The sequence below is a fragment of the Polymorphospora sp. NPDC051019 genome (assembly GCF_040683055.1).
Lineage (GTDB): Bacteria > Actinomycetota > Actinomycetes > Mycobacteriales > Micromonosporaceae > Polymorphospora > Polymorphospora lycopeni.
Window position 1 is genome coordinate 152,216 of the sequence record NZ_JBFBCH010000010.1, and the last position, 115,343, is coordinate 267,558.

Sequence of the window (115,343 nt, forward strand, 5' to 3'; positions counted from 1 at the left end):
ACCGGACGGCGGCGCGACACGATGGAGCGCGACGTGCGGCCGCCGGACCCGAGCGGCAACGGACGATCGGCCGCCAAGAATTCGGCGCGCGGACCGCAGTGCGGTCCGCGCGCCGAGTCTACGACTGTTCGCGGCTCAGGAGGCGCCCGTGTTCATGGCGAGCTTGAGCCAGAGGCCGAGCCCGACGATGCAGGCGAACCACACGATGCCGACGAGAACCGTGTAGCGGTCGAGGTTCTTCTCCGCGACCGACGACCCGGCCAGGCTGGAACTGACACCGCCGCCGAACATGCTCGACAGACCGCCACCCTTACCGCGGTGCAGCAGGATCAGCAGGGTGAGCAGGGCGCTCGTGATGACCAGCAACACGATCAACGTGTATGCGAACGCGATCGGCATAGTTAGGTCAGTCCTCTCGATTACGGGGCCGCGCCAAGGATAGCGGTAGGACCGCGATCATGTGCACCGGGTACGGATCGACCCCTCGCCACCGTCCTGGTGACGAGGGGTCGACGACCGGCTACCGGGAGACGTGCTCCGGGAAGCGAACGATCTTGGCGAACTCGTCGGCGTCGAGACTCGCCCCGCCGATCAGCGCGCCGTCGACGTCCGGCTTCGCCATGATGCCGGCGATGTTCGACGACTTCACCGAACCGCCGTAGAGCACCCGGGTCCGCTCGCCGGTCTCCTTGCCGAACCGCTCGGCGACCCGCTCGCGGACCGCCCCGCAGACCTCCTGGGCGTCTTCCGGGGTCGCCGTCTTGCCGGTGCCGATCGCCCAGACCGGCTCGTACGCGATGACGACCTTCTCGACCTGCTCGGCGCTGAGCCCCTTCAGGGCCGCGTCGAGCTGATCGCTGCAGTGCGCGACGTGGCCGGCCGCCTCGCGGACCTCCAGACCCTCGCCGACGCAGAGGATCGGCGCGAGGCCGTGGGCCAGCGCCGCGGCGACCTTGGCGTTGACGGCCGCGTCGTCCTCGTGGTGGTAGGCCCGCCGCTCGGAGTGCCCGACGACGACGTACTGGCAGCCGAGGCGGGCGAGCATCGGGCCGGAGATGTCACCGGTGTAGGCCCCGGACGCGTACGGCGACAGGTCCTGGGCGCCGTACCCGATCAGGAGCTTGTCGCCGTCGATCAGCGTCTGCACACTGCGCAGGTCGGTGAACGGCGGCAGCACCACCGTCTCGACCTCGGTCAGCTGCTTCTCGTTGAGACTGAACGCCAACTTCTGGACCAGCGCGATCGCTTCCAGGTGGTTGAGGTTCATCTTCCAGTTGCCGGCCATCAACGGCCGGCGGACAGTGTCAGCCACCGAGCTACCCTTCCAGCGCCGCGATGCCCGGGAGGATCTTGCCCTCCAGGTATTCCAGCGAGGCACCCCCGCCGGTCGAGATGTGTCCGAACGCGGACTCGTCGAGTCCGAGGGTGCGTACGGCCGCCGCCGAGTCGCCGCCGCCGACGACCGTGAACCCGTCGACCTCGGTGATCGCCTCGGCGACGCCCCGGGTGCCGGCCGCGAACGGCTCCAGCTCGAACACGCCCATCGGCCCGTTCCAGAAGACCGTGCGGGCGCCGCCGATCGCCTCGGCGAAGAGGCTGACACTGCGCGGGCCGATGTCCAGCCCCATCCGGTTGGCCGGGATGGTGGCGGCGTCGACGACGGTCCGCTCCGCGTCGGCCGAGAACGCCGTGGCCGCGACCACGTCGACCGGCAGCACGATCCGGTTGCCGGCACGCTCCAGCAGGTCCCGGCAGATCTCGACGCGGTCCTCCTCCAGCAGCGACTGGCCCACCTCGTAGCCCTGCGCCTTGAGGAACGTGAAGCACATGCCGCCGCCGACCAGCAGCCGGTCGACCTTCGGCAGCAGCGACTCGATCACCGCCAGCTTGTCGGAGACCTTCGAGCCGCCGAGCACGACCACGTACGGCCGCTCCGGGTCGCCGGTCAGCTTGGCCAGCACCTCGACCTCGCGCAGCACCAGCCGGCCGGCGAAGTGCGGCAGCCGCTCCGGTACGTCGTAAACGCTGGCGTGCCTGCGGTGCACGGCACCGAAGGCGTCGTCGACGTACGCGTCCGCGAACGCGGCGAGCTGGTCGGCGAACGCGCCCCGCTCGGCGTCGTCCTTGCTGGTCTCCCCCGGGTTGAACCGCAGGTTCTCCAGCAGCGCCACCTGCCCGCCGGTCAGCGCGCCGACCGCGGCCCGCGCCGACTCGCCGACGGTGTCCTCGGCGAAGACCACCTGGGAGCCGAGCAGGTCACCGAGCCGGGTCGCCACCGGCGCCAGGCTGTATTTCGGGTCCGGCGCGCCCTTGGGCCGCCCCAGGTGCGAGACCACGACCACGGCCGCACCGGCGTCGCGCAGCGCGGTGACCGTCGGCAGCACCGCCCGGATCCGGCCGTCGTCGGAGATGACGCCCGGATGCTCCTTCTCGAACGGGACGTTCAGGTCGGCGCGTACGAGTACGCGCCGACCCGACACACCCTCGGCGAGAAGATCATCGAGGGTACGGATGCTCACAGGGACGAACCCACCAGCTTGACCAGGTCGACCAGGCGGTTCGAGTAGCCCCACTCGTTGTCGTACCAGCCGACGACCTTGACCTGGTCGCCGATCCGCTTGGTGAGGCCGGCGTCGAAGATGCAGGAGGCCGGGTCGGTGACGATGTCGCTGGAGACGATCTCGTCCTCGGTGTAGACCAGGATGCCCTTGAGCGGGCCCTCGGCGGCGGCCTTGAGCGCGGCGTTGACGTCCTCGACCGACGCCTCACGCGACAGCGTGACGGTCAGGTCGGTGGCCGAGCCGGTCGGGATCGGCACCCGCAGCGCGTAGCCGTCCAGCTTGCCCTTCAGCTCCGGCAGCACCAGGCTGACGGCCTTGGCCGCACCGGTCGAGGTCGGCACGATGTTCAGCGCCGCCGCGCGGGCCCGGCGCAGGTCCTTGTGCGGGCCGTCCTGGAGGTTCTGGTCCTGGGTGTACGCGTGGATGGTGGTCATCAGGCCACGCTCGATGCCGAACGTGTCGTTGAGCACCTTGGCCATCGGCGCGAGGCAGTTGGTGGTGCACGACGCGTTGGAGATGATCGAGTGCTGCGCGGGGTCGTAGGTGTCCTGGTTGACACCCATGACGACCGTCACGTCCTCGTTCTTGGCGGGGGCCGAGATGATGACCTTCTTCGCGCCGCCGTCGATGTGCGCCCGGGCCTTGTTGGCGTCGGTGAAGAAGCCGGTCGACTCGACGACCACGTCGACACCGAGGTCGCCCCAGGGCAGCTTGCCCGGGTCCTTCTCCTCGAAGACCTTGACGGTGTGGCCACCGACGGTGATCTCGTCCGCGGTCGCCTTCACCTCCTGCGGGAAGCGGCCGAGGATGCTGTCGTACTTGAGCAGGTGGGCGAGCGTCGCGTTGTCGGTCAGGTCGTTGGCGGCGACGATCTCGATGTCGGCGCCCGACGCGGACACCGCCCGGAAGAAGTTGCGGCCGATGCGGCCGAAGCCGTTGATGCCAACCCGGATGGTCACAGGTTCCATCTCCTCGCATTCTGGTCCGCCGGGAAAGCCCGTGACCGGCGGAAATTCTGTGCGCCGACCGTCCGCGGTCGGCCGCCGAAGGTCACCCCGGCCGCCCCGCCACGCCTCTGGAAGAAGCTCTGACCGCCCGAGGCGGTGCGTGCGGCGGGTTGGGCCGGGTGCCGGCCCCGTCGCCGTACGCTGCGACCCTATCCGAGCGCTGTCCGTCGTGGTGCGTCGGGGCGGAAACCGCCCCGGTCGGTGCTCAGACGACCATCATGTCCGGTGTGACGGCCGCCTCGGTGTCGGGGATGCCCAGGTCACGCGCCCGCTTGTCGGCCAGGGCGAGCAGCCGGCGGATGCGCCCTGCGATGGCGTCCTTGGTCAGCGGCGGGTCGGCGAGCGCGCCCAGCTCCTCCAGCGACGCCTGCCGGTGCTCCAGCCGCAGCTGGCCGGCCGACGTCAGGTGGTTGGGGGCGTCGTCGGCGAGGATCTCCAGGGCCCGGGTCACCCGGGCCGCCGCCGCGACCGCCGCCCGCGCCGAACGGCGCAGGTTGGCGTCGTCGAAGTTGGCCAGCCGGTTCGCGGTCGCCCGCACCTCCCGGCGTACCCGGCGCTCCTCCCAGGCGAGCACGCTGGAGTGCGCGCCGATCCGGGTGAGCAGCGCGGCGATCGCGTCACCGTCCTTGACCACGACCCGGTCGACACCGCGCACCTCGCGGTATTTCGCGGTGACCCCGATCCGGCGGGCGGCGCCGACCAGGGCCAGCGCCGACTCCGGCCCCGGGCAGGTGATCTCCAGGGCGCAGGACCGGCCGGGCTCGGTCAGCGAGCCGTGCGCCATGAACGCCCCCCGCCAGGCCGCCACCGCGCAGCACACGCTGGCCGACACCACGTGCGGCGGCAGGCCGCGCACCGGACGCCCGCGCACGTCGAGCAGCCCGGTCTGGCGGGCCAGCGCCTCGCCGTCCTTGACCACCCGCACGATGTAGTGGCTGCTCTTGCGCAGTCCACCGGACGCCAGCACGTGGATCTCGCTCGGGTAGCCGTAGACCTCGGCCACCTCGCGGCGCAGCCGCCGGGCGACGGCGCCGGTGTCCAGCTCGGCCTCCACGACGACCCGGCCGGAGACGATGTGCAGGCCCCCCGCGAAGCGCAGCAGGGCGGCCATCTCCGCCCGGCGGCAGCAGGGTTTGGGTACGTCGACCCGGCTCAGCTCGTCCTTGACCGAAGCGGTCATCGCCATTTTCTCACGTCACCTCGTGGCCGGTTCCGGCTTGCTGCCGGTGTTTTCGTACGTGCTTAACGAGCGGAACCCAGTACGGGAACCAGTGCGGCCGCCAATGCGGCCGGATCGTGTCGGGGGCCGCCGTCGGAGACCGCCACCGGGGCGAGTAACAGCCGCGCACCCAGCGATTCTGCCGCACGATTGACCGGTTCGGGGTCACCTACGGCTTTCCCGTCCGCGATAACCGTGTCAACTGCCAACTCCGGAAGGTACCGGTGCAGGGCCGCCAGGTGCCCGGCGACCGAAAGGCCGTCGGTCTCCAGTTCGGCGGCCAGGTTGAGGGTCACCAGCCGCCGGGCCGGGCTGGCCACGATCGCGGCGGCGAGTTCGGGCACCAGCAGATGCGGGATCACACTGGTGTACCAGCTTCCCGGGCCGAAGATCAACCAGTCCGCGTCGGCCACCGCCGCCAGCGCCTGCGGGCAGGCCGCCGGCGCGCCGGGGGTCAGGCGTACGGTCTCCACCCGGCCGGTGGTGACGGCGACCTCGTGCTGGCCGTGGACCGTGACCAGCTCGTCGGGGCGGGCCGGGTCGAGCCCCCGTACGTCGGCCTCGATCTCCACCCGGTCGCAGGACATCGGCAGCACCCGGCCGGCCGCGTCCAGCATCCGGGCCGCGTGGTCGAGCGCGGCCACCGGGTCGCCGAGCAGCTCCATCAGCCCGCACAGCACCAGGTTCCCGACCGCGTGCCCGACCAGCGGGTCGTCGGGCTGACCCGCCGGAACCGGGGTGAACCGGTGCTGGAAAAGGTCGGCACTGCGGCGCGTCCGCGGGGTGTCGGCGGCCAGCGCGACGAGCGCCTGCCGCAGGTCGCCGGGAGGCAGCGAGCCACGGTCGGTACGCAGCCGCCCGCTCGACCCGCCGTCGTCGCCGACCGTCACCACGGCGGTGATGTCGAGATCGAGCCGGCACTGCCGCAGCGCCCGTAACGAGGCGGCCAGCCCGTGCCCGCCGCCGAAGGCGACGACCCGGACCGGACCCGGTCCGCCGGACGCCCCCGGTCCCGGCCCCCTCACTCGCGCCCCAGGTCACGGTGTTGCGGGTTGGCCGAAAGCCAGGCCAGCCGCAGCCGGGCGGCCAGCTCCTCGGCGATGGCGACGCTGCGGTGCTTCCCGCCGGTGCACCCGACGGCGACCGTCAGGTAGCGCTTGCCCTCCCGCTCGAACCCCGCGGCGGTGGAGCTGATCAGCCCGGCGTACGCCTCGATGAACGAGATCGCGCCATCCTGGCCGAGCACGTAGTCGCTGACGTCGGCGTCCCGGCCGGTGTGCTCGCGCAACTCCGGCACCCAGTAGGGGTTCGGCAGGAAACGCGCGTCGAGCACGAAATCGGCGTCGGGCGGCAGGCCGTACTTGAACCCGAAGGACAGCACGGTCACCCGCAGCCGGCGGGCGTCCTCGCCGCCGAACAGCTCCTCGACCCGGCGGCGGAGCTGGTTGACGTTGAGATGGCTGGTGTCGATGATCACGTCGGCCTGGTCGCGGGCCTCCTCGAGCAGCTTGCGCTCGGCGGTGATGCCGTCGACCAGCCGTCCTTCGCCCTGCAACGGATGCGACCGCCGGACGCTCTCGAAGCGGCGGATCAGCACCTCGTCGTCGGCGTCGACGAAGACCACCCGGGGCTGGAAGCCCCGCTCCCGCAGCGCCTCGATGGCACCGGCGAGATCGGTGGAGAAGGCCCGGCTGCGTACGTCCAGCACCATCGCGGTCTGCCGGGCGGCCCCACCGGCGGCGTACGCCAGCTCGGCCATCTCGAGCATCAGTGCCTGGGGAAGGTTGTCGACGACGTAGAAGCCGACGTTCTCCAGGGCGCGGGCCACGGTGCTGCGGCCGCCGCCGGAGACACCGGTGACCACCACCAGCCTGGTGTCCGACCGGGTGGCCCCGGGTCCGCTGTCGCTGCGTTCGCTCACGTCGCCTCCTCGCTGCGCTCGGCGGCGCCGTGCCAGAACCTGAACCTGATGGTTCGCTCGCTGGGCTCGCTCACACCGCCCCCTCGCTGCGCTCGGCGGCGCCGTGCCAAGACCTGAACCTGATGGTTCCGCTCGCTCACACCGACCCCTCGCTGCGCTCGGCGGCGCCGTGCCGGGCACGGAGCCCAATGGTTCGCTCGCTCACGATCTCCCCGTCGCGTACGGGCGGCCCGTCGGGCCGCTCGACCAGAATCCGATCCTAGGCGTCGTCACGCCGCACGGCCGGTCCGGACCCGGCGCCGCGCGTGCCGTCCGGGCCGGCGCCGGCGTCGTCACCCGGCCCGCCGGCGGCCGTCGCGGCCGGGCCGGCGACGGCGTCCGGGCCGGCATCCGCCCGGGCGTCCGGTACGGGCGGCGGGGCCGGCTCGTCGCCGAGGGCCGCGAGAATCGCCTCGGCGGTGCGCGGGCCGACCCCCGGCACCTCGGTGATCTCCTCGACCGTCGCGGACGACAGGCGCTTCAGCGAACCGAAGTGGCGCAGCAACGCCTTGCGGCGTACCTCGCCGAGGCCGGGCACCCCGTCCAGGCCCGAGGCGGTCATCCGCTTGGAGCGGCGCTGGCGGTGGTAGGCGATAGCGAACCGGTGCGCCTCGTCGCGGATCCGCTGGAGCAGGTAGAGCGCCTCGGAGGTGCGCGGCAGGATCACCGGGAAGTCGTCGTCGGGCAGCCACACCTCCTCCAGCCGCTTGGCCAGCCCGCACAGGGCGACGTCGTCGATGCCCAGCTCGGCCAGGACCCGGGCGACGACGGCGACCTGCGGCTGCCCGCCGTCGACGACCACGAGCTGCGGCGGGTAGGCGAACCGTCGCGGCCGGCCGGTGGTCGGGTCGAGCAGGCTGCCGGCCGGCCCCCCGTCCGGGCCGCCATCCGGCGCGCTCTCCGCCGGCACCCCGGCGCCCACCGCGGCGTCGGCGCCCACCGCGGCGTCGGCCGCGACCGGGCCGCCGGACAGGCCGGGCCGGTCCGGGGCGGCGGCACCGGCCGGGGTCGCGCTGCCGGCCGGTATCTCCTCACTGGTCGCGTCGAGGTAGCGGCTGAACCGCCGGCGCAGCACCTCGGCCATCGCGGACAGGTCGTCGGTCGCGCCACGGACGGCGAACCGGCGGTATTCACTCTTGCGGGGCAGCCCGTCCTCGAAGACGACCATGCTGGCGACCACGTCGGTGCCCTGGATCTGCGAGACGTCGAAGCACTCGATCCGCAGCGGCGCGGTCTCCATGCCCAGCGCCTCGGCGAGTTCGTCGAGGGCCTTGCCACGGGTGGTCAGGTCGCCGGCCCGCTTCAGCTTGTGCCGGACCAGCGCCTCGGCGGCGTTACGGCCCACCGTCTCCAGCAGGGCTTTCTTGTCACCGCGCTGCGGCACCCGCAGGCTGACCCGGCTGCCCCGGTGGTCGGACAGCCATTCGGTGAGCGCCTCGGCGTCGCCGGGCAGGGCCGGCACCAGCAACTCCCGGGGCACGTCGGCCTCACCGTGCTGGCCGCCGTAGACCTGGGTGCAGAAGTAGTGCACCAGGTCACCGGTGGTCAGGTCCTCGACCTTCTCCACCACCCAGCCGCGCTGGCCGCGGACGCGGCCGCCGCGCACGTGGAAGACCTGGACGGCCGCCTCCAGCGGGTCCTCGGCGAACGCCACCACGTCGGCGTCGGTGCCGTCACCGAACACCACGGTCTGCTTCTCCATCGCCCGGCGCAGCGCGGCGAGGTCGTCCCGCAGCCGGGCCGCCTGCTCGAACTCCAGCCGCTCGCTGGCCTGCGACATCTCGCGTTCGAGCCGGCGGACCATGGTGTCGGTGCGCCCGGCCATGAAGTCGCAGAACCGGTCGACGATCTCGCGATGCTCGTCGGCACCGACCTGGCCGACGCACGGCGCGGAGCACTTGCCGATGTAGCCGAGCAGGCACGGCCGGCCGGCCTGGCCGGCCGCCTTGAAGACCCCGGAGGAACAGGTGCGGGCCGGGAAGACCCGCAGCAGCAGGTCGAGCGTCTCGCGGATCGCCCAGGCGTGCGAGTACGGCCCGAAGTAGCGCACGCCCTTGCGCTTCTCGCCGCGCATCACCTGCAGCCGGGGAAACTCCTCGCCGACGGTGACGGCGAGGTAGGGGTAGGACTTGTCGTCGCGGTACTTGACGTTGAACCGCGGGTCGAACTCCTTGATCCAGGTGTATTCGAGCTGGAGCGCCTCGACCTCGCCGCTGACGATGACCCAGTCGACCGACGAGGCCGTCGTCACCATCTGCTGAGTGCGCTGGTGCAGGTGCCAGGGGTCGGTGAAGTAGGAGTTGAGGCGGCTGCGCAGGTTCTTCGCCTTGCCGACGTAGATGACCCGGCCGCCGGGATCGTAGAAGCGGTAGACCCCCGGCGCCTCGGGAATCGTCCCCGGGGCGGGGCGGTAGGTCGAGGGGTCAGCCACGGCGGCAAGCCTAGCCCGTACCCCCGACAGGACCCGGTCGACGGACCGGACCCGGCGGGCGGGACGACCCGGAGGCGCCGCGCGGGGCGCCGGTCGGCGCCCCGCCGCGACGCCGGTCGTCAGCCCAGGACGATGTTGTCGCCCTGGACGGTGACCGTCTTGCTCTGCAGCGGCGCGGTGGCCGGGCCGCCCTGCGGCGCGCCGTCCTCGATCGAGAACCGGCTGTTGTGGCAGGTGCAGTTGATCATGCCGCCCTCGATCCGGCTGACCGGGCACTGCTGGTGGGTGCAGATCGAACTGAACGCCTTGAAGTCACCCGCCGTCGGCTGGGTCACCACGACCTGCTGGGCGGCGAAGATGACCCCGCCGCCGACCGGTACGTCGGCGGTCGAACCCAGGGTGACGCCGCCGCCGGTGTCGCCGCCGCCGGTCGGTGCGGTGCCGGGCGTGGACGTGCCGCCGTCCGGGGACCCGTCGTCACCGCCGCAGGCGGCCAGTACGACGGTCGCGCCGACCGCGCCGGCACCCGCGAACAGCGAACGGCGGGTGGTGCTGCCCGGCCCGGTCACGACCTGGTCCTCACTCATGCGAAGCCCTTCCTGTCTGCTGGTGGGCCATGGATCTTCCACGACCCACCAGAAGGCACGGAATCGAACCGGCGCTGGTTCAGCCGCGGGTCCGGGTGGCCGCCTTGCGGGGGGCGCGGGTCTTGGGCGCGGTGCCGCCGGACCCCGCCTCGCCGTCGGTCCCACCGGCCTCCGCGCCGGCCGTACCCGCGGACTTCGCGGACTTCGCGGTCTTCGCGGCGGTCGCCCTGGCGGTCTTCGTGGCCGGGCCGGTGGCTTTCGTGGCCGGGCCGGTGGCCTTCGCGCCGGTGGACCGGCCGTTGGCCTTCGCCGCCCGGGCGACCGCCGACGCGCCGCCGTCGGGCTCGCCGGTCAGGCCGAGCACCGGGCGCAGGAACTGGCCGGTGTGGCTGTCGGCCACCTCGGCCAACTCCTCCGGGGTGCCGGCGGCCAGCATCGTGCCGCCGCGGTGGCCGCCCTCGGGTCCCATGTCGATCAACCAGTCGGCGGACTTGATCACGTCGAGGTTGTGCTCGATGACGATGACCGTGTTGCCCTTGTCGACCAGCCCGTCGAGGACCTTGAGCAGCTTGCGGATGTCCTCGAAGTGCAGGCCCGTGGTCGGCTCGTCGAGCACGTAGACGGTCCGGCCGCTGGAACGCTTCTGCAACTCGGAGGCGAGCTTGACGCGCTGCGCCTCACCGCCGGACAGGGTCGGCGCGGGCTGGCCGAGGCGGACGTAGCCCAGGCCGACGTCGACCAGGGTCTTGAGGTGCCGGTGGATGGCCGGGATGGCGGCGAAGAACTCGGCCGCCTCCTCGATCGGCATCTCCAGCACCTCGGAGATGGTCCGGCCCTTGTAGTGGACCTCCAGCGTCTCCCGGTTGTAGCGGGCGCCCTTGCAGACCTCGCACGGAACGTAGACGTCGGGCAGGAAGTTCATCTCGATCTTGATGGTGCCGTCGCCCGAGCACGCCTCGCAGCGCCCGCCCTTGACGTTGAACGAGAACCGGCCGGGGCCGTATCCGCGTACCTTCGCCTCGGTGGTCTCGGCGAACAGCTTGCGTACGTGGTCGAAGACACCGGTGTAGGTGGCCGGGTTCGAGCGCGGCGTACGCCCGATCGGCGACTGGTCGACGCCGACGACCTTGTCGACGTGTTCGAGGCCGCTGACCCGGGTGTGCCGGCCGGGCACCAGCCGGGCCCGGTTGAGCTGGTTGGCGAGCACCGTGTAGAGGATGTCGTTGACCAGCGTCGACTTGCCCGACCCGCTGAGCCCGGTGACGGCGATGAACTGCCCGAGCGGGAAGCTGACGGTCAGGTTCTTCAGGTTGTGCTCACGGGCACCGTGCACGACCAGCTCGCGGCCGGCGGTCTGCGGGCGGCGGGTGGCCGGCGTCACGATCGCCTTCCGCCCGGACAGGTAGGCGCCGGTCAGCGACTCCTCGTTGGCGAACAGGTCGTCCACCGAGCCGCTGTGCACGATCCGGCCACCGTGCTCGCCGGCGCCCGGGCCGATGTCCACGATCCAGTCGGCGGCCCGGATGGTGTCCTCGTCGTGCTCGACGACGATCAGCGTGTTGCCCAGCCCGCGCAGGCGTACGAGGGTCTCGATCAGGCGCTGGTTGTCCCGCTGGTGCAGCCCGATCGACGGCTCGTCGAGCACGTAGAGCACGCCGACCAGGCCGGAGCCGATCTGGGTGGCGAGCCGGATCCGCTGCGCCTCGCCGCCGGAGAGCGTGCCGGCGCCCCGGTCGAGCGACAGGTAGTCGAGCCCGACGTCGACCAGGAACCGCAGCCGGGCGTTGATCTCCTTGAGCACCCGCTCGGCGATCATCTTCTGCCGGTCGGTGAGGACCAGGTCGCCGAGCAGGTCGGCGCACTCGCCGACCGACAGGTTGGTGACCTCGGCGATGTTCTTGCCGGCCAGGGTCACCGCGAGGACCTCCGGCTTGAGCCGGGTGCCGCCGCAGGTGCCGCACGGCACGTCGCGCATGAAGCCCTCGTAGCGGTCGCGGGACCAGTCCGACTCGGTGTCGGAGTGCCGCCGCTCGATCCACTGCACCACGCCCTCGAAGCCGGTGTAGTAGGAACGTTCCCGGCCGTACTTGTTGCGGTAGCGGACGTGGACCTGGTCCTCGGAGCCGTACATGATCGTCTTCTGGGCCCGGGACGGCAGCTTGCGCCACGGGGTGTCGAGGTCGAAGTGCTCGGCGTCACCGAGGGCCTCGAGCAGGCGCAGGAAGTATTCGAGGGTGTGCCCGCCGCTCCACGGCGCGATGGCCCCCTCGCGCAGGGTGCGCTCCGGGTCGGGTACGACCAGGTCGGCGTCGACCTCCTTCTTGGTGCCGAGGCCGGTGCACTCGGGGCAGGCGCCGTACGGCGCGTTGAAGGAGAAGACCCGGGGTTCGAGGTCCTCGATCGCCAGTGGGTGGTCGTTGGGGCAGGCCAGGTGCTCGGAGAAGCGCCGTTCGCGGTTGGGGTCGTCGTCGGCCAGGTCGACGAAGTCGAGCAGCACGATGCCGCCGGCCAGCGCGAGCGCCGACTCGACCGAGTCGGTCAGCCGCTGCTTGGCGCCGGCCTTGACGGTGAGCCGGTCGACCACCACCTCGATGGTGTGCTTCTCCTGCTTCTTGAGCTTGGGTGGCTCGCTGAGCGGGTGCACGACGCCGTCGACCCGGGCCCGGGCATAGCCCTTGGCCTGCAGTTCGGCGAAGAGGTCGACGTATTCGCCCTTGCGTCCGCGCACGACCGGGGCGAGCACCATGAACCGGGTGCCCTCCGTCATGGCGAGGACCCGGTCGACGATCTGTTGCGGGCTCTGCTTGGAGATCCGCTCGCCGCAGACCGGGCAGTGCGGCTCGCCGACCCGGGCGAAGAGCAGTCGCAGGTAGTCGTAGACCTCGGTGATGGTGCCCACGGTCGAGCGGGGGTTGCGCGAGGTCGACTTCTGGTCGATGGAGACCGCGGGGCTGAGCCCCTCGATGAAGTCGACGTCCGGCTTGTCCATCTGGCCGAGGAACTGCCGGGCGTACGACGACAGCGACTCGACGTAGCGGCGCTGCCCCTCGGCGAAGATCGTGTCGAACGCGAGACTGGACTTGCCCGAGCCGGACAGCCCGGTGAACACGATCATCGCGTCCCGCGGCAGGTCGAGGTTGACGTCGCGCAGGTTGTGCTCGCGCGCGCCGCGGATGATCAGTCGGTCGGCCACTGTCCGCCCACTCCCAGTTGCAATATAAGGGGATCTGTCCGGGGCACCGGCACAGTAACGATGCCGTCACTCATCGACTTGATCTCGTCGACACCTGATTCCATCGACGGCTGATCTCATCGACGCTGATGCCCGCCGGTCGTAGATGCCAACGACACAGAAACGTCGCGGCTACTGTATCCGCGGGGTATGACAGTTTTCCCCTCCCCCGAATTCCCGCGACCCGCCCCACACCCCCGACACCAGGTCACCGGGGGCGGCGGCGCCACGGACGGCCGGTGCCGGCGACCGCGACCGACGCGCCGGCCGGGGCCGCCGGCCAGAGGCCGACGGCTAGGGGCGGGCACCCCCGGCCCGCTGGTCCCGGTCGATCCGCTTCCACCTGGCCCGGTGCTCCGCCGCCACCCGGGCGTCGCGGCGGCGGGTCTCGAACGCCACCTCGCGCTGGAGCTTGCGCCAGCTCTCCCAGCGCCGGCCGGTCAGGTCACCGGACTCCAGCGCGGCCCGCACCGCGCACCCCGGTTCGCCGTTGTGCGCGCAGTCCCCGAACCGGCACCCGGCGGCCAGCTCGGCGATGTCGGCGAATGCCTGATCGAGTCCCCCGGCGGCATCGAGCAGGCCCACCGCGCGTACCCCGGGGGTGTCCAGCACCGCGCCGCCGCCCGGGATCGGGATCAACGCCCGGTACGTGGTGGTGTGCCGGCCCTTGCCGTCGACGCCGCGGACCCCCTGGGCGGCCATCACGACCGCCCCGGCGAGGGCGTTGACGAGGGTCGACTTGCCGGCGCCGGACGGGCCCAGCAGGGCCAGGGTCCGGCCGGCGGCGATCGACGGCCGCAGCGTGTCGAGGCCGTCGCCGCGCTGCGCGCTGACCGGCACGATCTCCACGCCGGGCGCGATCTCGGCGATCTGCCGGGCCACGGCCGCCGGATCGGCGGCCAGGTCGCACTTGGTGAGGACGACCACCGGCCGGGCCCCGGACTCCCAGGCGAGCGCCAGCAGTCGTTCGATCCGGCCGACGTCCGGCTCCGGGTCCATCGGCTCGACGACCGCCACGGTGTCGACGTTGGCGGCCAGCACCTGACCGGTCGAGTCCTTGTCGGCGGTGCGCCGTACGACGGCGGTGCGCCGGGGCAGCACCGCCTCGGCGGTGACCCGCTGGTCGGGCCAGTGCCGGACCACCACCCAGTCGCCGGCACAGGGCAGGTTCGCCGGGTCGCGGCCGGCGGCGACCAGGACCCCGCCGGCGAGACTGGCGCGTACGGTGCCGTCGGCGCACAGCACGGTGCAGGCGCCGCGGTCGACGCGGATGACCCGGCCGGGGCGATGACTGGGATCGGGCGCGCGGAACGCGGCGGCCCGTTCGGCGTCCCAACCGAGGGACGTGATGTCGAACGTCATGGGAACCTTCTCGTGCGTGATGGTGCCGGCGGCCCGGTGTGGGCCGTCAGATACCCGGTGAGACGGGGCTGGTCGCGTTCGCCCGCATGGATGGCGGCATGGACTGGCACCCCCTCTCGGTTCCTGCGTGACGCGTCGGCATCGACGGTAGAGCCTCCCCCGACCCGCCGAAAGGCATTTCCGTCCGGCCCCGTGGCGGTACGGCGGTTAGGGTCGGACCGTGACGGCTGACCCGCTCGTACTCATGGCCGAGGTGCGACGCGCGACCGACCGGCTGCTGTCGACGGTGGCGGACCTTTCCGACGCGGCGGTCGCCGCGCCGTCGGCGCTGCCGGGCTGGAGCCGCGGACACGTGCTGACCCACCTGGCGCGCAACGCCGACGGGATGACCAACCTGCTGGAGTGGGCGCGGACCGGGGTGGTGACCCCGCAGTACCCGAGCTGGGAGCGCCGGGTCGCCGACATCGAGGCGGGTGCCGGGCGCCCGCTGGCGGTCCAGCTCGCCGACCTGCGTGACTCGGCCGCCCGGCACGCCGCCACGGCCGACCGGCTGACCAGCGAGATGTGGCTCACCACGCTGGAGATCCCGGACCGCCCGCAGACCGCGGCGTACGGGGTGTGGCGGCGGCTGCGCGAGGTCGAGGTGCACCACGTCGACCTGGCCGCCGGCTACCACCCGGCGGACTGGCCGGACGCGTTCAGCCTCCACCTGCTGCGCGAGATCGTCGACGGGTACGCCGGGCGCGACGACGCGCCGAACGTGGTGCTGTGCCCGGTGGAGACGGGGCAGGAACTGTCCGTCGGAGCGGCCGGGGCGGCGCCGACGGTTTCCGGGCCGGCGCACGCGCTGGCCGGGTGGCTCACCGGGCGGTCCACCGGCGAGTCGCTCCAGGTCACCCCGGACGGACCGCTGCCGAATCCGCCGAGCTGGATGTGAAGGAAACCCCGATGCCTTATACCGGAGATGTCGCACCGGGCGGCCCACCCGACGTACGCGAGCTGGACGACCTGGCCATCACCAAGCTCTCGGTCGGGCCGATGGAGAACAACGCCTACCTGCTGCGCTGCCGGGCGACCGGCGACCAGGTGCTGATCGACGCCGCCAACGAGGCGCCGCGGCTGCTGGAACTGGTCGGTGGAGGCGGGCTGTCCGCGGTGGTCACCACCCACCAGCACATGGACCACTGGGTGGCGCTGGAGGAGGTGGTGGCGACCACCGGCGCCCGGTCGCTGGTGCACGCGCTCGACGCCGAGGGGCTGCCGATCCCGTCCGAGCCGCTGGCCGAGGGCGACACCGTACGCGTCGGCGACTGCGCCCTGGAGGTGATCCACATCGTGGGGCACACGCCGGGGTCGATCGCCCTGCTCTACCGCGACCCGGCTGGGGTGCCCCACCTGTTCACCGGGGACAGTTTGTTCCCGGGCGGGGTCGGCAACACCGACAAGGACCCGCAGCGGTTCGCTTCCCTGATCGACGATGTCGAGCACAAGCTCTTCGACCGGCTGCCCGACGAGACCTGGTTCTATCCCGGTCACGGCAAGGACAGCACGCTCGGTGCCGAACGGCCGGGGGTGCCGGAGTGGCGGGCCCGCGGCTGGTGACGCCGGGCCGGTTCGGTCGGCGGTTCGGCCGTGACAATCCGTTTCTCAGGATTCTTTGATCTCACGGTGGTAACCTCCCCGTTCCGTGAGGTCAGGTCGCCCATCGAGGGTGCGTCACGTGTTGCGTCGGTCTGCGACGCTCGGTGAGGCAGCCGGGAGACCCGGCCTCACAGTGGTATTACACGCTGGTACGGGCTACGGCCCGGCCACAAGTTCATTCGCGGGATCGTCCCGCCGTGCAGCGAGTTGGAGGAGTTCGTGGGAGTCAGCCTCAGCAAGGGTGGCAACGTCAGCCTCACCAAGCAGGCCCCGGGTCTGACGGCCGTCACGGTCGGTCTGGGCTGGGACGTACGCACCACCACCGGCACCGATTTCGACCTCGACGCCAGCGCCATCATTTGCAACGCCTCGGGCAAGGCGGTTTCGGACCAGCACTTCATCTTCTTCAACAACCTGACCTCGCCCGACGGGTCGGTGCAGCACCTCGGTGACAACCTCACCGGTGAGGGCGACGGCGACGACGAGCAGATCAACGTCAACCTCGCCGGCGTGCCCGGCGACGTCGACAAGATCACGTTCACCGTGTCGATCTACGACGCCGAGGGCCGCAGCCAGTCGTTCGGCCAGGTCGCCAACGCCTTCATCCGGGTGGTCAACCAGGCCGGCGGCGAGGAGCTGGCCCGTTACGACCTCTCCGAGGACGCCTCCACCGAGACGGCCATGGTGTTCGGCGAGCTCTACCGTCGTGACGCCGAGTGGAAGTTCCGGGCCGTCGGCCAGGGCTATGCTTCCGGCCTGCGGGGCATCGCGCAGGACTTCGGCGTCAACGTCTGACAACCGGCGGCGCAGCCAGCCGCCTGCACCTTCACTCCGCGGGTCGTCCTTCCAACCGGACGGGCGGCCCGCGGCCGTGTGAACGACACCACTTCGAGACCTCCCGCCGGACGATCTTCAACCGGTCCATCGAACGATCTCCACCAGCACATCGACATCCTCTGACAACTGTCCATTCGGAGCGCCACGTGTTCTTACGTACCTTCTTCTGGTCCCTGGCGATCACTGTGGCGACTCTGATCGCCGCAGCCTGGTTCGGTGGCCCTACCGCGTTGGTCCTGGTCGCGGTGCTGATCGTGCTGGAGGTCTCCCTCTCGTTCGACAACGCCGTCATCAACGCCAGCGTGCTGCAACGCATGTCGCGGTTCTGGCAGAAGATCTTCCTCACCGTCGGTATCGCCATCGCCGTCTTCGGTATGCGGCTGGTCTTCCCGGTGCTGCTGGTGACGTTCACCGCCGGCCTCGGCCCGATCGAGGCCTTCCAGCTGGCCATCGACTCGCCCGACGACTACCAGCACGCGCTGGAGGAGGCGCACCCCGCCATCGCGGCGTTCGGCGGCATCTTCCTGCTGATGATCTTCCTCGACTTCATGTTCGAGGACCGCGAGATCAAGTGGATCAAGCCGATCGAGGCGGTGCTGGCCAAGCTCGGCCGGCTCGACCACCTGTCGGTCGTCGTCGGTCTCGCCGTGCTGCTGGCCGCCGGCGAACTGCTGGCCGGCGACAACGCGGCGACCGTGCTCACCTCCGGCCTCTACGGTCTGGTGACCTACCTGCTGGTCAAGGGTCTCGGCGAACTGTTCGAGTCGGCCGGTGAGAACCTGGTCGAGAACGTCACCCACGAGTCCGAGGACGCGGACGGGTCGAAGGACGCGAAGAACCCGACGACCGCGCCCGGCGTACCGGCGACCAACGCGGTGGCCGAGGCCGTCGCGGCCGACGCCAAGACCAAGACCGAGACCAAGGGCGGACAGCCGGTCACCGTCGCCGTCGGCAAGGCCGCGTTCTTCCTGTTCCTCTACCTCGAGGTCCTCGACGCGTCGTTCAGCTTCGACGGCGTCGTCGGCGCGTTCGCGATCACCTCGAACATCTTCATCATCGTCGCCGGCCTCGGCGTCGGTGCCTTCTTCGTCCGTTCGATCACCGTTTACCTGGTCAACAAGGGGACGTTGGCCGAGTACGTCTATCTGGAACACGGTGCGCACTGGGCGATCGGCGCGCTGGCCACGATCCTGATCCTGACCATCAACATCCACATCAACGAGATCTTCACCGGCCTCATCGGCCTCGCCTTCATCCTCGCCTCGTTCGCCAGCTCGGTGATTCGCAACCGCCGCGCCGGCGCCGGCTCCGACCGGTCGGGTTCCGAACTCGCGAAGGTCTGACGGACACACCAACGCAGGGAGCAGCACCATGGCAGTGCAATTGACCAAAGGGCAGCGGGTCTCACTCGAGAAGCCCGGTGGCACCCTGACCCGGATCCGGATGGGCCTGGGCTGGGACGCCGCACCCGCCAAGGGATTCTTCGGCAAGCTGCGCGGCGGCGGCGGGGGCATCGACCTCGACGCGTCGTGCCTGCTGCTCGACGGCTCGGGTCGGCTGCTCGACCAGGTGTGGTGGCGGCAACTGCGCAGCAAGGACAACTCGATCGTCCACACCGGTGACAACACCACCGGCGAGGGCGACGGCGACGACGAGTCGATCATCGTCGAACTGGGTCAGGTGCCCGCCGCGGTGCAGACCCTGGTCTTCACCGTCAACTCGTTCACCGGCGAGGACTTCTCCCGGGTCGCCAACGCCTACTGCCGGGTGGTCGACGAGACCAACGGCAGCGAGCTGGCCCGCTTCACCCTGACCGGATCCGGCACCCACACGGCGCTGGTGATGGCCCGGGTCAACCGCCAGGGCGCCGGCTGGGCGCTCACCGCCATCGGCGCCCCCGGCAGCGGCCGCACGTTCCAGGAACTCATGCCCCTGGTGGCCGCCAACCTGGGCTGATCGCCCGGGTCGATCCGCACCACCCGCCGGCACCACCCGCCGGCGGGCCACCCATCACCACGTGGCGCGCCGCGCCCCCGTCCCGGGAAGAGAAGAAAGGACAGCAATGCGCTACTTCTCCCACCTGGTCGGGGGTGCGGCGGACACACTGTTCCACCGCCCCCCGACCGACTTCGCCCGCGACTCCCCGCCCGAGCGGCTGGCCCTCGCCCTCGGCGCCACCCTCTACTCCCCCGCCGTACGCCCCCAGCTCGCCTCCGACATCGCCCGGTGCCACGCCGAGGGCGTGATGAGCATGGTGTGCTGCCTCGAGGACGCCATCCGCGACGACGAGGTCGACGCGGCCGAGATCAACCTTCCCCGGCAGCTACGGCAGGTGGCGCAGCAACGCCCCGACGGCCCGCTGCTCTTCGTCCGGGTCCGCCACCCCGACCAGATCTACCGGCTCGCCGAACGGCTCGGCGACGACCTCGGGGTGCTCAGCGGCTTCGTCCTGCCCAAGTTCCGCGCCGACGACTCCGGGCAGGCCGGGCTGCGCGCCGTACGCGACGTCGCCAGGGCCACCGGCCGCCCGCTGTACGCCATGCCGGTGCTGGAGACCCCCGAGATCGCACACGCCGAGACGCGGCAGGGCACCCTGCTCGCGATCCGGCACCTGCTCGACCTCAACCGCGACCTGATCCTCGCCGTACGAGTCGGCGCAACCGACCTGAGCAGCGTCTACGGCCTGCGCCGGCCGGCCGAACTGACCGCCTGGGACATCGGCGTCGTCGCCTCGGTGCTGACCGACATCATCAACGTCATGGCCCGCCGCGACGGCACCGGCTATCTCGTGACCGGCCCGGTGTGGGAGTACTTCTCCGGCGGCGAACGGGTCCTGAAGCCGCAACTGCGGGTCACCCCGTTCGAGGACCACGACGACAGCGGCCGGCTGCTGCGCCGCCACCTCGTCCGGCAGGCGCTCGACGGCCTGATCCGGGAGCTGCTGCTCGACCGCTCGAACGGGCTCAACGGCAAGACCGTCATCCACCCGAGCCACGCGGCGGCCGTACACGCCCTCAGTGTTGTCAGCCACGAGGAATACAGTGACGCGGTGGCAATCTGCGACGACTCGGCCGGCGGCCTCGGCGGTGGCGTGCTGCGCAGCCTCTACGGCAACAAGATGAACGAGGTCAAGCCGCACCGCCCGTGGGCCGAGCAGACCCTGCTGCGGGCCAGCGTGTTCGGCGTGGCCGCCGAAGGGGTGGGCTTCGTCGACTTCCTCGACGCCACCGTCAGCCCGCCGGAGCTCGCCGCTTGAGCCGCACCGATGCGACCTGGTCCGGGACCTGGGTCACCGAACGTCTCGGCATCCGCCTCGTCGACACCGCCGGTCCCGGTACGCCGGCAGACACCCCGCGCCTGGCCGACCTCGCCGGCCTGGCCGTACGGCGCAACCCCCGCCGCGCCCACCTGATCGTCTCCGAGGTGCTGGGCAAGCACATCCCGGTCGACCCGCGGACCGTCTACACCGCGGGCTGGTTGCTCGGCCGGCGGGTCGCCGAACTGCTCGGCGCGAAGCTGACCGACGTCGACGCCGTACCCGGACCGGACCGTGCCCCGGCCCCCGGCGCCGGGATCCCGCCGGCCGGCGTCGCGCACCTGCCCGAGCCGCCCCTCGTCGTCGGATACGCCGAGACCGCCACCGCCCTCGGCCACGTCGTCGCCGACGTCTTCGCCGGCGCCGACTACCTGCACTCCACCCGCCGGCCGGTGCCCGGCGTGCCGCTGCTCGGCCGCTTCGACGAGACCCACAGCCACGCCACCGAGCACCTGCTGCTGCCGGCCGACCCGGGCTGGCTCGACCGGCCCGGCCCGCTCCTGCTCGTCGACGACGAGCTGTCCACCGGGCGGACCGCGGCGGCGACGATCCGCGCCCTGCACGCCCTACGGCCCCGCGAGCACTACGTCATCGCCACCCTGCTCGACCTGCGCGGCGGCCCCGACCAGCGGATGCTCGCCGAACTCGGCACCGAACTCGGGGCCCGGGTCGACGTGGTGTCGCTGGCCGCCGGTGGCGTCGTCCTCCCCGACGACGTGCTCGAACGCGGCCGCGCACTGGTCGACGCCGTCGACACCGGACGGCCCCCGGCCGGCCCGCACCGTTCGGGCGGCCGGTCGCCGGCACCGCGCCGGGCGCCGTCGGACGTCGTACGGGTCGACGCCGGCTGGCCAGCCGATCTGCCCGACGGCGGCCGGCACGGGTTCGCCGCCCGGCACCGGCCGGCCCTGGCCGGGGCGGTGTCCCGGCTCGCCGAACAGGTCGCCGCCGGGTTCCCCGACGACGCCCGGATCCTCGTGCTCGGCACCGAGGAGTTCATGTACGCCCCGCTCGCCCTGGCCTGCCGGCTGGCGCGGACCCGACGCGGCCCGGTCCGGTTCTCCTCCACCACCCGCTCGCCGGTGCTCGCCGTCGACGAGCCCGGATACGCGATCCGCACCACGCTGACGTTCCCTCCGCACGACCACGAGACCGACGGCGTCCGGTACGTCTACAACGTCGCGCCGCCAGATGCCGCCGAACCGTTCGACCGGATCGTGCTGGTCGTCGACCGGACCGCCGACACCCCGCGGCTGTGGCAGGACGACGGGCTGGTGGCGGCACTGCGCGCGGTCAGCGGCGGCGTCACCGTCGCGGTCGTACCCGATCTGGTCCCGGTGGTCGCCACGGCGCCGGCCGGACAGGAGGTAGCCCGATGACCCTGCCCACGCCGCTGCACGGCCCGGCGTTCTCCTCGTACGACGCGGCCGAGGTGACCTGGCTGCTGACCGACCTGTCGGACGTGGAGTTGGAGGCCCCGGTCGAGCAGCGGGAGGCGCGGATCCAGTCCGGCGCCGCCCACTACGCCGAGTCGCTGCCGACCGAATACCAGCCGTCCGGGGAATACCTGGAGCTGTTCCACGCCGCGCTGGCCGAATCCGCCGACCGCGTCGCGCACGCGGTCGGGGTGGTCACCGAACTGGTGCTGGCGCAGCGGGAGGCGCCGGTGCTGGTGTCGCTGGCCCGGGCCGGTACCCCGGTCGGCATCCTGATGCGCCGCTGGGCCCGGTACGCCCACGGCGTCACACTGCCGCACTACACCGTGTCGATCGTGCGGGACCGCGGCATCGACCGGGTGGCGATGCGCTACCTGGCCCGGCACCACGACCCGGCCCAGGTGATGTTCGTCGACGGCTGGACCGGCAAGGGGGCGATCTCCCGGGAGCTGCGGGCGGCCCTCGACCTGCTGGCCGAACAGGACGGCCTGGTCTTCGACCCGACGCTGGCCGTGCTCGCCGACCCCGGCAACTGCGTGACCGTGTTCGGCACCCGCGACGACTTCCTGATCCCGTCGGCGTGCCTGAACTCGACGGTGTCCGGGCTGGTGTCGCGCACCGTGCTCAACGACCGGCTGATCGGGCCGGGCCAGTTCCACGGCGCGAAGTTCTACCGGCACCTCGCCGACGCCGACGTCTCCAACCTGCTGCTCGACCGGATCACCGCGCGGTTCCCGGCGGTCGCCGACCGGGTCGCCGCCGACTGGCCGGCCCTGGCCGCGTCGGACCGCACCCCGGACTGGAGCGGCTGGCACACCGCGCTCCGGCTGACCCGCGAGTACGGCCTCGACAACGTCAACCTGCTCAAGCCCGGGGTCGGCGAGACGACCCGGGTGTTGCTGCGTCGGGTGCCGTGGCGGGTGCTGATCCGCCCCGACGCCGTCGCCGACCTCGGGCACGTACTGCTGCTCGCCGAGCAGCGCGGCGTGCCGGTGGAGAAGGTGGCCGACCTGCCGTACTCGGCGGTTGGTCTGATCCGGCCGCGCGGCGCGGCCGGGACGGACGTGGCGTCGTGAGCACGGTCATCGCCACCGACCTCGACGGCACCGTGCTGTTCTCCGAACGCGCGATGGCGGCCGGCGCCACCCGCCCCGACCCGGCCGACCTGGTGCCGGTCGACATCGACGGCGACCGCACCTACGCCTACATGACGACGGCCACCACAACCCGCTGGGCCGAGCTGGCGGCGGCCGGCGTGGTGGTGCCGGCCACCACCCGTTCGGTCCCGCAGTACCTGCGGCTGCGGCTGCCCGGCCGGGCACCGTCGCTGGCGATCGTCTGCAACGGGGCCCGGCTGCTCGTCGACGGCGAATCCGACCCGGTCTGGGAGCGGCAGGTCCGCCGCAACATGGCCGCCGCCGCGGCCACGTTCGACGCGGTCTGGCAGCAGGGCGTCGACTGGCACGGCCGGCGCGGGTTCGCCGCCGTACGCGCGGTCGAGGACTTCTTCCTCTACCTGACCGTGGAGACCCGCGAGGCGTGGCTGCCGGACTTCGCCGCCGAGGCCGGCGAGTGGGCCGGCGCCTGCGGCTGGCGGGTGTCGTTGCAGGGCCGCAAGCTCTACCTGCTGCCGTCCAGCCTGGACAAGGCCGCCGCCGTCGCCCACGTCGCCGAACGGCTGGCCGCCGACCGGGTCGTCGCCGGCGGCGACTCGCTGCTCGACGCCGATATGCTGCGGGCCGCCGACGCGGCCATCCGGCCCGCGCACGGCGAACTGCACCTGACCGGATTCACCGCGCCGCACTGCCGCACCACCGCGTCCGCCGGCGCCGCCGCCGGCGACGAGATCGTGCGGTGGTACGGCGAACAGACCATCGACCGGCCGACGTCCACCGCGTCCCGCTGACACCACGAGGAGACGAAGATGTCCACCGCCCTGGTCAAGGGGCAGAACACCGCCCTGACCGCGCCCCAGGTACGGGTCGTGGTCGAGGTCGCCTGCCCGACCGACCTGTCCGCGCTGCTGGTCGCGGCGAACGGCAAGGTACGTTCCGACGCCGATTTCGTCTTCTACAACCAGCCGAACGGGCCGGGGGTCTCCTGCCGGCAGCCTTCACCCGGCCAGCCGTGGGAGGTCTCGGTCGACACCGGCGCGGTGCCGGCCGACGTGGACAAGGTCCGGATCGTCGTCAGCGTCGACGGGCAGGGCCAGCGGTTCGGCCAGGTGGCGCCGCCGACCGCCCGGGTCTACGACGCGGCCGGCGCCGAACTGGTCAACTACGCCGTCACCGGCCTCGCCACGGAGAGCATCGTCATCGCGCTGGAGCTCTACCGGCGGGCCGGGGCATGGAAGGTCCGGGCGGTCGGGCAGGGCTACGCCGGTGGCCTCGCCGACCTGATCCAGGACCACGGCGTCGTGGTCGACGGGGCGCCCGCGCCCGCCGCGGCGGCACCCGCGCCGGCCCCGCAGGCCGCGCCGCCGCCCCCGCCGCCGGTGACCCAGGCCCCGCCGCCGCCACCGCCGGTCACCCAGGCCCCCCCGCCGCCACCGCCGAGCGCGCCGCCCGCGCCGCAGTACACGCCGCCGCCGGCCGCACCCGCGCCGCAGTACGCCCCGGCGCCGCAGGCCGCGCCGCCGCCCCCGCCGCCGGCACCCCCGGCGCCGCAGCCGCCCGCCCCGCAGCCACCGGCACCCGCGGCCCCGCAGCCGCCGGCCGCCGCCCCGATCTCGATGGAGAAGACGCTGGGCCGCCCGGGTGCCCCGGTCAGCCTGTCCAAGGGCGAGCGGGTGTCGCTGCGCAAGGAGAACGGCGTCCAGCTCACCCTGGTGCGGATGGGCCTCGGCTGGGACCCGATCAAGCGGCGCGGCCTGTTCGGCAGCCGGGAGATCGACGTCGACCTCGACGCGTCGGCGATCCTGTTCGCCGACCAGCAGCCGGTCGACATCGCCTTCTACAACCAGCTGCGCAGCAAGGACGGGTCGATCGCGCACACCGGCGACAACCGCACCGGCGACGGTGACGGCGACGACGAGTCGATCATCGTGGACCTGGCCCGGGTGCCCGCCCACGTCACGACGGTGCTGTTCGTGGTCACGTCGTACCAGGGGCACACCTTCGAGCAGGTCGAGGCGGCGTTCTGTCGGCTCGTCGACGAGACGACCCGCCAGGAGCTGGCCCGCTATACGCTCTCGGGCGGTGTCGGCACCACCGGCATGGTGATGGCCAAGGTCTACCGCGAGGGTGGCGTCTGGAAGATGATGGCCATCGGCGAGCCGGTCCAGGGCCGCCAGCCCCTGGAGCTGATCCCCATGCTGGGACGTTTCCTGTGACCGTGGCGGGCACCCGCTAGATCGCCACCGAGGAGAGAGTGATGGCACAGGTCCTCGTCAAGGGACAGAACGCTCCCCTGACCGTGGCCCGGCTCCGCGTGACCGTGGAGACTCCGGGGCCGGCCGACCTGTCGGCGTTGCTGCTCACCGACAGTGGCCGGGTACGCACCGACGCCGACTTCGTGTTCTACAACCAGCCGGACGGGCCGGGGGTGTCGTGCCGGCCCGCCGCCGGCCGGCCGGCGTGCGTCGAGGTCGACCTGGCCGCCGTACCGGCCGAGGTGGGCAAGGTGCTGGTGGCCGTCAGTGTCGACGGCTCGGCGCCGGCGTTCGGTGCCGGCCCGGCACCGGTCGCCGGGATCGCCGGCGCCGACGGGGCGGTGATGGCGACGTTCGTCGTCACCGGCCTCGACACCGAACGGGCGGTCATCGCCTGGGAGATCTACCGCCGGGCCGGCGGCTGGAAGATCCGGGCCGTCGGCCAGGGCTACGCCGGCGGGCTGGCCGAGCTGGTGGCGGTGTGCGGCGTGGAGGTGGACGAGGAGCCGGCGCCGGCGGTGCCCGTATCCGCGACCACCGCCAGCCCGGTCGCGGCCGGCACCGGTGCGCCGGCGGGGCAACCACCCGCGCCGCCCGCCCAGCCACCGGCGCCACCCGCCCAGCCACCGACGCCATCCGCGCGCCCGGCGGCGGTGCCCGCCCAGCCGGCGCGGCCGTGGCCGACCGACCGGGCCAAGCCGCCGCAGCCGGCGCCGCAAGCGGCCGGCGGGCTGCCCCCGGAACGGCTCTACCAGCAGGTGTGGAGCATCTTCGAGGACGCCGCCCGCAGCACCTCGGCGCTGCGGTCGGCGACCGAATACGCCGAGCAGCGCCGCGACGACGAGGTCGGCCGGCTGCTCGACGACCCGCGTGCCCGCAACTCGCCGGAGACCGCGGCCGCCCGGGCGGCGGCCGACCGCCGGCACGACGAACTGGTGGCCCGGGCGACCGCCGACCACCGGCGGGACGCGGCGCAGCTCGGCACCGAGCTGCGCCAGCTCGACGGTGTCCTCCCGGCGACGATGGCCCGCTGGGACAGTCCGGTCTGGCGGGGCTGGCAGCCGCCGACGGAGCTGGCGGTGGCGCTGCGGGTCGGTGAACTGCACCTGCCCGAGGACCCCGACCTGCGGATTCCGCTGTTGTTCCGGCTCCCGCTGGCGAGGCCACTGTGGATCGACGCGGCCGGCACCGACCGGTCGACGGCGACCGCGCTGGCCCGTTCGGTCATCGCCCGGCTGCTCGCCGCCCACCCGGCCGGCAAGCTCAGCGTCTCGGTCGCCGACCTGGCGGGTGGCGGTGCCGCCGTACGTGGCCTGCGTGGCGACGCGCTGGCCGGACCACCGGCGACCACTCCGGGCGAACTGGCCGAACTGCTCGACAACCTGGTCTCCCGGGTCGACCTGATCCAGATGGCGATGCGTTCGGGCGAGACGGCGCTGCCGCCGGGGCTGGTCGACGGCGGCCGCCGGCTGCTGGTGCTGCACGACTTCCCGTACGGCTTCGACGAGCGGTCGATCGCGCAGATCCAGTACCTGATCAACGACGGCCCGGATGTCGGGGTGAACCTGCTGCTGGTCGCCGACCCCGCCGACTCGTCGACGCTCGGGCCGCTGGTGTCCGCGCTGTGGCGGTCGATGTCGCGGCTACCGGCCGTGCCCGACGACCACGTCGGCGACCCGTGGGTCGGGCTGTCGTGGACTTTCACCCCGGACCCGGTCGGATCGGGTACGGCGCTCGACGCCGTACTCGACCGCCTGGCCGGTGGACGGTGAACCGCCGCCCGGGGCCGGGACGACCGGCCGGGGACGACGGTTCCCGCCCCTGGTCGACGCCGGTCGATCCGGCGACACCGCCGGGCAGCGTGGCCGGACCGGCCGGTTCGCCGCGACTTGCCGAACGGCGCTAACTTCATCAGGAACACCACGTCGTAGCTGAGGGGATCACGTGTCTCAGGCATTCACGCGGGGTCAGAAGAGCCCATTGTCGGCACTGACCGCGGGAACCGACCTATACGTCGGTATCCAACTGGTCTCACCGGGCCTGACCTGGGACATTTCGTGTTTCGGGCTGGACGCCGCCGACAAGCTCTCCGACGACTCCTACTTCATCTTCTTCAACCAGCCGAAGTCGCCCGAGGGTGCGATCCAGAAGCTGGGCGAGCAGTCGGGTGACACCGACTCGTTCCGGGTGACCCTCGACCAGGTCCCCGACAAGATCCACAAGCTGTCGTTCTGCGCGGCGATCGAGGGCTCCGGCAGCGCCAGCCAGATCCAGTCCGGCTACCTGCGGCTCGTCGCCGGCGGCCAGGAGGTGCTGCGCTACAGCTTCACCGGCGCCGACTTCGGCACCGAGCGGGCCATCATCATCACCGACCTCTACCGCAAGGGCGTCTGGCGGGTCGGCGCGGTCGGCCAGGGCTTCGCCGGCGGGCTCGCCGACCTGATCCGCTCGTACGGCGGCGAGGTCGACGACGAGCCGGCCGCGCCCCCGGCGGCCCCGCCGTCGTTCGCGCCGCCGCAGCAGCAGCCGTCGCCCGGCTTCGCCCCGCCGCCCCAGCAGGCAGCGCCGTCGTTCGCGCCGCCGCCGGTGCCGCCGCAGCAGCACGCCGCCCCGGCGCACACCGGCTTCACCCCGCCGCCGCCTCCGCCGCCCCCGCCCGGCTACGGCCAGCAGCCCGGGCAGAGCTTCCCGCCGCCGCAGCAGCCGGGCCACCCGCCCCAGCAGCCCGGCTTCCCGCCCCAGCAGCCCGGTTTTCCCCAGCAGCAGCAGCCGGGCTACCCGCCGCAGCAGGGCTTCCCGCCGCAGCAGGGGCACCCGCAGCAGCAGCCCGGCTACCCGCAGGCGCCCGGCCAGTTCGGCTCCGGACTGCCGTCGCAGGCCCAGCCGGTGCAGCCCGGCGTCATGGTCAGCCTGCAGAAATACCGGGAGACGCCGACCACCGGCCGGTGGACCCAGCAGAACAAGAAGCTGGTCAAGGTGACGCTGGGCCCGGAGGCGTACGCCCGGCGCGGCTCGATGGTCGCCTACCAGGGCGACATCGAGTTCGCCTACAAGGGCTCCGGCGGGCTCAAGGCGTTCTTCGAGAACGCCGCGACCGGGCAGGGCCTGAAGCTGATGACCTGCAAGGGCCAGGGCGAGGTGTTCCTCGCCGAGGACGCCGCCGACCTGCACATCGTCGAGTTGCAGGGCCACTCGCTGTGCGTCAACGCCAACAACGTGCTGGCCTTCGACGCCAGCCTCCAGACCCAGGTGCAGCGCATCGAGAGCCCCGGCATCCCCGGCGGCGGGATGTTCCACCTGGTGGTGTCCGGCCAGGGCACGGTCGTGGTGATGACCAAGGGCACGCCGCTGACCCTGCAGTGCCAGGGCCCGACCTTCGCCGACATGAACGCGGTCGTCGCCTGGACGGCGGGGATGCGGGTGTCGGTGTCCACCCAGGTACGGATCTCCCGCGAGATCTACCCGGGTGCCAGCGGCGAGTCGGTCGCGCTGCAGTTCATGGGCCTCCAGGGCCACTTTGTCGTAGTCCAGCCGTACGAGGTCTGAGGGGTTCGCCGTGCAGAGTCCGTTGCTCCAGCACTATGGGCAGACGCAGATCCGGGACCGGATGAGCACCCACGGCTACAAGATGGCCAAGGTGATGATGGCTCCCGGGCAGGACCTGATGGCCCGCGCCGGCTCGATGGTGGCGTACGAGGGTCTGATCGACTTCAACCCCAACCCGCCGCAGATGGGCCAGATGGCGCGCTCCTGGGCGACCGGTGAGGGCGTACCGCTGATGGTCGCGACCGGCCAGGGCGAGCTCTACCTGGCCGACTACGGCAAGGACGTGGTCGTCCTGCAACTGGCCGGCGAGGCGCTCAGCGTCAACGGCAAGAACATCCTCGCCTTCGACGCCTCCCTCCAGTGGGGCATCGAGCGGGTGAAGGGCGTCAGCATGCTGTCCGGCATGGGCATGTTCAACGTCGTGCTGCGCGGCCACGGCTGGGTGGCACTGACCAGCAAGGGCACCCCGGTGGTCCTCGACACCCGGGAGGCGCCGACCTTCGTCGACACCGACGCGCTGGTGGCCTTCACCGAGGGGCTCAGCGTCCAGCCGCGGCGCACCGCCCGGCTGGGCGGTCTCTTCGGGCGCGGCTCCGGCGAGGCGTTCCAGTTGGGGTTCTCCGGGCAGGGCTTCGTCATGGTCCAGCCGAGCGAGGACGAGCGCCCCAACTTCTCGGCCCGGGGCTGACGGTCAGCGGTAGCGGGATACGGCGAAGGAGAAGACGACATGTACCAGAGCAGCCTGCTGACCAACACCGAAGTCGGCGGCACCGACAAGTTCGTGCTCCAGAACACCAAGATGCTCAAGGCCAACCTCGGCCAGCAGAGCGGGATGACGGAGTTCTTCGCCCGCAAGGGCGCGATGATCGCCTACCAGGGCGGCGTCAACTTCGACGGGCACCACGAGCACTGGGGCGCCCACATCTCGCGCTACATGACCGGCGAGGGCCTCAACCTGATGAAGGTGTCCGGCTCCGGGAGCGTCTTCCTGGCCAACCAGGCGCAGGACATCCACATCCTCGACCTGACCGGTGACGGGCTGACCGTCGACGGCGAGAACGTGCTCGCGTTCGAGAAGCAGTTGCGGTGGGACGTGGTCCGCATCGAGTCGCAGGTGAACATCGCCAGCGCCGGGGCGTACAACATCGAACTGACCGGGCACGGCAAGGTCGCCGTCACCACCACCGGCGAACCGCTGGTGATGCGGGTGACGCCCAGCAACTACTACTTCGCCGACGCCGACGCGGTGATCGCCTGGTCGTCGAGCCTCCAGGTCAGCATGCAGGCGGCGGTCACCTCGTCGTCGGTGTGGCGCCCTCGGGGCAACACCGGCGAGAGCTGGCAGATGCAGTTCAGCGGCGAGGGCATGGTGGTCGTGCAGCCGGCGGAGCTGATGCCGCCGTACAACGCGCTCGCCGGCACCGACATGGCCGGCCGCTTCGGCATGGGCCAGGGTGGCATGGCCGGCAACAACTTCTTCGGCGGCCGCTGAGATCGGGGGCGGGGGGCGCTTCGCGCCCCCCCGCCCCCGATCCCCCGCGATCTTGCAGTTGTCTCCCCCGTTCGCCGGATTTGTCGGGCGACAAGTGCAAGATCGCGGCTAGAGGCCCGGTGACGCGAGGGTCGGGTCAGAGGACGTCGACCATGTCCTTGGCCTCGCGCAGGGACAGGCCCGTCTCGGCGCGGACCAACTTGACCGCCTCGATCAGCCGGCCCTGACGCTTCAGGTCGGTGGCCCGGTCGACAACGGACCGGTCGGCGACCTCCGGCAACCGGGGCGGCTGGCCCGGCCAGCGCGCCGGCACCCGGCCCGCCCCGATCTGCTCGACCACCTGCTTCGCCTCGGCCAGGCCCATCGGGCGCCGCATCCGCAGGACCTTGATCGCGTGGATCTTCCGGTTCCGGCCGAGCAACTCCAGGATCTCGGCGACCAGCGCCCGGTCCGTGGCGTCGAGACGGTCGAGACCTTCGATCCCCTCGGGTCCGGCGACGACACCGGTGCCCTTGCCGCCGGCCGGTCCGGCGCCGTACCGCGCCCGCCCGGCCAGGGCGCCGCCGACCAGGTCGGCACCGCGACGGCGGGAGCGGGCGGCGACGAACACGATCACACAGATCACCAGTACGACCACGATCGCGCCAAGGGCCCCGAACCATTCCATGGCCCCACGCTACCGGCGGGTTGCCAGCCCACCGCCGGCCCGCCGGCGCTCAACGGACGAGCTTGGTCGCCTCGGCCAGCGGCGCGCCGAGCCGCTCGCAGAGCAGCCGTACGGCGTCGGCCTCACGGCCCCGCTTCTTGAGGGCGAACGCCCGGTCGACGATGAACGGGTCGAACTCCCAGTCGGCCCCGACGACCGGCGTCCGGACCGGCCAGGTGGCCGGGTGCCGGCCCGCCCCGATCTCGTCGACCAGCCGCTTGGCGTCGGCGCCCGCCATGCCGGTGTGCCCGCGCAGCACATAGGTCGCCTGGCGCCGCTTGCCCCGATCGAGCAGTTCGGCGATCTCGGCGATCACCTCGGCCTCGGCCGGCATCTCCCGCACCGGCGGATCGTCCGACCGGGCCGGATCGGCCGGCCGCCGGTCCCGCAGCGCGCCGCCGACCAGGTCCTTGCGCCGGCCGGCCGCCCGGGCCCGACCGATGGCGGCGGCCACGCCGAGGACACCCACCGCCCCGACGACACCCACCACACCGACGGCCACCGCCCAGTCCACCATGGATCCACCGTACGGCGTACGCCATACCGATCCGGTCGGGACATCGGGTGATCAGGTCGGCCGATCGGCCAGGTCCGCGAGGGCGGCCGGCAACTCTCCGCTGTGGACGACGCCGAGCCGGCGGGTGGCCCGGGTCAGCGCCACGTAGAGGTCGCTGTCGCCACGGGGCGACTCGGCGGCGATCTCGGCCGGCTCGACGACGACGACCGAGTCGAACTCCAGCCCCTTGGCCTGCCGTACGGTCAGCACGACAACCCGGTTGACCAGGTCGGACCGGTCACCGACCGCCGCGTCCGGGACCGCCGAGGCGACCGCCCGCCCCAGCTCGGCCAGCCGCGCGGCGGGCACGATCACGCCGAGACGGCCGTCGGCGACGTCGTCCGCCTCCCGGGTCACCACGTCGGCGAGCCGGGCGGGCAGTTCACCCGGGGCGGTACGGCTGGCCCACGGCGGTACGCCGGTCTCGCGTACGGACCGGGGTGGGGTCAGCGTGGGGTCGATGTCGGCGAGCAGCCGCGCGGCGACCGACATGATCTCGGCCGGGGTGCGGTAGTTGACCTCGAGTTCGGCGAGCCGCCAGCGGTCCGCCACGTACGGCTCGAAGACCTGTGCCCACGACGAGGTGCCGCCGAGGTCCCCGGTCTGGGCGACGTCGCCGACGACGGTCATCGACCGGTTCGGTGTGCGGCGCATCAGCAGCCGCCAGGCCATCGGGGACAGTTCCTGGGCCTCGTCGACGACGATGTGCCCGAACGCCCACCGGCGGTCGGCGGCGGCACGCTGGGCGGCGGTCAGCTGGTCGCCGTACTCGTGCCGGTCGGCGAGCAGGTCGGCGTCGAGCAGGTCGGTGGCGGCGAGCAGCTCGGGTTCGGCCTCGTCCTCGACGTCGATCGAACGGGAGCCCATCGCGATCTCCAGGGCGCCCTCGGCGTACTCGATCTGGCGTTGCCGTTCGCGTTCGGCGAGCACGGCCTCGACGGTGGCGTCCTCGCCGAGGAGTTCGGCGGCCTCGTCGAGCAGTGGCACATCAGCCGGTGACCAGCCGCCGCGCGGTTCGCGGCGCAGCAGCTCCCGCTCGACGGTGGTGAGTTGCGGGGCGGCCGCGGCGAGGCGGGCGTCGGAGGCGAACAGGCCGGCGACGAGTTGCTGCGGGCTGAGGATCGGCCACAGCCAGTCGAGTGTGGCGAGCACTTCGGGTTCGCGGCGCAGTTCGCGCCGGATCTCGGCGACGTCGGCCTCGTCGAGCAGGTTGTCGCCGCCGAGCGGGTCGGCGCCGATCTTCGCGGCGAGCTGGGCGGCGAGGGCGTGGATGATCTCGGTGTCGAACAGCGGCCGGGCGAGGTTGTGCAGCTTGCCGGAGCGGCGGGCGCGGGTCCGGGCGTCGGCGATGGTCGCCGGGTCGAGCCGCAGGGTGTCCTGCTCGACGTTGATCTCGATGGGCTCGTCGGGCAGCCGCTGCCGGTCGGCGACGGCCGCGGCGAGGACGTCGACCATCACCGGCCGCCCCTTGATCTCGGCCACCTCGGCGGGCTCGTCGCGGCGGGCGGTCACCCCGGGGAACAGGTCGCCGGGGGTGCGCAGCAGCACGCCGGTCTCCGCCAGCGACGGCAGCACCTGGGAGATGTAGTTGAGGAAGGTCGGGTTGGGCCCGACGACGAGTACGGCACGGGTGGAGAGTTCCCGGCGGTGGGTGTAGAGCAGGTAGGCGACCCGGTGCAGGGCGACGGCGGTCTTGCCGGTGCCGGGGCCGCCCTGGACGACGAGCAGGCCGGCGACGTCGGAACGGATGATCCGGTCCTGTTCGGCCTGGATCGTCTCGACGATGTCGCGCATCCGTCCGGTGCGGCCGGCGCCGAGCGCGGCGAACAGGGTCGCCTCGCCGGCCAGTCCGGTGCTGCCGGTGGGGTCGGCGGCGGTGAGGTCGAGCACCTCGTCGTCGAGGTGGACCACGGTGCGGTCGTTGGTGCGGATGTGCCGGCGGCGGGTCACGCCGTGCGGGGCGGCGGCGGTGGCGAGATAGAACGGCCGGGCGGCGTCCGACCGCCAGTCGAGCAGCAGCGGCCGGTGGCCGTGGCTCTCGTCGAATATCCCGATCCGACCGACGTGCGCGGTGCGGTCGTCGTCGAAATCGAGTCGGCCGAAACAGAGCCCGTTTTCCACCGCGTCGAACTGCGCCACCTGCTCGCGGTACATCGCGGTGGCGCTGTCGCGCTGGGACCGGGCCTGGGGCGTACCGCCGGTTTCACGCAAGGCCCTGGCCAGCCGTTTCGTGGCATGATCGCGCATCGCGTCGAGCCGTCGGTAGAGCATCGACACGTGCGCCTGCTCGCGGTCGACCTCGTCGGTGCGCTGGTCGGCGGCGGCCCTGGACGAGATTGACAAATTGTCTCCCTGTTCGATAAAATCCCCAGAGAATCGCATTTCACATGCGATTCTTTTGTTTTCCCGAACATAGGAGAATAGCGGGTGGGCGGCCCTCACCGCACCCCACCCGCCGTCTTCCGCGCCCGGTGCCGGTTCCCGGCCCCGGCGGCGCCGCTCACCGGTCGTAGCGGTAAAGGTCGTACTGCTTCATCAGCCTGATCAGGTTCGTCGCGTACGTCGGCGAGGTGGCGTACCCGGCCTTGTGGATCTCGGCGGCGAACCGGTCCGGGTTGTCGCTGTACGCGAACGCGGGCCGGTACCGGCTGTTGTCCCTGAGGAAGCGGCCGTGGTCGGCGAACGAACCGGCCGCGTCGCGGTAGGCGCGGAAGCTGGCGGTGGTGCCGTAGCAGCGGGTGCCCTCGCACTCGGTGGTCGCGTACGACCGGCAGCCGACCGCGATCGGGCCAGGGGCGCCGAAGCACTTGATCCCGAAGTAGTTGTGGTCGCGGCGGGTCAGGCCGCTGCCGCCCCAGCCGGATTCCTGGATCGCCTGGGCGATGGTGACCGAGGCCGGCACCTTGTACTGGCGGAAGCCGGCCCGGGCCGGCTCGGCGATCCGCTGGATGAAGCGGTTGCGGTCGGCGGTCGGCACGGTCGGCGGCGCCTGGCCGCACCACGGCAGGTTCGACGCGGCGGGGTTCCAGGCGACGTACGCGTCGGCGACGAACCGGCCACCGGCCAGCCGGTTCCAGGCGGAGCTGCGCCGTACCGCCCCGGTGACCGTCTGGCCCCAGGTCTGGCATTCCACGGTGAGCCGGCTGCCGTCGGCGACGGTGCCGACGCGGGCGTGACCGGTGCCGGCGCCGGCGCGCACGTTGAGCGGCCCGCCGCCGGTGCGCGCCGTGGCCACGGCCGCCCGGTTGCCGCCGCACCAGGCCACGGCGGGCCGCGACGGGGTCCAGCGGATGTAGGCGTCGGCGACGTACCGGCCGCTGGACAGCAGGTTCCAGTGCGCCGACCGGCCCTGGGTGCCGGTGACGAGTTCGCCGTACACCTGGCAGGTGACGGTGATCCGGGTGCCGTCGCGCAGCGTGCCGACGCGTCGGTCGGCGGTCGAGGCGCCGGCACGGACGTTGAGCGAGCCGTCGGCGCGTACGGTCGCGGCCGGTTCGGCGGCCCGGGCGACGGCCGGCACGGGGGCGGCGAGAATGGCCGACAGGCCGGCGATGAGCACCGTGGTCGTGGTCGCGACGCGCACGTCGTCCCCTTTCGTACGGGCGACGGCGCGGCTACCGACACCTGACACGGCAGGCTATTTGTCGGTTTTGTTACAGGTGTGGAAATGGTGAACCAGACACCTGAAAGTGGTAGATCAGCCCTGTTCTACGACGGGGAGCAGGATCGCCGACGGATGGGTCGGATCGTGGTGGATCTCGCGGTCGCCGGCCCGCAGCGTGACCGCCGTACCCAGCGGCTCGCCGGTGCCGGGGTTGCGGGCGTAGCGCGGATGCGCACCCCCACTGACCTGCACCCGCAGCCGGTGGCCGGCGGCGAACCGGTGCGCGACCGGCCACATCGCCACCGGCACGGCCACCACCCCGTCGACCGACGTCGGGAAGCCGTCCGGCACCACCCGGACCAGGCCGTCGCACACGTTCCGGGAGCGCCCGCGCCGGTCCACGTCACACAGTCGGACGAAGACGTCGAAGTAGGGCAGTTCGCTGCGTACCCGGATCTCCGCCGCGACCGGGCCGACCACCTCGACCGGCGCGCGCAGCGGCGCACCGGTGTAGGTCAGCACGTCCGGGCGGGCCTCCAGGTCACGGTTGTCGACCGTCCCGGCCCGCTGGGCGACGAGCAACGGGCCGCCCAGCGACGGCGTCGGATCGGTCGGGTCGTAGCGGAACCGGTCCGGGCTCGACGGCGGCGGCGGCGCCGGGTCCAGGCCGCCGCCGGGTTGCAGGTGCCAGGCCACCGGCACCGCCGGCGGCGGCCACCGTGGCAGGTCACGCCAGCCCGCGCCGCCGCCGACGTGGACGCGTACCGGTGCCGTGCGCAGACCGACGGCGTCACCGGCCAGGTGCGCCCGCAGCCAGGCCGCCCCCTCGCGTACGGACGCCGCGAGCAGCCCCGGGCTGCCGTGCGTCCACGGCCCGACCGTCAGGTAGGGCCGCCGGCCCGCCGCCCGCAGCCGCGCGTAGTCGGCCAGTTGGGCCGGCAGGAAGATGTCGTGCCAGCCGGTGATCATGCCGACCGGGGCGGTGACCTCGGTGATCCGGGCGTCGAAGACCCGGGCGCGCCAGTACGCCGCCCGCGGCCGGTGGTGCCGCAGCCAGTCCTGGAAGAACGGCACCGCCGCGCCGGTGGCGATCCGGTCGGCCTCGGCCAGCGGCAGGTGGGCCAGCCCGGCGACCAGCCCCGGCTGGCCGCGCTTCAGCTCGACCTGCCGGGCCAGCCACGGCACCCGCTGCGCCTGGATCAGCTCCACCCAGGTCAGCACGCTGTCGAGCGAGAAGGCCCCGCCGGCGTACGTCGATTCGCGGCTGGTCGACGCGGCGACGACGGCGACCATCGCGCGCAGGTCGGGGCCGGCGTCCGGGGCCAGCGCCCACTGCACGAAGCCCTGGTAGCTGGCGCCGAACATGCCGAACCCGCCCGAGTACCAGCGCTGCCGGCGCAGCCAGTCGACGGTGTCCAGGCCGTCGGCGCGCTCGTCGGCGAACGGCTCGAACACCCCGCCGGAGCCGAACGTGCCCCGGCACGACTGGATCACCACGTGGAAGCCCTGCCCGGCCAGCAGCCGGCCGAGCACCCGCATCGGCAGGCCCCGCCCGTACGGGGTCCGGATCAGCACGGTGGGCGCGGCCGGCAGGTCGGGGGCGTAGTGGTCGGTGAGGAGCTTGACCCCGTCACGGGCCCGGACCCGCAGGCCGGCCCGGCGGACCACCCGGCGGGTGCGCGCCGGGGGCAGTCGCAGGAGGCGGGCGGCGAGCCCGGCCGCCAGCGCGGCGAACATCAGTCCGGCGGCCGGCCGACCGGGGCGGCCCGGTCCGGCGCGTCGCCCCCGGGTGCCGGGCCGGTGGGCCGACCGGCCCGTACGTCGTCGCGGTGCTGGCGCATCATCGCCGCCATGTCCCGCATGAACCGGTGCACGACCGTCAGCTCGTCGTCGGTGTAGCCGGCCATCACGCCCTCGGTGCGCCAGCCGAGCGGGCGGAAGAAGTCCATGGCGACGCGGGCGCCCCGGTCGGCGTAGCGGAGGAAGACCTTGCGCCGGTCGACGGTGTCCCGGTCGCGGCGGATGTGGCCGGCGCGTTCCAGCCGGTCGATGAGGGCGGTGACCGAGCCGGACGACAGGTTGAGGTGCTCGCCCAGCCGGCCCGGGGTGATCGGGTTGTCCTCCCGCTCCGCGTCCATGATCGCGATCAGGGCCTGGAGGTCGGTGGCGCCGAGCCCGTGCAGGTTGGCGAAGGCGTGCCCGACGTGCTCGGAGTCGATGGTGAGCCGGCGCAGGTCGACGGCGATGTCGGCGGTGAGCGCTTCGCGCCGCGTGTCACGCGGCCGGTACATGCCGTGCGTCACCGAGGTTGTCCGCCTTTCCGTGCCTTGCCTCGCCTGATTTGCACTCTACCGGAGGCGTCGATAATCTCGATCGTCGAGATACTTGGTTGTCGACAAGTATGTTTATCGGGAGATGTGGATGACACCGCGACAGGTCACCTCCGGCCGGACGGACACCGAAACCGACGCCGGCCCGGCCGACCCCGCCGGCGACCACCGGCCGACCAGGATCGGCGGCCGGATCGGCGCGATCGTCAGCGGCCGGTGGAGCGCCTGGGTCGTGCTCCTCGTCGCGGCCGTGTTCTCCGCCGCCGTCGTCCTCGGCGGCGGCCAGGCCTACGAGAGCACCGACCCGACGGCCGCGCTGCCCGACACGGCCGAGTCCGTCCGGGTCGCCGAACTCCAGCGGCAACTGCCCAGCGGCCAACTCAACCCGGCCCTGGTGGTCTACTCCCGCGGCGGGCAGCCACTGACCGCCGCCGACGAGGCCGCCATCGCCGCCGACGCCGCCGCGTTCGCCGCCGAGGCCACCGGCGGCCAGGTCTCCCCACCGGTCTACTCCCCCGACCGGGCGGCCGCCCTGCTCGCCGTACCACTGCCCGCCGACCTCGACACCGACACCACGATCGCCACCGTCGAACGGCTGCGCGCCACCGCCGCCGACGGCCTGCCCGCCGGGGCGACCGCGCAGGTCAGCGGCGGCGCCGGATTCACCGCCGACATCGCCTCCTCGTTCGACGGCGCCAACTTCCGGCTGCTGCTGGTCACCGTCGTCGTCGTCGCCCTGCTGCTGATCGTCACCTACCGCAGCCCCTGGCTGTGGCTCGTACCGCTGGCCGTCGTCGGCACCGCCGACGTGGTCACCAACGGCCTGATCGCCATGCTCAGCCGGGCGATCGAACTGCCGATCGACCCGTCGACCACCGGTATCGTCGACGTCCTCGTCTTCGGCGCCGGCACCAACTACGCCCTACTGCTGATCGCCCGCTACCGAGAGGAACTGCGCCGCGTCGACGACCGGCGCGAGGCGATGCGCCGCTCGCTGTCGTCGGCCGGACCGGCCATCGCCGCCAGCGCCACCACCGTCTGCCTGAGCCTGCTCACCCTGCTCACCGCCGTACTCGGCAACGACCGGGCGATCGGCGTCGCCGGCGCGGTCGGGCTCGCCGTCGCCGCCGCGTACGGCCTGGTGGTGCTGCCCGCCGCGCTGTCCGTCTGCGGTCGTCGCCTCTTCTGGCCGTTCGTGCCCCGCGCCGGGCAGGCCGACCCCGCCCGCTCCGGCATCTGGGCCCGGGTCGGCGGCCTCGTCGCCCGCCGCCCGCGCGCCGTGCTCGCCGGCTCCCTGGCCGTGCTCGCCCTCCTCGCCCTCGGCCTCAGCGACGCCCGGCTCGGCCTCAGCCGCACCGAACAGTTCCGGGTCCAGGCCGAGTCGATCGACGGCCTCGACACCCTCGCCCGGCACTTCCCCGCCGGCTCCGCCGACCCGACCAGCGTCATCGGCAACGCCGGCAGCGAGCAGCCACTCCTCACCACCGTCCAGGACACCCCCGGCGTCGCCAGCGCCCGCGTCGCCGAACGCACCGCCGACCTCGTCGCCATCGACGTCGTGCTGGAGGCCGAACCGGACAGCACCGCCAGTTTCGACACGATCCGCGACCTGCGCGAGCGCGTCGACGACGTACCCGACGCCGACGCGCTCGTCGGCGGCACCGTGGCGAGCAACCTCGACACCCGCGACGCCGCCATCCGCGACCTCAAGGTCGTCGTACCGCTGGTGCTCGTCGTCGTCCTGCTCGTCCTGATCGTGCTGCTGCGCTCACTGGTCGCCCCGCTGGTGCTGGTCACCACCGTCGTCGCGACCTACTTCGCGGCCCTGGGCGCCGGCAACTTCCTGTTCACCAACGTCCTCGACTACGCCGCCCTGGACACCTCGGTGCCCCTGCTGGCGTTCCTGTTCCTGGTCGCGCTCGGCGTCGACTACAACATCTTCCTCGCCACCCGCGCCCGCGAGGAGGCGTTCACCCTCGGCACCCGCAAGGGCATGCTGACCTCGCTGGCCGTCACCGGCGGCGTCATCACCAGCGCCGGCATCCTGCTCGCGGCCGTGTTCGCCGTGCTCGGCGTGCTGCCCCTGGTCACCCTCACCGAACTCGGGATCATCGTCGGCCTCGGCGTGCTGCTCGACACCCTGCTCGTCCGCACCCTGCTGGTGCCGGCCATCGCCGTCACCGTCGGCCGCCGCTTCTGGTGGCCGAGCGCCCTGGCCCGCGCCAAGACCGACTGACCGGTCCGGCCCGCCGCCGCGCCGCATCATGACACCGGCGGCGGCGGGCGGCGGCTAGAACGCCAGGCACTCGCATCCGGTCGTCAACCACCGGACGTTCTCGACGTAGCGCGGGTTCGGTATCACCAGCCCGTCGGCGGTGTCGACCTTCCCGTAGCCGAAGTTGTACGCCGCCAACACCGCGTTGACCAGGCACGGCGCGGTGTGGCTGGCGCACTCCCCGTCGTACGTCAGCGTGTAGTCGCCCCCGAAGTAGACGTCGCCGAAGTACTTGATCAGCCAGGCCAGGTAGTTCGCGCCCAGCGTCGCGTTGTCCCGGTAGTCGTCGACGTCGTAGTTCTTCTCGAACCGCATGTTGACGTACGCCGCGGTGTCCGGCATCACCTGCATCAGGCCGATCCCGCCGTCACACGCGATGATGTTGGACTGCCAGCCGCTCTCCTGCCACGCGACGGCCTTCACCAGGTTGACCGGCACCCGGATGCCCGGCGCCGACGTCGGCCAGTACGTCCGCCCCGCCGCCTCGGTCAGCGCCGCCTTCGCCTGGGCCCGGGTGGCCTGCGTGCCCACGTACTTCGGCTTGCAGCCGCTGGGGGCCGGCGCCGGTACGGCCGGCGGCAGCTTGGCCTCGACCGGCGGCTTGCGGGTCGGTTTCGGCCGGGCCGACGGGGTGGCGCCCGGCGTCGGGCTGGCACTGGGCGTGGGGGCGGCACCGAGCCCCTGCACGTGCGGCGGTGGCGGGGTCGGCGACGGCGTCGGCGTGCCGGTGGCCTCGACCACCGGGGCCACCACGTCGGCCATCCCGTCCCCGGCCAGGTCGCCACCGGCGTCGCCGCAACCGGCGACCGCCAGCACGGCTGCGACCAGCACCACCACTGTCCGGCGTGCCCGTGTCCGCATCGGACGTCCCCTCCCGTGTCGGTCCGGACACCGGGCCCCGCCGACCGGCGGCCAGTCGCACGAGCGACGAGCCGCGCAGGTCGTGGCAGGTGGGGACCGGCGCGGGACGCACCATAACAGCGGTTGACCTTGGACGGGACCCGCCCGGGCAAACTGGACGCCGCCTCGGGCGACCCGGTCAGACCAGGCCCGCCGCCCGTCGCGGCCGGTAGGTACCCGCGTTCGCCCGGCCGCCGCCCGCCTCCGGACCGGCCTGCTCCAGGCCCGCGGCACCGACCGCCGGCCGGTCCCCGTCGGCCCGGCCACCGGCCGCCACCGGCCCCGTGTCGCCCGCCGACCGCCCGTCCGCCACCGGCCCACCGCTGCCGGCTGGTCCGGCGCCGGCTGATGCGATGCCGACCGCCCCGGTGCCGGCTGGTTCGGTGCCGGTCGCCCCGTCCGGCTTCCGCACGGCCCGGTCCCGGGTCGCCCAGGCGATCATGAACACCGCCGTCCACAGGACCCCGAGCAGCACCGACGTCACCGTCTCGCTCGCGGTGCTCCAGCCGACGTAGAGCCGGGCACCCGCGACCGTCACCACCCCGACCGCGGCCCCGGTCCACGCCGCCACCGCCACCGGCCAACGCGCCCGCCGCGACAGCAGCCACGCCAGCGTGCACAGGCTCGCCGACGCCACCGCGTTCTGGCCGGGCAGCAGCGCCGCCGGCAGCGGGCCGCCCGCCGACGACTCGTCCAGGATGGTCAGGTCGGCCACCAGCGCGACCAGGACCGGTGGCACGAACGCGCCGACCGTACCGACCACGCCGACCAGGTCGTCGCGCCAGGCCCGGGTACGCCAACCGTGTGCCAGCGCCAGCATCCCGACCACCGCGATCAGCAGCGATCCCCGCAACGCGCCGATCGCCGTGTGCGCCACCTCGACCGCGCCGTCGGTGCGCTGCCCGGCGAACCAGCCGGCGATCGCGGTGTCCACGGCGGACAGCCCGCTCCCGTCGACCACCGTCGACACCGCCCAGGCCAGCACCAGGCCGCCGCTGAACAGCAGCACCAGGCCGGCGGCAAGGTTGGCCACCAGTGCCCAACCGGCACCGACCCGCGCCGACAGCCCGGTGAACAGGGCGCCGTACCGGTGCACCACCCACCGCAGCACCGGCAGCCGGCCGGCCCGCGCCAGCAGCGCGCGTACGGGATCGGGGTTGCGGCCCAGCCACCGGCCGGCGAGCACGATCGCGACGACCGAGACCAGCATCAGCAGCACCGCCGCGGTGGCGCGGCCCAGGTAGTGCGAGACCGCCGCGTACGACTCCCCCGCCAGATAGCCGACCACGATCGAGCCGCCGACCCAGCTCACCACCCCGAGGAGGTTCCACGGCGCGAACCGCCGGTAGCGCATGCCGGTGCTGCCGGCGAGCCGGGGCAGAAGCGTGCGGGCGAACGCCACCCACCGCGCCCCGGCGATGCCGCGACCACCCATCCGGCCCAGCATCCGGTCGGCCCGGGCCCACCGCTCCTCGCCGACCCGGGCACCGAATCCGCCGGCCCGCAGCCGTGGCCCGTACCGCCGGCCGGCCCGGAACGCCAACGCGTCACCGACGGCCGCCGCGGTGATCATGATCAGCAGCGTCGGGCCGAGCCGCAGCGTCCCGGTGTACGCCAGGAACCCGACCAGCAGGAGCGTCCCCTCCGCCGGCACGAAAAGGCCGAGGAGCAGCGCGGTCTCGCCCATCACGAGGGCCGCCGCGACCACGTAGATCAACCCGGGCGGCAGGTCGGCCAACCGCATCAACAGGTCATGCATGTCGCTCCCCCGCCACGAACGTCAGCATGCCAGCCGCCGGACGGCGACAGGCAGCGATTTGCGTGGAGATCCGGGCCACCTCAGGGTGACCCCGACGGGGGCCGGCGACGGGCGAGCGGGAGGATAAGGGCATGCAGACCCGCTCCGACCTCCGCAACGTCGCCATTATCGCCCACGTCGACCATGGCAAGACAACCCTGGTCGACGCCATGTTGCGCCAGGCCGGTGCGTTCAGCGCCCGGGCCGAGATGGCCGACCGGGTCATGGACTCCATGGACCTGGAACGCGAAAAGGGCATCACCATCCTGGCCAAGAACACCGCGGTGCGCTACGTGCCCGCCGACGGCACCGGCCCTTTCACCATCAACATCATCGACACCCCCGGCCACGCCGACTTCGGTGGCGAGGTCGAACGCGGCCTGACCATGGTCGACGGCGTCGTCCTGCTCGTCGACGCCAGCGAGGGACCGCTGCCGCAGACCCGCTTCGTGCTGCGCAAGGCCCTCAAGGCCCGGATGCCGATCATCCTCGTGATCAACAAGGTCGACCGGCCGGACGCCCGGATCAAGGAGGTCGTCGACGACACCTACGAGCTGTTCCTCGACCTCGACGCCGACGAGGAGCAGATCGACTTCCCGATCGTCTACGCCTGCGCCCGCGACGGCATCGCCTCGCTGACCCAGCCCGCCGACGGCTCCGTACCCGCCGACAGCGACTCCCTCGAACCGCTGTTCCGCACCCTGCTCGACACCATTCCGCCGCCGGCGTACGACGAGACCGCCCCGCTCCAGGCCCACGTCACCAACCTCGACGCGTCGCCGTTCCTCGGCCGGCTCGCCCTGTGCCGGGTCCGGCAGGGCACCATCCGCAAGGGCCAGACCGTCGCCTGGTGCCGCACCGACGGCACCACCGAGCGGGTCCGCATCTCCGAACTGCTGATGACCGAGGGACTGGAACGCAAGCCCGCCGAAGAGGCCGGCCCCGGCGACATCATGGCCGTCGCCGGCATCCCCGAGATCATGATCGGCGAGACGCTCGCCGACGTCGACAACCCGGTCCCGCTGCCGCTGATCACCGTCGACGAGCCGGCCATCTCGATGACCATCGGCACCAACACCTCACCGATGGTCGGCCGGGTCAAGGGCGCCAAGGTCACCGCCCGCATGGTCAAGGACCGGCTCGACAAGGAACTCATCGGCAACGTGTCGCTGCGGGTCCTGCCGACCGACCGCCCGGACGCCTGGGAGGTCCAGGGCCGCGGCGAACTCGCCCTCGCCATCCTCGTCGAGCAGATGCGCCGCGAGACGTACGAACTGACCGTCGGCAAGCCGCAGGTCGTCACCCGGGAGATCGACGGAAAGACCTGCGAACCCGTCGAACGGCTCACCATCGACGCCCCCGACGAATACCTCGGCGCCATCACCCAGCTCCTCGCCACCCGCAAGGGCCGCATGGAGCAGCTCGTCAACCACGGCACCGGCTGGATCCGCATGGAATGGCTGGTCCCGGCCCGCGGCCTGATCGGCTTCCGCACCGAGTTCCTCACCGACACCCGCGGCACCGGCATCCTGCACCACGTGTTCGAGTCCTACGAACCCTGGTTCGGCGAGCTGCGTACCCGCAACAACGGCTCCCTCGTCGCCGACCGCGCCGGCGCCGTCACCTCGTTCGCCATGCTCAACCTCCAGGAACGCGGCACCCTGTTCGTCGAACCGGGCACCGAGGTGTACGAGGGCATGATCGTCGGGGAGAACTCCCGCTCCGACGACATGGACGTCAACATCACCAAGGAGAAGAAGCTCACCAACATGCGCTCGTCGACCGCCGACGAGACCGAGAAGGTGATCCCGCCCCGCAAGCTGTCCCTGGAACAGGCCCTGGAGTTCTGCCGCGAGGACGAGTGCGTCGAGGTCACCCCCGCCGCCGTCCGGCTGCGCAAGGTCGTCCTCGACCAGACCACCCGCGGCCGGGCCGCCGCCCGCCGCAAGCACGCCGGCTGACCAGCCCCGGAAACCGCCCCGCGACCGGCCCGTCGCGGGGCGGTGCCGGCGGTCGGCTCGGCTACCGTCACCGCGTGATCCCGCACGACCTCGACCAGCGCCTGGCCGCCACCCCGGGCACCGTCTCCGCCTACGTCGGCCGCCTCGACACCCCACCGGCCTACACCCGGCAACCCGACGACACCCACTACGCCGCCAGCACCATGAAGATCGCCGTACTCGCCGCGCTGCACCGCGCCACCGAGGCCGGCACCGTCGACCCCGACCGGCCCGTCGCCGTACGCAACGAGTTCGACTCGGCCCACCCCGGCGCCCCCCGGTTCGGATGCGCCCCCGACTACGACAACGACCCCGTGGTGTGGGCCCACCTCGACGGCACCGCCTCCCTGCGCTGGCTCGCCCGCCGGATGATCGTGCGATCCAGCAACCTCGCCACCAACATCGTCCTCGCCCACGTCGGCCTGCCCGGCCTCGCCGACGTCTGGCGCCTCGCCGGCGCCCGCCACAGCGTCACCGAACGCGGCATCGAGGACTACGCCGCCCGCGACGCCGGCCTGACCAACCTGGTCACCGCCGCCGACCTCGCCGCCCTGCTCGCCACCATCGCCGCCGGCGCCACCCGCCCCGGCCCGCTGGCCGCCCCCGAACACTGCGCGCAGATGCTCGAGGTGCTCCGCGCCCAGGAACACCGCGACTGCCTGCCGGCCGGCCTGCCACCGGGCACCCCGATCGCGCACAAGAGCGGCTGGATCACCGGCGTACGCCACGACGCCGGCGTGGTCCTGCCCGCCGACGCCCCGCCGTACTCGGTCGTCGTCTGCACCACCGCCGACCCCGCCGCCGACGGCTTCGACCGGGCCACCCACGACGCCGCCGCCCGCCGCCTCATCGCCGACCTCTCCGCGGCGGCCTGGCAGGGCCGGCACGGCTGACCACGCCGCCGGTCCGCGCCCCGCACCACCACCGCCCGGTCGATAGGGTGCCCCGCATGACGATCGCCGCCGTACGCACCCACCACCTCTCGGCGCCGCTGCACACCCCGTTCGTGACCGCGCTGCGCCGCGCCACGACCGTCGACACGCTGATCGTGGAGATCGTCGACGCCGACGGCCGGTCCGGATTCGGCGAGGCGCCGCAGGTCTGGCAGGTCACCGGCGCGTCCATCGCCGGCGCCCAGGCATGCGTCGAACAGGTCCTCGGCCCGGCCCTGACCGGACTCGACGCCGACGACCTGCTGGCCAACTGCGCCCGCACCCGCCGGGCGGTGGCCGGCAACGAGGCCGCCAAGTGCGCCGTCGACGTCGCCCTGCACGACCTGGCCGCCCGCCGGGCCGGGCTGCCGCTGGTCCGGCTGCTCGGCGGCACCACGCTGCGGGTGCCGACCGACGTCACCCTCGCCGCCGGCGACCCCGACGCGCTGGCGGCCGCCGCCGCCGCCCGGACCGCCGAAGGGTTCACCGTGCTGAAGGTCAAGGTGGGCACCGACGCCGCCGGCGACCTGAACCGGGTACGCGCCGTACGGGCGGCGGCCGGCCCGGCGGCCCGCGTCCGGCTGGACGCCAACCAGGGCTGGTCGCCCCGCGAGGCGGTACGCGTCATCCGTGGCGCCGAGGACGCCGGCCTCGACGTCGAACTCGTCGAGCAGCCGGTCGCCGGCCGCGACCTCGACGGGCTGGCGTGGGTCAGCGACCGGGTGGACACCCCGATCCTGGCCGACGAGGCGGTCTTCGACGTACGCGACCTGGTCGAGGTGATCCGGCGCCGGGCCGCCGACATGGTCAACGTCAAGCTGGCCAAGTGCGGCGGGCTGGCCCCGGCGCGTACGCTGCTGGACCTCGCGGCGGCCCATGGCATGGGCACGGTCGTCGGGTCGATGATGGAGGGCCCGATCGGGCTCGGGGCGGCGGCGAGCCTGGTCGCGGCGTACGGTACGACCGTGGTGTCCGATCTGGACGCGGCGTGGTGGCTGGCGGCGTCACCGGTGCGCGGCGGTATTCGTTACGAGGGTGCGACCGTGGTCCTGCCCGCCGGACCGGGGCTCGACGTCGACCTGACCTGAAAGCAACATCCAGACCGTCGTTGTTCATCGCAAGATACTTTCGTATGGTCGGGTTCCGGGACGTTCGTCGATTCCCGGGCGGGGCGGGGTCGCGCAACCTGGAGGGGTGGCGGTGGGCATGACGCTCGAGGCAGGCCGGGAGGCGGTCGTACGGGTCGCCGTCGCCACACTCTGGGCGGGCCCGGAGGCCACTCGCGAGGTCGACGCGCCCGCACTGGCCGACCACACCGACATCCCCGGCTGGATCTCTGCGATGGACCGCGACCAGCAGGTCGGCGAATGCGTCCTCAGCCAGCTCCTGCTCGGCGAACGGGTCCTGGTCGAGGAGATACGCGCCGACGGCTGGGCCCGGGTCGTCGCCGTCGAGCAGCCGGCCGCCAAGCTCGACCCGCGCGGCTATCCCGGCTGGCTGCCGGCCAGCCAACTGAGCCCGGCCCCGGACGTGGACCCGCCCGGCCAGCCCCTCGTCGTCGACGCCACCACCACCAGCCTGCACGCCGGCCCGGCCGGCGACCTGGTGCTCGACGGCGTCATCCTCGGCACCCGGCTGCTGCCGGCCGGCCCCGTCCGCGACGGCTGGCGCCCGGTGCACGCCCCCGGCCACCGGCAGCCACTGTGGACACCGGAGAGCCATCTCGTGCCGGTGTCGACCCGCCCGCCGACCGCGACCGAGGTGCTGGCGATGGCGTCCCGGCTGCGTGACGTCGTCTACATCTGGGGCGGCGTCTCGGCGTACGGGGTGGACTGCTCGGGTCTGGTGCACCTGGCCTGGCGCCGGTTCGGGGTACGGCTGCCACGCGACGCCGACGACCAGGCCGACGCCACCACTCCCCTGCGCCTGGGCGCGGAACTCCCCGGCGACCTCTACTTCTTCGCCCGGCCGGGCCGGCCGATCCACCACATCGGGATAGTGACGGCCGCCGCGGACGGCCCGGAGCGGCGCCGGATGCTGCACGCCTGCTACACCCAGCGGCGCGTCATCGAGGAGCCGCTCTCCGCCGACCGCGCCGCCACCCTGGTCGGCGCCCACCGCGTCTAGCCCTTCTTCCTCGCGAGACAGCTCTCCCCGCACTGCGCCGCTCGTTTCGCGCCGCACGCCACACCCACTACGCCATCCTAGGAGGCTATCCCGCCCCCCTCTTGATCCGCGTGATCAGGGAGTACGTCGAGTGTGTCGTTGGCGTGCCATGGTGCGAACTCCCTGATCACGCGGATCTTGCCGGGATGCCGGGCTCCCTGATCGATGCCGGGCTCCCTGATCACCGTGATCAGGGAGCTGGTCGGGCGTGTCGCCGGCGTGGCGCCGGTAGCGGCCCCTGATCACGCGGATCTTGTTCCGGGCTCGCTGGCGGTGGACGGACGGTCGCCCGGGTGCTGCCGCCGGCCGGCATCCGGTTCACCGCGCTGGTCCCGCCGCCCAACCAAGATCCGGGTGATCAGGGAGTTTGCATCGCGCCCCGCCGACAACACGCTCGATCTACTCCCTGATCACGCGGATCAGGACCCGGGCGGCGGGGGTGGGCGGGGGCGTGGGAGGCTGCCGGGCATGGTGCTTGAGGTTGCCCTGATCGATGTGGTCGCCGGTCGCGAGGACGAGTTCGCCGCCGCGTACGCCAAGGGACACGAGGTGCTGGCCACGACGCCCGGTTGCCGGTCGGTGCGGATGACCCGCGGCATCGAGTCGCCGACCCGGTTCGTGCTGCTGGTCGAGTGGGACTCGGTCGCCGCCCACGAGGAGAACTTCCGGGCCAGCGAACGGTTCACGACCTGGCGTTCGCTGATCGGCCCCTACTTCGCCGGCCCGCCGGTGGTCGAACACTTCACCGACGTGCCCGCCTGAGTTGTCGTACGGCGGCGCTAGCCTCCACAGCGTCCGTCAACGACCCCGGGAGCGTGCATGTACCGCCAGGGTGATGTCCTCGTCCATCCCATCGAACCCGCCGACGTCCCGGCCGGCCTGGTGCCGGCCGGTCGCGACGCCCGCGGCCGGCTCGTGCTCGCCCGGGGCGAGGCGACCGGTCACGCCCACGTGGTGAGTGGTTCCGGTGTCACGCTGTGGGCGTCGCCCGACCAGAGCGACCCCTCGGTCCTGCTCATCGAGGGTTACGGCCGGCTCAGCCACGAGGAGCACGGACCGATCGCCCTGCCGGCGGGTTCCTACCGGGTGATCCGGCAGCGGGAATACGTGCCGGGCGCGTGGCGGCCGGTGGCCGACTGATGGCGACCGAGACCATCTCCCCCGCCGACACGCTCACCGACCAGCCGGGGACCGCCGAGGACGCCGCCGCCGCGGCGGCCCTGGCCGGCATCGCCGACCGCTGGCTGGAGCATGGTCTGTGCACCGCGCCGGCCGACCGCCCGGCGGCCGAGGCCGCGGTCCGGGAGGCATACGTCGCCGCCGGCCTGCCCGCCCCGCGCCACGTGGTCTGGCTGCCGTCGCCGTTCGCCGGCGCGCTGGCCGCCGCACTGCTCACCGCCCCCCGCCCCGAGGCCGGCCCGACCGGGTCGAGCGCGGGCACCCCGGATCCCGACGACGACACCCCGGCCCCTGACCGCGACACCGTGCCGGCCACCCGCACCGCCACCACGATCGACCAGGTGCTGGCGGCGCTGCGTGCCCAGGGCTGCGTGCCCGGCGAGGTCGCGCCGGGCAGGGCGATCCGCGGCACCCTGCGCACCGCCCCGTGGGCGGCGGCCCGGACGGCGGCGACCGAGCGGCTCGGTCCGGCCGGCTGGGCCGCGCACTGGGCGGCCGGCGGGCAGCGCACCTGGAATCTGCTCGTCGACCGGGTCGTCACACCGTTGCGCACCCGGCTCGCCGAGGACCTGGTCGCCGATGTCCGCGACCCGTTGACCGAACGGGCGCGGTCCGCGCTCTTCGACGCCGTCTACGGGCTGCACGAGGCGGCCTGGCTGTCCGCCTTCGACGGCGACCCCCGCCTGCGCGGGCTGGCCAACGTCGCCACCTCGGCCGGCTGGTGGTGGCCCTACGAGCAGGTCGCGGTGCTGACCGAACGGCCGGTGGTCACCGAGCGCGACAACGTCGGCCGGCTGCACCGCGGCGACGGGCCGGCCCTGGCCTATCCGGACGGCTACGGCCTGCACGTGTGGCGCGGCATGGCGATCCCGCCAGAGGTCGCGCAGGAGCTGCCCCGGCTGACCGTGCAGCGGATCAGGGCGGAGCAGAACGCCGAGGTCCGCCGGGTGATGCTGGAGCACTTCGGCTACGACCGCTACCTGCGGGAGAGCAACGCCCACGCGATGCACCGCGACGAGTGCGGCGTGCTGTGGCGGATCAACCTCAGCGACGACGAGCCGCTGGTCATGGTCGAGGTGGTCAACTCGACGGCCGAGCCCGACGGCACCCACCGAACCTACTGGCTGCGGGTCCCGCCGGACACCCGGACCGCGCGGGGCGGGGTCGCGTGGACGTTCGGCCTCACCGAGGAGGAATACGCGCCGCTGGCACAGACCTGACCGACGGCCGGCTAGCCGCCCGCTCGCGGCGCGAGCCGGACGACCGTGCCGGTCTCCAGCGCGACCCAGACGGCGGCGTCGGGGCCGACGGCGATGCCGTGCGGCTCCGACGCCGGATCGGGCAGGTCGTGATGGTGGAAGTCGCCGTCGGCGCTGACGTGGCCGATCCGGTTGCCGGCCCATTCGGTGAACCAGCAGCCGCCCGCCGGGTCGGCGACGATCGCGTGCGGCTTCGCGTCGCGGTCCGGCAGCGCGAACTCGGCGACGGCACCGTCCGGGGTGATCCGGCCGATCTGGCCGGCCGCGATCTCGACGAACCATAGGTTCCCGTCGGTGCCACGGGTGATGCCGACCGGTCCGGCGTCGGCGGTCGGCAGCCGGTGCAGGGTCACCGCGCCGGCCGGGTCGATGCGGCCGATCGCGTTCGCCCGGTTGAGCGTGAACCACAGCGCGCCGTCCGGCCCGGCGGTGATCATCGACGGAAAGCCACCCGTGACGGGCAGGGGAAACTCGGTGATCCGGCCGTCGGTGGTGATCCGGCCGATCACGTCGGCGTTCATCCCGGTGAACCACAGCGCGCCGTCCGGGCCGGCCGCGATACCGAACGGCGCGGCCTCCGCCGACGGCACGGGAAACGACGCCGTGACGCCCTCGGTGGTGATCCGCCCGATGTGGTGGTCGCGGGACCGGGTGAACCACAGTGCCCCGTCGGGCCCCGTCGTGATGATCGCCGGGCCGCTCGACGGCGTATCGACCGGGTAGCTGGCCACGGTTCCGTCGGCCGCAAGCCGGCCGATCCGGCCGGCGTGGACGAGGGTGAACCACGGCGCCGCGTCCGGCCCGACCGTGATGCCGTACGGGCCGGCGGCGGGGTCGGACACCACGAACCGGCTGATCGGTGGGCGGTGGGTCGGCATGCGGTCTCCTTCTCCCGGTACGGTCCGTCGGGCGCCTGGTCCGCAGTGGCGCCCGCCGTCCGGTCCGCGACGGGTACCGACAACACTCCCGCCGCCACCCCGGACCGGGCAACCGGTTTGCCCGGTCAGGAGGCGGCCAGCGCGCGGCGCGGCACCCCCCAGGTCACGCCACGGACCGGGATGCGTTCCAGCACCCCGCCGGCGAAGACGTCGTAGAGCGGCAGGGTCTTCAGGTGCACGTATCCGATGTGGCAGTCGCAGAGCCGGTTGGGGCAGGGGCGTGGCCCCAGCGCGGCGCGGTAGGAGCCGTCGTAGAGGTTGCCCAGCGGTTCGTCGACGAAGTGGCAGCGCCGCACCTGGCCGTCACCGCGTACGGAGATCACGGTCTCGCCGGCCCGGCAGGCCCGGCCGGCCGACTCGTGTGGCCGGACGCTGTAGCCGAAGAGCGGGTCGATCGCGGTCCAGTCGGCTTCCTCGGCCGGCTCGTAGCGGTGGCCGTCGGCGGCGTTGACCCACAGGTAGACGTCGTCGGGCAGGGCCGCCCGCAGTGCCCGCGCCTCGGCCAGGTGCTCGGGCTGGCCGACGACGCCGACGGAGAAGCGTACGCCGAGGTCACGCAGGGTCGCGCACCTGCCGAGGAAGGCGTCCCGGCGCACCTGGCCCGGATGGTAGGTGGCCCACAGGGCCAGGGTGTCCCGGTCGGCGTCGGCGACCCAGTCGAGCCGGCAGGCCAGGTTGGTCTGGATCGCGACCCGGTCGACGTGCGGAAGGTGGGACAGCCGGGTCAGCGTCTGGCGGTACCAGGAGCGGGTCAGGCCCTCGCCCCACGGGGTGAACAGCACCGAGATCCGGTCGCCGTCCGGGTTGCGGTCGACCCAGTCGGCGAACCGGGCCAGCGCCTCCCGGTCGGCCCGCAGCTCGGCGCGGCTGTCCCGGCGCTTGGCGAAAGGGCAGTAGGGGCAGTCGTAGTTGCAACTGGCCAGCGGCCCCCGGTAGAGGATCGACAGGTTCATCGCGGCACGTGCTCCGCCATCGCGGCGCGGACCGGGCCGGAGACGAGCCACGGGCCGATCGCGTCGGAGCGTTCCACGCCGGCGTCGGTGAGCGTGAGCCGGCCGGCGTCGCGCCCTAGCCAGCCCCGCCCGGCGAGGATATCGAGTTGCGGGAAGTCGTCGCCCGGGTCGGCGGCGAACCGGTCCCGGTAGGCGGCCGGGTCGAGGCCCTCGGCCCGCAGCAGCGACTTGACCAGCCACCGGCGCCGTTTCTCGGTTCCGTCGAGCCGGAACCCGACCTCGGCGTGGTCGAAGTCGGCGGCCGGGCGGCGCAGGTAGTCGTCGATGATCGCACGGACCTGCCCGATGCCGACCGCGTAGTCGAACGAGTAGTGCAGGTCGGAGGTGTAGGAACGGGCACCGCAGCCGAGGCCGACCATGCCGTCGTCCTGGCACGAGTAGTCCGGCGCGTCGTCGTCGGGCAGGTCGGCGCGGCGGAAGTGCCGCATCGACAGTTGCCGGTAGCCGGCGGCGCGCAGGTGGTCACGCCCCTGCCGGTACAGCGCCAGCCGCTGGGCGTCCCAGGGGTCCTCCCTCGCCGCCCCGGGCCCGCCGAAGCCCGGATCCGGGCCACCGACGGCCGGGTCCGGGCCGCCGGGTGCCGGACCGCCCGCCGTGGACAGCGGCAGGACCCGGCGACCGAGGCCGGTCAGCGGCCGTACGTAGAGCGGGTAGAGGAAGACCTCCTCGGGCCGCCAGGCGAGTGCGGCATCCAGCGAGTGGGCCCACGTCCGGGCCGTCTGCCCGCCGATGCCGTAGATGAGGTCGAGGTTGAGCACCGGGATGTCGTGGGCCCGGATCGTGGCCAGGGCGCGTTCGACCTCGGCCCGCTTCTGGGGACGGCCGGCGGCGTGCGCCTCGGCGTCGAGGAAGCTCTGCACGCCGATGCTGACCCGGGTGGTGCCGCGCTCGGCCAGCACCGCGATCCGGTCGTCGGTGGCGGTGGCCGGCGACGTCTCGACGGCCGTGGGTACGGCGCCGAGCGGGGTGCCGAAGTCGGCGACGATGTCGAACATCTCGGTCAGCTCGCCGGCGGTGAGGTAGGTGGGGGTGCCGCCGCCGACCGCGAGCCGGGCGATCCCGGGCCGCCCGCCGAGCGCCTCGCGGACCCGGGTCGCCTGGCGGCGCAACTGGTCGAGGTAGGCGCGGACCTGCTCGGCGGGTGGGTTGGCGCGGGTGAACAGGTTGCAGAAGCCGCACCGCATCTCGCAGAACGGCAGGTGCAGGTAGAGCATGAGGGCGTCGGTCGGCTCGGCCGACCACACGTCGCGCAGCGCCGGGCGGGGCCGCAGCGGCCGGTAGGCCGTCTTGTGCGGGTACGCGTAGAGATACCCCTGGTACGGCGATCCGTCAATCATGGAACGACCCGCCCGTCGCTGCCGTTCCGGAAAGCTCCCACTGCCCCGGCTCGATGACGAACTCGGCGTACGGCACCGTCCACACCACCTCGTGGGCCACCCGGTGTCCGGTGTGGCCGTCCTCGCCGTACGCCGTCCCGTGGTCGGCGCAGATCAGCACCAGGCACGGCCGGCCGCGTGCGGTCGCCAGGGCGAAGAGCCGGCCGATGTGCCGGTCGACGTATTCCAGCGCGGCGGCGTGGCTGTCCCGGCTGTCGGCGGCGGCGCCGGGCAGGTAGTGGCGGTTGGGCTGGTGCATCGCGGCGACGTTGACGAACAGGAACAGCGACCGGTCGGCGGGGACCGTCGGCACGACCGTGGCGATCCGGTCGAGCTGTGCCTCGAAGCAGCCGGGCGCGGTCACCCCGAACTCCGGCTCCCAGTGCGATTCGGCGAACAGGCCGGGCAGCACCCGGCCGAGCGGCGAGCGGTGGTTGAAGAAGCCGACCCCGCCGACGCAGACCGTGTGGTAGCCGGCCGCGGCCAGCCCGCTCACCACCTCGGGGGCGTCGAAGACCCAGGTGTCGCCGCCGGTGGTCTCACTGCCGGGGAACGCGGCGGCGAACAGTCGCGGGTGTGGCCCCGGGGCGGTCGGGGTGGGCAGGAATCCGGCGAAGAACGCCTGGTGGGCGGCGTACGTGAAGCTGGCCGGGCTGTGCCGCCGCTGCCACCGCCCGCCGGGCAGGGCCCGGGCCAGGGCCGGGGTACGGCCGGCCGCCACCAGTTCGGCGGCGACGTCGTAGCGCAGCGTGTCGAGGGTGACGAAGAGCAGGTCGTGGCTGCCGACGAGGTCCTTCACGCCGCCACCCCGGAGCCGACCCGGCCGGCCGGGTCGGCCGGAACCGCCGCCCCGCCGGCCGTGGCGCCCCGGACGGCGAACCGGCCGGTGCGCAGGGCGGCGAACCGGCCGGTGCGCAGGGCGGCGAACCGGCCGGTGCGCAGGGCGGCGAACCGGCCGGTGCGCAGGGCGTGCAACTGCGCCGCCCAGGTGTCGCGGCCGGCGTCGTCGCGCAGGCCGGGCAGCAGGTCGCCGAAGGCGTTGACCTCGGCGACCGCGTGCCGCCGCCAGCCGACGCCGGGCAGCAGGTCGACCGCGACGTGCAGGCTTCCCGGGAAGCAACCGGCGGCGCGGACGCAGGTGTCGAGCGCCGACCGGTAGGCGGCCGGCCCCATCGCGGCCCGCAGCGCCGCCAGGTCGCCGCGGGCGTTTCCGAGGTGCAGGTTGGTCAGCGGGCCACGGCTCGACCGCACCACGGTGTGGGTCGGCTCGCCCGCCACCACGAGCACCCGCAGGTCGACGGCCCGGTCGCCGAGGCCGGCCTTGGGAAACCACCGTTCGACGTGCAGGCTGTCCGGCGCCAGCCGGTCGACGATCGCGGCGACGTCCCGTTCGGCCTGGTAGGTGCGGACCCGCAGCGAGTTGAACAGGCGTCCGCCGGTGGTCAGTTCGACCGACGTCGTCGCCCTGATCCGGCCGCCGGCCAGTTCCAGCGCCAGCACCCCGGACGCCGACGAGCCGTGTGCCGGTTTGACGAACACCCGCGACCAGCCGGCCGCGCGCAGCGCCGCCCGTAGTTCGTCGTAGTCACGTGGCGGCGCCGGCAGGGCGGCCGGCACCGGCATCCCGGCGGCGGCCAGCCGGGCGTGGCAGGCCCGCTTGTCGAACATGGTGTGGATCTCGTCCGGTGCGTTCAGCAGGGTCGCCCCGGCCGCCCGCGCGGCCGTGGCGAGGCGGTCGAGGGCGTCGCCCAGCCCCCGGTGCCAGGCGGCCAGGCCGGTGATTTCGCCGTGCTCGGCCGGCCGGGCGGCACCGCGCAGCAGCCGGTCGACCTCGGCGTCCTCACCGGGCGAGTCGACCCGGACGACGGCTCCGGCCGGCAGCCGCACCGGGCCGGTGGCGAGACGCCGCCAGGGCAGCACCTCCAGCCGGCCGGGCCAGCCGCCGGTTGCCGCGGCCCGGAACCCGGTGACCCGGCGGTTGTCCGGGTTGCCGACCACGACCAGCACGGGCGGCGCGGTCATTCCGAGACGGCCACGTAACGGTCGCCGGGACGGTCCTTCTGCTGGTCGGACAGGTCGACCTCGACGCCGGGCAGTTCTGCGGCCAGCCGCGCGCCGACCTCGTCGCTGATGTAGTGGCGGTGCAGGTCGAGACGCTTGAGGTGGGTCAGCGGCTGCCCGCTGAGCAGGGCGGCGACGCCGTCGTCGCCGAGCATGCCGAGCGACATGTCGAGGACCTCGAGCCGGGCGACGACCGGGGCACCGGCCACCGCGGCGGCGACCTGGTCGGCGATCTCGGCGTTGCGCAGCCCGAGATGGCGCAGCGCCGGCAGCCGGCCGCCGGCCAGGATCGGGGCGAAGTCGTCGATGGTGGCGTCGCCGCCGTAGTTGTCGGTGCCGAGCCACAGCTCGAGGTGGGTCAGGCCGGGCAGGTCACACTCGGCGACCTGCCGGACGATCCGGCCGGGCAGGCCACCGGACTCGATCGCGAACTCGCGGAGCGCGGTGTGCCGCACCGGGGTGAGCTCCATGCCCTCGGTGCCGCGCACCCGCAGGATCTCCAGCTCGGGGAAGGCGGTGAACAGCGGGGTGACGTCAGCCTGCTGGATCCAGGAGATCTCCGACTCCTCCATGGTCAGCTCGGCGAGGAACAGCGCCCGCAGCGCGGTGAACCGGGGCGCGAACTCGACCAGCATGTCGACGGGGGCGCTCTCCTCGTACGCCTCGCCCCACTGGCCGATGATCAGGGCCCGCACCTGCGCCGGGTCGACGACGGCCAGGAACTTCTCGAACAGTTCCCGGAACTCGTCGGTGCTGGTCTCGTAGTCGCCCTCGACCCGCCAGGCGGTCGCGGCGGGGTCGGCCGTCGGGGCGGCCGACTCGGGGTCGAAAACGGTGACGGGAAGGCCGGCGAACTCGGTGATGTGCTGGTAGATGGCCACTACGAGGCTCCGGATGCGATCGGTTTGTGGGGGCGGGCCGAACCATAACAACCCTGTGCGACAACCGGGCCCGTCGACCCGCTGGAGGGCCACCCCATCCACGTACGGTGACGAACCGGGCACGGTGCCCGAATTCGCTGGTGGCCGGCGCCCCGGGTGGGGTTTGCTCGGACCATGACACAGCCGGTAGCGCTCGTGACCGGGGTCAGCCGCCGGATCGGGATCGGCGCGGCCGTCGCCCGCCGGCTGGTCGCCGACGGCTGGCGGGTGGCCCTGACCGGCCTGCCCGGGTACGACGCGGAGCAGCCGTACGGCGGCGACCCGGACGGCGTGCCGGCGCTGCTCGCCGAACTCGGCGACCGGGCGGAACACGTCGAGGCCGACCTGTCCGACCCGGCGGCCCCGGCCGCCCTCGTCGCGCACGCGCGGGAGCGGCACGGCCGGCTGGACGCGCTGCTGGCCGTGCACGCCTACTCGACGCGTACGCCGCTCGGCGAACTGGACGCGGCGGAGATCGACCGGCACCTGGTGGTCAACGTACGCGCCACGATGCTGCTGGTGGAGGCGTTCGCCGCCGGCTTCCCCGACGGTGCCGGGGGTGGCCGGGTGGTGCTGTTCTCCAGCGGGCAGCGGCTCGGCCCGATGCCGGACGAGCTGGCGTACGCGGCGAGCAAGGCCGGCGTCGAGGTGCTGACCCGGCAGTTCGCGCGGCTGCTGGCCCCCCGAGGGGTGACCGTCAACTGCGTCAACCCGGGACCGACCGACACCGGGTATGCGGGGCCGGCCGCCCACGAGGCGGTGGCCCGGCTCTTTCCCGGTGGCCGGTGGGGCACCCCGGACGACGCGGCCCGGTTGGTCGGCTGGCTGTGCTCGCCGGACGCCCGCTGGATCACCGGACAGGTGATCGACTCCGAGGGCGGCTTCGACCGCTACGTCTGACCTGCCGACCGCCCGCACCGGCCGGTGCCGGCTACCTGACGCCGGCCACGTCCATCCCGCGCAGCTCCTTCTTCAGCTCGGCCACCTCGTCGCGGATCCGGGCCGCCAGCTCGAACTGCAGCTCCCGGGCGGCGGCGAGCATCTGGTCGTTGAGGTCCTGGATGAGCTGGGCCAGGTCGGCGCGGGCCATGCCCTCGCGCGACGGTCCGGCGGTCGCCCGGCCCCGCGAGCGGGTCTCCGGCACCGGCGCCTTGCCCCGCGACATCTGCCGGCCGCCGCCACCGATGATCGCCCCGCCCGGACCGTGCCCGGCGAGCGCGCCCTCGGTGTCGTCGGCCTCGCGGTAGATGTCGTCGAGGATGTCGTGGATCTTCTTGCGCAGCGGTGCCGGCGAGATGCCGTGCGCCTCGTTGTGGGCGATCTGCTTGGCCCGCCGGCGGCTGGTCTCGTCGATCGCCGCGGCCATCGACGGCGTCATCTTGTCGGCGTACATGTGCACCTGCCCGGAGACGTTACGGGCGGCGCGGCCGATGGTCTGGATCAGGGACCGCCCGCTGCGCAGGAAGCCCTCCTTGTCGGCGTCGAGGATGGCGACGAGGGACACCTCGGGCAGGTCGAGCCCCTCCCGCAGCAGGTTGATGCCGACCAGCACGTCGTAGTCGCCCTTGCGCAGCTCGCGCAGCAGCTCGACCCGGCGCAGGGTGTCGACCTCGGAGTGCAGGTAGCGGACCCGGATGCCGTGCTCCAGCAGGTAGTCGGTGAGGTCCTCGGCCATCTTCTTGGTCAGGGTGGTGACCAGGACCCGCTCGTCGCGCTCGGTGCGCAGCCGGATCTCGTGCATCAGGTCGTCGATCTGCCCCTTGGTCGGCTTGACGACGACCTCGGGGTCGACCAGGCCGGTCGGGCGGATCACCTGCTCGACCACCTCGCCCTGCACCTGTTCCAGCTCCCACGGGCCGGGGGTGGCGGACAGGAACACCATCTGCCCCACCCGCTCCAGGAACTCGTCGAACCGCAGCGGCCGGTTGTCCTGCGCGCTGGGCAGCCGGAACCCGTGCTCGATCAGCACCCGCTTGCGGGACGCGTCGCCCTCGAACATGCCGCCGATCTGCGGGATGCTGACGTGCGACTCGTCGACGACGGTCAGGAAGTCGTCGGGGAAGTAGTCGAGCAGGCAGTGCGGCGGGCTGCCGGGCAGCCGGCCGTCGATGTGCATCGAGTAGTTCTCGATCCCGGAGCAGGAGCCGACCTGGCGCATCATCTCGACGTCGTACGTCGTGCGCATCCGCAGCCGCTGTGCCTCCAGCAGCTTGCCCTGGCGCTCCAGCTCGTCGAGGCGCTCGGCCAGCTCCGCCTCGATGCCGTTGATCGCGCGTTCCATCCGCTCCGCCCCGGCGGTGTAGTGCGTCGCCGGGAAGATCAGCAGGTGGTCGACCTCGCGGACCACCTCGCCGGTCAGCGGGTGGAGGTAGTAGAGCTTCTCCACCTCGTCGCCGAAGAACTCGATCCGGACCGCCAGCTCCTCGTAGGCCGGGATGATCTCCAGGGTGTCGCCGCGGACCCGGAACGTGCCCCTGGTGAACGCCAGGTCGTTGCGGGTGTACTGCACGTCGACCAGCCGGCGCAGCAGCTTGTCGCGCTCGATCTCCTGCCCGACGTGCACCCGGACCGCCCGGTCGAGGTATTCCTGCGGGGTGCCCAGGCCGTAGATCGCCGAGACGGTCGCCACCACCACCACGTCGCGACGGGTCAGCAGCGACATGGTCGCCGAGTGCCGCAGCCGCTCGACCTCCTCGTTGATCGAGGAGTCCTTCTCGATGTAGGTGTCGGTCTGCGCGATGTACGCCTCGGGCTGGTAGTAGTCGTAGTAGGAGACGAAGTATTCGACGGCGTTTCGCGGGAGCAGCTCGCGGAACTCCTTGGCGAGCTGGGCGCACAGGGTCTTGTTGGGGGCCAGCACCAGGGTCGGCCGCTGCAACCGCTCGATCAGCCAGGCGGTGGTCGCGCTCTTGCCGGTGCCGGTCGCGCCGAGCAGCACGGCACTGCGGTCGCCCCGCCGCACCCGGCGCTCAAGATCATCGATTGCCGTCGGCTGGTCGCCGGACGGGGTGAAGTCGCTGATCACCTCGAAGCGACCGTCGAGCCGTGGAATGTCGAGCGCCATGCCATCAAACGTACGCCCAGGGTCTGACAGCCCGCGGACCGGCAACGGTCAGTACACGATCAGCTTCGATATTCCCATTGTGTGGTAAAGGTCACCGGACTACCGTGCTAGGGGTAGGCCGCTCGCGGCGGTCGTCCGGGTCGACGATCGGGCCTCCACACCGGCCGATCGGACCCGGCGCGTGGTCGCAGCCCCGGCACATCGCCGGCGAGCGCACCGGACGCGGTCGCGCGCAAGCGCAGACCGGCCGCCGCGAGCAGCCCCTACGCCCGCCCGGGCATCCCCATCCCGTTCGCGGGCACACGTCACCTTCGCCCCGCCACCGGCGTTCAACCACGCGTGAGGTTCTCCCCCACCGGCGACCGCCGCCGGATCGTCGCCCTGGTCGCCCTCGGCTGCATCGCCATCGGATCCGCGGCCGGCCTGGCCACCGGCCTCGTTTCGTGCGCGCCGACGGCCCAGCCGCAGGCCCGGCCGCTGTCGACGGCCGAGGCACAACGGCTGGCCACGATGCGGATGACCAACTTCCAGCAGGCCCGGGTCGGCGTACGCGCCACCATTGGCGACCCCGGGGCCGAGGTGCGCCTCATCGGCCGGGTCGACTGGAGCCGCGCGCTGGCGTACCTGTCGGTGTCCGGGCCGGGCGCGGGCGAACGGCGCGGCCTGCTCCAGGCGATGCCCGGCGTCCTCGCCACCCGGTCGGCGGACACCGCACCCGACGGCACCGCACCACCCGCCGGAACCGGCGCGGTCGGCACCGTCGGCCCCACCGGCACGGCCGGGAGCTCGGTCGCGGCCGCGCCGCCCGACGTACCGCCCGCCGACGGCTGGCGGGTCGAGCGGTTCACCGCCAGCGGACCGGAGGCCGGATCGGTCGAGTCGTTCCTGGCCCTGCTCTTCGCCATCGCCCACGACCGGGCCGACGCCGCCGACCTGATCGAGCACAGCGAGGCCCGCTGGCTGGGCCGGGACCGGGCCGGCGGAGCCACGGTCGACGTGCTGCTCGGCCCGGCGGTGCCACCCCAGCCGAGGGCGACCCCGACCGCGACGGCCTCCCCCGCTACCACCCGGCCCCCGACGCCACCGGCCGCCGGCCCGTCCGCCGCCGGCCCATCGCCCACCGGCGCCACCGCACCCGCCGGCAGCCGGACGGCCGACGGATCGGCGTCGGCCGGGGCGGACGCGTCCCGTACCGCCGGGCCGGCGTCGGCGCGACCGGCGGAGACGTCGCTGGCGGCGATGGGCGGCGCGGTGCGCTACTGGCTCGACGGCGACGCGCGACTGCACCGGTTCGAGGCCCTGCTCGCCGGCAATCAGCCGGTCAACGCGCATCTCGACCGGGCCGACAGCGCCGGGATCACCGCGATCGACGCGCTCGGCGGCCGGCCGGTCGAGCCCCGGGCCGCCACCGCCGAGGAGGCCGACCTGCTGTCCCGGATGCGGCAGCGCAACCGGGCGCTCGGCGGCGGCAAGGTGACCTTCACCCTGCCGACCATGCCGACCGCGAACCTGCGCGGCACCGGACTGGTCGACTGGCGCAACACCGTCGCGTACGTCGCCGTCGGCGACCTCGACAAACCCGGCGAGACCGCACTGATCCGCGCCGACCGGACCGGACCGGCGATCCGGGTCGCGCCGCAGCGGGTGACCGCCGACCGGCAGCCGCCGGTGCCGCCACCGACCGACCGGAGCTGGACCCACGTCGACTGGCGCCAGCGCGGCGACGCGCAGGGTGCGCTCGACGTCGACTTGCTGATCACGGAACTGCTGGCGCTCGGCACCGGGGCCCGCGACGACGTGGCCGCGCTGCGCCGGTCGGCGATCCGGCTGCGCGACGACCGGGTGGACGGCACCGCCGTCACCGTCTTCGAGGTCGGCCGCCCGGGACAGCCGGGCGCGCGGCCGGGGCAGGGCCGGCTGCGGTACTGGGTGGACTCCTCCGGCGCGCTGCGCCGGCTGGAGCTGCGGACCCGCACGGGCGCGTTCGCCCAGCTCGACGTCGATCCCGGCCGGGTCGCCTACGTACGCCCGGTGCCGCGCGCCTGACCGGCCCGACCGGCCGGCACCATCGCGCCGGCCGGTTCGGTCCCGGCCGGCACCGTTACGGCTGCCAGCCGGTCCGGTCGGCCCACCGCCGGGCGCGGTCGTAGGCGACGTCGAACCACGGCTCCTTCGCCTCGGCATACTCGTCGACGGTCGCGGAGCGCTCGGCGAGCCCCTGCTTCAGCGCCAGGTACTCGGCGCGTGTCGCCTCGTCGGCGCGCAGGAGGTCGCGCAGCAGCAGGGCGCACCGCCAGCCCGGCGAGCCGGTCACCCGTACGTGCAGGTTGACCGGCCGGCCGGGGTCGGCGTTGAGGTGCAGCCGCTTGGTCCATCGCGCCGGGTCGAGATCCGGTGGTTTGGGCGAGTCATACCAGTCACCGGGCGGTCGGGGGAAGCCGCCGTCGGCGAGCCGGTCGGCGAGCGAGTCGGCCTCGGCCAGCGACGACACCGACAGTTGCAGGTCGACGACGTCCTTCGCGGCCAGCCCCGGCACCGCCGTCGAACCGACGTGGTCGATCCGGCGGTCGGGGTCGCCGACGAGGTGACGGATCCGGTCGGCGAGCCGCCGGGCCTGGTCCGGCCAGGACGGGTCGGGCTCGGCCAGCGTCACGTCCGCCGGACGCGGCGCCCGCCGCCGGTGCCGGACGTTCGCCTCGTACGGCACCAGCCGCCGCCACAGCCGGTCCACCACGACGTGCAGGTCGGCGAGGTCCCCGTCGTTGCGGAGCACGATGTCGGCGGCCGCCCGCCGCCGCGCGTCGTCGGCCTGGGCCGCGATCCGGTCCAGCGCCTGCCGCTCGGTCATCCCCCGGTCGCGGACCAGCCGCCCGATCCGGATGTCGCGGTCGGTCTCCACGACCACCACCAGGTGGTACGTCGGCGCGAGGCCCCCCTCGACCAGCAGCGGTACGTCGTTGACCAGCACCGCGTCGGGTGCCGCCGCGGCGGCCAGTTCCCGGCTCCGGGCCCGTACGCGGGGATGGGTGATCTCCTCCAGCCGGCGGCGGGCGGCGGTGTCGCCGAAGACGAGGGCGCCCAGCGCCGGCCGGTCGAGGCTGCCGTCGGGGTGCAGCACCCCGGCGCCGAACGCCTCGACGATCTCCCGCAGCCCGTCGGTGCCGGGTGCGACAACCTCGCGGGCGATGACGTCGGAGTCGACGACGACGGCGCCGTGTTCCGCCAGCCGCCGCGCCACCGAGCTCTTGCCGGACCCGATCCCACCGGTAAGCCCCACATTCAACACGGTCTCAAGTGAACCGGATGCGCTTCTCCCCCTGTCGCGAGGGTCCGCGCCCTCCCCTCGCCAGAGTCCGCCCTCACCCCCAAGATCCGCGTGATCAGGGAGTTTGCGGCCCGACGCGCCGACGACACGCGCGACTCGATCCCTGATCACGCGGATCTTGGGGCGGGTCGGGCGGGACGGCACAGCTGGGGCGGGTGGGGAAAGGCAGCGGCCCGGCGGCCAACCCCGGAGGGCTGGCGGCCGGGCCGCTGTCGGTACGGGTTACTTGCCGCCGGCGAGCTTCTCGCGCAGGGCGGCGAGCGCCTCGTCGGTGGCGAGGGTGCCGGCCGGCTCCTCCGCCTGACGGGCCGGAGCCGGGGTGGACGACGAGGTCGCCCCACCGCCGGCCGGAGCCGGGTTGGCGGCAGCCTCGGCGTCGGCGGCCCGGGAGGTCTGCACCTGCTTGGTGTGGGCCTCCCAGCGCTGACGCGCCTCGGCGTACTGCGTCTCCCAGGTCTCGCGCTGCTTGTCGAAGCCCTCGAGCCACTCCCCGGTCTCCGGGTCGAAGCCCTCGGGGTAGATGTAGTTGCCCTCGCTGTCGTACGTCGCGGCCATGCCGTAGAGGGTGGGGTCGAAGTGCTCCTCGCCCTCGACGAAGCCCTCGTTGGCCTGCTTCAGCGACAGCGAGATCCGGCGCCGCTCCAGGTCGATGTCGATGACCTTGACCATGACGTCGGAGCCCACCTGGACAACCTGCTCCGGGATCTCCACGTGGCGCTCGGCCAGCTCGGAGATGTGGACCAGGCCCTCGATGCCGTCGTCGACGCGGACGAACGCACCGAACGGAACGAGCTTGGTGACCTTACCCGGCACGATCTGCTGGATCGCGTGGGTGCGGGCGAACTGGCGCCACGGGTCTTCCTGGGTGGCCTTCAGCGACAGCGAGACCCGCTCGCGGTCGAGGTCGACGTCGAGGACCTCGACCTCCACCTCCTGGCCGACCTCGACGACCTCGGACGGGTGGTCGATGTGCTTCCAGGACAGCTCGGAGACGTGCACCAGGCCGTCCACGCCGCCCAGGTCGACGAACGCGCCGAAGTTGACGATCGAGGACACGACGCCCTTGCGGACCTGGCCCTTCTGCAGCTTGTTGAGGAACTCGGTGCGAACCTCGGACTGCGTCTGCTCCAGCCACGCACGACGGGACAGGACCACGTTGTTGCGGTTCTTGTCCAGCTCGATGATCTTCGCCTCGAGCTCGCGACCCACGTACGGCTGAAGGTCACGGACCCGCCGCATCTCGACCAGGGAGGCGGGCAGGAAGCCCCGCAGCCCGATGTCGAGGATGAGACCGCCCTTGACCACCTCGATGACGGAGCCCCGAACGACGCCGTCCTCGTCCTTGATCTTCTCGATGGTGCCCCAGGCACGCTCGTACTGCGCCCGCTTCTTCGAGAGGATCAGGCGACCCTCCTTGTCCTCCTTCTGGAGGACCAGGGCCTCGATCTGGTCACCGACCGACACCACCTCAGCGGGGTCCACGTCGTGCTTGATCGACAACTCGCGCGAGGGGATGACGCCCTCGGTCTTGTAGCCGATGTCGAGCAGGACCTCGTCCCGATCGACCTTGACGACGGTGCCTTCGACAATGTCACCGTCGTTGAAGTACTTGATGGTCTCGTCGATCGCGGCGAGGAAGGCTTCCTCGGAACCGAGGTCGTCGACGGTGACCTTGGTGGCGCTCGAGGTGGCCTCGATGCTGCTCGTCATGTGGGCGGTTGCTCCGGTCGGATGTGGGTGTCACAGCAAGGCTGGTGTCGCGGTGACCTGTTTGCGCCAGCGGATCCGTCGACGCCACATTCGTCATGTCCGTCGACCGCGGACCTGCTCCCTGCCGAGGCACACGATCCGCGAGCGCATCGACTAGCCTACCGTGTGCATTACCACAGCATGCAAGCCCTCCCGGCACGAGTCGGGTCCCTCTTTTTCGCACCGGATTGCCACCCGGCCGATTACCCGGCCGATCTAGCCGGACGTCCGACCGCATCCTGGGACGCGAACACACAATCATCTCACCTTCCGGCAAAGGCGGGAAACACCCCGCCCGGCGCGCGCCGTCCCCGCCGCCGCGCCCCCTAGGGTCTGCGATGTGACGGACGAGGGATCCAGGGTCACCCGGCGAACGGTGACCGACGCGGAGAGCCGGCGGGCCAGCCGGGGCTGGTGGGACCAGGACGCCGACGACTACCAGGCCGAGCACGGCCCGTTTCTCGGCGACGTCGACTTCGTGTGGTGCCCGGAGGGGCTGCGCGAGTCCGACGCCCGCCTGCTCGGCGACGTACGCGGCCGGCGTGTCCTCGAACTCGGCTGCGGCGCCGCCGCCGTGGCCCGCTGGCTGGTCGGCCAGGGCGCCGAGGTGGTCGCCACCGACCTGTCCGCCGGCATGCTGCGGCACGCCGCCGCCGGCGCCGACAGATCCGGGGTACGCGTGCCGCTGGTCCAGTCCGACGCGATGGCGCTGCCGTTCCGCGACGGCTCGTTCGACGTCGTCTGCACCGCCTTCGGCGCCGTCCCGTTCGTCACCGACTCCGGGGCGGTCATGCGCGAGGTCCACCGGGTGCTGCGTCCCGGCGGCCGGTGGGCCTTCTCCGTCACCCACCCGATGCGGTGGATCTTCCTCGACGATCCGGGGGAGGGCGGGCTGCGGGCGGTGCACTCGTACTTCGACCGCCGCCCGTACGTCGAACAGGACGAGTCCGGCATCCCGACGTACGTCGAACAGCACCGCACCCTCGGCGACCGGATCCGTGAGCTGGTCGCGGCGGGTTTCGTCGTACGCGACGTGGTGGAACCGGAGTGGCCGGCCGGGCACGAGGGCGTGTGGGGGCAGTGGAGCCCGCTGCGCGGCCGGCTCTTCCCCGGCACCGCCATCTTCGTCAGCGACAAGCCGACGGCCACCGGCACGGCCTGACCCCGGCCGTCGGTCCGCGACCTGGCGGCCGTCCCGGGCGGACCGTTCACCGCGGCCCGGGCCGGGTATCCGCAGGGGGCAGGCAGCACGGACACGGAGGTGAGACCGTTGGCCCGCAACCAGCAGATGAGCACCGCCGAACTCGCCGAACAGGCCCGGCACGCCGGAGTCACCGACGCCGACCGGATGGACCGGGACGAGTTGATGCACGCCATGCAGGCCCGGCCCGGTCGGTACGGCGGCGGACCGCCGCAGAAGGCCCGGTCGAGCGGCGCTCAGCACGACCCGGCGCCCCGGGGCAGCCGGCCGCGGGACTGGAAGAACGTGCCGGGCAACCAGAGCTGATCCTCGGACGGCGCGCGGCGGAGGACGGCCCGGTGGCCGGCTCCGCCGCGTTTCCGCGAGCCCGCCCCGGGTACCCGGCCGTTATGGCGGAACGACGGGGAAAGCCGCGGGTCGGCGACCGGGTGACGTGGCGCAGCCACGGTGTGACGGTGCCCGGCACCGTGGAGGAGGAGATCGACGAGCGGACCGAGACGGCCGGCCGTACCGTCGACGCCTCGCCGGAGCATCCCCAGTTCCGGGTACGCAGCGACAAGTCCGGCCGCGACGCCGTACACCGGCCGGAGGCACTCGGCCGGGAGAAGCGCTAGCCGGGGCGCCGGGCGGGAGGGGCCGGGGGATGCCGCACACCGACGAGGAAACCGACCGCGACTTCCGTGAGGCGGTCAACATGACGCCACGCGAACTGGAGGACTGGCTCGGCACCGACGCGTCGAAGGAGGCCGGGCAGCACAAGGGCGGCGCGGCCGAGACGACCGGGCACGAATCGGGCCGGCGGATCGTCGCCCTGCTGCGTACGAAGAAGCCCGACCTGACCGGCGACGACCGCAGCCACATGCGCAAGGTGGTCGGCTACGTGCACCGCCACCTCGCGCAGCGCCCGGACGGCGACGTCACCGACACCCGCTGGCGACACTCGCTGATGAACTGGGGGCACGACCCGCTGCGGTGAGCCCGTACGCCGGCCGCGCGTCGCGCGGCCGGCCCGGACGGTCAGTGGTCGGCGCTGTTCCAGTCGGTGCCGAACCCGACCGACACCTCCAGCGGCACCGACAGCGGGTAGGCGGCCCCCATCTCGGCCCGGACCAGGGTCTCCAGCCGCTCGCGTTCACCGGTGGCGACCTCGAAGACCAGCTCGTCGTGGACCTGCAGCAGCATCCGCGACCGCAGGTCGGTGTCGCGCAGCGCCGCGTCGACCCGGAGCATGGCGACCTTGATGATGTCGGCGGCCGAGCCCTGGATGGGGGCGTTGAGCGCCATCCGTTCGGCCATCTCGCGGCGCTGCCGGTTGTCGCTGACGAGGTCGGGAAGGTAGCGCCGGCGGCCGAGGATCGTCTCGGTGTAGCCCTCCTGCACCGCCCGCTTCACCACCGACTGGAGGTAGTCGCGCACGCCGCCGAACCGGGAGAAGTATTCCTCCATCAGCCCGCGCGCCTCCTCGGTCGAGATGCCGAGCTGCTGGGAGAGGCCGAAGGCGCTGAGGCCGTACGCGAGGCCGTAGTTCATCGCCTTGATCTTGCGCCGCTGGTCGGGAAGGACCTCGGCCAGCGGTACGCCGAACACCGACGAGGCCGTCGCGGCGTGGAAGTCGGCGCCGGAGTTGAACGCCTCGATCAGCGCCTCGTCCTTCGACAGGTGCGCCATGATCCGCATCTCGATTTGGCTGTAGTCGGCGGTGAGCAGCGACTCGGCGCCCTCCCCCACCACGAACGCCCGGCGGATCCGCCGGCCCTCCTCCGTGCGGATCGGGATGTTCTGGAGGTTGGGGTCGGTCGACGACAGCCGGCCGGTCGCGGCGACCGTCTGGTGGAACGTGGTGTGGATCCGGCCGTCGTCGGAGACCGACTTGAGCAGGCCGTCGACGGTCGACTTCAGCTTGGCCACGTCGCGGTGCCGCAGCAGGTGTTCCAGCACCGGGTGCGGGTTCTGCGCGTAGAGCCACTGCAGCGCGTCGGCGTCGGTGGTGTAGCCGGTCTTGATCCGCTTGGTCTTGGGCAGGCCCAGCTCGGTGAAGAGGATCTCCTGCAGCTGCTTGGTCGAGCCGAGGTTGAACTCCCGCCCGACCGCCGCGTAGGCCCCCTGGGCGGCGGCCTTCACCTCGGCCGCGAAGTGCGCCTCGAGGTTCGACAGGTAGTCGGTGTCGGCGGCGATCCCGGCCCGCTCCATCGCCGCCAGCACCTCGACCAGGGGCAGTTCGACCTCGGCCATCAGCCGGGCCGACGCCTCGCCGTCCCGGTCGAGTTCCTCGTCGATCGCCTCGGCCAGGTCGAGGGTGGCCCGGGCCCGCAGCATCAGGTTCTGCTCGATTTCGCTGTCGTTGCCCAGCCCGTCGAGCGTGAGCTGCCCGTTCTGCGGGGTGTCGATCCGCAGCTCGCGGTGCAGGTAGCGCAGTGCCAGGTCGGTGAGGTCGTAGGACCGCTGGTCGGGGCGGGCCAGGTAGGCGGCCAGCGCGGTGTCGCGCCCGACGCCCCGCAACCGCCAGCCGTGCGCGGCGAACGCCAGCAGCGCGGGCTTGCTGTCGTGGATCACCTTGGGCCGCTCCGGGTCGGCCAGCCACGTCGCCACGGCGGCCTCGTCCTGCGCGTCGAGGGTCGCCGGGTCGAACCAGGCCGCCGGCCCGTCCGCGGTGGCCAGCGCCACCCCGGTCAGCGCGCCGGTGCCCCGGCCGAACGTGCCGGTGACCGCCACCCCGGTCGGCTCGCCGACCACGACGTGGTCGACCAGCCAGGCGCCGACCGCCCCCGGCGCCAGCTTCTCGCCGGCCAGGTCGAAGCCGGCCTCGGCCTCCGGCTCGACCGCCTCCAGGTACTGGTAGAGCCGGTCGCGCAGGACCCGGAACTGGAGGGTGTCGAACACCTGGTGGACCGCCTCGCGGTCCCAGCCCGCCCAGCGCGCGTCCTCGGGGCGCAGCGGCAGCTCCAGGTCGGAGACCAGGCAGTTGATGTCGTAGTTGCGGATCACGTCGGCGAGCCGCTCGCGCAGGCTCTCGCCGGCCTTGCCCTTGATCTCGTCGGCCCGGGCGACGACGCCGTCGACCCCGCCGTACTGGTTGATCCACTTCGCGGCGGTCTTCGGGCCGACGCCCGGGATGCCGGGCAGGTTGTCGCTGGACTCGCCGACCAGGGCGGCCAGGTCACGGTAGCGGTCCGGTCCCACGCCGTATTTCGCGGTGACCGCGGCGGGGTCCATCCTGGCCAGGTCGGAAACGCCCTTGCGCGGGTAGAGCACGGTGACCTGGTCGCCGACGAGCTGGAACGCGTCGCGGTCACCGGTGCTGATCAGCACCCGCATGCCGGCGTCGCGGCCCTGGCAGGCCAGCGTCGCGAGCACGTCGTCGGCCTCGTAGCCGGGTTTCTCCACCACCGGGATACGCAGCGCGTCGAGGACCTCGCGGACCAGGCTCACCTGCCCGGCGAAGTCGGCCGGGGTCTCCGAGCGGCCCGCCTTGTACTCGGCGTATTTCTCGGTGCGGAACGACCGCCGGGACACGTCGAACGCCACCACGATGTGGGTCGGCTTCTCGTCGCGCAGCAGGTTGATCAGCATCGAGGTGAAGCCGTAGACCGCGTTGGTGGGCTGCCCGGTCGTGGTGGAGAAGTTCTCCACCGGCAGGGCGAAGAACGCCCGGTAGGCCAGCGAGTGGCCGTCGAGCAACAGCAGTCGGGGCTGGTTGTCGGTCACGTCGGCCCACTCTAGTCCGGGGCCCCGACGAAAACCGCCCGCGACCCGGCCGGTCGCGCCGCCGGCCGGCCGACGGCGCCGGCCCCGCCCGGCCCGCCACGGTACGGCGGGCCGGGCGGCCCGGTTCACAGCACCTTGGCCAGGAACGCCTTCGTACGCTCGTGCCGGGGATTCGCGATCACCTCGCGCGGTACGCCCGACTCGACGACCACGCCGCCGTCCATGAAGACCAGCGAGTCGCCGACCTCACGGGCGAAGCCGATCTCGTGGGTGACCACGATCATCGTCATCCCCTCGCGGGCCAGGTCCTTCATCACATCCAGTACCTCGCCGACGAGTTCCGGGTCGAGGGCGCTGGTCGGCTCGTCGAAGAGCATCAGCTTCGGCCGCATCGCCAGCGCCCGGGCGATCGCCACCCGCTGCTGCTGGCCGCCGGAGAGCTGCCCCGGATAGCTGCCGGACTTGTCGGCGAGACCGACCCGGGCCAGCAGCGCCTCGGCCCGCTCCCGGACCTCGGCCTTCGACTCCCCGCGCACCCGCAGCGGCGCCTCCATGACGTTGGCCAGCACCGTCATGTGCGGGAAGAGGTTGAACCGCTGGAACACCATGCCGATGTCGCGCCGCTGGGCGGCCACCTCGCGGGACCGCAGCTCGTGCAGCTTCCCGCCGCGCTCCCGGTAGCCGATCAGCTCGCCGTCGACCCAGATCCGGCCGGCGTTGATCTTCTCCAGGTGGTTGACGCAGCGCAGGAACGTCGACTTGCCCGACCCGGACGGACCGAGTACGCAGCTCACCTCGCCGGTGCGCACGGTCAGGTCGATGCCGCGCAGCACCTCCAGGCTGCCGAACGACTTGTGCACCTGCTCGGCCCGGACCATCACCCCGGGCTCCGCGCTTTCCTTCACCACCTCGGCCACACCGCTCCGCCCGGTCCCACTCAGCTCGGTCACGATGCCCCCGTCGTCCGGCCGGTGTTCTCGGCACCGATGTTGCGCAGCCGCATCCGGGCCTTCTCCTTGCGCCCGTAGCCGCGGGAGAAGTGCCGCTCCAGGTAGTACTGGCCGACCAGCAGGACGCTGGTCAGCAGCAGGTACCACAGGCACGCCGCGACGTACATCGGGAAGACCTGGAAGGTACGCGTGCCGACCGCCTTGAGCTGGAAGAGCAGCTCGGTCGACACCGGTACGAACGCCACCAGCGAGGTGTCCTTGAGCATGCCGATCGTCTCGTTGCCGGTCGGCGGGATGATCACCCGCATGGCCTGCGGCAGCACGATCCGGCGCAGGATCTGCGACCGGGACATCCCCAGCGCCTCGGCCGCCTCGGTCTGGCCCGGGTCGACCGACTGGACACCGGCCCGGACGATCTCGGCCATGTACGCCGCCTCGGTCAGGCCGAGCGCCAGCATGCCGGCCACGAACCCGCTCAGGATGTCGACCGCGCTGAACCCGAACAGCCGGGCCTCGAAGTCCTCCACCCCGAACAGGGCGCCGATCTGCCGGTCGAACGGCAGGCCGAACTCCAGCCGCGACCACAGGATGCCCAGGTTGCCGAAGAGGAGCGCCAGCACCAGCCGGGGCACCGCCCGGAAGAACCAGGTGTAGACCCAGGCCACGCCGCGCAGGATCGGATTCTCCGACATCCGCATGATCGCGATCATGGTGCCGAGTACGACACCGATCAGCATCGCGGTCACGGTCAGCGCGATCGTGCCGCGCAGGCCGGCGATCACCGGCGGCCGGAACATGTTGTCGACCATGAACGACCACTGGAACGCCTCGTTGGTCACCAGCAGGTGCACGAACATCGACGTCAGCACGCCGATGACGACCACCGCGACCCAGCGCCCCGGATGCCGTACGGGCACGGCCTTGATCGGTTCAGGCCGTGCCCGTTCGGTTTCCACCTTGTCGAGCGACATCGCTACGCGTTGACCTCGGGGTTGTCGATGCCGCCGGCCTCGACACCCCAGTTCGCCAGCGCCGCCTCGTACGACCCGTCGGCGATCAGGGCCTTCAGGGCGTCCCGCAGCACCTCGGCGAACGCCTGCTGGTCCTTGGTGACCGCGTAGCCGTACGGCGCCGACTCGTAGATGTCGCCGAGCAGCTCCAGCTGGCCGTTGGTCTGCTTGACCGCGTACGCCCCGACCGGCGAGTCGGCCAGCATGGCGTCGTTCTTGCCGCTGACCACGGCGGCGGTCGCGTCGGTCTGCGCCTGGTACTGGTCGATCGTGATCGCCGGCTTGCCGTCGGTGACGCACTTCTCCGACCGGGCGGTGATGTCGTCGAACTGCACCGTGCCGGTCTGCACCGCGATCTTCTTGCCGCAGGCGTCGTCGGGGTTGACCCCGGCCGGGTTACCCGCCTTCGTGGCCCACTGGGTGCCGGCCTCGAAGTAGCTGACCATCGTCACCGTCTGCAACCGTTCGGGGTTGATCGTGAACGACGACACGCCGACCTCGTACTGCCCCGACGTCACACCCGGCAGCAGCGCGTCGAACGGCGCCGACACGTACTCCGCCTTCAGCCCCAGCTTCGCGGCGACCGCGTTGAACAGGTCGACGTCGAAGCCGATCACCGTCGTGCCGTCAGTGTCGAGGTACTCCGCCGGCGGGTACTGCGAGTCGGTACCGACCTTGATCACGCCGTCGGCCTTGATGGCCTCCGGCACCCGGTCGGCCAGCGCCTGGTCGACCGAGGTCGACGGGGCCGGGCTCGTGCCCGAGGCACCGCCCTCGTTCTCCTGCTCGCCGCAGGCGGCCATCGACAGCGCCAACGCCAACGCGCCCGCCGAGGCGAGCACCGCCCGCCGCGCGTTACCGATCCTCATGTTTCCCGTTCCTCCCCATGTGTGCGAACCCGGCGGCCGGTCAGGCAACGCCGAGGTACGCCTCCTTGACCGCCGGGTCGTGCAGCAGTTCCTGGCCGGTCCCGCTCTTGACGATCCGCCCGGTCTCCAGGACGTATGCCCGGTGTGCCCGGGACAGCGCCTGCTGGGCGTTCTGCTCCACCAGCAGGATCGTGGTGCCCTGCTCGTTGATCTCCGTGATGATCGTGAAGATCTGCTGGATCAGCATCGGCGCCAGACCCATCGACGGCTCGTCGAGGAGCAGCAGCTTCGGCCGGCTCATCAGCGCCCGGCCCACCGCCAGCATCTGCTGCTCACCGCCGGACAGCGTGCCGCCGGACTGCTTGCGCCGCTCGGCCAGTCGCGGGAACAGGTTCAGCACCCGGTCGAGGTCGGCGGCGATGCCGGCCTTGTCCTTGCGGGTGTAGGCGCCCATGTCCAGGTTTTCCAGCACCGACATGCCGGGGAAGATCCCCCGGCCCTCCGGCGCCTGGCACAGGCCCCGCTGCACGCGCAGGTCGGCCCGCAGCTTGGTGATGTCCTCACCGGCGAACTTGATGGAGCCCGACGCCACCGGCCGGATGCCGGAGATCGCCCGCATCGTCGTCGACTTGCCGGCACCGTTCGCGCCGATCAGGGCGACGATCTCGCCCTCGTCGACGGTGAGGCTGATGCCGTGCAACGCCTGGATCCGCCCGTAGAGCAGGCTGACGTCATCGATCTCAAGCAGCATCGTCCGGCACTCCAAGGTATGCGGCGATCACCTTCGGGTTCTCCCGCACCTCGGCGGGCAGCCCTTCGGCGATCTTCTTTCCGAACTCCAGCACCACGATGCGGTCGGTGACCCCCATGACCAGCCGCATGTCGTGCTCGATCAGCAGCACGGTGATGCCCCGGTCGCGGATCTGCCGGATCAGGTGGAGCAACTCCTCCTTCTCGGCCGGGTTGAAGCCGGCCGCCGGCTCGTCCAGGCACAGCAGCACCGGATCGGTCGCCAGCGCCCGGGCGATCTCCAGCCGCCGCTGCTCGCCGTACGACAGGTTGCGGGCCATCTCGTGCGTACGACCCTCGATGCCGACGAACTTGAGCAGCTCGGCAGCCTTCTCCCGGCCCTCGCGCTCCTCTTTCCAGTGCCGGGGCAGCCGCAACAGCGCCGAGATCACGCTGGTCTTGTGGTGCGCGTCCGCGCCGACCTGCACGTTCTCCAGCGCCGTCATCTCCGGGAAGAGCCGGATGTTCTGGAACGTACGGGCCATGCCCATCTTGGTGATCATGTGCCGCTTCTTGCCGGTCACCTTCTCACCGCGGAACCGGATCTCGCCCTCGGTCGGGCGGTAGATGCCGGTCATCGCGTTGAAGCAGGTGGTCTTGCCGGCACCGTTCGGCCCGATCAGCCCGAGGATCTCCCCCTTGTAGAGGGTGAAGTCCACGTTGTTGAGCGCGACCACGCCACCGAAGCGCAGCGTGACGTTGTCGACCTCCAGCAGCGGCTCACGGCTGACCGGAGCCGCCGCGGCCTCCTCCTTGGCCAGCTCAGCCACCGACGATCACCTCCTTGCGGCGGTCCTTGAACTCGGCCGCTCTTCGTCGGTTCGGAATCAGGCCCTGCGGCCGGAAGATCATCATCACCACGAGGACCAGGCCGAACGCCAGGAACCGGTACTCGTAGAGCTGCACACCCAGGATCTCGATACCCCGGAACCGCTCGATCAGGTAGGCCACCAGGCCACCGCCGACGATCGCCCCGACGATGTTGCCGGAGCCGCCGAGGATCACCGCCGCCAGGATGATGATCGAGTTCAGCAGTTCGAAGCTCTGCGAGTTGATGAAGTTCTGTTTACCGGCGAACAGCGCGCCGGCCAGACCGCCGATCGCCGCGCCGACCGCGAACGCCCACAGCTTGAACTTGAACGTCGGCACCCCCATCAACTGGGCCGCGTCCTCGTCCTCCCGGATCGACACCCAGGCCCGGCCGACCCGGCTGCGGGTCAGGTTCCGCACCCCGAGGACCACCAGGATGATCAGCGTGAGCACCAGCCAGTAGTAGGGCCGCGGGTCCAGCACACCGAAGATCGGCTTACCGTCCGGGTAGCTGCCCGGCGGGTGCGGAACCTGGTTCATGCCCCGCTGCCCCTTGAGGAACTCCGAGCTGGTCGCCGCGATCCGGATCATCTCGGCGAAGCCGAGCGTCACGATCGCCAGGTAGTCACCGCGCAACCGCAACGTCGGCGTACCCAGCAGCACCCCGGAGATCATCGTGACACCGATCGCGAGCGGCAGCGCCGCCAGCCACGGCCACAACGTCTTCAGGTCGCTGCCCGGCGAGGTCAGCACCGCCACCGTGTACGCACCGACGGCGTAGAAGCCGAAGTAGCCCAGGTCGAGCAGGCCGGTGAACCCGACCACGATGTTGAGCCCGACCGCGAGCAGCACGTAGATCGAGACCGTGAACAGCACCTGCCCGAAGTTGGACTCGGTGGTCGGGATCGGCCCGAGGTACTGGTAGAACTCCTTGTTCGGCAGGGCGTAGAAGAAGACGATGATCGCGCCGATCGCCGCCCACCGCACCCACTTCGGCGCGTTGTGCCAGCGCTCGGCCATCGCAGCCTTGCCGTCGCGCACCTTGTTCACGAACGTTGTCATGCGCGTGCCCTCCCCAGTGACTCCCCGAGCAGACCGGTCGGCCGGAACATCAGCAGCACGACCAGCGCGGCGAAGGCCACGAAGTCTTTCCATTGCGAGCCGAACAGTTCGGCCGCGTAGTTCTCCACGAGGCCGAGCAGCAGACCGCCGACCAGCGCGCCGCGCAGGTTGCCGATACCGCCGAGCACCGCCGCGGTGAACGCCTTCAAGCCCAGCAGGAAGCCCACGCTGTAGGTGAGCACCCCGATCCGGATGTTGTAGAGCAGACCCGCCACACCGGCCATCGCGCCACCGGCGATGAACACCAGCATGATGACCCGGTCCTTGTTGACACCCATCAGCGCCGCCGTGTTCGGGTCCTGCGCGACCGCGCGGATACCCCGGCCGAGCCGGCTGCGGTTGATGAACGTGTCCAGCAGCACCATCATCACCAGTGCCGCGCCGACGGTCAGCAACTGCACCGGGGTGATCCCGACGCCGCCGATGGTGATCACCGGCGTGTTCGAGACGATCGTCGGCACCCCCTGCGGCAGCCGCCGGGTGTAGACACCGAACGCCTCGGCGATCACGATCGACGCGCCGATCGCGGTGATCAGGAAGGCCAGCGGCGGGGCGTTGCGCTTCCGCAGCGGCCGGTAGGCCACCCGCTCCACCAGCGTCGCGGTCGCCGCCGACGCCAGCGCCGCCACCACCATCGCGACCAGCAGGTAAAGCAAGATCGTCCCGAACCCGCTGATCACCGAGTTCTGGTCGAGTCCGAACGCACTCCAGGTCCACAGCGCGGCGAAGGCGCCGGCGATGAAGACCTCGGAGTGCGCGAAGTTGATAAGTCTGAGCACGCCGTACACCAGCGTGTATCCCAGCGCGACCAGGGCATAGATCGCACCCTGTGTCAAGCCGGTAGTCGTCAGTTCTCCGAAGTTGGAGAACAACCCGTCGAAGTTCAAGGGGGGTGCTCCATCAGGCTTGAAACGAAAGTCGGGTGCGGCCGGGAGCGCGCAAGCTCCCGGCCGCACCCGCGATCACTGCTGAGCCACCGCAGACGCGGAGACCATCAGGACTTGGGGATCTCCTGGTCCGGCACGACCGCACCGTTGACAACCTTGAACGCCCAGACCTTGACCTGGGCCGGGTCCAGCTCACCGGTCTCGGTGAACTTGTAGGACGCCGCGACACCCTCACCGCTGTAGCCGCCGACGAACTCCAGCAGCCCCGGGCGGGTGGTCTTACCGTCCTTGATACCGGCGAGCAGGATGTTCGCCGCGTCGTACGCCGTGTCGCTGTAGGTGCCCGGGTCGGTGCCGTTCAGCGCCTTGAAGTCGTTGACGAAGGTGCCACGGGCCTCGGCGGCCGGCGCGCACGGGCAGGTCAGGATCGTGCCCTCAGCCGCAGCCTGGCCGGCAGAGGTGATGTAGGCCGGGTCGTTGACGCCGTCACCGGCGACCAGGGTGGCGGTGATCCCGGCAGCGGTGAGCTGCTTACGGATCAGGCCGGCCTCCTGGTAGTAGCCGCCGTAGAACACGGCCGTCGCGCCCGAGGAGCGGACCTTGGCGATGACCGCCGAGAAGTCGACCTGCTTGCCCTCGCCCTGGACCTTGTCCTCGCCGACGATCGCGGTGCCGAGGACCTTCTTGACCTCGTCGGCCAGACCCGCGCCGTAGGCCGACTGGTCGTCGATGACGTAGACCTTGTCGGACTTCAGCACGTTCTTGATGTAGTTACCGGCGGCGGGGCCCTGGCTCAGGTCGTTGCCGACCGCGCGGAAGAAGGTCTTCCAGCCCTGCTCGGCCAGGCTCGGCCGGGTCGCGGACGGGGTGATGGTGACCAGACCGGCCTCGGAGAAGAGCGGACCAGCGGCCTCCGACTCACCCGAGTAGGCCGGGCCAACGATGCCGAGGATCTTCTCGTCGTCGATGGCGCGCTGCGCCAGCGCCGGCGCCTGGTCGGGGCTGCCCTGCGAGTCCAGCGGGACCAGCTCGACGGTGCAGTCCGGGTTGGCCTTGTTGTACTGGTCAACAGCGAGCTTCACGCCGTTGTTCTCGTTGATGCCGAGCGCCGCCGAACTGCCGGTCAGCGCACCGAAGAATGCGATCTTGTTGCCGCAGGCGTCGCCGCCGGCCTCCGTGCCGCCATCGCCGCTGCTACAAGCTGCGGCACCAGCGACGAGAGCCATCATGGCCACGCCACCGACCACCCGCGCGAGCTTCTGCCTCAAGGCCCGAACCCCTTCTCCATCCCGACGGCTCGATCCACCCGCCGTCGATTGGCTCTTGCGGCATGGAGGGAGCCCGACCGTTAACCCGGTCTGGGGCGGGACGTTATCCCACTACACGGGCGGCCCGTAAGGTCTAGCGAGTGGCGTTGACCTAACCGTTACGTGCAGTGCTCAGATCGATGTTACGCGTGTAATACGCACCCGGACTTCCAGGGCGTATGACGCCCATACGCAGGGCCGACAGCCGTCCCGCCGTCACACCGCCGGCGCCACCCACAGCCGCCCCTCCCGGCCGTCGTCGACAACCAGCACCACCCGCCCACCGGACGCCGCGACCCCGGCCGACCGGTCACCGCCGGCCGGCAGGTCGTCCGGCCCCGACAACGCCCGCCACGAATCCCCCGCGTCCGGCGACACCCACAACCCGTGCCGGCCGCTGTCCCACGTCACCACCAGCAGCCCCGCCGCCAGCGGCGCCACCGCCTGCACCGCCCCGCCCGCCCCACCGGCGCCGAACCGGCCCACCGCCCGCCACCGCCCCCAACGGTCGTCCTCCGCCCGCCAGGCCCCGAACGACGCCCCACGCACCCCGACCACCACCGGCCCGGCCGCCGTCACCACCACCCGCTGCGGACGCTCCCGCGCCCCGTCGCCCGGCAACCCGACCCGGGTCCACGCCATCGCGTCCGGCGAAACCCACACCACCGCCGCGTCCGCCCCCGCCGTCACCGCCCCGGCCAGCACCCAGCCCGCCGGCCCGGCCGCCACGTCGTACGCCCAGGTGACCCCCCGGTCGTCCGACGCCAGCCCGGGCAGCCCGGCCCGCAACTCGAACCCGGCCGCGTCGGGCGAACTCCACACCGCCGCACCCGACACCCGGTTGCCGGCGATCAGCCAACCACCGGCACCACCGGCGATCCGGCCGACATTGCGGGCCTCGGCACCGCCGTACAACTCGAACGGCGCCGGCACCTCGACCAGCGAACCGTCCGGAACCTGCCGCCAGGTGACCACCCGCGGGTTGCCGTGCACCCCGCCGCTGCGCGCCCCCACCACCGCGACCACACCGTCGCGGCACCCGACCGAATACAGCACCGCCCGCTGGCCGTAGAAGCTCTCGGCGGCCACCCCGACCGGCGACCACGTGCCCGCGTCGGCACTGACCCAGGCCGCCGGCCGGGTCTCACCGTCCGCCGCCTCCACCGCGCCGACGACGTACCAGCGGTCACCGCAGGCGGTCACGTCCCGTACGACGACCCGGCCGGGCGTCCCGTCCGGCACCGGAAGCGTCCCGCGCTGCCAGCGGACCGGCACCGGCCCGTCGTCGTCCGACGAGCCGGCACACGCGCCGGCGCAGAGCAGCACCCCGGCGAGCAGGGCCGCCACCAACCGCCGGCGACTCCCCCGTGGAGCCGGCCGGCGGCCCATCCGGATCAGCTCGCGCCGGTCGTCTCGCCGGCCCCGGCCGCCGGTGTCTGCCCGGTGCCCTCGGCGAGAATCCGCTCGGCCACCTCGCGCATCGTCATCCGGTGGTCCATCGCGGTGCGCTGGATCCACTTGAACGACTGCGGCTCGGTCATCCCGTACGTGGTCATCAACGCGCCCTTGGCCCGCTCCACGACCTTGCGGGTCTCCAGCCGGTCGGTGAGGCCGGCGACCTCCGACTCCAGCGCCGCGATCTCGGAGTAACGCGACAGCGCCACCTCGATCGCCGGCACCAGGTCGCTCTTCTGGAACGGCTTCACCAGGTAGGCCATCGCACCGGCCGCCCGCGCCCGCTCCACCAGGTCACGCTGGCTGAACGCGGTCAGGATGATCACCGGGGCGATCCGCCCGCCGGCGATCCGCTCCGCGGCGGCCAGCCCGTCCATGATCGGCATCTTGATGTCGAGGATGACGAGGTCGGGCTTGAGTTCCTCGGCCATGCGCACGGCCGCCTCGCCGTCGCCGGCCTCGCCGACCACGTCGTAGCCCTCCTCGACGAGCATCTCGGCCAGATCGAGCCGGATCAGCGCCTCGTCCTCGGCGATCAGCACCCGCCTGCGCTCGGCACCCGCCTGCGTCTCGGCCACGAAGCCCTACCCCCACGTTGCCCATCGACACCCGGCCAGTCGGGTGTCGCCGCCATCAGCGTAGTGGGTACGATGGCGAAGCTTCATCCCGAAGGTCCCCGTACTCCAACCGGCAGAGAGACGGAGCTCAAACCTCCGACAGTGTGGGTTCGACTCCCACCGGGGGCACCATAGACGTCATGTGGCTGCCATGCTGCAGCCGTGCACCCGCCAGCCATTCGCGAGAAGGCCCGCCGGCTCCACGCCGAAGGGCACTCCATGGCGTCGATCGGTCGGGCGCTGGGCGTGCCACGCGGGACGGTCACATACTGGTGCCGCCAGGCGGCCACCCCGGACCGGCGGGTCACCGCCGACCGGTGCTTCCGGTGCCGGGCCGGGTCGACCGGCAACGGCTCCCCCGACGACCCCGCCGCGTACGCCTACCTCCTGGGGCTCTACCTCGGTGACGGCTACCTGGTGCCCTCGGCCCGGGTTCCGGTCCTGCGGATCGCCTGCGCCGACGCCTATCCCCGGCTGGTCGACCTGTGCGAGCGGGCGATGCTGGCGGTGCTCGCCAACCGGGTCCAGCGGGTACGCAAGGAGGGCTACGTCGCGGTGCAGAGCTACGGGAAGCACTGGCCCTGCCTGCTGCCCCAGCACGGCCCCGGACCGAAGCATCTGCGCCCGATCGTGCTCGCCGAGTGGCAGCGCCGGGTCGTCGCGGACCGGCCGGGCGACTTCCTGCGCGGCCTCTTCCACTCCGACGGCTGCCGGATCGACAACCGGGTACGCCGGGCGGGTCGCGAGTACTCGTATCCGCGATACCTGTTCACGAACCGGTCGGCCGACATCCTGGGCCTCTGCCGCTGGGCACTGGACCTGCTCGGGATCGCCTGGCGGATGAACCGGCCGGACTCGCTGTCGGTGGCCCGCCGGGACGCGGTCGCCGCGCTCGACCGGCATGTCGGGCCGAAGTCCTGACTGGTGTCGCGGGCGCGCCGGGTCAACGTCCCTGACATCTGTGAATAATCCTCTCCTATCGGACTGCCCAGCGTTAGCTTCGCGGTAGACGCAAAGGGGGAAACCATGTCCGAGGGAATCGGCTTCTGGGAAGCGTTCTGGCTACTGATCATCTTCATACCGCTGCTGCTGGTCTGGGGCTTCGCGATCGTCGACATCTTCCGGCGTACGGACGTGTCCGGTCTGGCGAAGGCGTGCTGGATGGTCGCCGTGGTGCTGATGCCGTTCGTCGGCACCCTGCTCTACCTGCTCTTCCGGCCGGCCCGGGAGACCGCGGCGGCCGCCGGCCCGGCACCTGAGCGGCCGGTGCGGCAGCCCGACCACGGCCCGCAGTACACGGCGCAGAACCGCGCCGAGCAGTTGCGGCTGCTGGCCGACCTGCACGACCGGGGCAAGCTCAGCGATCCGGAGTTCTCGGCGGAGAAGGCGCGGCTGGCGGCCGTACCGGTGCCGGGCGCGGAGTCGAAGGGGCCGCTGCTGACCCGGCCGACGATCACCACCACCCGGATGGCGGCCCCGGAGCTGTCGAAGGAGGGCATGCCGGCCGGGACGCCGGCCAACGGCAGCGCCCCGGCCGAGCCGCCGATGGCGGACAGCGCCAAGGCGTGACGGTCCGCGTGATCAGGGATCTGGTCCCGCGTGTCGCCGGCGTGTCGCCCGTGCCCGTCCCTGATCACGGTGATCAGGGACGGGCACGGCGGGGCCGGAAGCGGGCGCGGCGGGGCCGGGGACGGGCGCGGCGGGAATCCACCGCGCCGGTTCCGGAAGAAACCGGGTGCCGGAGGGGTTGGCAAGGCGTGTGAACGACGTACCTCTCGACGTACCCCTGTCTGTCCTTGACGTTGCCCCGGTCGCGGCCGGGGCGGGCGCCGGTGAGGCGCTACGGCACACGACCGAGCTGGCCCGGCGTACCGAGGCGCTCGGTTACCACCGGTTCTGGGTGGCGGAGCACCACAACATGCCGGCGATCGCCAGTTCGGCGCCGGCGGTGCTGATCGCGCACCTGGCGGCGGCGACGTCGTCGATCCGGGTGGGTTCGGGTGGGGTGATGCTGCCGAACCATCCGCCGCTGGTGGTGGCCGAGCAGTTCGGCACGCTGGAGGCGTTGCATCCGGGGCGGGTCGATCTCGGGATCGGGCGGGCGCCGGGGACCGACCAGGTGACGGCGCTGGCGTTGCGGCGGACGATGGAGGGGTTGTCGGCGGAGGCGTTTCCGCAGGAGTTGGAGGACCTGATCGCCTATTTCGACGGCGAGCGGCGGCGGGGCACGAGTGCGACGCCGGGTGATGGTGACAGGCCGGCGATCTGGTTGCTGGGGTCGAGCGGGTTCAGTGCGCGGCTGGCCGGGTTGATGGGGTTGCCGTTCTCGTTCGCGCACCATTTCAGCGCGGCGAACACGGAGCCGGCGCTGGCGTTGTACCGGGACGGTTTCCGGCCGTCGCGGTGGTTGGAGAAGCCGTACGCGATGGTGGCGGTGAACACGATCTGCGCGGATTCCGACGAGCGGGCGCAGTGGTTGGCGGGGCCGAGCGGGTTGTCGTTCCTGCGGTTGCGGTCGGGGCGGCCGGAGCCGCTGGTGTCGCCGGAGGAGGCTGCGGCGTATCCGTACTCGGATCTGGAGCGGGACTTCGCGTTGGAGCGGCAGCGGGGTCAGGCGGTGGGTTCGCCGGAGACGGTACGGCGGCAGTTGGCGGATCTGTTGGCGCGTACGGCCGCCGACGAGTTGATGTTGACGACGATGGTGTACGACATCGGGGACCGGGTGCGGTCGTTCGAGTTGGTCGCCGAGAAGGTCGTGGGTGGGTTGCGGCGGGAGGGGTGAGTCCGGGGTGGCCGGTGGGGTGGAGCGAAACATGATCTTCATCTGGGTGACACCGGCTGGTCCCGGTCGCGGCCTAGTCTCGTATCCGGTGGTGGTTCGACGCGCGTGGTCGTGACCGGTTCGGGTGTGCCGGCCGCATGGTGCGCCTGGGCGCATGGTGTGTGCCGGCCGGATCGGTGGCCACGTGTCGTCGCGGTGTGTATGTGCCGCGCCGTGCCGGTGGGGGTTTGTTCGCTTCCACCGGCGCGGACGGCCCCGGGCCTTGATCGGGGCACCCGGATTTTGATCGACTTCAGGCATGACCACTCACATGGACGCCGAGGAGTTCCGGCGTAACGGGCATGCGGTGATCGACTGGATCGCCGACTACTGGGCGTCGCTGGAGCGGCGCCCGGTGCTGTCCCTGGATCAGCCCGGCGCGGTCGCCGGCCGGTTGCCGTCCGCCGCGCCGGAGCGCGGTGAGGACTTCGACCGGATTCTGGCCGATCTGGACGCGGTGGTCATGCCGGGGGTGACGCACTGGCAGCATCCCGGCTTCTTCGGCTATTTCCCGGCCAACGTCTCGGGGCCGAGTGTGCTCGGCGACCTGGTGAGTTCGGGGCTCGGGGTGCAGGGGATGTTGTGGGCGACCGGGCCGGCGTGCACCGAGGTGGAGACGGTGATGCTGGACTGGCTGGCGGATCTGCTGGATCTGCCGGCGCGGTTCCGGTCGTCGGGGACCGGTGGCGGGGTGATCCAGGATTCGGCGTCGTCGGCGACGTTGGTCGCGACGCTGGCGGCGCTGCACCGGGCGAGCAAGGGGCGGTGGCGCGGCGACGGCGTGGAGGGCCGCTACACCGTCTACACGTCGACGCAGGGTCATTCGTCGATCGAGAAGGCGGCCCGGATCGCCGGGATCGGGGACGGCAACGTGCGGCCGGTGGAGGTCGACGACCGTACGTTGGCGATGGATCCGGCGGCGTTGCGGTCGATGCTCGAGGCCGACATCGCGGCGGGGGCCCGGCCGGCGCTGGTGGTGGCGACGATCGGTACGACGTCGACGACGGCGGTCGACCCGATCCCGGCGATCGGGGCGATCTGCCGGGAGTACGGGGTGTGGCTGCACGTCGACGCGGCGTACGCGGGGGCGTCGGCGGTCTGCCCGGAGTTGCGGTGGACGCACGCGGGGTTGGAGTACGCGGACTCGTACTGTTTCGATCCGCACAAGTGGTTGTTGACGGGTTTCGACTGTGACGCGTTCTGGGTGGCCGACCGGGCGGAGCTGGTCGAGGCGCTGACGGTGTTGCCGGAATACCTGCGTAACGCGGCCTCGGAGTCCGGTGCGGTGCTCGACTACCGGGACTGGCAGGTGCCGTTGGGGCGGCGGTTCCGGGCGCTGAAGCTGTGGTTCGTGCTGCGCTGGTACGGGGCGGAGGGGTTGCGGGAGCACATCCGGGGTGGGGTCGAGATGGCGGCCGGCTTCGCCGGGCGGGTACGCGCCGACGACCGGTTCGAGGTGGTGGCGCCGCATCCGTTCTCGCTGGTGTGTTTCCGGCTGAGGGACGCGGACGGGGTGGATGGTGACGCGGCGAGCGCGGCGCTGCTGGCCCGGGTGAACGCGGGTGGCCGGATCTATCTGACGCACACCCGGGTGCGGGGTGCGTACGCGCTGCGGCTGGCGGTGGGTGCGCCGCAGACGCGGGCGTCGCACGTCGAGGAGGCGTGGCGGTTGATCAGTGCGGAGGCGGCGGCGGTGCTGGCCGGCTGAGTGGCGGGTGGCCCCGCCCGGCCGGGCGGGGCCGCGGCGTCTCGTGCCGGCCGGCCGCGGGGCCGGTCAGGTCCAGGCGCGCGGGTCGGCGACGAGGTCGCGGATCCGTTCGGGCAGTTTGCCGGTGGCCACGTCGACGATGGTGACCGTCTCCAGGATCTCCCGTTCGCTGGCGCGCAGCGCGATCCAGACCTCCTGGAGGGCGCTGGCCGCGCCCCGGTAGCCGAGTTCCTCGGGGCGCTGCCCGCGTACGTGGGCGAGGGGCCCGTCGATCACCCGGATCACGTCGGCGAGGGTGATCTCGGCGCCGGGCCGGGCCAGCCAGTAGCCGCCTTCGGGGCCGCGCTGGGCGTGCACGATGCCGCCGCGGCGGAGCTGCAGCAGGATGCTCTCCAGGAATTTCGGCGGGATCTCCTGTGCCCGGGCGATCTGGTCGGCGGTCACCGGCGCTCCGGGTCGCCCGGAGGCGGGGTCGGCGGCGGCGGCGAGTTCGGCGGTCGCGCGCAGCGCATAGTCGACCCGGGCGGAGAGACGCATGGCGTCACCCTACTTGCGGTGGTCGTCCCTGCTCACGGCGGACCAGCCCTTCCTGTACGGCGCTGGCGATGTGTCGGCCGTCGGGGCCGAACATGCGGCCGGTGGCGAGGCCGCGGCCGCCGGACGCCGATGGGCTGGCACAGTCGTAGAGGAACCATTCGTCGGCGCGGAACGGCCGGTGGAACCACAGGGCGTGGTCGAGGCTGGCGCCGGCGACACCGCCCGGGCCCCAGACCTCGCCGTGGGTCGACAGGACCGCGTCGAGCAGGGTCAGGTCGGAGGCGTACGTCAGCGCGCAGGCGTGCAGGAGCGGGTCGTCGGGGAGCTTGGCGTCGATCCGCATCCAGACCCGCTGGTTGGGTTCGGCGGGCCGGTCGCCGGGGCGTACCCAGCCGGGTTCGCCGACGTAGCGGACGTCGATCGGGCGGGGGATCTGGCCCCAGATGCCGAGCCGTTCGGGATAGCGGGCGAGCCGCTCGGTCATCGTGGGGACCTCGTCGGGCCCGGGTACGTCGGGCGGCAGCGGGGTCTGGTGGTCGAGGCCCTCTTCGGGGTGCTGGAACGACGCCGACATGAAGAAGATCGTCTTGCCGTGCTGGACGGCGACGGACCGGCGTACGGAGAAGGACCGGCCGTCGCGGATGTTCTCGACCTGGTATTCGATCGGCTCGGTGGGGTCGCCGGGACGGACGAAGTAGCCGTGCAGGGAGTGCACGTGGCGGCTGGGGTCGACGGTGCGCCCGGCGGCGACGAGGGCCTGGCCGGCGACCTGCCCGCCGTAGACCCGTAGCGGGCCTACGGGCGGGCTCGTCCCGAGGAAGGTGGTGTCGCCGAGCCGCCTGAGGTCGAGCAGTTCGAGCAGTTGCTCGACGGCGGCGGCGCCGGTGACGGGACCACCGGGGGTCACTGGAGGGCCCGGGCCGCCGCCGCGTCGACGAGTGAGCCGAGCTGGTGCACCCGCAGGGTGTTGGTGGAGCCGGGGGTGCCGGGCGGGCTGCCGGCGACGATGACGACGTATTCGCCGGGGTTGGCCCGGCCGAGGCCGAGCAGGGCCTGGTCGACCTGGCGGAACATGTCGTCGGTGTGCTGGACGAACGGCATGAGGAACGTCTCCACGCCCCAGGAGAGGGCGAGCTGGTCGCGTACCTCGGGGACCGGGGTGAAGGCGAGCAGCGGCAGTTCGCAGTGCAGCCGGGAGAGCCGGCGTACGGTGTCGCCGGTCTGGGAGAAGGCGACCAGCGCCTTGGCTCCGATGTTGCGGGCGATCTGGGATGCGGCGACGGTGAGCGCGCCGCCGTGGGTGCGCGGGTCGTGCTGGAGGCGCGGGACACCGATCGAGCCGGACTCGGTGGTGTGGACGATCTTGGCCATGGTGCTGACGGTCAGGACCGGGTACTTGCCGACGCTGGTCTCGCCGGACAGCATCACGGCGTCGGCGCCGTCGAGTACGGCGTTCGCGACGTCGGACGCCTCGGCGCGGGTCGGCCGCGAGTTTTCGATCATCGAGTCGAGCATCTGGGTGGCGACGATGACCGGCTTGGCGTTCTCCCGGCAGAGCTGCACGGCCCGCTTCTGCACCAGGGGAACCTGGTCGAGCGGGAGTTCGACGCCGAGGTCGCCGCGGGCGACCATGACGCCGTCGAAGGCGTCGACGATCGATTCCAGGTGGGTGACCGCCTCCGGCTTCTCGACCTTGGCGAGCACCGGCCGGCGGATGCCGACCTCGTCCATGATGCCGTGGACGAGCTTGATGTCCTCGGGCGAACGGACGAACGACAGGGCGATCAGGTCGGCGCCCAGCCCGAGCGCGAAGCGCAGGTCCTCGGTGTCCTTGTCGGACAGCGCCGGCACGCTGACGGCGACGTTGGGCAGCGAGACGCCCTTGTTGTTGGAGACCGGTCCGCCCTCGACGACCAGGCAGCGGATGTCGTTGCCGGCGACGGAGGTGACCTCGACGCCGACCTTGCCGTCGTCGATGAGCAGCCGGTCGCCGGCGCGGACCTCCTGCGGAAGCTTGCGGTAGGTGCACGAGACCCGGTCGGCGGTGCCGAGGATGTCGTCGCTGGTGATCACGACCGAGTCGCCGGTGCGCCATTCGTGCGGCCCGTCGGCGAACCGGCCGAGGCGGATCTTGGGCCCCTGGAGGTCGGCGAGGACGGCTACGGCCCGGCCGGCGGCGCGGGCGGCCTGGCGTACCAGCTGGTAGACCTGCTCGTGGTCGGTGTGGCTGCCATGGCTGAAGTTGAGCCGGGCCACGTCCATGCCCGCTTCGACCAGGCCGCGGATGCGTTCCGGCGACGAAGTGGCAGGGCCAAGGGTGCAGACGATCTTTGCACGGCGTGTCACGCCCATCAGGCTAGTCTCTCCCCCGGACCGGTCCCACGACCGGCCCTTGTCGGATATCCGAACACCTATCCAACACCGGATGGTGCACACGTGACCGGATGTCGCCACACCGGTCGGAATCGGCACTGCCCGGCGTCGTCACCGGCGCTCCCGCGACCCGGTGTCGGCCAGCGGCACCCGGGTCGACGGCGGAACTGTCGGCGGGTGACGGCGCCACCGGGACACACTGCCCTCGGACACCATCGCCGTCGGCACGGCACTGGTCGGGGCGGCGGCCGGTACGGCGGTGCCGTCGGTCCGGTGCCGGCGGGCATCGGTGACCGCACCGGAAAGCCTACTCCTCGCCGTCACCGCGGTGTCGGCCACCACACCCCCCGGGAAAACCGCCCTACGGTGCGTTTCCGCCCCGGTGCCCGACCGGTCGACACCGGACCGCCCGCCCGGCACGGCGGCCGGACCGACGTGGTCACCGCCCGAGCCGGCCCGCCCCGGTGCCGGACCGGCGGGTCCGCCGGCCGGGTCGTGGTCAGCCGCCGAAGACGGTACGCAGTGCGACGACGTACCCGCAGTAGGCGAGGACGGGCAGGACGAGACAGAGGGCGAAGCCGACGAGGACGTACCGGGACGGGGTCTCGTCGACGCCGGGTGGCCGGCCCCAGCGGCCGAGCACGAGGTAGCCGGCGAAGAACGCCAGCACCGGCAGCCCGGCGCAGGTCCAGGCGTAGAGGGTGAACGTGCCGACCGCGCCGAGCCCGGCACCGATCTCCAGCAGGAACATCGGCACGAGGCTGAGCAGGGCACAGCCCGCGTAGACGGCGGCGGCCCGGGCGAACGGCGACCACGACGGCAGCAGCGGCGGCCGCCGGGCGATCTGCTCGCCGGTGTGCGCGGCGGCGTCGGCGACGTCGGCGGCCTGCCGGGCGGACTCCAGTTCCGCGTCCGGGTCGGCTCCGGCGACGAGACCGTCGGCACCCAGCGGCGGGCGGGGCCCCGGTACCAGCGCGGCCGGCAGCGCCGGGTAGCCGGCCGGCGGTGGCAGCTGCCCGGGCTTCGCCGGCTCCGGCCGGCCGGCCGGATACCGCGGCGCGGCGACCGGCCCCGGTCCGGTGGGGTCCGGTCCCGCACCGGCCGGGTAGCCGGTCGCGGCGACCGGATACCGCGGGTGACCGCCCGCCGGGGCGTCCGGCCCGGCACCGCCGGCCGGCGCCGCCGGCACCGCCGGCACCGGGTCGGGCCGGCCGGCCGCCCGGCCGAGGTGGCGCAGCCGCTGCTCCTGTGCGTCGAGACGGTGGCCGAGCTGGTCGGCGGCGGCCCGGGTCGCGGCCCGCCGGGCGGTGTCGGCGGCGGCGTCGCGCTCCCCGGCCCGGCGCAGCTCCGACAGGTGACGGGCCAGTGCGGCGTACTCCTCGAAGGTCGACACCTACCGCTCCTCGTCCAGCTCGTGTCCGGGCCGTACGAACGGCACGATCAGCCGGGTCCGCTGGTCGTGCCGGTCGACCAGCAGGGCCCGGTTGGGGCGCGGCGCGTACGACAGGTCGGGCGCGCCGAGATAGAGCCCGAGTTCCCCGCCGGGCACGTTCAGCGCCACCAGGCAGGCGACGTCGTCACGGTTCTGCGCGCCGCCGATGTCCTCGGACAGCCGGCGCAGGCCGCGCCACCAGCCGAACAGGTGCACTCCGTGGGCGGGGCCGCGGCGCAGCACCGCCTGCAGGTCGTCGAGCCCGGACCGGAACGTGTCGTCGCGCAGCCCGAGCACGCCGCTGGCGCCGTCCATGCCGAACACCACGACGAACGTGCGGCCGGTCGCCGGTCCGGCCGGCTCCGCCAGGGTACGTAGCTCGTCGCGCAGCCCGTTCGCGTCGATCCGGGTCACCGGGTGCCCGGCCGCGGCCAGCTCGTCGGCGCAGCGGTCGGCGACCTCGTCGGCGGCGGCGACCAGCGCGGCCAGCAGGAACCGGGCCGTACCCGGCTCGTGCTGGCGGGCGACGCTGACGGCCGCGGCGTGCAGGACCGCGGCGCCGACCGCCGACGTGCCCACGACGCCGAGGTGCCGGCCGGGGCTGGTGTCGACCGCGAAGCAGGCCGCGGTCAGGTCGACGTCGACGGTACGGCCGACCAGCGCCAGCGGGCGGCGGCCGCCGGGCTGGAGGCCGCGGAACGTGGGGTCGTCCTCGACGTGGGCGGCGTCGTAGCCGCGGAAGACGGCGGGCGGTCGCGATCCGGCCGGCCGGGCGTCCCAGAGTTCGTGGCGCAGCCGGGTGACGGCACCGGTGCCGGCGTGCGCGTCGGGGAAGCGGACGACGGTGTTGGCGCCGGCCAGGCCGGCGGAGGCGTTGACGACCGCGGAGCCGACCGGCAGGGTGCCGGCGGCCTCGTTGAGCTGGTGCAGCACCCCGTTGCCGCCGGGCAGCGCCACCCGCAGCGGGAACTGCCCGAAAATGGAGTCGATCTTTCCGTAGAGGGCTTCGATGCCGGACATGCTCTGGCTGGCCAGCACCAGGTGGATGCCGTACGAGCGGCCCTTGCGGGCCAGTTCCTCGAGCAGGGCGACCGCTTCGCGGGCCACCGCGTCGTTGCCGGCGAAGAGGACGTGGAACTCGTCGACGACGGCGACGACGCGCGGCGCCGACCGGTCGCGGGGCAGGTCGGCGAGCTTGGTGACGCCGTGACGTTTCAGTGCCGCGGCCCGCCGGTTGAGTTCGCGGCGCAGTTCGCGCAGCACGGCGACGCCGTACTCGCGGTCGGACTCGATCCCGACGGCGCGGGCGTGCGGGATCCACGACGGGTCGCGGTCGGTGGGTACGAACTCGGTGAAGCTGACGCCTTCCTTGAAGTCGAGCAGGTAGAGGGAGAGCTGGTCCGGGCCGTAGCGGGCGGCGAGCCCGTAGAGGACGTCGAGCAGGAAGACGGTCTTGCCGGAGCCGGTACGGCCGCCGACGAGCCAGTGCGGGGTGGCGTCGTCGAAGGCCAGGGTCACCGGCTGGCGGCCGGACCGGCCGACGATCGTACGCAGCCCGGTCAGCGACGACTCCGTCCAGCGGCGGGGCGGCAGCAGGTCGGTGAAGTCGGTCGTGGAGTGTTGCCGGGTGGCGGCGGCCAGGTGCTCGGCGAGTGCGCGTACCGAGCCGGCGGGCGGGTCGCCGTCGAGGGTGACCGGCGCGGCCAGCCCGGAGCCGTCGGTGCTGAACGGCTGGCCGGGCGGGTCGCCGACCCGGGCGGCGGAGTCGTCGAGCCGGACCAGGGTGGTCGCGCCGAGCGGCGGCGGCGCGTCGCCGGCCGGGTAGCCGGCGAGCAGTACGCAGACCGCGGCGGCCGGACCGGCGTGGGTCAGTGCCGCCAGCCGGGCCAGTTCCCGGCCGGGCGGCAGGTTGGCGGCGACGACCAGCAGCAGCTCGCCACGGGCGCCGGCCGCCGCGGTGGCCGAAGGGTCGCCGCCGTGGTCGTGCTGGGCGGCCCGGGCGTGCCGTTCGGCGGCGTCGAGCAGGTCGCCGACCTCGGCCTCGGTGGTCGCGGGCGGGGCGAGCACGCCGGCGTCGACCAGTGGCCGCAGCGGCAGGAACGTCGCGCCGAGGGCGGCGGTGTCCAGCGCGGCCACCCGTACGGTGCCGGGGGCTGCGGTGGCGAGCAGCCGCAGGATGAGGGCGCGCAGCAGCCCGCCGACGCGGGGGTCCCGGCCGTCGGTGTCGATGGCGAGGTGGTGGCCGCCGGCGAGCGGGACGACGGCGGGGAACGGGCCGTCCGGGGTGGTCGCCTCGCCGAGCCGGACCGGGACCGGGGCGGTGGTGAGGTCGGCGGCGCCCGGGGTCGGGTTGGCCAGCGTGGTGCCGACCCGGGCGAGCCGGCCGACGGTGTCGGCCGCGGCGGCGGTGTCGCCCGGCCGGCCGGGGGCGGCCAGCGCCGCCCGGGCCCGGTCGAGGTGTTCCCGGGCCTTCCGGTGGGCCGCGACCGCCTGCTCGTACGTGGTCGCGAGCCTGCCCACCCGTACCCCCACCCATGATCACGGCTGCGTAGTCACGAGCACACTAACCGAAGCACCGTACCGGCCAAAGGTCCCGCGCCCGCTCCCCCACGCCGCTGGACCGCCGTGATCCGCGTGATCAGGGACTCTGACCCACGGCACGCCGACGACACGCCCGCCCCGGTCCCTGATCACGCGGATCACGGGCGGGGCGGGCGGGGCGGGAGAGGCGGTCGGTCGGAGGATCTAGCTGGGGGTCAGGGCTCTGGTGGTGGGGGTCACCGGGGCGGGCAGGGGGGTGGGGGCGCCCAGGTGGTCGTGGATGGCGGCGGCGGCCGCCCGGCCCTCGGCGATCGCCCAGACGATCAGGGAGGCGCCGCGGTGCATGTCACCGGCGACGAAGACCCCGTCGGCCGCCTGCCACGTCGCGTCGGTGTCGACGGCACCACGCGCGTTGCGCGCCACCCCGAACTGTTCCAGCAGCGGCTGCGGCTCGGTGCCCTCGAAGCCGATCGCCAGCAGCACCAGGTCGGCGGGGAGTTCCCGCTCCGACCCGGGGACCACGGTCACGACCCGGCGGCCGTCCCGCCGCCCGACGGTGACCTGGGCGATCCGGACGGCGCGGACCGCGCCGGTGCCGTCGTCGACGAACTCCTGGACCGCCACCTCGAAGATCCGCTCGCCGCCCTCCTCGTGGGCGGCGTACTCGCGCAGGATCCACGGCCAGGTCGGCCACGGGTCGCGGGCCTCGTCGCGGGCCGCCGGCGGCAGCGGGTACTGGTCGAGCTGGTAGACGGACTTCGCGCCCTGCCGGTGGGCGACGCCGAGACAGTCGGCGGCGGTGTCGCCACCGCCGATGATCACGACGTGCCGGCCGGCGGCGTCGATCGGCGCGGTCGCGTCCTTTCCGGCGACGACGCGGTTGGCGGCGACGAGGTGCTCCATCGCCTGGTGTACGCCGCGCAGCGCCCGCCCCGGCGTCTCCGGGGTGTCCCGGCCGGCGAGGGCGCCGCAGGCGAGCAGCACCGCGTCGTGCTCGGCCCGCAACCCGTCGGCGGTGACGTCGACGCCGACGTTCACGCCGGTGCGGAAGACGACACCCTCGGCGGCCAGCTGGGCCAGCCGCCGGTCGATGTGCTCCTTCTCCAGCTTGAAGTCGGGGATGCCGTACCGCAGCAGGCCGCCGATCTCGTCGTCGCGCTCGTACACGGTCACCCGGTGACCGGACCGGGCGAGCTGCTGGGCGGCGGCGAGACCGGCCGGGCCGGAGCCGACGACGGCGACCGACCGGCCGGTGGGCGCCGGGGCCGGCTGCGCGGCGACCAGGTCGAGGTCGAAGGCCCGGTTGACGATCTCGACCTCGACCTGCTTGATGGTGACCGGTTCGCCGCCGGCGATGCCGAGCACGCAGGCCGCCTCGCACGGCGCCGGGCACAGCCGCCCGGTGAACTCCGGGAAGTTGTTGGTGGCGTGCAGCGACTCGATCGCGCTCGCCCAGCTCCCGGTACGGACCAGGTCGTTCCAGTCCGGGATGCGGTTGCCGAGCGGGCAGCCGTCGTGGCAGAACGGGATGCCGCAGTCCATGCAGCGGGTCGCCTGCTCGGTGATCAGCTCGTCCGGGGCGGACGGGTAGACCTCCCGCCAGTCGGAGATGCGGACCGGCACCGGACGCCGGGCGGGCATCCGCCGGCCGTAGCGCAGGAATCCGTTCGGGTCAGGCACGGGCCACCTCCATGACGGCCTGGTCGACGTCACGGCCGGCGGCTTCGGCGGTCCGGATCGCTTCGATCACACGCTTGTAGTCACGCGGTACGACGGCGGTGAACTCCTCGACCGCCTCCGTCCAGCGCTTGAGCAGGGCCTCGGCGACCGCCGAGCCGGTCTCGGTGCGGTGCCGTTCGACGAGTTCGCGCAACACGACCTGTTCGGCGTCGGTCAGCGGGGTCAGCTCGACCAGTTCCGGGTTGACCCGGCGCGGGTCGAGCCGCCACACGTACGCGGCCCCGCCGGACATGCCGGCGGCGAAGTTGCGCCCGGTCGGGCCGAGCACCACGACGGTGCCGCCGGTCATGTACTCGCAACCGTGGTCGCCGACCCCCTCGACGACCGCGACGCCGCCGGAGTTGCGTACGGCGAACCGCTCGCCGACCCGGCCGCGCAGGAAGATCTCGCCGCCGGTGGCGCCGTACAGGATGGTGTTGCCGGCGATGATCTGGTCCTCGGCGACGAACGGGGCGCCGGCGTCGGGGCGGATGACGATCCGGCCACCGGACAGGCCCTTGCCGACGTAGTCGTTGGCGTCGCCGCGCAGCCGCAGCGTGACGCCGCGCGGCAGGAAGGCGCCGAACGACTGGCCGGCGGTGCCGTCGAGGGTGAACTCGATGGTGTCCTCGGGCAGGCCGGCGCCGCCGAAGCGGCGGGTGACCTCGCCGCCGAGCATCGCGCCGACGCTGCGGTGCTCGTTGCGTACGGCGACGGTGGCCCGCACCGGGGTGCCGGCGGACAGGGCCGGGGCGGCCAGGGCGAGCAGCTCGTTGTCGAGCGCCTTCTCCAGGCCGTGGTCCTGGGCGCGGACGCCGCGCCGCGCCGCGTCCTGCGGGACGTCCGGCAGGTGCAGCACCGGCGACAGGTCCAGGCCCTGCGCCTTCCAGTGGTCGACGGCCCGCAGCACGTCGAGGACCTCGGTGCGGCCGATCGCCTCCTCGACCGAGCGGAAGCCGAGGTCGGCGAGGATGGTGCGGACCTCCTCGGCGAGGAAGAGGAAGAAGTTCTCCACGAACTCGGGCTTGCCGGTGAAGCGGTCGCGCAGCACCGGGTTCTGGGTGGCGATGCCGACCGGGCAGGTGTCGAGGTGGCAGACCCGCATCATGACGCAGCCGGCGACGATCAGCGGGGCGGTGGCGAAGCCGAACTCCTCGGCGCCGAGGAGGGCGGCGACGACGACGTCGCGACCGGTCTTGAGCTGCCCGTCGACCTGCACCGTCACCCGGTCGCGCAGCTTGTTGACCAGCAGCGTCTGCTGGGTCTCGGCCAGGCCCAGTTCCCACGGGGTGCCGGCGTGCTTGAGCGAGTTGAGCGGTGACGCGCCGGTGCCGCCGTCGTGGCCGGAGATCAGGATGACGTCGGCCTTGAGCTTGGCGACGCCGGCGGCGATGGTGCCGACGCCGACCTCGGAGACCAGCTTGACGTGCACCCGGGCGGCCGGGTTGACGCACTTGAGGTCGTGGACGAGCTGCGCCAGGTCCTCGATCGAGTAGATGTCGTGGTGCGGCGGCGGCGAGATCAGGCCGACGCCCGGGGTGGCGTGCCGGGTCTTGGCGATCCACGGCCACACCTTGTTGCCCGGAAGCTGGCCGCCCTCGCCGGGCTTGGCCCCCTGCGCCATCTTGATCTGCAGGTCGTCGGCGTTGACCAGGTATTCGCTGGTGACGCCGAAGCGGCCGCTGGCGATCTGCTTGACCGCGGAGCGGCGCTCCGGGTCGTGCAGCCGCTCGACGTCCTCGCCGCCCTCGCCGGTGTTGGACTTGCCGCCCAGCCGGTTCATCGCCACGGCCAGGGTCTCGTGCGCCTCGGCCGAGATCGAGCCGTACGACATCGCGCCGGTGGCGAACCGCTTGACGATCTCGCTGGCCGGCTCGACCTCGTCGAGCGGCACCGGCGGGCGCAGCCCGTCGCGGAAGGTGAACAGGCCGCGCAGCGAGCCGGCCCGCCCGGCCAGCTCGTCGACCTTGGCGGTGTAGCTCTTGAAGACCTCGTACTGGCGGCTGCGGGTGGCGTGCTGGAGCAGGAACACCGTCTCGGGGTTGAACAGGTGCAGTTCGCCCTCGCGGCGCCACTGGTATTCGCCGCCGACGTCGAGGCGGCGGTGCGTGTCGTCGGCCCCGGCGGCACCGCCGGCCGGGTAGGCGGTCGCGTGCCGGGCGGCGATCTCGGCGTGGATGCCGTCGAGGTCGACGCCGCCGATCCGGCTCGGCGTACCCGCGAAGTAGCGCCGGACCAGGGTGTTCTCCAGGCCGACGGCCTCGAAGACCTGGGCTCCGCAGTACGACGACACCGTGGAGATGCCCATCTTGGACATGATCTTCAGGACGCCCTTGCCGAGCGCCTTGACGTAGTTGCGGACCGCCTTGTTGGGGGCGACGCCGGGCAGCGCGCCGGTGGCGATCAGGTCCTCGACCGACTCGAACGCCAGGTAGGGGTTGACCGCGGCGGCGCCGTAGCCGATGAGGACGGCCGCGTGGTGCACCTCGCGGCAGTCGCCGGTCTCGACGATCAGCGCCACCTGGGTGCGGGTCTGCTCGCGTACGAGGTGCTGGTGCACGGCCGCGGTGAGCAGCAGCGACGGGATCGGGGCCAGCTCGGCGGTGGAGTCGCGGTCGGAGAGCACGAGGATGCGTACGCCGTCCTCGATCGCCTCGGAGACGTGCCGGCAGATCTCGGTCAGCCGGGCCTTGATGCCGGCGGCGCCGTCACGCAGCCGGTAGAGCCCGGAGACCCGGACCGCCTTGAAGCCCGGCAGGTCGCCGTCGTCGTCGATGGACAGCAGCTTGGCCAGCTCGTCGTTGTCGATGACCGGGTACGGCAGCACGATCTGCCGGCAGCTCGCCGGGCCGGGGGCGAGCAGGTTGGCCTCCGGGCCGATGGTGGCCTGGAGGCTGGTGACCAGCTCCTCGCGGATGGCGTCCAGCGGCGGGTTGGTGACCTGGGCGAAGAGCTGGTGGAAGTAGTCGTAGAGCAGCCGCGGCCGGGTGGACAGCGGCGCGATCGGGGTGTCGGTGCCCATCGAGCCCAGCGGTTCGGCGCCGCTGCGGGCCATCGGGGCGAGCAGGATCTTCAGCTCCTCCTCGGTGTAGCCGAAGATCTGCTGGCGGCGCCGTACCGAGTCGTGGGTGTAGACGGTGTGCTCGCGTTCGGGCAGGTCGGCGAGGTCGATCAGGCCGGCGTGCAGCCACTGGTCGTACGGCTGCGCGGCGGCCAGCTCGGCCTTGATCTCGTCGTCCTGCACGATCCGGCCGGCGGCGGTGTCGACCAGGAACATCCGGCCGGGCTGCAACCGGCCCTTGGCGACCACGGTGGCCGGGTCGAGGTCGAGCACGCCGGCCTCGCTGCCGAGCACGACCAGGCCGTCGCTGGTGCGCCACCAGCGGCCCGGCCGCAGCCCGTTGCGGTCGAGTACGGCGCCGACGACCGACCCGTCGGTGAACGCGACCGACGCCGGGCCGTCCCACGGCTCCATCAGGCTGGCGTGGAAGCGGTAGAAGGCGCGCCGGGCCGGATCCAGGTCCGGGTCGTTCTCCCACGCCTCCGGGATCATCATCAGCACGGCGTGCGGCAGGCTGCGGCCGGCCAGGTGCAGCAGTTCGAGGACCTCGTCGAAGTTGGCCGAGTCGGAGGCGTCCGGGGTGCAGACCGGGAACAGCCGCCGGATGTTGCCGGGGATGTTCGGGCTGGCCAGCAGCGCCTCGCGGGCGTTCATCCAGTTCTTGTTGCCGCGGATCGTGTTGATCTCGCCGTTGTGGGCGATGAACCGGTAGGGATGCGCCAGCGGCCAGGACGGGAACGTGTTCGTGGAGAACCGGGAGTGCACCAGGGCGATCGCGCTGGCGACCCGCTCGTCGGTCAGGTCCGGGAAGAACGCCGGAAGCTGGTCCGGGGTGAGCATGCCCTTGTAGACCATGGTGCGCGCGGACAGCGACGGGAAGTAGACCGGGATGCCGCGCTCGGCGGTCTCCCGCTCGGCCCGCTTGCGTACGCAGAACGCGACCCGGTCCAGGTCGAGGCCGGTCAGGGCCGAGCCGGCCGGCCCGGCGGGCGAGTCGGTGAGCCGTTCGGCGGCGAGGAACACCTGCCGGATCCGGGGCCGGGCGGCGAGGGCGGTCTCCCCCAGGTCGTCCGCGTTGACCGGTACGTCCCGCCAGCCGAGGATCTCCGCGCCCTCGACCAGGGCGTACTTGTTGAGGATCGTGGCGGCCCGGGCGGCGGCCCCGTCGTCGTCGGGCAGGAAGGCCAGGCCGGTCGCGTACTGCCCGGGCGGCGGGAGCGGGAAGTCGACGACGTCGCGCAGGAACGCGTCGGGAACCTGGAGCATGATGCCGGCGCCGTCGCCGGTGTTGTGTTCCGCGCCACGGGCACCCCGGTGATCGAGCCGACAGAGCGCGGAGAGGCCCTTGGCGACCACGGCGTGCGACCGGCGGCCGTTCAGATCGGCGACGAACGCGACCCCGCAGGCGTCGTGCTCGTATGCCGGGTCGTACAGCCCCTGGGCGGGTCCACCGGGGCGGATCGGCCGGCTCTGAGGGTGCGAAGAAGCCACCGGGCCTCCTGTCGTCAGTCACGTTGGTTCACGGTCGGGACGACGTCGGCCCTGGGCGGATATTTGAGTCTACGTTAGGGGTCACCTGACTTCACCAGGCCGGATTGATCACACTTCCAGGATCTGGGACAGGTAGTCTCGCGCGGTGACCCACCTGGAAGGCGACATCTTCGACCGGCTGGAGCGTTTCTACGACGCGGTTCCCCGGGACGTGGCCCACACCGAGGATTTCGGCGGACTGGTGCTCTTCGTCCGCGACGGTGCGGGATGGCCGTTCTACGCCCGGCCGCGGCCCGGCGCCACGGAGCCGCCGTCCGCCGCCGACATCACCTCCGCCCGGGCACGGCAGCGCGACCTCGGCCTGCCCGAGGCGTTCGAATGGGTGCACGACCACGATCCCGACCTGCTCGCGGTGGCCCGCTCGGCGGGGCTGTCGGTGCTGGAGGCACCGCTGATGGTGCTCGACCCGGCCGCGCTGCCGGCCCCGGCCACGCTGTCGGACGTGCCCGTACGCCTGCTCGACGTCGAGGCGGCCGGCTTCGCCGACGACCTCTCGTCGTCGGCGGCGGTCGCCGCGGTCGGATTCGGTACGCCGGGCGTGGCGGCCGGCCCGGTCGGTGCCGCCGAACGGGACGCCGCCCGGCAGCGGCCGACGGACGAGGCGGTCACCGAGGCCCGGACCCGGATCATCTCCGGACGGCGCGCGTACGCCGTCGCCGGTACGCCGTCGACCGGTCCGCTCGCCACCGGCATGTACCAGCGGGTCGGCGACGTCGCCGAGATCGCCGGGGTGGCGACGCTGCCGGCCGCGAGGCGCCGTGGGCTGGCCGCCGCGGTCACCGCGACACTCGCCCGGCAGGCCCTGGACAGCGGCGCCGGCCTGGTGTTCCTCTCGGCGGGCAGCGAGGACGTGGCCCGGGTCTACCTCCGGGTCGGCTTCCGCCGGATCGGCACCGCCTGCATCGCCGAGCCGGCAGCGGTCGCGGCGGTCTGACCCGCCCGCCCGGGCACGTAACGCCGGACGCCGCCCAGGCACGTAACGCCGATCAAGGACTAGTTGCGCGAATCGTGCGCACTTTGTCCCGATACATCCCCTAGATCGACGGAACGGCCGGGTGCACGGGCGGGACGGCCGCAGGCACCGGTGGGCCGGCCGCCGGGCTGTGCGACGGGGCGGTCAGGAGGGTATCGAGGGCGGCGGAGCCGCCGTACCCGTACGCCGTCCGGAATCCGTCGGCGCCCAGGGTGGCCCGCAGTGCCCGCGCGGTCGCCGACACCCCGGCCTGTTCGCAGGCGGGGACCGGCGCGCCGATCTCGGCCCGGATCCGGCCCGCCGCCCCGAGCAGCCGTACGCCGCGTACCGGGACCCCGTCGATCCGGGCCACCTCGGCCAGCGCCTCGACCACGCTCGCCGTACGCCACCGGTCGCCGACCTGCCGGTGGGCGGCCAGGCTCAGCGACAGGTGCGCGGCGGCCACGTCGGTGCGGCCGGCCCGCAACTCCACCAGTCCGCGCAGGTTGTGTGCCCAGCCCAGCCCTTCGGGGAAGCCGAGCGCCGCGTAGCGCTCCAGGGCGGCGTCGAGCAGTGCCGCCGCGCGGTCGCCGTCGTCGCGGTAGTACGCGACCGCGCCGAGGTTCATCAGCGCGGTCGCCACCGCCTCCGGGTCGCCGAGCCGGCCGTACCAGCGCAGGCTGGCCCACAGCCGGGAGTCGGCCCGGTCCAGGTCGCCGGAGAGCCAGGCGGTGAAGCCCCGCAACTGGGTGGCCTGGGCCTCGCCCCACTCGTCGCCGCAGGCGGCGTACCGGGCGGAGGCGGCGGCGAGATGTGCGGCGGAGAGCGCGTACTGGGCGCGTTCCCGGGCCACCGACCCGAGCGTCAGTTCGATCCGGGCGGCGGCCCGCTGGTCACCGGCGCGCTGGCAGGCGGCGAGCGCCGCCCGGGCGTGCCCGGCCGCCGCCGGGTAGTCGCAGAGCAGCATCGCCAGCATCGCCGCGGCGCTGCCGGCCCGGGCCCGCAGCGCGGCCGGCGCGTCCGGGTGCCGGTCGAGTCCGGCGGCGAGCCACGCGTGCCCCTCCCGGTAGTGGCCCTCCAGCCGGCAGTACATCCCCAGGGCGGCGGCCAGCCGCAGGTCGCCGTACGGTTCGGCGTCCGATCCGGGGCCGGCGAGCCAGGTCATCGCGGCCCGCAGGTTGGCCGTCTCGCCGCGCAGCCGGTGCAGCCACCGGTGCTGGTCCGCCCCGCGCAGCCGCCCGTCGGCCGCCTCGGCGAGGGCCAGGAAGTGCCGCGCGTGCGCCAGCCGGGCCGCCGGTTCGTCGCCGTCGCGCGCGAGCCGGTCCTGCGCGTGCCGGCGGATCGGCACCAGCATCCGGTACCGGACGGGGGCCGGGTCCGTACCCGGTCCGGCCGGTGCGGAACCGGCCGGCGCCGGCCCGGCCGTGGCCTGGCCGGCGGCGAGCCGGGCCAGGTCGGGACCGGCCAGCGCACCCGGTGCCGGCCGGTCCGGGCCGTCCGTGGGTACGGCCTCGACCAGCGACGCCTCGACCAGGGCCGGCAGCGCGGCAACCCCGCCCGGGCCGGCGACCGCCGCGACGGCGTCCGCGTCGAAGCCGCCGGCGAAGACCGCCAGCCGGTCGAACAGGGTACGCGCCGCCGCGTCGAGTTGATCCACACTGGACCCGATGGCCGCCGCCACGGTGCGGTGCCGGGCCGGCGCGGTCGGGTCGGTGCTGCGCAGCAGCCGGGGGTCGGCCCGCAGCCGCTCGACGATCTGCGGGACGCCGAGCACCGTCGTACGCGCCGCCGCCAGCTCGATCGCCAGCGGCAGCCCGTCGAGTTCGGCGCACAGGCGGGCCACCGCGTCGGCGCTCGACTCCGGCACCGGGCGGCCGGAGCGGGCCCGGGCCCGGTCGAGGAACAGCCGGGTCGCCGGGTGCGCCGCCAGGCCGGCCAGGGTGTGCCCGCCGACCGCGGCCGGGGTGGCCAGCGGCGGTACCGGCACGGCGGCCTCGGCCGGCAGCCGGAGCGCGATCCGGCTGGTCGCCAGCACCCGCAGCCGGGCGCAGCGGGTGAGCAGGTGGTCGACCAGTTCGGCGCAGCCGGCGACCAGGTGCTCGCAGTTGTCGAGCACGATCAGGGCGTCGGTGTCGCCGATCTCGTCGGCCAGGGTCGCCGGCACGCCGCTGCCGGCGACGTCGCGTACGCCGAGGGCCGCGGCGACCGCGGCCGGCACCAGCGCGGACGCCTCCACCGCGCTCAGGTCCACGAACCGCACCGACGCCGACGGGCGTACGCCGGTGACCCGCTGCGCGGCGGCCAGCGCGAGCCGGGTCTTGCCGGCCCCGCCGGGGCCGGTGAGCGTCACCAGGCGGTGGGTGGCGAGCCGGCCGACGACCGTGCCGAGCAGTTCGTCGCGGCCGAGCAGGCTGGTCAGCGGCACCGGTAGCCGGCCCGGCCGGGCGTGCGGCCCGGGGTCGGCGGCCGGCCGGGCCTCGACGGCCTCGGTCGGGGTCGCCCACCGCTGCGCGAGGTCACCGCGCCGGGCCGCCGCGGCCAGCTCCGGCAACTGCCCGCCCGGGTCCACCCCGAGATGTTCCAGGTAGGTCCGGCGGGCCCGGTCGTACACCGCCTCCGCCGCCCGGCGCCCGTCCGCCAACGCGGCCGCCACGAGCAGCAGTTCCCACAGCCGTGGCCGCAGCGGGTGCGCGGCCACGGCACGGTCGAGGTCGGTGGCGGCGCCGGCGGCGGTACGGGCGGCCGCCGTCGCCCCGGCCACGGCGGCGGTTCCGGCGGTGGGCCCGCCGGCGGCGGCGATCGCCGCGGCGGCCAGCCGCAGCACGCACTCCGCGTGGTCCTCGTACACCGCCAGCCGGGCCGGCGCACCGGCGGTTCCGGCCGGGGCCGGACCGGTCGCCGCGGGCGCGGGTCGGCGGCGCAGCGCGGCGGCGAGCAGCGGTACGGCGCCGGCCAGGTCGCCGGCGGCCATCCTGGCCCGCCCACCGGCGGCCAGCACGTCGAACCCGCCGGCCGCACCGGTGTCCCGGTCGGACATGTCCGTGGCGGCGTCCGCGGTCTCCCGTCCGGCCCGAGGAGCTACGCCGGTCGGGGCCGCGTTCCCGGCACCGTGGGGCCGATCGGGATCAACGCGCCGCACGTGGGAGCCCTCTCTCTCGCCTCCGGGTAGTCTGCGCCGGCACCGCGACCCCGGTCAGCCTCCGTTCGGTCCGCGCGACCGGCGAACGGGCGATCCCTCGATCCGCTCGGCGGTCGCCCGCTGGCCGGTGTCGACGGCGACCGCCGGCGGCTGGCGGCCGTCGATATCCGTGGACAGGATGCCGGCCGGCTGCCACGGTGACCGCCATGACCGAGCGGAGCGAGGGTCGGCGCACATGACCGAGCGGAGCGGGGAGCGGCACATGACCGATGCGGAGCGACGGGTCTGGGGGCGGCTGCCGGACGGTGCCCGCGACGCCCTGACGGCCCGGCTCGCGCCGGCGGACCTGCGGACGGCGCTGCTCGACGTGGCCCGTACCCGGGCGGCGGCGGTCCGGCCGGCGGACCTGCTGCGGCGGTGGCGCGACGACCGCTTCGTACGCCCCGCCGACAGCGACCCGAGGGTGCTGGCCGAGGTCGAGGCCCGGCTGTGGCGGCTGCTGCCCGCCGAGTTCGCCGGGGTGGAGCTGTCGCCGGTCGTACCGTTGGGCACCTGTTCGGCGGTCGCCCCGGTGAGCCAGGACCGGATCGTCTCCACGATGCGGGCGACCGAGGTGGTCAGCGACGCGACGAACGCGCTCGCCGTCGAGGCCGCCGTCCGGCGCCGCCGGCAGCCGGCGGCCGGCGAGGTGCACCTGGCGGCCAGCCACCGTCACCTGCGGGCCCAGCCCTTCGGGCCGGGGATGTCGGCGCACTTCCGGCTCTTCGCGCTGGTGTCCAGCGCCCGCGACACCGGCTCCGGCAGGACCGAGGCCCGGCTGCTCGTCCGCCACCTCTCGTACTGGCAGCGGGTGCTCGACGCGCTGCCCGCCACGCCGCGACTGCGGTACACGGTGCTGGACGATCCCGTCGTGGCCGAACGGGTCGCCGACACGGTGGTGCCCGCCCTGGCCACGGGCGGCGGCGTCGCCCTCGTCGAGGAGCCCGGGCGGGAGCGCGGCCGCGGCTACTACGTGGCCGCCGCGCTGCGGCTGACCGCCGGCGACGGGTCGGAAGCCGTCGAGCTGGGCGACGGCGGCTTCACCGGGTGGACGGCGCTGCTCACCGGTGACGCCAAGGAACGCTGCCTGGTCTCCTGCCTGTCGACCGAACGGCTCGCCGCCCTCGCCGGCACCCCGCGCTGACCGGCGTCAGTCCGGCGGCTGCCAGCCCGTCGCGGCGGCCGCCGCCCGTCCCATCAGGCGGGGGCTGATGGTGCCGAGGGCGGCGTCCCGGGCGCGCAGGGCCAGCCGGCCCCGGGTACGCAGCACCGCCGACATCCGCCGGGTCTGCCGTACGACGGTGACCGTGCGGGGGTGGCGCAGCCGCTGGTAGGTCGACAGGGCGGCCCGGGCGCCGGGACCGGGCAGCGCCGAACGCAGCACCGCGGCGAGGGTGGCGGCGTCCTCGAACGCCAGGCAGGCGCCCTGGCCGAGGTGGTGCGGCATGCCGTGCGCGGCGTCGCCGAGCAGCGCGAAGCCGCCGGTGCCGACCGGGAACGCGTACGCCTTCGGCAGCGGCCGCAGTTCGCGTACCTCCTGCTGCACCAGGTCGTCGGGTTCGGTCGCGGCGAGCAGTTCGCCGACCGGGGCGGGCCAGCCGGCGAGCCAGCGGCGCAGCAGGGTGAGTTGGGTGGCCGGGGACTCCGGCCGGGGAGCGCCGGCCGCCGTGGCGATCCAGTAGATGCCGCCGCGGGTCGAGCCGCCGGACGAGCCGCGCTCGCCGAGCGAGGCGGCCACGAACCGGTAGCCGGCGCCGAGGAACTCGCCACCGACCGGCCCGTCGGCGGGGAGCCGCGGTGCCCGGTACCAGGGGATGACGGCCCGCCAGGCGGCGCAGCCGGAGCTGACGACGGCCGCTTCCGGAGCCAGCCGGCGGCGTAGCGTGCTGTCGATCCCGTCCGCGGCGACGACCAGGTCGGCCTCGAACGTCTGCCGGCCGTCGTCGACCGCCGGCCGCTCGCCGGCGGCGGAGCGCAGCGCCCGTACGGCGACTCCGGTGCGGATGTCGACCCGGTCGCCGAGCCCCGCGACGAGGGCGTCGTGCAGGTCCTCCCGGTGCACGACGACGGCCCGCCCGGCACCGGGCGGCGGGGCGGGCTTGCGTGGCTGCACCAGCCACTGCCCGTCGGGGCGGCGTACGCCCAGGTCGGGCAGGGGCGTGGCGATGGCGTCGAGGCCCGCGCCGAGCCCGAGCGCGTGCAGCGCCCGGATCCCGTTCGGCCACAGCACCATCGCGGTGTGGTCGGCCCGCAGACGGTCGGCGCGTTCGAGCAGGGTCACCTGCCAGCCGGAGCGGGCCAGCGCGCCCGCCGTGGCGAGCCCGCCGATGCCCGCGCCGACGACGACAGCCGTACGCATGGTCGCCGTGCCTCCCCGCGCCGGGTCAGCGGTCGTCGCCGCGGGCGGTGGCCTCGCCGGTGGTGCCTGTGCCGCCGGTCGCCGGCTTCCCGGCGTCGACTCCGGCGGGCTCGTCGCGCGCCGGCTCGTCGTCCGCGGTCGCGGTGTCGCCGTCGAGGTCGTCGTGCCGGCCGTCCGGTCCGGCGGGGCGCTCGTCGGCCCCGGCGGGCGGGTCGTCGTCGGGGACCTGACCGGTTTCCAGGTAGGTGGCGTACTGCTGCTCGGTCACCACCCGGTAGCCGTCCGGTGCCGGGTTGTCGGGACGGTTGGTGCCGGAGACGTCGACCTGGGAGACGTCGCCGCGCGGCCCGTCTGCTCCGGCCGGCGGCTCCCACCGGCCACCGATCGGCACCAGGAACTCCTGGGGGCCGCGTACGCGCAGGAAGTAGACCAGCGCGGCGGCGAAGACGAGGGCGGCGGTCCAGACGTTGAGCCGTACGCCGAGGATCTCGTTGGCCTCGTCGGTCCGCATCATCTCGATCCAGAACCGGCCGGCGGTGTAGCCCATCACGTACAGCGCGAAGGCCCGGCCGCGGCCGAGCTTCCAGCGCCGGTCGGCGAGCAGCACCAGGCCGGCGACGGCGACGTTCCACAGCGCCTCGTACGCGAACGTCGGGTGGTAGAGCCCGGGTTCGAGCACCGGGTTGCCCTCGGGGTCGAGCAGGGCGTGGCCGGGGCGTTCCGGGTCCATCCGGTGCACCTGCAGGCCCCACGGCAGCGTCGTCGGCCCACCGTAGAGTTCGTTGTTGAACCAGTTGCCGAACCGGCCGACGGCCTGCGCCAGCGGCAGCCCGGGGGCGAGCGCGTCGGCGATCACGGTCAGCGGGATGCCGATCTGGCGGCCGCCGAGCCAGGCGCCGACCGCGCCACCGGCGACCGCGCCCCAGATGCCGAGGCCGCCCTCCCAGATGTAGAGGGCCGAGAGCGGGTCGCCGCCCTCGCCGAAGTATGCCTCGGGCGAGGTGATCACGTGGTAGATCCGGGCGCCGACGATGCCGAACGGCACCGCCCAGACGGCGATGTCGAGCACCGCCCACGGCGGGGCGCCCCGGCTACGCAGCCGGTATTCGGTCACGACGCAGGCGACGACGATGCCGAGCACGATGCACAGCGCGTAGGCCCGGATCGGCAGCGGTCCGATCTGCCAGACCGCCGTGGAGGGGCTGGGCAGGGCCGCGAGGTAGTCCTGGCCGGACCATGAAGTCGCCTGGACCGGGAGCGAAGCGAGGGTCACGGGTGCACAGGCTACCGTCGTACGCCGGTGGGCGGCACCCCGGTCCGGCTGCGGGTTTGCCGCCGCCGGCCGACGACCGGCGGCGGAGCCGCTAGCGGCGGCGGACGCCTTCGGCGAGTTCGGCGCTCAGGGTCCGCAGCGCGGCCAGCCCGGTGGCCTCGTCGGGAACGTCGAGCAGGCAGCGGACCAGGGCGCTGCCGACGATGACGCCGTCGGCGTAGGAGCCCACCTGGGCGGCCTGCGCACCGGTGCCGACGCCGAGCCCGACACCGACGGCCAGGTCGGTGACCGCGCGGACCCGGCCGACCAGGGTCGGCGCCGCCGACGAGGTCTGTTCCCGGGCCCCGGTGACACCCATGACCGCGGTCGCGTAGACGAACCCCCGGCAGTGCTCGACCGTCATCGCGATCCGCGCGTCGGTCGACGACGGCGACACCAGGAAGGTGCGGTCGATCTGGTGGGCGTCGGAGGCCGCCAGCCACTCGTCGGCCTCGTCGGGGATCAGGTCCGGGGTGATCAGGCCGGTGCCGCCGGCGGCGGCCAGGTCGCGGGCGAACGCGTCGACGCCGTATTTCTCGATCGGGTTCCAGTAGGTCATGGTCACGACCGGGGCGCCGGTCGCGGCGACCGCCTCGATGATCCGCAGGGCGTGCCTGGTCCGTACGCCGCCGGCCAGGGCGATGTCGCTGGCCCGCTGGATGACCGGCCCGTCCATGACCGGGTCGGAGTACGGGATCTCGACCTCGATCACGTCGACGCCGGCCTCGACCATCGCGGTCATCGCCGCGATGCTGCCGTCGACGGTCGGGAAGCCGGCCGGCATGCAGCCGATCAGCAGCGCCCGGCCCTCGGCGCGGGCCTTCTCGAACGCCACGGAGATGCTCACGCCGCCACCTCGCTACGCTCGGCGGCGGCGTCTGCGACACCGCGCCCGATGGCTCGCTCGCGCTCGCTCATGCCTGCTCTCCGTCGAGGATGCCGAAGTAGCTGCCGGCGGTGTGGACGTCCTTGTCGCCGCGGCCGGACAGGTTGACCATGATGGTCGGCTCCCGGCCGAGTTCGGCGGCGAGCCGGGGGGCGATCTGCAGGGCGCCGGCCAGTGCGTGGGCGCTCTCGATCGCGGGGATGATCCCCTCGGTGCGGCACAGCAACTGGAACGCCGCCATCGCGTCGGCGTCGGTCACCGGCAGGTAGCTGGCCCGGCCGGCGTCGTGCAGCCAGGCGTGCTCGGGGCCGACACCGGGGTAGTCGAGCCCGGCCGAGATCGAGTGCGACTCGACGGTCTGCCCGTCCTCGTCCTGCAGCACGTAGGTGCGGGCGCCGTGCAGCACCCCCGACGAGCCGCCGGTGATCGAGGCGGCGTGCCGGCCGGTGGCGACGCCGTCGCCGCCGGCCTCGAAGCCGTAGAGGCGCACGTCGGTGTCGGGGACGAAGGCGTGGAAGATGCCGATGGCGTTGGAGCCGCCACCGACGCAGGCGGCCACGGCGTCGGGCAGCGCGCCGGTCAGCGCCAGGCACTGCTCGCGGGCCTCGGTGCCGATCCCGCCGACGAAGTCGCGGACGATCTCGGGGAACGGGTGCGGGCCGGCGGCGGTGCCGAGCAGGTAGTGCGTGGTGTCCACACTGGACACCCAGTCGCGCAGCGCCTCGTTGAGGGCGTCCTTGAGCGTGCGCGACCCGTTGGTCACCGGCACCACGGTGGCGCCGAGCATCCGCATCCGGGCCACGTTGAGCGCCTGCCGCTCGGTGTCGACCTCGCCCATGTAGACGACGCACTCCAGGTCGAGCAGGGCGGCCGCGGTCGCGCTGGCCACACCGTGCTGCCCGGCGCCGGTCTCGGCGATCACCCGGCGCTTGCCCATCCGCCGGGTCAGCAGCGCCTGGCCGAGCACGTTGCGGACCTTGTGGGCGCCGGTGTGGTTGAGGTCTTCCCGCTTGAGCAGGATCTGCGCCCCGGCCCGCTCGGACAGCCGCCGGGCCCGGTAGAGGGGCGACGGCGTGTTGGCGTAGTCCCGCATCAGCGCGGCCAGCTCCGCCTGGAAGGCTTCGTCGCCCTGCGCCTTGCGGTAGGCGGCCTCCAGCTCGTCGAGCGCGGCGACGAGCGCCTCCGGGACGAACCGGCCGCCGTAGCGCCCGAAGTGGCCACGCGGGTCGGGCAGCGCCGCGGTGTCGGCGGCGGTCACCGGACCGGCCTCGGGGTCGCCGGGTGGTTGCCGGCGTTGACCAGCTCGGCGACCGCGTCCCGTGGGCTCTTCTTGGTGACCAGCCCCTCCCCGACCAGTACGGCGTCGGCGCCGGCCGACGCGTAGCGGATCAGGTCGTGCGGGCCGCGTACGCCGGACTCGGCGATCTTTACGACGTTGCTCGGCAGGCCGGGGGCGATCCGCTCGAAGACCGACCGGTCGACCTCCAGGGTGCGCAGGTCGCGGGCGTTGACGCCGATCACCTGGGCGCCGGCCTCCAGGGCCCGGTCGGCCTCTTCCTCGGTGTGCACCTCGACCAGGGCGGTCATGCCCAGCGACTCGATCCGCTCCAGCAGCCCGACCAGCACGTTCTGCTCCAGCGCGGAGACCATCAGCAGCACCAGGTCGGCGCCGTTGGCCCGGGCCTCGTGCACCTGGTAGCTGGAGACGATGAAGTCCTTGCGCAGGATCGGCACGTCGACGGCGGCCCGTACGGCGACCAGGTCCTCCAGCGACCCGCCGAACCAGCGCCCCTCGGTGAGCACGCTGATGCAGCGGGCGCCGCCGGCCGCGTAGTCACCGGCGAGGTCCGCCGGGTCGGGAATGTCGGCCAGCGGCCCCTTGGACGGCGACGCGCGCTTGACCTCGGCGATCACCCCGACGCCGGGGCGGCGCAGGGCGGCGTACGCATCGCGCGGCGGCGGTGCCGCGGCGGCCAGCTCGCGGACCCGCTCCAGCGGGAGCAGTTGCTGGCGTCGCTCGACGTCCTCCCGCACCCCGGCAAGGATTTCGTCGAGCACGTTCTTGGAGGCCGCCGGCCCGGCGCCGCCATCTTCCGCGTGGGCATGCTCAGCACTCACCTACGGACTCCCCTCTCCGGGTGTCATGGGCCGATGCTAGGTGGCGCCACGCCGTGAACACCCTCCGGGGTATGGCGTGCCTCACCCGATGGGCTGGTGCATAATGCCCGGCCTGTGAAGACAAGATCACGCTGAGTATCCAGCCCCCCACCGAGACGCACCCCAGGATTAGAACACAAGTTTCAATCGACCGCAGTCCACCTACCGGGACCGCGTGATGCCGGTCCGGGCCGGGGTGGTCCGGGCCACGTTGTGACGTCGGTCAAGACGACGGGCGGTCGGGCCCGGAATCGGCGATCCTGGACAAGGCCGCACGGCGGTACGCGAACCAGGCGGCCGGGCACCGACCCCGCTCCGGCCCCGGTCACCCGAACCGTTGACGCGCAGGTCACCCGGGCGAAACACGCCCCGGGCAGCATCGGTTTCGGGCAGGCTGGCGCACTGGCGACCCGAAACACTCCCGGCGAAGACGTCCCACTGCGGAGATGAAGATGAACACTGCCGAGCGAGGCACCCCGATCGGTCTGCTCTCGATCCCCCGGGCCGTGCTGTCGATCGCGACCGGGGTGGTCGACACCGTCGAGCGGGCCGTCGTCGGCGAGGCCCGGATCCGCACCGCCCGGGGCAACGCCTGGGCCGCCATCTGCGCCGACCGGGAGCGGGCCAACCAGCGGGCCGAGATCCAGCGCCTGGTGGCGACCCTGAACGCGACCGACCGCGCCCTCGCGGCCGAGCGCACCACCGTTTCCGACACCACCATCCCCGGCCACGACACCGCCACGGCCGGCGAGCCGGTCGAGCCGGCCACCGTCCTGGCCCGCTGACCGGCGGATTCCGCGCCCGACAGCCCGCCGCCCGCGCGCCTCCCCGCACGCCGTCCTGATCGTCTGATGCTCAGGCGGTCGACACGCCGGGCGCGGTACGTCCCACCCGCAGACGATCGAGAGGGGCGACGGGGCCACAACGACGGATCAGTTGACCGTCGGGTCCTCGCCCCGGTCGAGGGCGTCCCAGGCGGCCGCCGTACCCGCGCCACCGACCCGCCCGTCGGCACCGCGGGTCGGGGCCGCCCGGCGCGCGGCACCGGTCGAACGGTCGTAACGGGCCCCCATCGCCGGCCAGCGGTGCCCGCCGGCCGCGGTCGACGCCCCACCGGCGGCGACCAGCAGGCCTCCGGCCAGGCAGAGCAGCGGCCAGCCGGGACCGACGTCGACGTCGCTCAGGCCGACCAGCCCGTAGCCGCCGCCGGCGGCGATCCCGAGCCCGATCAGCGTCAGCAGCACGCCGACGAGCCGGCGTACGGCACCCCGGGTGGCCAGCACCGCACCGGCCCCGGCGAGCGCGACCAGGGCCAGCGCCGTCACCCAGGGCAGCAGGTCGCCGCCGGTCGACGTGGTCCGGGTCGGCGGCAACGGCGCGGCCCGCGGGGTCAGCTCGACCGCCCAGGTACGGGTCACCGCGTAGCTGGCCAAGCCGGCGCCGGCCAGCCCGAGCAGCACCGCGACCGTCAGCGCCCGGCGGCCGGTGCCGGCCGGGGCGCCCCCGGCGTCGGCGCCGCCCTCGGGCCGGTCGCCGGTCACCGCGCCGGCCGCAGGGTCTCCGCCGCCGCGATCGCGGCCAGCACGGCCGCCGCCTTGCTGCGGGTCTCCTGCTCCTCGGCGGCCGGGTCGGAGTCGGCGACGATGCCGGCGCCGGCCTGCACGTAGGCCCGGCCGCGCCGGATCAGCGCGGTGCGGATGGCGATCGCCATGTCCATGTCGCCGCCGAACCCGAAGTAGCCGACCGTGCCGCCGTACACCCCGCGCCGGGTCGGCTCCAACTCCTCGATGATCTCCATGGCGCGTACCTTCGGCGCGCCGGAGAGGGTGCCGGCCGGGAACGTCGCGGCCAGCGCGTCGAACGCCGTCCGGTCCGGGCGCAACTGCCCGACCACGGTCGACACGATGTGCATGACATGGCTGTAGCGCTCGATCGTGGCGAACTCCGGCACCTCCACGGTGCCCGGCACGCACACCCGGCCGAGGTCGTTGCGGCCGAGGTCGACCAGCATCACGTGCTCGGCGCGTTCCTTCGGGTCGGCGATCAGTTCGGCGGCCAGCGCCGCGTCGTGCTGCGGGGTGCCGCCGCGCGGGCGGGTGCCGGCGATCGGGTGCAGCAGCACCCGCCGGTTGCCGCCGGTCACCTTCAGGTGCACCTCCGGCGACGAGCCGACGATGTCGAAGTCGTCGAAGCGCAGCAGGTACATGTAGGGGCTGGGGTTGGTGGTACGCAGCACCCGGTAGACGTCGAGCGGGTCCGCGGTGGTCTCGCGCTCGAACCGCTGGGAGACCACGATCTGGAAGCACTCGCCGGCCCGGATCGCCTCCTTCGCCTCCTCGACGGCCTTCGGGTAGGCCCCGTCGGCGGTCCGGCAGACCACGTCGCCGATCGGCGGCGCGTCGACCGTGGAGATCATCGGTGGGATCGGCCGGGACAGCGCGGTGGTCATCGCGTCGAGCCGGCCGACGGCGTGGTGGTAGGCGGCGGCGACCTGCCGGTGCCAGTCGGGGGCGTCCGGGTCGTCGGGCAGCACCGCGTTCGCGACCAGGATCGCCGAGCCCTCGTGGTGGTCGAGGACGACGAGGTCGGTGGCGAGCATCATGCCGAGTTCGGGCACCCCGAGGTCGTCGTCGGCCCGCGCCGGCAGCCGCTCGAAGCGGCGGACGAGGTCGTAGCCGAGATAGCCGACCATGCCGCCGGTCAGCGGCGGCAGGCCGCTGTCGGCGTCGAGGTCGGCGCTGCCGGCCAGCGCCGCCACCGTCTCGCGCAGCACCCGCACCGGGTCGCCGCCGGTCGGCAGCCCGGCCGGCGGGGTGCCCAGCCAGACCGCCTCGCCGTCCCGCTCGACCAGGGTGGCGCTGCTGCGGACGCCGATGAACGAGTAGCGCGACCAGGTCGCACCGGCGGCGCCCTGCTCGGCGGACTCGAGCAGGAACGTGCCGGGCCCGCCGGCCAGCTTGCGGTAGACGCCGACCGGGGTCTCCCCGTCGGCGAGCAGCCGGCGGATCACCGGCACCACCCGGCGGGCGCGGGCCCGCAGTGCGAAGGTCGCCTCGTCGGGGCTCACCGCTCCGGTCGTCATCGGTCGTCCTCCGGCCCGGTCGTCGGCTTGCCCTGTACCACTGGCAAGTCCTGGAAAAAACACGTCGGGTTGCCGGTGTGGCAGGCGGCGCCGACCTGCTCGACGCTCACCAGCACCGCGTCGCCGTCGCAGTCCAGGGCCACCGAGCGGACGTACTGGTGGTGGCCTGAGGTGGCGCCCTTGACCCAGTATTCCGACCGGCTGCGTGACCAGTAGGTGGCCCGGCCGGTGGTCAGCGTGCGGTGCAGCGCCTCGTCGTCCATCCACGCCACCATCAGGACCTCGCCGGTGGCGTGCTCGCGGACGACCGCGGCGATCAGGCCGTCGGCGTTGCGGCGCAGCCGGGCGGCGACCGCCGGGTCGAGGTCCGACGGCCGGACGGCGCCGGCCGCCGCCGGGGTCGCCGTGGCCGGGGGCGGCGCGGTGGGCGACCGGTCCGGGTTCAGTTCAGGTACGGGCACAGTCCCCGATTCTCCAGCACGGGTCCCGGCTCCGCCGACCCCGCCCCACGACACCGCCCCGGCCGGCGGCACCTGGTTCCGCCGGTGCCGTCCGGCGGGCCCGGTCGGCCGCCGGTGCGGTGCCTCAGTGGCCGACGTACCGCATCGCCGCCTCGGGGTAGCGCTGCCCGGCGACCGCGCCGGCCGGCACGGCCGAGTCCAGTTCGGCGACCTGCCCGGCGGTCAGCCGCACGTCGGCGGCGGCGGCGTTCTCCTCCAGGTAGCGGACCCGCTTGGTGCCCGGGATCGGCAGGATGTCGTCGCCGCGGGCGAGCAGCCAGGCCAGCGCCGCCTGCGCCGGGGTGCAGCCGATGTCGGCGGCGACGGCCCGGACCCGGTCGACGAGGGCGAGGTTGGCGGCGAAGTTCTCCTCGGCGAACCGTGGTGCGCCGGCCCGCCAGTCGCCGCTGACCTGCTCGCGGGAGGTGATCCCGCCGGTGAGCCAGCCCCGGCCGACCGGCGAGTACGCCACCAGGGCGACGCCGAGTTCCCGGCAGGTGGCCAGCATCCCACCCTCGACGTCCCGGGTGAACAGGGAGTATTCCATCTGCACGGCGGCGACCGGGTGCACGGCGTGCGCCGCCCGCAGCGTCGCCGGGCTGACCTCCGACAGGCCGACGAGGCGTACCTTGCCGGCCGAGACCAGGTCGGCGAGCGCGCCCATGGTGTCCTCGATCGGGGTCGCCGGGTCACGCCGGTGCAGGTAGTACAGGTCGATGGTGTCGATGCCGAGCCGGGCCAGCGAGGCGTCGCACGCCTCCCGGGCCCACTGCGGGCTGCTGTCGACGTACGCGCCGGGCTGGCCGGTGGCTCCCCCGCCGCTGGACCGGTTGCCGAACTTGGTGGCGAGGAACACCTCGTCGCGGCGGGCCCGCACGACCGGGCCGAGCAGTTCCTCGTTGGCGCCCCAGCCGTACATGTCGGCGGTGTCCAGGTGGTTGACGCCCAGGTCGAGGGCGCGGTTCAGGGTACGGGTCGACTCGGCGTCGTCGGGCTGGCCGTAGGCGAAGCTCATGCCCATGCAGCCGAGCCCGATCGCGGAGACCTCCGGGCCGGCGGCGCCCAGGCGGCGGCGGATCATGCCTCGCACCCGGCCGACGCGCCGTCGTAGAAACCGATCTTGTAGTTGAGCACGGTGAGGTCCTCCTCGAGTTCGGCCATCCGGGCGAGTACCCGGTCCCGGTGCGCTTTCAACAGGGCGAGCCGGGCCGCGTTGGTCCGGTCCCCCTGCCGGGCGAGTTCGGCGTAGCGCCGCATGTCACGCACGGGCATGCCGGTACGGCGCAGCCGGGTCAGCAGGACCAGCCAGTCGACGTCACGTTCGGTGTAGCGACGCCGGCCGGCGGTGTCCCGCCCGACCGGGGCGACCAGCCCCTCCTGCTCGTACCAGCGCAGCGTGTAGGTGGTCAGGCCGACCCGCTCGGCCGCCTCGCCGACGGTGAGCGTCCGTTCGGTCAGTTGGGTGTCCACGTACCCAGCCTGGCAGTTCGAGCGCACTCGAAGTCAAGCCCGCCGCGCCCGCGTCCGCCGGTCGGGGCCGGGCCCGGGACCAGGGCCGACCCGGTCGGGCCGCCACGGCGCGTCCGGACCCACTAGCCTGGACGTGCCTCATCGAGGAGGGGCCATGGACAGCGCGATCGAGGTCACCGGTCTGGTGGTCGAGCGCGGTGGGCGGCGGGTGCTCGACGGCATCTCCTGCACGATCGCGCGCGGCGCCGTCACCGGGCTGCTCGGCCCCAGCGGCAGCGGCAAGACCACCCTGATGCGGGCCGTGGTCGGTGTGCAGCGGATCAGGTCCGGCAGCGTCACCGTGCTCGGTCAGCCGGCCGGCTCCGCGCCGCTGCGCCGCCGGCTCGGCTACCTCACCCAGGCCCCCAGCGTCTACGCCGACCTGACCGTACGGGAGAACGCCCGCTACTTCGCGGCGCTCTACGGCCTGCCCCGGTCCGCCGCCGACCGGGCGGTGACCGACGTCGGCCTCGCCGACGCCGCCGGACAGATCGTCGGCACGCTCTCCGGCGGCCAGCGCAGCCGGGCCTCGCTCGCCTGCGCCCTCGTCGGCGAACCCGAGATCGTCGTGCTCGACGAGCCCACCGTCGGCCAGGACCCGGTGCTGCGCGCCGACCTGTGGGCCCGGTTCCACGACCTGGCGTCGCGCGGCACCACGCTGCTGGTCTCCAGCCACGTGATGGACGAGGCCGGCCGCTGCGACCGGCTGCTGCTGATCCGTGACGGCCGACTGGTCGCCGACGACACCCCGGACGCGGTACGCGCCGACGCCGGCACCGCCGACCTCGACGAGGCGTTCCTGCGCCTGATCAGGCGGGAGGCCGACCGGTGAACGGGCGCATCCTGGCGGCGACGGTGGGCCGGGTCCTGCGGCAACTGCGCCACGACCGGCGTACGGTCGCACTGCTCGTGGTGGTGCCGGCGGTGCTGCTCACCCTGCTCGACTTCATGTACGCCGACCAGCCGGTGCCGCCGGGCCAGCCGGCCACCTTCGACCGGGTGGCGCTGGTGATGCTCGGCGTCTTCCCCTTCGTGATCATGTTTCTGGTGACCAGCATCGCGATGCTGCGCGAGCGGACCAGCGGCACCCTGGAACGGCTGCTCACCACCCCGCTGCGCCGGCTCGACCTGCTGTTCGGGTACGGCATCGCGTTCGGCCTGGCCGCGGTGGTGCAGGCCGGCGTCGCCGCCGGGGTGGCGTACTGGCTCCTCGACCTGGACACGGCCGGCAGCCCGGCGCTGGTCCTGCTCATCGCGGTGGTCGACGCGGTCCTCGGGGTGGCGCTCGGGCTGTTCTGCAGCGCCTTCGCCCGCACCGAGTTCCAGGCGGTGCAGTTCATGCCGGTGGTGGTGATCCCGCAACTCCTGCTCTGCGGGCTCTTCGTTCCCCGTGACCAGATGGCCGGCTGGCTCCAGGCGGTCAGCGACGTCCTGCCGCTGTCGTACGCGGTCGAGGCGCTGCAGGAGGTGGGCGCCAACGCCGAGCCGACCGGCACGATGTGGCGGGACGTGGCGATCGTGTCGGGGGCGGCGGTCGTCGCCCTGGTGCTCGCCGCCGCCACCCTCCGCCGCCGCACCGGCTGACCCACCCCGCCGGGTTGCCGCGTTGATCAAGGACTAGTCGTGGTGTTCGCCGCCCGAGTCGCGGCATACATCCCCTTGATCAACGTGGCGGCGGGCCCGGCGCGCGTGCCGCCCCCCGGAGCGGGGCGGGCCTCAGCGGCGGGGGGCCGTTTCACCGCAGCGGTGGCAGAGCACGGGGTGCAGCAGTTTGGCCAGGTCGGCGCGGTCGGTCACCGGGCGGGGGAACGCCAGCCGGGCGCAGTAGCGCGAGCCGGGCGGGCCGATCGCGACGACGAAGCCGTACCGGTCGAGCCGGACCACCTGCGGCTGGTGGTCCGGCTCGTGGTCGTGGCCGGCGCCGCGCAACTGGCGGCGGATGAACCCGGCCATCTCGGTGACGTGGTGGTCGCCGAGGTCGGCGAGCAGTTCGCCCTCCTCGTCGCGCAGCGGGTCGGGTTCGGCCTCGGCGTAGTCGTCCGGGTCGATGTCGATCATCACGCCGGCGCGCTCGAGGCGCACCTCGGCGACGTCGACCCGGTGCAGGACCATGCCCCGGCCGACGTCGAGCAGGTCGCCGGTCGGGTCGACGGCGGCGTAGTCGACGGCGGCGGCGACCGCGGCGGCGCCGGTCAGTTCGGCGGCCCAGCCGGAGATCCAGACCCGGCCGAGCGTCGGCGATCCGGTCACCGGCGGGACGTCCGGCACGTCGAGCACGACGGCGACGTCGTCGGCGCCGTCGGCCGGGTGCAGGGCGTACGCGGGCAGCGTGCCGGCGCGGGTCAGCAGGAGCAGCTGTCCGGACGGGTCGGTGACGTGGCGGACCGGATGCGGACCGGGCCGGCAGGCGACGTGCGCGGTGCCGGCCAGTCGGCCGGCGGCGAGAGTACGGGCGACCTCGGCGGGGCTGGGTTGCATGACATCGTCCTCCGGCATCCGTTAGCCTTACCTAAGTTAGGAGAGGCTAACTTATCAACCAGGAGGCGTCCACGTGAACCAAGCTCGTCCGAAGGTGCGACTCTCCCGGGCCCTGGGCATCCCGCTGACCCGCAAGTGCACCAAGTACTTCGAGCGGCGCCCGTACCCGCCGGGAGTGCACGGCCGGTCCCGCCGCAAGACGTCGGACTACCAGGTCCGACTGCTGGAGAAGCAGCGGCTGCGGCACCAGTACAACATCAGCGAGACCCAGCTCCGGCGTGCCTTCGACGAGGCGGCCCGCAGCACCGGCAAGACCG

General features: G+C 73.1%; 94 protein-coding genes, 1 tRNA gene and 3 pseudogenes (1 of these 98 cut by a window edge). 39 read left to right on the plus strand and 59 right to left on the minus strand.

Translation table 11 applies throughout. The annotated features are described in order from the left end of the window. Window positions 1-135: 135 nt before the first annotated feature. From secG to rsgA, 11 genes and pseudogenes are all read right to left on the minus strand, one after another. Entirely contained in the window at window positions 136-399 is a 264-nt protein-coding gene (gene secG / locus AB0M79_RS19560; protein WP_212820767.1) for a preprotein translocase subunit SecG, read from the minus strand. Window positions 400-520: 121 nt separating this feature from the next. Next, window positions 521-1,312: a triose-phosphate isomerase gene (gene tpiA / locus AB0M79_RS19565; RefSeq protein ID WP_364215328.1), complete on the minus strand. Its 792-nt coding sequence runs from the start codon at window positions 1,310-1,312 to the stop codon at window positions 521-523. A 4-nt stretch (window positions 1,313-1,316) separates the two neighbouring features. Next, a complete protein-coding gene (locus AB0M79_RS19570) occupies window positions 1,317-2,519 on the minus strand; it encodes a phosphoglycerate kinase (RefSeq protein WP_364215331.1) in 1,203 nt (400 codons plus the stop codon). Further along, entirely contained in the window at window positions 2,516-3,520 is a 1,005-nt protein-coding gene (gap, locus tag AB0M79_RS19575; protein WP_357544152.1) for a type I glyceraldehyde-3-phosphate dehydrogenase, read from the minus strand. Before gap ends, AB0M79_RS19570 begins: the two co-directional genes overlap by 4 nt. A gap of 253 nt (window positions 3,521-3,773) precedes the next feature. Beyond that, window positions 3,774-4,754, minus strand: coding sequence for a DNA-binding protein WhiA (gene whiA, locus AB0M79_RS19580; RefSeq protein ID WP_364215336.1), 981 nt, complete (start codon window positions 4,752-4,754; stop codon window positions 3,774-3,776). 56 nt (window positions 4,755-4,810) lie between these two features. Continuing rightward, entirely contained in the window at window positions 4,811-5,812 is a 1,002-nt protein-coding gene (yvcK, locus tag AB0M79_RS19585) for a uridine diphosphate-N-acetylglucosamine-binding protein YvcK (RefSeq protein ID WP_364215339.1), read from the minus strand. Then, the gene (gene rapZ, locus AB0M79_RS19590) at window positions 5,809-6,708 is read right to left on the minus strand and encodes an RNase adapter RapZ (protein ID WP_364215342.1); all 900 of its coding nucleotides are present in this window, start codon (window positions 6,706-6,708) and stop codon (window positions 5,809-5,811) included. The genes yvcK and rapZ overlap by 4 nt, the downstream gene beginning before the upstream one ends. Before the next feature lie 259 nt (window positions 6,709-6,967). After that, window positions 6,968-9,178, minus strand: coding sequence for an excinuclease ABC subunit UvrC (gene uvrC / locus AB0M79_RS19595; RefSeq protein ID WP_364215345.1), 2,211 nt, complete (start codon window positions 9,176-9,178; stop codon window positions 6,968-6,970). Between the two features lie 119 nt (window positions 9,179-9,297). Beyond that, a complete protein-coding gene (locus tag AB0M79_RS19600) occupies window positions 9,298-9,765 on the minus strand; it encodes a Rieske (2Fe-2S) protein (RefSeq protein WP_364215348.1) in 468 nt (155 codons plus the stop codon). A 253-nt stretch (window positions 9,766-10,018) separates the two neighbouring features. After that, a pseudogene (gene uvrA, locus AB0M79_RS19605) lies at window positions 10,019-12,958 on the minus strand (excinuclease ABC subunit UvrA); the annotation flags it as partial. 333 nt (window positions 12,959-13,291) lie between these two features. Next, window positions 13,292-14,359 (minus strand): ribosome small subunit-dependent GTPase A, encoded by a 1,068-nt coding sequence (gene rsgA / locus AB0M79_RS19610; protein WP_364215351.1) that lies wholly within the window; start codon window positions 14,357-14,359, stop codon window positions 13,292-13,294. Between the two features lie 220 nt (window positions 14,360-14,579). On the opposite strand from rsgA, the gene AB0M79_RS19615 reads away from it, so the two are divergent. The 14 genes from AB0M79_RS19615 to AB0M79_RS19680 all read left to right on the plus strand — a co-directional run bounded on the left by AB0M79_RS19615 (window position 14,580) and on the right by AB0M79_RS19680 (window position 29,997). Continuing rightward, window positions 14,580-15,296 carry a maleylpyruvate isomerase family mycothiol-dependent enzyme gene (locus AB0M79_RS19615; RefSeq protein ID WP_357544145.1) on the plus strand — a complete coding sequence of 239 codons (717 nt, stop codon included), beginning with the start codon at window positions 14,580-14,582 and terminating at the stop codon, window positions 15,294-15,296. An 11-nt stretch (window positions 15,297-15,307) separates the two neighbouring features. Beyond that, a complete protein-coding gene (locus AB0M79_RS19620) occupies window positions 15,308-15,961 on the plus strand; it encodes an MBL fold metallo-hydrolase (RefSeq protein ID WP_364215355.1) in 654 nt (217 codons plus the stop codon). Window positions 15,962-16,219: 258 nt separating this feature from the next. Continuing rightward, complete coding sequence (locus AB0M79_RS19625; protein ID WP_364215358.1) at window positions 16,220-16,795, plus strand: TerD family protein; 576 nt, start codon at window positions 16,220-16,222, stop codon at window positions 16,793-16,795. A 188-nt stretch (window positions 16,796-16,983) separates the two neighbouring features. After that, window positions 16,984-18,180 carry a DUF475 domain-containing protein gene (locus AB0M79_RS19630; protein ID WP_364215361.1) on the plus strand — a complete coding sequence of 399 codons (1,197 nt, stop codon included), beginning with the start codon at window positions 16,984-16,986 and terminating at the stop codon, window positions 18,178-18,180. A gap of 28 nt (window positions 18,181-18,208) precedes the next feature. Further along, complete coding sequence (locus AB0M79_RS19635; RefSeq protein ID WP_364215364.1) at window positions 18,209-18,793, plus strand: TerD family protein; 585 nt, start codon at window positions 18,209-18,211, stop codon at window positions 18,791-18,793. 106 nt (window positions 18,794-18,899) lie between these two features. Beyond that, window positions 18,900-20,093, plus strand: coding sequence for an HpcH/HpaI aldolase/citrate lyase family protein (locus AB0M79_RS19640; protein ID WP_364215367.1), 1,194 nt, complete (start codon window positions 18,900-18,902; stop codon window positions 20,091-20,093). Beyond that, window positions 20,090-21,532 (plus strand): phosphoribosyltransferase family protein, encoded by a 1,443-nt coding sequence (locus AB0M79_RS19645; protein WP_364215370.1) that lies wholly within the window; start codon window positions 20,090-20,092, stop codon window positions 21,530-21,532. Before AB0M79_RS19640 ends, AB0M79_RS19645 begins: the two co-directional genes overlap by 4 nt. Further along, complete coding sequence (locus tag AB0M79_RS19650; protein ID WP_364215373.1) at window positions 21,529-22,665, plus strand: cysteine protease StiP family protein; 1,137 nt, start codon at window positions 21,529-21,531, stop codon at window positions 22,663-22,665. Before AB0M79_RS19645 ends, AB0M79_RS19650 begins: the two co-directional genes overlap by 4 nt. Next, window positions 22,662-23,495: a hypothetical protein gene (locus AB0M79_RS19655; protein WP_364215375.1), complete on the plus strand. Its 834-nt coding sequence runs from the start codon at window positions 22,662-22,664 to the stop codon at window positions 23,493-23,495. Before AB0M79_RS19650 ends, AB0M79_RS19655 begins: the two co-directional genes overlap by 4 nt. Window positions 23,496-23,513: 18 nt before the next feature. Beyond that, the gene (locus AB0M79_RS19660) at window positions 23,514-24,920 is read left to right on the plus strand and encodes a TerD family protein (RefSeq protein WP_364215378.1); all 1,407 of its coding nucleotides are present in this window, start codon (window positions 23,514-23,516) and stop codon (window positions 24,918-24,920) included. Between the two features lie 41 nt (window positions 24,921-24,961). Continuing rightward, window positions 24,962-26,731 carry a TerD family protein gene (locus AB0M79_RS19665; RefSeq protein ID WP_364215381.1) on the plus strand — a complete coding sequence of 590 codons (1,770 nt, stop codon included), beginning with the start codon at window positions 24,962-24,964 and terminating at the stop codon, window positions 26,729-26,731. A 172-nt stretch (window positions 26,732-26,903) separates the two neighbouring features. Beyond that, window positions 26,904-28,505, plus strand: a complete 1,602-nt coding sequence (locus AB0M79_RS19670) for a TerD family protein (RefSeq protein ID WP_364215383.1) — start codon at window positions 26,904-26,906, stop codon at window positions 28,503-28,505. 10 nt (window positions 28,506-28,515) lie between these two features. After that, the gene (locus AB0M79_RS19675) at window positions 28,516-29,193 is read left to right on the plus strand and encodes an AIM24 family protein (RefSeq protein WP_357540869.1); all 678 of its coding nucleotides are present in this window, start codon (window positions 28,516-28,518) and stop codon (window positions 29,191-29,193) included. 39 nt (window positions 29,194-29,232) lie between these two features. Next, entirely contained in the window at window positions 29,233-29,997 is a 765-nt protein-coding gene (locus AB0M79_RS19680; protein ID WP_364215387.1) for an AIM24 family protein, read from the plus strand. Window positions 29,998-30,133: 136 nt separating this feature from the next. On the opposite strand, the gene AB0M79_RS19685 is transcribed toward AB0M79_RS19680, so the two are convergent. From AB0M79_RS19685 to AB0M79_RS19710, 6 genes are all read right to left on the minus strand, one after another. Next, entirely contained in the window at window positions 30,134-30,664 is a 531-nt protein-coding gene (locus AB0M79_RS19685) for a hypothetical protein (RefSeq protein ID WP_364215390.1), read from the minus strand. 49 nt (window positions 30,665-30,713) lie between these two features. Continuing rightward, entirely contained in the window at window positions 30,714-31,220 is a 507-nt protein-coding gene (locus tag AB0M79_RS19690; protein WP_364215393.1) for a hypothetical protein, read from the minus strand. Between the two features lie 51 nt (window positions 31,221-31,271). Next, window positions 31,272-33,530, minus strand: coding sequence for a UvrD-helicase domain-containing protein (locus AB0M79_RS19695; protein WP_364215618.1), 2,259 nt, complete (start codon window positions 33,528-33,530; stop codon window positions 31,272-31,274). A 229-nt stretch (window positions 33,531-33,759) separates the two neighbouring features. Further along, window positions 33,760-34,842 carry a sporangiospore maturation cell wall hydrolase GsmA gene (gsmA, locus tag AB0M79_RS19700; RefSeq protein ID WP_364215396.1) on the minus strand — a complete coding sequence of 361 codons (1,083 nt, stop codon included), beginning with the start codon at window positions 34,840-34,842 and terminating at the stop codon, window positions 33,760-33,762. 114 nt (window positions 34,843-34,956) lie between these two features. Beyond that, window positions 34,957-36,600 (minus strand): CocE/NonD family hydrolase, encoded by a 1,644-nt coding sequence (locus AB0M79_RS19705; protein ID WP_364215399.1) that lies wholly within the window; start codon window positions 36,598-36,600, stop codon window positions 34,957-34,959. Continuing rightward, window positions 36,600-37,154 carry a MarR family transcriptional regulator gene (locus tag AB0M79_RS19710; protein ID WP_364215621.1) on the minus strand — a complete coding sequence of 185 codons (555 nt, stop codon included), beginning with the start codon at window positions 37,152-37,154 and terminating at the stop codon, window positions 36,600-36,602. The genes AB0M79_RS19705 and AB0M79_RS19710 overlap by 1 nt, the downstream gene beginning before the upstream one ends. 130 nt (window positions 37,155-37,284) lie before the next feature. On the opposite strand from AB0M79_RS19710, the gene AB0M79_RS19715 reads away from it, so the two are divergent. Next, window positions 37,285-39,429, plus strand: a complete 2,145-nt coding sequence (locus AB0M79_RS19715; RefSeq protein WP_364215402.1) for an MMPL family transporter — start codon at window positions 37,285-37,287, stop codon at window positions 39,427-39,429. Between the two features lie 54 nt (window positions 39,430-39,483). Here the strand turns inward: AB0M79_RS19715 and AB0M79_RS19720 are convergent, their stop codons facing one another. Then, window positions 39,484-40,329 (minus strand): lytic transglycosylase domain-containing protein, encoded by an 846-nt coding sequence (locus tag AB0M79_RS19720; RefSeq protein WP_364215405.1) that lies wholly within the window; start codon window positions 40,327-40,329, stop codon window positions 39,484-39,486. 448 nt (window positions 40,330-40,777) lie between these two features. Then, window positions 40,778-42,127: pseudogene (locus AB0M79_RS19725) on the minus strand (VTT domain-containing protein); the annotation flags it as partial. A gap of 131 nt (window positions 42,128-42,258) precedes the next feature. Here AB0M79_RS19725 and typA point away from each other — a divergent pair. The 7 genes from typA (at window position 42,259) to AB0M79_RS19760 (ending at window position 49,663) form a co-directional block, all read left to right on the plus strand. Beyond that, window positions 42,259-44,127 (plus strand): translational GTPase TypA, encoded by a 1,869-nt coding sequence (typA, locus tag AB0M79_RS19730; RefSeq protein WP_364215408.1) that lies wholly within the window; start codon window positions 42,259-42,261, stop codon window positions 44,125-44,127. 74 nt (window positions 44,128-44,201) lie between these two features. Continuing rightward, the gene (locus AB0M79_RS19735) at window positions 44,202-45,059 is read left to right on the plus strand and encodes a serine hydrolase (RefSeq protein ID WP_364215411.1); all 858 of its coding nucleotides are present in this window, start codon (window positions 44,202-44,204) and stop codon (window positions 45,057-45,059) included. 56 nt (window positions 45,060-45,115) lie between these two features. Then, window positions 45,116-46,186 (plus strand): dipeptide epimerase, encoded by a 1,071-nt coding sequence (locus tag AB0M79_RS19740; protein WP_364215414.1) that lies wholly within the window; start codon window positions 45,116-45,118, stop codon window positions 46,184-46,186. 118 nt (window positions 46,187-46,304) lie between these two features. After that, entirely contained in the window at window positions 46,305-47,225 is a 921-nt protein-coding gene (locus AB0M79_RS19745; RefSeq protein WP_364215417.1) for an NlpC/P60 family protein, read from the plus strand. 507 nt (window positions 47,226-47,732) lie between these two features. After that, window positions 47,733-48,026, plus strand: a complete 294-nt coding sequence (locus tag AB0M79_RS19750; RefSeq protein WP_357540847.1) for an antibiotic biosynthesis monooxygenase family protein — start codon at window positions 47,733-47,735, stop codon at window positions 48,024-48,026. Between the two features lie 57 nt (window positions 48,027-48,083). Continuing rightward, window positions 48,084-48,404, plus strand: coding sequence for a hypothetical protein (locus tag AB0M79_RS19755; protein WP_364215421.1), 321 nt, complete (start codon window positions 48,084-48,086; stop codon window positions 48,402-48,404). Continuing rightward, the gene (locus tag AB0M79_RS19760) at window positions 48,404-49,663 is read left to right on the plus strand and encodes a DUF6745 domain-containing protein (RefSeq protein WP_364215424.1); all 1,260 of its coding nucleotides are present in this window, start codon (window positions 48,404-48,406) and stop codon (window positions 49,661-49,663) included. Before AB0M79_RS19755 ends, AB0M79_RS19760 begins: the two co-directional genes overlap by 1 nt. Before the next feature lie 11 nt (window positions 49,664-49,674). Here AB0M79_RS19760 and AB0M79_RS19765 read toward each other — a convergent pair whose 3' ends face one another. From AB0M79_RS19765 to AB0M79_RS19790, 6 genes are all read right to left on the minus strand, one after another. After that, window positions 49,675-50,580, minus strand: a complete 906-nt coding sequence (locus tag AB0M79_RS19765; RefSeq protein ID WP_364215427.1) for a virginiamycin B lyase — start codon at window positions 50,578-50,580, stop codon at window positions 49,675-49,677. A gap of 125 nt (window positions 50,581-50,705) precedes the next feature. Further along, complete coding sequence (locus tag AB0M79_RS19770) at window positions 50,706-51,593, minus strand: STM4011 family radical SAM protein (protein ID WP_364215430.1); 888 nt, start codon at window positions 51,591-51,593, stop codon at window positions 50,706-50,708. Then, complete coding sequence (locus tag AB0M79_RS19775; protein ID WP_364215433.1) at window positions 51,590-52,990, minus strand: STM4012 family radical SAM protein; 1,401 nt, start codon at window positions 52,988-52,990, stop codon at window positions 51,590-51,592. Before AB0M79_RS19775 ends, AB0M79_RS19770 begins: the two co-directional genes overlap by 4 nt. Next, a complete protein-coding gene (locus AB0M79_RS19780; RefSeq protein ID WP_364215436.1) occupies window positions 52,983-53,828 on the minus strand; it encodes an STM4013/SEN3800 family hydrolase in 846 nt (281 codons plus the stop codon). The genes AB0M79_RS19775 and AB0M79_RS19780 overlap by 8 nt, the downstream gene beginning before the upstream one ends. After that, window positions 53,825-55,051, minus strand: coding sequence for an STM4014 family protein (locus AB0M79_RS19785; RefSeq protein ID WP_364215439.1), 1,227 nt, complete (start codon window positions 55,049-55,051; stop codon window positions 53,825-53,827). Before AB0M79_RS19785 ends, AB0M79_RS19780 begins: the two co-directional genes overlap by 4 nt. Beyond that, the gene (locus tag AB0M79_RS19790; RefSeq protein WP_364215442.1) at window positions 55,048-55,971 is read right to left on the minus strand and encodes an STM4015 family protein; all 924 of its coding nucleotides are present in this window, start codon (window positions 55,969-55,971) and stop codon (window positions 55,048-55,050) included. The genes AB0M79_RS19785 and AB0M79_RS19790 overlap by 4 nt, the downstream gene beginning before the upstream one ends. 174 nt (window positions 55,972-56,145) lie before the next feature. Between AB0M79_RS19790 and AB0M79_RS19795 the strand changes: the two genes are divergently transcribed. Further along, complete coding sequence (locus AB0M79_RS19795; RefSeq protein ID WP_364215445.1) at window positions 56,146-56,910, plus strand: SDR family oxidoreductase; 765 nt, start codon at window positions 56,146-56,148, stop codon at window positions 56,908-56,910. 31 nt (window positions 56,911-56,941) lie between these two features. Here the strand turns inward: AB0M79_RS19795 and uvrB are convergent, their stop codons facing one another. Next, the gene (uvrB, locus tag AB0M79_RS19800) at window positions 56,942-59,074 is read right to left on the minus strand and encodes an excinuclease ABC subunit UvrB (protein ID WP_364215448.1); all 2,133 of its coding nucleotides are present in this window, start codon (window positions 59,072-59,074) and stop codon (window positions 56,942-56,944) included. A 339-nt stretch (window positions 59,075-59,413) separates the two neighbouring features. Here uvrB and AB0M79_RS19805 point away from each other — a divergent pair, with 339 nt between their 5' ends. Then, window positions 59,414-61,120, plus strand: coding sequence for a hypothetical protein (locus tag AB0M79_RS19805; protein ID WP_364215451.1), 1,707 nt, complete (start codon window positions 59,414-59,416; stop codon window positions 61,118-61,120). Between the two features lie 55 nt (window positions 61,121-61,175). Here the strand turns inward: AB0M79_RS19805 and coaE are convergent, their stop codons facing one another. Together coaE and rpsA are read right to left on the minus strand one after the other, a co-directional pair. Then, window positions 61,176-62,360 carry a dephospho-CoA kinase gene (gene coaE / locus AB0M79_RS19810; RefSeq protein WP_364215454.1) on the minus strand — a complete coding sequence of 395 codons (1,185 nt, stop codon included), beginning with the start codon at window positions 62,358-62,360 and terminating at the stop codon, window positions 61,176-61,178. A 261-nt stretch (window positions 62,361-62,621) separates the two neighbouring features. Beyond that, window positions 62,622-64,109 carry a 30S ribosomal protein S1 gene (gene rpsA / locus AB0M79_RS19815; protein ID WP_364215457.1) on the minus strand — a complete coding sequence of 496 codons (1,488 nt, stop codon included), beginning with the start codon at window positions 64,107-64,109 and terminating at the stop codon, window positions 62,622-62,624. A 379-nt stretch (window positions 64,110-64,488) separates the two neighbouring features. Here rpsA and AB0M79_RS19820 point away from each other — a divergent pair, with 379 nt between their 5' ends. From AB0M79_RS19820 to AB0M79_RS19835, 4 genes and pseudogenes are all read left to right on the plus strand, one after another. Then, the gene (locus tag AB0M79_RS19820) at window positions 64,489-65,310 is read left to right on the plus strand and encodes a class I SAM-dependent methyltransferase (RefSeq protein ID WP_364215460.1); all 822 of its coding nucleotides are present in this window, start codon (window positions 64,489-64,491) and stop codon (window positions 65,308-65,310) included. Between the two features lie 99 nt (window positions 65,311-65,409). Then, window positions 65,410-65,655: a hypothetical protein gene (locus AB0M79_RS19825; RefSeq protein ID WP_364215463.1), complete on the plus strand. Its 246-nt coding sequence runs from the start codon at window positions 65,410-65,412 to the stop codon at window positions 65,653-65,655. An 83-nt stretch (window positions 65,656-65,738) separates the two neighbouring features. Beyond that, window positions 65,739-65,963: a DUF2945 domain-containing protein gene (locus AB0M79_RS19830; RefSeq protein WP_357540814.1), complete on the plus strand. Its 225-nt coding sequence runs from the start codon at window positions 65,739-65,741 to the stop codon at window positions 65,961-65,963. A 29-nt stretch (window positions 65,964-65,992) separates the two neighbouring features. After that, window positions 65,993-66,322 (plus strand): annotated as a pseudogene (locus AB0M79_RS19835) (DUF3140 domain-containing protein); the annotation flags it as partial. A gap of 44 nt (window positions 66,323-66,366) precedes the next feature. Here AB0M79_RS19835 and polA read toward each other — a convergent pair. The 11 genes from polA to AB0M79_RS19890 form a co-directional block, all read right to left on the minus strand. Next, on the minus strand, window positions 66,367-69,054 hold the full coding sequence (gene polA, locus AB0M79_RS19840; protein ID WP_364215467.1) for a DNA polymerase I: 2,688 nt from the start codon (window positions 69,052-69,054) through the stop codon (window positions 66,367-66,369). Between the two features lie 125 nt (window positions 69,055-69,179). Further along, window positions 69,180-69,932 carry an amino acid ABC transporter ATP-binding protein gene (locus AB0M79_RS19845; protein ID WP_364215624.1) on the minus strand — a complete coding sequence of 251 codons (753 nt, stop codon included), beginning with the start codon at window positions 69,930-69,932 and terminating at the stop codon, window positions 69,180-69,182. Window positions 69,933-70,000: 68 nt separating this feature from the next. Further along, window positions 70,001-70,975, minus strand: a complete 975-nt coding sequence (locus tag AB0M79_RS19850; protein WP_364215470.1) for an amino acid ABC transporter permease — start codon at window positions 70,973-70,975, stop codon at window positions 70,001-70,003. Between the two features lie 2 nt (window positions 70,976-70,977). Further along, window positions 70,978-71,883, minus strand: coding sequence for an ABC transporter substrate-binding protein (locus tag AB0M79_RS19855; protein ID WP_364215473.1), 906 nt, complete (start codon window positions 71,881-71,883; stop codon window positions 70,978-70,980). A gap of 40 nt (window positions 71,884-71,923) precedes the next feature. Next, window positions 71,924-72,634: an ABC transporter ATP-binding protein gene (locus AB0M79_RS19860; protein WP_364215476.1), complete on the minus strand. Its 711-nt coding sequence runs from the start codon at window positions 72,632-72,634 to the stop codon at window positions 71,924-71,926. Next, on the minus strand, window positions 72,624-73,433 hold the full coding sequence (locus AB0M79_RS19865; RefSeq protein ID WP_364215627.1) for an ABC transporter ATP-binding protein: 810 nt from the start codon (window positions 73,431-73,433) through the stop codon (window positions 72,624-72,626). Before AB0M79_RS19865 ends, AB0M79_RS19860 begins: the two co-directional genes overlap by 11 nt. Window position 73,434: 1 nt before the next feature. Next, window positions 73,435-74,544: a branched-chain amino acid ABC transporter permease gene (locus tag AB0M79_RS19870; RefSeq protein ID WP_364215479.1), complete on the minus strand. Its 1,110-nt coding sequence runs from the start codon at window positions 74,542-74,544 to the stop codon at window positions 73,435-73,437. After that, entirely contained in the window at window positions 74,541-75,491 is a 951-nt protein-coding gene (locus tag AB0M79_RS19875; RefSeq protein WP_364215482.1) for a branched-chain amino acid ABC transporter permease, read from the minus strand. Before AB0M79_RS19875 ends, AB0M79_RS19870 begins: the two co-directional genes overlap by 4 nt. 107 nt (window positions 75,492-75,598) lie before the next feature. Next, the gene (locus AB0M79_RS19880) at window positions 75,599-76,759 is read right to left on the minus strand and encodes a branched-chain amino acid ABC transporter substrate-binding protein (RefSeq protein ID WP_364215485.1); all 1,161 of its coding nucleotides are present in this window, start codon (window positions 76,757-76,759) and stop codon (window positions 75,599-75,601) included. Between the two features lie 255 nt (window positions 76,760-77,014). Further along, entirely contained in the window at window positions 77,015-78,148 is a 1,134-nt protein-coding gene (locus AB0M79_RS19885) for a hypothetical protein (protein WP_364215488.1), read from the minus strand. A 44-nt stretch (window positions 78,149-78,192) separates the two neighbouring features. Continuing rightward, window positions 78,193-78,831 carry a response regulator gene (locus tag AB0M79_RS19890; protein WP_357540796.1) on the minus strand — a complete coding sequence of 213 codons (639 nt, stop codon included), beginning with the start codon at window positions 78,829-78,831 and terminating at the stop codon, window positions 78,193-78,195. A gap of 94 nt (window positions 78,832-78,925) precedes the next feature. Between AB0M79_RS19890 and AB0M79_RS19895 the strand changes: the two genes are divergently transcribed. From AB0M79_RS19895 to AB0M79_RS19915, 5 genes are all read left to right on the plus strand, one after another. Beyond that, window positions 78,926-79,002: transfer RNA gene (locus AB0M79_RS19895), tRNA-Leu, on the plus strand. Between the two features lie 87 nt (window positions 79,003-79,089). Next, complete coding sequence (locus AB0M79_RS19900) at window positions 79,090-79,791, plus strand: transcriptional regulator (RefSeq protein ID WP_364215492.1); 702 nt, start codon at window positions 79,090-79,092, stop codon at window positions 79,789-79,791. A 105-nt stretch (window positions 79,792-79,896) separates the two neighbouring features. Continuing rightward, window positions 79,897-80,439, plus strand: a complete 543-nt coding sequence (locus AB0M79_RS19905) for a PLD nuclease N-terminal domain-containing protein (RefSeq protein WP_357540792.1) — start codon at window positions 79,897-79,899, stop codon at window positions 80,437-80,439. A 190-nt stretch (window positions 80,440-80,629) separates the two neighbouring features. Next, window positions 80,630-81,652 carry an LLM class flavin-dependent oxidoreductase gene (locus tag AB0M79_RS19910; RefSeq protein ID WP_364215496.1) on the plus strand — a complete coding sequence of 341 codons (1,023 nt, stop codon included), beginning with the start codon at window positions 80,630-80,632 and terminating at the stop codon, window positions 81,650-81,652. Between the two features lie 298 nt (window positions 81,653-81,950). Next, window positions 81,951-83,399, plus strand: coding sequence for a pyridoxal-dependent decarboxylase (locus AB0M79_RS19915; protein ID WP_364215499.1), 1,449 nt, complete (start codon window positions 81,951-81,953; stop codon window positions 83,397-83,399). A gap of 66 nt (window positions 83,400-83,465) precedes the next feature. Here the strand turns inward: AB0M79_RS19915 and AB0M79_RS19920 are convergent, their stop codons facing one another. The 8 genes from AB0M79_RS19920 to gltB all read right to left on the minus strand — a co-directional run bounded on the left by AB0M79_RS19920 (window position 83,466) and on the right by gltB (window position 96,553). Then, complete coding sequence (locus AB0M79_RS19920; protein ID WP_364215502.1) at window positions 83,466-83,936, minus strand: Rrf2 family transcriptional regulator; 471 nt, start codon at window positions 83,934-83,936, stop codon at window positions 83,466-83,468. Window positions 83,937-83,940: 4 nt separating this feature from the next. After that, window positions 83,941-84,843 (minus strand): acyl-CoA thioesterase II, encoded by a 903-nt coding sequence (locus AB0M79_RS19925; RefSeq protein WP_364215505.1) that lies wholly within the window; start codon window positions 84,841-84,843, stop codon window positions 83,941-83,943. Beyond that, window positions 84,840-86,288, minus strand: coding sequence for a pyruvate kinase (gene pyk / locus AB0M79_RS19930; RefSeq protein ID WP_364215508.1), 1,449 nt, complete (start codon window positions 86,286-86,288; stop codon window positions 84,840-84,842). Before pyk ends, AB0M79_RS19925 begins: the two co-directional genes overlap by 4 nt. A 132-nt stretch (window positions 86,289-86,420) precedes the next feature. After that, on the minus strand, window positions 86,421-86,648 hold the full coding sequence (locus AB0M79_RS19935; protein WP_364215511.1) for a hypothetical protein: 228 nt from the start codon (window positions 86,646-86,648) through the stop codon (window positions 86,421-86,423). Window positions 86,649-86,808: 160 nt separating this feature from the next. Further along, window positions 86,809-87,702 (minus strand): hypothetical protein, encoded by an 894-nt coding sequence (locus AB0M79_RS19940; protein WP_364215514.1) that lies wholly within the window; start codon window positions 87,700-87,702, stop codon window positions 86,809-86,811. After that, the gene (locus AB0M79_RS19945) at window positions 87,703-90,261 is read right to left on the minus strand and encodes an FtsK/SpoIIIE domain-containing protein (protein WP_364215517.1); all 2,559 of its coding nucleotides are present in this window, start codon (window positions 90,259-90,261) and stop codon (window positions 87,703-87,705) included. 225 nt (window positions 90,262-90,486) lie between these two features. Beyond that, entirely contained in the window at window positions 90,487-91,962 is a 1,476-nt protein-coding gene (locus AB0M79_RS19950) for a glutamate synthase subunit beta (RefSeq protein ID WP_364215520.1), read from the minus strand. Beyond that, window positions 91,955-96,553, minus strand: coding sequence for a glutamate synthase large subunit (gene gltB / locus AB0M79_RS19955; protein ID WP_364215523.1), 4,599 nt, complete (start codon window positions 96,551-96,553; stop codon window positions 91,955-91,957). Before gltB ends, AB0M79_RS19950 begins: the two co-directional genes overlap by 8 nt. Before the next feature lie 145 nt (window positions 96,554-96,698). On the opposite strand from gltB, the gene AB0M79_RS19960 reads away from it, so the two are divergent. Continuing rightward, on the plus strand, window positions 96,699-97,547 hold the full coding sequence (locus AB0M79_RS19960) for a GNAT family N-acetyltransferase (protein ID WP_364215526.1): 849 nt from the start codon (window positions 96,699-96,701) through the stop codon (window positions 97,545-97,547). Between the two features lie 100 nt (window positions 97,548-97,647). On the opposite strand, the gene AB0M79_RS19965 is transcribed toward AB0M79_RS19960, so the two are convergent. Further along, window positions 97,648-100,602, minus strand: coding sequence for a BTAD domain-containing putative transcriptional regulator (locus AB0M79_RS19965; RefSeq protein WP_364215529.1), 2,955 nt, complete (start codon window positions 100,600-100,602; stop codon window positions 97,648-97,650). Between the two features lie 364 nt (window positions 100,603-100,966). On the opposite strand from AB0M79_RS19965, the gene AB0M79_RS19970 reads away from it, so the two are divergent. Beyond that, on the plus strand, window positions 100,967-101,887 hold the full coding sequence (locus AB0M79_RS19970; RefSeq protein WP_364215532.1) for a hypothetical protein: 921 nt from the start codon (window positions 100,967-100,969) through the stop codon (window positions 101,885-101,887). A 6-nt stretch (window positions 101,888-101,893) separates the two neighbouring features. On the opposite strand, the gene AB0M79_RS19975 is transcribed toward AB0M79_RS19970, so the two are convergent. The 5 genes from AB0M79_RS19975 to trpC all read right to left on the minus strand — a co-directional run bounded on the left by AB0M79_RS19975 (window position 101,894) and on the right by trpC (window position 107,358). After that, window positions 101,894-103,102: an NAD(P)/FAD-dependent oxidoreductase gene (locus AB0M79_RS19975; RefSeq protein ID WP_364215535.1), complete on the minus strand. Its 1,209-nt coding sequence runs from the start codon at window positions 103,100-103,102 to the stop codon at window positions 101,894-101,896. A 25-nt stretch (window positions 103,103-103,127) separates the two neighbouring features. Then, window positions 103,128-104,375, minus strand: a complete 1,248-nt coding sequence (gene lgt / locus AB0M79_RS19980) for a prolipoprotein diacylglyceryl transferase (protein WP_364215538.1) — start codon at window positions 104,373-104,375, stop codon at window positions 103,128-103,130. Window positions 104,376-104,466: 91 nt separating this feature from the next. Next, the gene (trpA, locus tag AB0M79_RS19985; RefSeq protein ID WP_364215541.1) at window positions 104,467-105,261 is read right to left on the minus strand and encodes a tryptophan synthase subunit alpha; all 795 of its coding nucleotides are present in this window, start codon (window positions 105,259-105,261) and stop codon (window positions 104,467-104,469) included. A 67-nt stretch (window positions 105,262-105,328) separates the two neighbouring features. After that, window positions 105,329-106,558: a tryptophan synthase subunit beta gene (trpB, locus tag AB0M79_RS19990; protein ID WP_364215544.1), complete on the minus strand. Its 1,230-nt coding sequence runs from the start codon at window positions 106,556-106,558 to the stop codon at window positions 105,329-105,331. Next, entirely contained in the window at window positions 106,555-107,358 is an 804-nt protein-coding gene (trpC, locus tag AB0M79_RS19995) for an indole-3-glycerol phosphate synthase TrpC (protein WP_364215630.1), read from the minus strand. Before trpC ends, trpB begins: the two co-directional genes overlap by 4 nt. A 551-nt stretch (window positions 107,359-107,909) precedes the next feature. On the opposite strand from trpC, the gene AB0M79_RS20000 reads away from it, so the two are divergent. Beyond that, window positions 107,910-108,242: a hypothetical protein gene (locus AB0M79_RS20000; protein WP_364215547.1), complete on the plus strand. Its 333-nt coding sequence runs from the start codon at window positions 107,910-107,912 to the stop codon at window positions 108,240-108,242. Between the two features lie 147 nt (window positions 108,243-108,389). On the opposite strand, the gene AB0M79_RS20005 is transcribed toward AB0M79_RS20000, so the two are convergent. From AB0M79_RS20005 to AB0M79_RS20025, 5 genes are all read right to left on the minus strand, one after another. Then, complete coding sequence (locus AB0M79_RS20005; protein WP_364215550.1) at window positions 108,390-108,998, minus strand: Trp biosynthesis-associated membrane protein; 609 nt, start codon at window positions 108,996-108,998, stop codon at window positions 108,390-108,392. Next, a complete protein-coding gene (locus AB0M79_RS20010; RefSeq protein ID WP_357540754.1) occupies window positions 108,995-110,539 on the minus strand; it encodes an anthranilate synthase component I in 1,545 nt (514 codons plus the stop codon). Before AB0M79_RS20010 ends, AB0M79_RS20005 begins: the two co-directional genes overlap by 4 nt. Continuing rightward, window positions 110,536-111,000 carry a phosphoribosyl-AMP cyclohydrolase gene (gene hisI, locus AB0M79_RS20015; RefSeq protein WP_364215554.1) on the minus strand — a complete coding sequence of 155 codons (465 nt, stop codon included), beginning with the start codon at window positions 110,998-111,000 and terminating at the stop codon, window positions 110,536-110,538. Before hisI ends, AB0M79_RS20010 begins: the two co-directional genes overlap by 4 nt. Window positions 111,001-111,124: 124 nt before the next feature. Further along, entirely contained in the window at window positions 111,125-112,120 is a 996-nt protein-coding gene (locus AB0M79_RS20020; RefSeq protein ID WP_364215557.1) for an aldo/keto reductase, read from the minus strand. Further along, window positions 112,117-112,509, minus strand: a complete 393-nt coding sequence (locus tag AB0M79_RS20025; protein WP_357540748.1) for a MerR family transcriptional regulator — start codon at window positions 112,507-112,509, stop codon at window positions 112,117-112,119. Before AB0M79_RS20025 ends, AB0M79_RS20020 begins: the two co-directional genes overlap by 4 nt. Window positions 112,510-112,663: 154 nt before the next feature. On the opposite strand from AB0M79_RS20025, the gene AB0M79_RS20030 reads away from it, so the two are divergent. Together AB0M79_RS20030 and AB0M79_RS20035 are read left to right on the plus strand one after the other, a co-directional pair. Then, on the plus strand, window positions 112,664-113,380 hold the full coding sequence (locus tag AB0M79_RS20030) for an ABC transporter ATP-binding protein (RefSeq protein ID WP_364215561.1): 717 nt from the start codon (window positions 112,664-112,666) through the stop codon (window positions 113,378-113,380). Further along, window positions 113,377-114,132 carry an ABC transporter permease gene (locus tag AB0M79_RS20035; RefSeq protein ID WP_364215564.1) on the plus strand — a complete coding sequence of 252 codons (756 nt, stop codon included), beginning with the start codon at window positions 113,377-113,379 and terminating at the stop codon, window positions 114,130-114,132. The genes AB0M79_RS20030 and AB0M79_RS20035 overlap by 4 nt, the downstream gene beginning before the upstream one ends. A gap of 132 nt (window positions 114,133-114,264) precedes the next feature. Here the strand turns inward: AB0M79_RS20035 and AB0M79_RS20040 are convergent, their stop codons facing one another. After that, window positions 114,265-115,026, minus strand: coding sequence for a DUF2470 domain-containing protein (locus AB0M79_RS20040; protein ID WP_364215566.1), 762 nt, complete (start codon window positions 115,024-115,026; stop codon window positions 114,265-114,267). 73 nt (window positions 115,027-115,099) lie between these two features. Here AB0M79_RS20040 and rpsD point away from each other — a divergent pair, with 73 nt between their 5' ends. After that, window positions 115,100-115,343 carry the start of a 30S ribosomal protein S4 gene (gene rpsD, locus AB0M79_RS20045; RefSeq protein ID WP_357540732.1) on the plus strand. 368 nt of this gene lie beyond the right edge of the window, so the window shows 244 of its 612 coding nt (coding positions 1-244); it begins with the start codon at window positions 115,100-115,102; its stop codon lies beyond the right edge, outside the window.

Excerpts from the sequence above, each read along its gene's own strand:
- secG (WP_212820767.1), bottom strand. The coding sequence starts at position 399 with ATGCCGATCGCGTTCGCATACACGTTGATCGTGTTGCTGGTCATCACG.
- whiA (WP_364215336.1), bottom strand. The coding sequence starts at position 4,754 with ATGGCGATGACCGCTTCGGTCAAGGACGAGCTGAGCCGGGTCGACGTA.
- AB0M79_RS19600 (WP_364215348.1), bottom strand. The coding sequence starts at position 9,765 with ATGAGTGAGGACCAGGTCGTGACCGGGCCGGGCAGCACCACCCGCCGT.
- rsgA (WP_364215351.1), bottom strand. The coding sequence starts at position 14,359 with ATGACGTTCGACATCACGTCCCTCGGTTGGGACGCCGAACGGGCCGCC.
- AB0M79_RS19620 (WP_364215355.1), top strand. The coding sequence starts at position 15,308 with ATGCCTTATACCGGAGATGTCGCACCGGGCGGCCCACCCGACGTACGC.
- AB0M79_RS19635 (WP_364215364.1), top strand. The coding sequence starts at position 18,209 with ATGGCAGTGCAATTGACCAAAGGGCAGCGGGTCTCACTCGAGAAGCCC.
- AB0M79_RS19640 (WP_364215367.1), top strand. The coding sequence starts at position 18,900 with ATGCGCTACTTCTCCCACCTGGTCGGGGGTGCGGCGGACACACTGTTC.
- AB0M79_RS19650 (WP_364215373.1), top strand. The coding sequence starts at position 21,529 with ATGACCCTGCCCACGCCGCTGCACGGCCCGGCGTTCTCCTCGTACGAC.
- AB0M79_RS19660 (WP_364215378.1), top strand. The coding sequence starts at position 23,514 with ATGTCCACCGCCCTGGTCAAGGGGCAGAACACCGCCCTGACCGCGCCC.
- AB0M79_RS19665 (WP_364215381.1), top strand. The coding sequence starts at position 24,962 with ATGGCACAGGTCCTCGTCAAGGGACAGAACGCTCCCCTGACCGTGGCC.
- AB0M79_RS19680 (WP_364215387.1), top strand. The coding sequence starts at position 29,233 with ATGTACCAGAGCAGCCTGCTGACCAACACCGAAGTCGGCGGCACCGAC.
- AB0M79_RS19685 (WP_364215390.1), bottom strand. The coding sequence starts at position 30,664 with ATGGAATGGTTCGGGGCCCTTGGCGCGATCGTGGTCGTACTGGTGATC.
- AB0M79_RS19690 (WP_364215393.1), bottom strand. The coding sequence starts at position 31,220 with ATGGTGGACTGGGCGGTGGCCGTCGGTGTGGTGGGTGTCGTCGGGGCG.
- AB0M79_RS19695 (WP_364215618.1), bottom strand. The coding sequence starts at position 33,530 with ATGCTCTACCGACGGCTCGACGCGATGCGCGATCATGCCACGAAACGG.
- AB0M79_RS19705 (WP_364215399.1), bottom strand. The coding sequence starts at position 36,600 with ATGTTCGCCGCGCTGGCGGCCGGGCTCGCCGCCCGCCTCCTGCGACTG.
- AB0M79_RS19710 (WP_364215621.1), bottom strand. The coding sequence starts at position 37,154 with ATGTACCGGCCGCGTGACACGCGGCGCGAAGCGCTCACCGCCGACATC.
- AB0M79_RS19715 (WP_364215402.1), top strand. The coding sequence starts at position 37,285 with ATGACACCGCGACAGGTCACCTCCGGCCGGACGGACACCGAAACCGAC.
- AB0M79_RS19720 (WP_364215405.1), bottom strand. The coding sequence starts at position 40,329 with ATGCGGACACGGGCACGCCGGACAGTGGTGGTGCTGGTCGCAGCCGTG.
- typA (WP_364215408.1), top strand. The coding sequence starts at position 42,259 with ATGCAGACCCGCTCCGACCTCCGCAACGTCGCCATTATCGCCCACGTC.
- AB0M79_RS19740 (WP_364215414.1), top strand. The coding sequence starts at position 45,116 with ATGACGATCGCCGCCGTACGCACCCACCACCTCTCGGCGCCGCTGCAC.
- AB0M79_RS19745 (WP_364215417.1), top strand. The coding sequence starts at position 46,305 with ATGACGCTCGAGGCAGGCCGGGAGGCGGTCGTACGGGTCGCCGTCGCC.
- AB0M79_RS19750 (WP_357540847.1), top strand. The coding sequence starts at position 47,733 with ATGGTGCTTGAGGTTGCCCTGATCGATGTGGTCGCCGGTCGCGAGGAC.
- AB0M79_RS19755 (WP_364215421.1), top strand. The coding sequence starts at position 48,084 with ATGTACCGCCAGGGTGATGTCCTCGTCCATCCCATCGAACCCGCCGAC.
- AB0M79_RS19760 (WP_364215424.1), top strand. The coding sequence starts at position 48,404 with ATGGCGACCGAGACCATCTCCCCCGCCGACACGCTCACCGACCAGCCG.
- AB0M79_RS19765 (WP_364215427.1), bottom strand. The coding sequence starts at position 50,580 with ATGCCGACCCACCGCCCACCGATCAGCCGGTTCGTGGTGTCCGACCCC.
- AB0M79_RS19770 (WP_364215430.1), bottom strand. The coding sequence starts at position 51,593 with ATGAACCTGTCGATCCTCTACCGGGGGCCGCTGGCCAGTTGCAACTAC.
- AB0M79_RS19775 (WP_364215433.1), bottom strand. The coding sequence starts at position 52,990 with ATGATTGACGGATCGCCGTACCAGGGGTATCTCTACGCGTACCCGCAC.
- AB0M79_RS19785 (WP_364215439.1), bottom strand. The coding sequence starts at position 55,051 with ATGACCGCGCCGCCCGTGCTGGTCGTGGTCGGCAACCCGGACAACCGC.
- AB0M79_RS19795 (WP_364215445.1), top strand. The coding sequence starts at position 56,146 with ATGACACAGCCGGTAGCGCTCGTGACCGGGGTCAGCCGCCGGATCGGG.
- uvrB (WP_364215448.1), bottom strand. The coding sequence starts at position 59,074 with ATGGCGCTCGACATTCCACGGCTCGACGGTCGCTTCGAGGTGATCAGC.
- rpsA (WP_364215457.1), bottom strand. The coding sequence starts at position 64,109 with ATGACGAGCAGCATCGAGGCCACCTCGAGCGCCACCAAGGTCACCGTC.
- AB0M79_RS19830 (WP_357540814.1), top strand. The coding sequence starts at position 65,739 with ATGGCGGAACGACGGGGAAAGCCGCGGGTCGGCGACCGGGTGACGTGG.
- AB0M79_RS19845 (WP_364215624.1), bottom strand. The coding sequence starts at position 69,932 with ATGGTCCGGGCCGAGCAGGTGCACAAGTCGTTCGGCAGCCTGGAGGTG.
- AB0M79_RS19850 (WP_364215470.1), bottom strand. The coding sequence starts at position 70,975 with ATGTCGCTCGACAAGGTGGAAACCGAACGGGCACGGCCTGAACCGATC.
- AB0M79_RS19855 (WP_364215473.1), bottom strand. The coding sequence starts at position 71,883 with ATGAGGATCGGTAACGCGCGGCGGGCGGTGCTCGCCTCGGCGGGCGCG.
- AB0M79_RS19860 (WP_364215476.1), bottom strand. The coding sequence starts at position 72,634 with ATGCTGCTTGAGATCGATGACGTCAGCCTGCTCTACGGGCGGATCCAG.
- AB0M79_RS19870 (WP_364215479.1), bottom strand. The coding sequence starts at position 74,544 with ATGACAACGTTCGTGAACAAGGTGCGCGACGGCAAGGCTGCGATGGCC.
- AB0M79_RS19900 (WP_364215492.1), top strand. The coding sequence starts at position 79,090 with ATGGCGTCGATCGGTCGGGCGCTGGGCGTGCCACGCGGGACGGTCACA.
- AB0M79_RS19905 (WP_357540792.1), top strand. The coding sequence starts at position 79,897 with ATGTCCGAGGGAATCGGCTTCTGGGAAGCGTTCTGGCTACTGATCATC.
- AB0M79_RS19915 (WP_364215499.1), top strand. The coding sequence starts at position 81,951 with ATGACCACTCACATGGACGCCGAGGAGTTCCGGCGTAACGGGCATGCG.
- AB0M79_RS19920 (WP_364215502.1), bottom strand. The coding sequence starts at position 83,936 with ATGCGTCTCTCCGCCCGGGTCGACTATGCGCTGCGCGCGACCGCCGAA.
- pyk (WP_364215508.1), bottom strand. The coding sequence starts at position 86,288 with ATGGGCGTGACACGCCGTGCAAAGATCGTCTGCACCCTTGGCCCTGCC.
- AB0M79_RS19965 (WP_364215529.1), bottom strand. The coding sequence starts at position 100,602 with ATGTCCGACCGGGACACCGGTGCGGCCGGCGGGTTCGACGTGCTGGCC.
- AB0M79_RS19970 (WP_364215532.1), top strand. The coding sequence starts at position 100,967 with ATGACCGATGCGGAGCGACGGGTCTGGGGGCGGCTGCCGGACGGTGCC.
- AB0M79_RS19975 (WP_364215535.1), bottom strand. The coding sequence starts at position 103,102 with ATGCGTACGGCTGTCGTCGTCGGCGCGGGCATCGGCGGGCTCGCCACG.
- AB0M79_RS20000 (WP_364215547.1), top strand. The coding sequence starts at position 107,910 with ATGAACACTGCCGAGCGAGGCACCCCGATCGGTCTGCTCTCGATCCCC.
- AB0M79_RS20010 (WP_357540754.1), bottom strand. The coding sequence starts at position 110,539 with ATGACGACCGGAGCGGTGAGCCCCGACGAGGCGACCTTCGCACTGCGG.
- AB0M79_RS20020 (WP_364215557.1), bottom strand. The coding sequence starts at position 112,120 with ATGATCCGCCGCCGCCTGGGCGCCGCCGGCCCGGAGGTCTCCGCGATC.
- AB0M79_RS20030 (WP_364215561.1), top strand. The coding sequence starts at position 112,664 with ATGGACAGCGCGATCGAGGTCACCGGTCTGGTGGTCGAGCGCGGTGGG.
- AB0M79_RS20040 (WP_364215566.1), bottom strand. The coding sequence starts at position 115,026 with ATGCAACCCAGCCCCGCCGAGGTCGCCCGTACTCTCGCCGCCGGCCGA.